Genomic DNA, 87,427 nt, shown 5'->3' on the forward strand with positions numbered 1-87,427 from the left:
CCGCTCGACATCCAGCGAGCCGAGCGGCAGGTAACGCTCGCCCAGAACCTCGCCGCCGGCGCTGAGGATCACGTCCCGCGCAAGCCGGTTCATCTCCCAACCCCAGATGTAATTCGAGCCGGTCAGGAAGCCCCGCCGCCCGAGCCGTGCAAAGGCCCAGCCAAGCAGCGGCAGCAGATGCTGGTTCGGGCAGGCATGAGTGTAGACGACATGATCGGACGCCTCGAACCCCTCATAGGGCACCGCATACCAAAGCGTCCCGCCCGCTTTCTCGAGTGTCGGGATCACCTCCTTGCGGCTCCACGAGGTGACGCAGCCGACGACATGGCGCGCATCGCTGTCGCGCAGGATTTCTTCGCAGAGCGGGCCGTAGGCGTCGATATTGCCCTGCGGGTCGCGCTCGATCGGGGCGAAGGTGATCGGGAGGTCGGGCATCGAATTGATCTCGGCAATCGCGCTGAGCGCCCCGGTCCGGCAGGCCTCGGATATCAGCGAATAGCTTCCCGAGCGGGAATACAGCAGGCCAAGTTCAATCCGTTTCTTCATTTCCACTCTTGCAGACCCTCTGAGCCAAAACGCAAAACGCCCCGCTGACTGACCGCTAACGTGCGGTGTCAAAGCGAGGCGCGAATGCCGTTCGGGTTATTCCGATGTGCATTAAGGTTTGCAGCGCGCCCGTCAGCCGACAAGCGCAAATTGCGAAACCGCGCCGGGATCAGGAGGCAGAGCGGGATTTTCGGGGTGATTTGCATAAAATTTGTGCACGAAAGCGTCATGTGAGAGCGGATTGGTCTCACGCTGCAGTGAGAATCGCGCGCCTCGGAACCTCATGGATCGTCGGTAGTGGCTGGTTCGAATTGAGGGTCACCAGCGTCCTGATGGCGACCGCAGTTTCAAATCGCTCCCCGCTCCATCGCAGAAGCTCCGCGTCGAGACAGGACGTTCGCCTGTCGGATATCACGGACGCACGCAAATTCGTGAATACTTGCGAAATGACATAACCCGTGCAAACCTCGCACACACAGGGGGAGGAAAGAGAGTTTCCGCTTTTGAGGAGAAGTCGGAAGCTTGGCGTTCACGCCGACTCACGAAACCGCGATTCGCTTGGAGGAGTGCCGTCGCGTGTTTTCGCCCTCCCGCTCACTTCGGTCCCGCATCTGTCGGGGCCGCAACCAAACGGGGAGGAACCATGAAAAATCTGACCACTCGCAGACATGCGTTACGCACTCTTGCCGCGGCGGGCGCCGCCAGCCTTGCTGCGCCGCATATCGCCTCGGCCCAAGCCAATGGCACGACCTGGAAGATCCAGACCTCGTGGCCGGGCGGCGTCGGTCTCCAGACCTTCAAGGACTGGTGCGCCACGATTCAGGAAAAGACCGGCGGCGAGCTGGCCTTCCAGCCGTTCGGCGCGAATGACGTCGTGGGGGATTTCCAGCTTTACGACGCGGTGAAGAACGGCGTGCTCGACGCGGTCAACCCGTTCACCATCTACGTGCAGGGCATCATCCCGGCGGGTGTGTTCCTGACGTCCTATCCGCTCGGTCTGCGCAACCCGCATGAGTTCGACGTGTTCTATTACGGCCTCGGCGGGCTGGAGATGGCGCGCGAGCTTTATGCGGCGCAGGGCATGTATTTCGTGGGCCCCGTCCATCACGGCCCGAACATCATCCACTCGAAAGTGCCGATCCGCTCGATCGACGACTTCCGCGGCCGCAAGATGCGCCTTCCGGGCGGCATGGTCGCCGATGTCTTCGGCGAGATCGGCGCGGAGACCACCGTGCTTCCGGGCTCGGAGATCTTCCCGGCGCTGGAGAAGGGCACGATCGACGTGGCCGACTACGTGGGCCCGGCGGTGAACTACGCGCTCGGCTTCAGCCAGGTGACCAGCTACATCTCGATGGGCCCGCCCGGCATGATGTCGCTCTACCAGCCGGTGGACATCATGGACATCACCGTCGGCATGGATGCCTGGAACAAGCTCAGCCCCGAGATGAAGCAGTTCGTCGAAATGGAGACCCACGTCTATTCCGACATGCATCACGCGGCGATCCAGAAGGCCGACCAGGAGGCTTGGGCCAAGTTCGAGGCCGACGGCACCGAGGTCACCCGCCTCAGCCAGGACGATGTCGAGCTGATGACCGAAGTCGCCGTTCCGATCTGGTTCAAATACGCCAATCGCGACAAGGACAGCGCGCGGATCTTCAAGACCCAGCTCGATTACATGATGTCCGGCTCGCTCGGCTATGTGACGCCCGATCTGGTCGACGGTCTGGAACTGAAGCTCTGATTTGATCGCAAAGACAGTCTGACGGGCCCGCCCTCTGGCGCGGGCCCGGTTCAACTGATGGCCGGGCATGACCCGGCAACAGGGGGTGGGCAATGCCCAGTATCGACTTCACTCTACCGCATTGGGCCTATTGGGCGGGGCTAATCCTCTTCCCGATCATTGCGGCGACGCTGGCCAACCGGCCACGCAAGACGGAGCGGCGTTATTCGCTCTCCTTGGGCTATTTCATTCTCGTGACCGGGGGGATGCTGGGACTGCATCGCTTCTACGTGAAAAGCCTGCTGGGCTTTCTCTTCATCCCGGTCTTCATCGCCATTCTCTACGCGAATGCGCAAGGCCACGACGCGCGCGGCACGGTTTCCGACATGTCGAACGTGGTGCGCATGGCCGAGCGCTCGCTGGAGCGCGAACAGGAACGCGTCGACACTGCAAAGGCCGATCTGCCCAAGCTGCGCGAGGAACTGGCTGCCGCAGAGGAAGGCAGCTTCGCGCAGAAGCGCGCGCAGCGAAATGTCGATCGCGCCGAGAAGCGGGTCACGGATGGCGAGGCCGTGATCGAACAGGCGCAGGCCGATCTCGTCGAGGCGCGCCCGAAGAGGGACGCCGCAGCTGCCGTGCTCGCGAAATGGCGCAGCATTTCGAAATATGCCTTCTGGGTCCTGCTCGCAGGGATCGTCATCGATGCGCTTCTGCTTCCGATGCTGGTGCGGCGCGCGAATGCCGCGCTGCCCGAGCACGAGGAGGAAAGCGAGGTCGAGCGGCGCCTAGAAGCGCTCGAAGACGAGGAGATGAAAGACGACTCCCGTCATATCTCGTCGGGCTGGACTGGCTGGATCGACCGGCTCTCCCTCAAGGCTGGCGAATTCGTCAGCTATTGGGCGATCATCGCGGTCTTCGTCTACTATTTCGAGGTCATCAGCCGCTACGTCTTCAACAGCCCCACCAACTGGGCGCATGAGGCGATGTATCTGATGTTCGGGATGCAATACCTGATCTCGGGCGCCTATGCGATGCTGACCGAGAGCCATGTGCGTGTCGACATCTTCTACGCGCCGCTGTCGAAACCGCGCAAAGCGTGGGTCGACCTGCTGACCTCGGTTTTCTTCTTCATCTTCGCGGGCACATTGCTGGTGACGTCGTGGATCTTCGCGATGGACGCGATTGCCGTGCCCACGGGCAACGGGCTCATCTCGCAATGGGCTCGCGGCGAGATTCCGACCGGCGAGATGCTGGCGAACTGGAACCTCGGGCAATGGACCGATGCGAATGTCCGCTGGGGCGAGATCAGCTTCAACGAATGGGAGGTGCCTCTGTGGCCGATGAAATGGGTCATGGTGATCGGCGCTCTGCTGCTTGTTCTGCAGGGTATTTCGAAATTCGCACAAGATCTGCGGATCGTAATGGGCAGGGGCTGATAGATGGGACTTGAAATTGGAATTGAGTGGCTGACACTCATCATGTTCGGCTCGCTGGTCGTCCTGCTGATGGCAGGGCTTCCACTGGCCTTCGTCACGGGCGGTCTGGCCTGTGTCTTCCTGTTCGTGCTGGGCGACGAACGCGCGCTCAACATCGTGCCGAGCCGCATCTTCCCGCTGATGACGAACTACCAGCTTTCGGCGATCCCCTTGTTCATCTTTATGGCGTCAATGCTGGAGAGGGCGGGGATCATCAACGAGATGTTCGACGTCATCTACAAGGTGCTGGGCGGCGTGCGCGGCGGTCTGGCTGCGGCCACGATCATCGCCTCGACCGTTCTCGCCGCGATGGTGGGCGTGATCGGGGCCGCCGTGGTGACGATGGGGATCATCGCGCTGCCGGCGATGCTCGATCGCGGTTATAACGCGAAGATCGCGATGGGGTCTATCATGGCGGGCGGCACGCTCGGCATCCTGATCCCGCCGTCGATCCTTGCGATCATCTACGCGGTCGTGGCCGAGCAATCGGTGGGCGAGCTGTTCATCGGTGCGGTCATTCCCGGCCTGCTTCTGTCGGGCATGTATGTGGCCTATGTGCTGATCCGCTGCGCGATCAACCCGGAGATGGGGCCGCCGATCCCGCCGGAAGAGCGCATCACGGGGCGGGAGAAGATCCGCCTGATGAGCAATATGTCAGCGCCGATCTCGCTGATCGTGATCGTGCTGGGCGTGATCTTCACCGGTGTCGCGACGCCGGTGGAAGCGGCTGGCATCGGCACCTTTGGCGCGATCATCGTGGCGGCGATCCACCGCAAGCTCGACTGGCAGACGATCCGCGAGGCCGCGGTCACCACGCTCAAGGCCTCGGCGATGGTCATCTGGATCATGTTCGGCGCGACGATCTTTGTCGGGCTCTACGTGCTCGAAGGCGGTCAGCAATTCGTGCAGAACGCGCTGCAGGCGACCGGGCTCGGACCGTGGGGCATCCTGATCATCATGCAGCTCGTGCTGATCATACTCGGCATGTTCCTCGACTGGGTCGGCATTCTGCTGCTCTGCGTGCCGATCTTCGTGCCGATCGTGAAGGCGCTCGGGGCGGAGGCCTTCGGGCTGAGCGATCCCGACGATCTCGTGCTGTGGTTCGGGGTGCTCTACCTCGTGAACATGCAGATGAGCTTCCTGTCGCCGCCTTTCGGCTATGCGCTGTTCTATCTGCGCGGAGTGGCGCCGCCGGAAATCCCGATGGGCGACATCTTCCGCTCGGCGCTGCCGTTCCTGGCGCTTCAGGTGGTGGGCTTGCTGCTGTGCATGTTCTTCCCGGAGATCATCATCTGGCTGCCGAAACTGGTCTACGGTTGATCGCTCGCACCCGGACCGGAAGAAATGACAAGCCCCGCGCACTGCGCGGGGCTTTTTTTGCCTGTCGGTTCAGGTTCCTGCTGTCAGCCTCGGCAGGGCGCCCCGGGGCATCCTCACGCAGGAAAATCACCGTCTGCGAAAGTCTGCCGGCGACTTTCGGACCTTGAGCGATACTTCTCTGGATCAATCTCCGTTGCGGCAACCGACCCGTCCAAGCCGTTGACTTTACCGCGGCTAATTGGCTTACCTGCAGTATTGAAAAGAACTGGAGTGCCTGCACATGCCGCAAACAGCGACGGCAAATATCCTGAACATCCTCGAATCCGATTTCTCCGGCGTCGTGGAGGAGTGGCTTGGCACTCAGGTGAAAGAGGGCGTGAAACGCTCTGACCTGTTCTCCGACTCCGAGAGCCGTGCGCAGAATCAGGAACTTCTGAAAGCCTTCACCAAAGGTGTCCGCGCGGGCGTCGTGAATGAAGAGTTCAGCCTGGACGACGACGAGTGGGAAGACCTGCGCGCCGTCCTTGCAGATGTGAGCAAGGAACGCGTCGGGCGTGGTGTGACGCCGACCGAAATGGCGACTTTCGTTCTGGCCCTCAAAGCCCCGCTGTTCACACGGCTCGAGGCGATGACGGATATCGAAAGCGGCAAGCTCATCAGCGACGTGCTGATGGTGACGCGTCTCGTCGATGCCTTCGCGATCTACACCAACGAGATCTTCATCGGCGAGCGCGACCAGATCATAGAGCGCCAGCGCCAGGAAATGCTTGAACTCTCGACGCCGGTCGTCGAGCTTTGGGACCGCGTCCTCACGCTACCGCTGATCGGCACGCTGGATTCCGCCCGCGCGCAGGAGGTCATGGAGAACCTGCTGGAGACCATCCTCGAGCGGCAGGCCGAAGTGGTGATCATGGACATCACCGGTGTCGGCACGGTCGACACGCAGGTGGCGCAGCACCTTTTGCGGGCTGCGGCCGCCGTGCGCCTGATGGGTGCGGAATGCATCATCAGCGGCATCAGCCCGATGATCGCGCAGACCATGGTGCAGCTCGGCATCGACGTGGGCACGGTGTCCACCCGGTCCAGCATCCGCACGGCTCTGGCCGATGCCCTGCAGAAGGTCGGCTACGTCATCAAAACCAGCGAGGTTTCCTGACGTGTCGGGTGTGACGTCCATAAACCTGGTCGAGAACGCGCTTCTCGTCTCCATTCAGGACGACGTCACCGATACGGAAATCGTTGAGCTGCAGGACACGTTGTCGAACCGGATCGCCAAGGAAAACGTCAAAGGCGTGATCCTCGACATCAGTTCGCTGGAGATCGTCGATACCTTCGTCGGGCGTGTCATTGCCCAGCTCGCTGGCATTTCCAAGCTGCTGGCCGCTGAAACCTACGTTGTGGGGATGCGGCCCGCGGTTGCGGTGACCTTGGTGGAGCTGGGGATGTATCTGCCCGAGACCCGTACGGCGCTCAGCCTGACCCATGCACTCACTCAGTTGCGGCGTGCCTGATCCAAACGAAACATCCAGCAGACCCGCGGTTGCGGAGATAACGCTCGCGACCAGTCGCGATGTCGTCGCCGCGCGCCAGGCGGTCGCGCGAATTCTCAAGGAACGCGGGTTGTCGGCGGTGCGGATCACCCGGTTCGCGACGGCTGTGAGCGAAATCACCCGCAACGCCATCGTCCACGGTGGCGGCGGCAAGATTTCAATTTATCTCGACGGTCGTAACGAGTATCTGCGCGTCGAATGCCGGGACGAGGGACCGGGGATCGAAAATGTGACGCTGGCCATGTCCGAGGGCTATACGACCGCGGGCGGGCTCGGCAAAGGTCTTGGCGGCGCCAAACGCCTCTCACATGGGTTCGAGGTCCACTCAGCGCCCGGGAAAGGAACAACCGTTTCCATGAGCGTGAAGCTATGAACCAGTGGGTCGAAATTGATGATCGTAGCGCCGTGGCCGTCGTGCGGCGGCTTGCGCGACGTCATGGCGTCGAGATCGGTCTTCCCGAGACTCGCGTCGGCGAACTCGCGATCGTGGCCACGGAGGCCGCGACGAACATCCTGCGCTACGCAGAGCGCGGGCGGGCCCTGATCGAACTCGTGCGGCAGCCCGGCGCCGATGTCATCAACATGATCTTCACCGATCGCGGGCCGGGCATTTCGGATATCGACCGGATGTTTCAGGACGGCGAAAGCTCCACCGATTCCGCAGGGCTCGGGCTCGGGGCGATCGTGCGCCTGTCGGATACGTTCGACATTTTCAGCTCGCCCGACACCGGAACGACGATCGTGTGTACCTTCGGTAGGAAAAGCGACGGGGCCGAATGCGGCGTCGACGCGGTGGGGCTGCGCGTGTGCCACCCGAACGAAACCACCTGCGGCGATGATTTTCAGATCCGGCAGACCCCGCGGGCGACCGATGTGTTGCTCTGCGACGGGCTCGGGCATGGCCCTGCTGCCGCCGAAGCCGCCAGCGAGGTCATCGAGGCCGCTGGCGCTGCGGGCGGGCTCTCGTCCGAGCCGGGCAAGCTGATGCGCCAGATCACCGAGCGGCTGGTCGGGCGGCGCGGCGCGGTGGCTGCACTGATGCATATCGCCCAGCCGCAGATGGAGCTGCGCTACGCCGCGCTTGGCAATATCTCGTCTCTGCTGGTCGGCGCGAATGGCATTCGCCGCATGGCGGTGCGGGACGGCCGCATCGGTGGCGCGGCGACCCATGGCTACGAGGAAGTCGTGCAACTGGAGGCGGGGGATATGGTGATCCTGCATAGCGACGGTTTGAAAACCCTGCGGGAGGCGCATTTCCCGCCCGGACTGCTGAAGAAGAGCCCGCTTTTGATTGCCGGATTTCTTCTGGATCGGGCCTTCCGCGGACGCGACGACGCCAGCATCGTCGTCTTGCGCATCAACTGGGAGCGCGAGCAGTGAAGACGACGAAGCTCACCACCGTAACCCTCGAAAAAAGCACCGACGTCGCCCGGTTGCGCGATGTAGCGATGACATTGACCAGCGTTCTCCAATTCAGCTCCTTCGAACGCACAAGGACCGTCACAGCCGTCGTCGAGCTTGGGCGCAACGCGATCGAGCATGGCCAGAAAGGCCGCGCGACCTTTTCGCTGACCGAGGCGAGCGGCAAACCGGCGCTCGGTCTTCTCGTGACCGATCAGGGGCGGGGCATCCCGAAGGAGAACCTTCAGCCCGATGGCGCGCCATCCTCCGCGACGGGGATGGGGCTGGGGCTTCGCGGCGTGCAGCGGATCGCCACGCGTTTCGATGTCCAGACCGGCCATGAGGGCACGCGCATCGATGCAGTTTTCCTGTCCTCAGCCGTTCTGCCTGCGGGCGCCCAACTCGTCGAGCAGGCGACCGAGGCGCTCGACGCCCTCAGCGCCAAGGATCCGACGGCGGCCCTCAACGAGCAGAACCGCGAACTGAGCGAGGAGATCACGGAACGCGACCTGTTGATGCAGGAGCTTCATCACCGGACAGGCAACAATCTGGCGCTCATCGCCGCGCTCATTCGCATGAGCAAGTCGCGGGCCAAACAGGATGAAACCCAACAGGTTCTGACCGAGCTCGAAGTCCGCGTCGGGGCGCTCTCCAAGGCCCACGAGCTGATGCAGCGCGGAACCGACACCGGTAAGGTCGATCTGGCCGAGATGGCGGCGGAAGTCGCAAGGACCTCGGAGCGCGCCTTCAGCGGCGGAAGCCTCGACGCCAATATCGAAGTGAGCTGCGCAGAGCTGCAACTCGACAGTAAGCTTGCCATCGACATCGGGCTCATCATCGGCGAGCTCATCACCAACGCGTTCAAATATGCCTTCGTGGGCAGGGATAGCGGGACCATCCGCGTCCAAGTCTCCGGCAATGTGCAGAGCGGTATCGCCTTGGTGGTGTCCGACAACGGCATCGGCTTGCCCTCGGATGCCGAACGGCCGGAGCGCTCGAATTCTCTCGGTTGGCGATTGATCCGGACGCTGACCTTCCAGCACGACGCGACCCTGACCGTGGATGGCACGGATGGGTTGCGCGTGTGTATCGAGTTCCCCGCGCAGGCCTGACAGTCGCAGCATAGCGCAGAGGCGCGCGCGGTGCAGAAGGGTGCGCGCCGAAGGATGCAGGAGCGTGAGCCGCGAAGGGGCGGCCCGAGCGTCGATCAAAATCGCATTTTCAGGGATTGCGCACTTTCAGGATGTTGATGTGTCGATCAACAGGGGAAAGTGGCGGAGAGACAGGCGGCCTTCAAGCGTCTACAACTGTCGCAGGCTGTTCGCTAAGCATCGGAAAACAGGACGATAAATATTCTTCCAGTAATTTCGCGTTGCGTTCTGTTGCATCCAGTTCTATTTTTTATGGCTAGTCGGATGGCTAGCGGATATGGCTGCGAAACCCTCCGCCATATATTTTCGGGAGGTGGATTTGCCCAAAAAAGCTAAAGAAATGTCGGCGCTCGATATCAAGCGGGCAACGCATTCCGGGGACGTCAGTCGCAACGTCTGGTTGGCCGTCGGCGGTGTCTCGGGCCTCCTCCTCCAGATCACCCCCACTGGTGCGAAGTCTTGGCTCCTGCGGACGATGGTCGGTGACCGCCGACGAGGGATCGGGCTCGGACCATATCCAGAAGTCACCCTCGCCGCAGCCCGTGAGAGCGCTCGGGAAGTGAAAGCGCAGATCGCGGCAGGCTTGGACCCTGTCGAAGAACGAAAAGCTGCCAGGGCAGCTTTGGTAACAGCTCAGCGCCGTGGGCTGACCTTTGCTGATGCGGTCGAGAAATACCTCGATGCCAAACTCGATGAATTCAAGAACGAAAAACACCGCACGCAGTGGCGCAGCACGCTGGAAACCTATGCCGTGCCGGAGCTGGGAAAGATGTTGGTCCACGATATCACGGTGCAGGATGTTCTGCGCGTTCTCGAACCGATCTGGCACAGCAAGACCGAAACGGCATCGCGGCTACGCGGCCGGATCGAATCCGTTCTGTCGTGGGCCACGGTTGCGGGGCATAGGACCGGCGACAACCCTGCACGATGGGCGGGCAACCTCAAGGAACTGTTGCCCGCGCCCGCCAAGCTCAAGGGCAAGGCCAATCAACCCGCTCTGCAGATCGACGAAGCGCCACAATGGCTGGCCCAATTGCGAGTGCGCGAAGGAATGAGCAACCGGGCGCTTGAGTTCGCCGCGCTGACCGCCACGCGATCGCAGGAGGTGCGTGGCGCGCTTTGGGAGGAGATCGACCTTGAGTCGGCGCTTTGGGTGATCCCGGCGGCCCGCATGAAGATGGACCGTGAACACCGCATCCCGCTTTCAGCGGATGCGCTGGCTCTCCTTAAAGCGCTACCGCGGCTTCCTGGGAACCCACTCGTGTTTCCCGCAGCTCGTGGCGGGGAAATGTCGGATATGGCACTCAGCGCGGCTATGCGGCGCCTACACGCTGCAAAGCTTGCCGAGGATGATGTCGGCTATGTGGACCGCGTGAGCAAACGCGCAGCGGTGCCGCACGGGCTGCGGTCGACCTTCCGCGATTGGGTGGCGGAGCGAACGCATTTCCCCGGCGATATGGCCGAGGTGGCTCTCGCACATAAGGTCGGCAACGCGGTCGAAGCCGCTTATCGGCGCGGCGACATGGTCGAGAAGCGCCGCGCGATGATGGACGCTTGGACTGACTTCCTGACCCGCCGCGAAGGCGGCAAGATTGTGCGTTTTCCGCACGCGGAGGGAAGCGCATGAGCCGCGCCATCGAACGAATGAATGATGCAGCGCAGCGAACGCGGGAAGAGCGTCAGAGGGAATTCCTGCCGTTCTGGGATCGGGTAGTCGATGTTGATGTTCGCCTCGCGGCCCTGCGCGACGACCCGGGCACGCGCACGGAAGTCGAAGGTCGATTGCGAGCGTGGCGGGAGGAGGAGGAGAGGCAGAGTTTCCGACCTAAGCTGAGCGAAGCAGAAGTCCGTGATATAGCTTCTCGTCTGAGGGGGGTGCAGGCTGAGCTGTCGGATCTGATGGAGGAAGTCGGCCGCTTGGGTGCATCGAGCGAAACGGGACGAGTATCCGACCTGTCGTCGGGCTCGTCGCGTTTTTCGATCCTTGAGGCGCTTGATGCGCTCGCGCCGGCGCTGGCGATGGCGGATGAGATCGAGGCGCTGCCGACAAAGGCCGGCGGTCGCGGTGCATATACTGAGAAGCTTCGCGAGAAGCCGGTCAATGTCTTTGGCGTGGCAATGGTCAGGCTATTCCGAAAGGCTGGTATTCCCTGCGGGGGAAATGGCAGCAAGGATCGGGCTTTCGAGGAATTTCTTAATTTCGCGCACCACGAGGTCGTGGGCGGAAACATCCCTGGGAAAGCTGCTCTGTTGGCGGAACTGCGGCGCAGATGAGAATTCTCTAACTTTGGTGACTTCGTGCAAGTTATCGAAAGGTTTTGCCAATAGATATTACATGATCAAATTGGAAAGCACCCAATAGAACGAGGTGCTACATGTTTTTGAATGATAAGGAAGTAGGCGCGCGTTATGGTGTGACACGCCTGACAATTTGGCGTTGGGCGCGGGTTGATCCGACCTTTCCGCAGCCGGTCAAACTCTCTCCACAATGTTCCCGCTGGAGGATCGCGGACCTTGAAGAGTGGGAGGCCGCGAAAGCGACAGCGGCCTCGAACACCGTGGACGGGGCCGCATGAGAGACACGTCCAACATCGGGGCAGACGATTTCGAGCGGCCGCCTGACGGAGCATGTGCGCAGGAGATCGCGCCAACTGGTGGGTTCGCCCTGCTTACGCGCAAAGAGGCGGCGGCGCCGCGTCAGAGCGCGCCCAACCTGGTGGACGGCTGGCTTCGAACGGGTGAGCTCTCAATGCTCGTCGCGCCTTCAGGATCGGGAAAAAGCTTCGTCGCTCTCGATCTCGCACACGCCATTGCCGCAGGGACTTGCTGGGGCTCTCAGAAGACGCGGCCCGGAACGGTTGTCTATGTCGCGGCCGAGGACCCGGATGGAATTCGCGACCGTCTTCGCGCGATCGAGGTGGCAAAGCCGGAAGCCGCCGAGACCGTCGACGTTCTGCGAAGCCTTTTCACGATCGAAGCATCCGTGCCGCTGATCGAGGAAGGGCCTGTTACCAACCTGATCGGCGCATTCGAATATGCTGATCCGGACCTCGTAATTTTCGATACGCTCGCGCGTTGTCTCGCGGGGGCAGATGAGAACTCCTCGCGCGAGATGGGTTCGGTCATCGCCTCGCTTGACCGCATCAGGCGCGAGACCGGGGCCCACGTCATGCTCGTTCACCACACGGGGAAGGACGCGACCAAAGGTGCGCGCGGTAGCTCTGCGCTGCGCGCCGCTGTTGACGCCGAGATCGCCGTGACGAAAGACGGCGACCGGATCACGGTCTCCGCGTCCAAAATCAGGAACGGGGCTGCTCCTGCGCCGCTCGACTTTATGCTGTCGCCCGTCGATGGTGCGCCGAGCTGCGTGTTGCGCCCGGTGGCGCATCGCGCTCCGCGTCCTGCACTTGAGACGACAAACGAGGCACGCACACGCAAGGCCGACGAGCGCGCTCGCGCGCTGGCGCCTTACCTTCCGCAGGGAACGTTTTCGGCGATCGACGCGAAGGCCGCGCTCGCGGCATCCGGGGCGCTGACCGGGAGCGATGACGCGATCCGTAAAGCGGCTGCGCGCAGCTTCGACCGAATGATCGAGCTCGGCCTGATCGTGGCCTCTGGGCGTGACCGCTTCGCCCAGGCGTCTGACGCGGGAGAAGCGTGATGATTGCAGCGACCCGGACACACACGGACAGACATGAAAATAACGTGTGTCCGGGGTCTGTCCGTCCTTCCGGACACACTGGACACACAGAAGGCGCGATTTCTGACCCCTGTGTGTCCAAGGTTTCGGACAAACAGGACACACATGGACAAACGTTATTTTTCTGTCTGTCCGCTCCGTTTGTCCGGTCGCTCGGACACCCGGACACACGCCTTCCCCCCTTATGGGGGGAGGCAGTGTGTGTCCGGAGGCATGTCCAGAAGATCGAGGGGTGAAGCAATGGGAAATAGTTATCGAGTTGATTTCGAGCATCCGCCCGAGCTTGGGACGAAGATCAGGGTCGGGCAGCAAATGCTGACGCTGATCGCAGTCGAGCCCTATACGAGGAAGCGCGACGGGGTGACGTCGTCGCTCCTCCGGTGGCGAGCCGAAGACGGGCGGACTGCGCGATCCGGCCTTCGATCGCAAAACGTGATGTGGGATCGCGGGGGCGACTGAGTGCATCCGGTTCGCGCGATCCTTCTCGACCACGATCTGGAACGGCTACTCCGGGCCCACAAGCTGACGGCGCGGGAGCTCGCCCAGTTGCTGACGCCCAGCGCGTCACCCGATCCGAAGTCTGATCCTGCGGCCGAGCGCCGAGCCGTGCGCGATCAGGTTCTCGTCGCCTGCGCCGACCGGTTGGACCCAAACCGGCAAAGGTCCGTCCGGTCGATCCATGCAGAGATCCGTGCGGCGTATCGAGCAGTGAACTCGCAGGCGCGCCCCTCCGGGCGTGGAGTGGAGCCGCTTGCATGGGACTTGCGTCGCCTTTGCGCTGCTGGAATGGCGAAGGCTATGCCGTCCTATGAAACCCTTCGTCGCCTTCTCGTGGCGAACGGGTGGCCGTCTCCGGGTCGCGGAGGCCGATATCCGCGCCGTCAATAACTCATTTGGGGCGATGAGCAATTTCGCCGGGTGAGGATCGCGGGCAGCGTCAAAGGGTAAACGAGGAGCCCGACGATGCCCGAACCCAAATTCAACTCACGGAAACACCTGACCCGCCTTCGCGACATTCGCGACCGGAAACGCTCCGAAGCTCTCGCGGCATCGAAGCGTCGGAACGAACTGTTGGGCGCTCTCGCCGCCGCCCGCTCCGATCTCGCCAAGATCGCCCCGGCCGACCTCGACCTCGGCAGCGTTGGTCGCCGGATCGCTGAAACGATGCGGGGCCGAGGAATGCGTGACCAAGCGAAGGCCGCCGAGGCAATTGAGGCCCGCATCGCCGAGCTGGAGCCCGAAGCCGAGGCGGCGAAGGAAGCCGCCGAGAGCGCGAGCACGATCGCCCGGCAGACCGCCCAGACCTACCAGACCGCGCACGAATACGCGGTTGAAAAGGGGCTTCCGCTCCCCATCGAAACGGACAGCCGTCCGGTGGAGGGTTGAGCAAATGTTCGGCAAAAAGATTGACCTCAAGAGTATCGAATCCGCGACGCGCGTCGAACAAGCGCGCACGACGGTTTACCGCTTCAAGGCCGAGCTTGCAGAGCTGAAGAACGCCGCGCCGCCTGAAAAAGAAATCACGAAGGCGCTCGACGCCGCCCTCGATCGTCTCGCCGAACGCGGACGCGACGCCCTGCCTGTGCGCGGTCTCGTCTCTCCGGCAGGGGCGCCGAACTGGAAACCTGAACTCACCGACGCTGACCTCCTTGGGCTGATCGTGGCCGTCGCTCGCGACCAGGTGCGGGCGCTGGTGATCGAGAAGGCCGAAGCGGCTCTTGGGTCGCGCAAGTCCCTCAGCCCCGCCGAGCGTGCGAAGAAGGTTGAAGACGTCAAGGCGAAGCTGCTGGCGGCAGAGATCGAGGAAGAAGCGTTGATCCGCTCGGCCCAGGATGGCGGCGTCGAGGTGCTTCGTCGCGCCGACGCTGACCCCCGGGCGACCTTGGGAGCCTGACCATGAAGAATTCGCGCGGGTTTTCTTATCCCTTTCCCCGCGCCGGGTCGCAGCACCCAGCGCATGAGCAAATGCGCGAACATGCGCTGACGCGAGCGAGATCGCGCAAAGGTTTCGGGCGGTGTCCTGCTGGCGCGTCGTTCCGTCGCCCGAGGGGAGGGGGCCGATGCGGCCTCCTCCCGACCCACCCCCCGGTTCAGGGACCGGCTGCAAATTCCGGCCCGGCGCGGGCCCCGCGGCTCCCGATGTGGCTCCGTTTTTCTGGTCTGACAAAGCCCATTTCGTTTCGTTTCGACGCACAGGTGCAGCTATGAAGGCGACCACTCCGAAAGATCGCATCGCGACCGCCTCAGAAATCGCGAAAGCGGCGGGGCGCACCGTCCGCTGGGTCCAGCTTCAAGCGAAGGAGGGGCGTTTCAAACGCTCCGGTCGTGATCGCTACGACCTGCTCTCGGTTGTCGCGGGAATGGCTGCGCTCGCTGATGAACGGGAGGCGCAGGCTTCGCGGAGCGATGCGCGAAACCGCATCGACGAGGTCCGCGCCGCGGAGGCTGAACTCCGACTGGCTGAGCGCCGCCGCGAGCTGATCCCTCAGAGCGAGGCGCTGGAGGATATGAGCCTTCTCGTCGGCAAAGTCGCGGAAGAATTCAACGGCATGGCACGACGCTGCACCCGCGACGTCGTCATGCAGACATTGATCGAGAAAGAAGCCGATGCCTCGCGGCGCAGGCTCTCCGATTTCTTCGCTGATCTCGCTGGCGGCGTTCAGGAGGGCGCGAAATGATCTACAAACTTTCCACCCCGATCACCGTTGAACACGAAGGCGGCACGACCCGAACGATCCGCGCGCTCGATCTGCACATGGGACACGATGAGGCGGCCACGCTCAAGTATCTGTTCAATTCGGAAATGCCCGATCTGGCCCGCGCGATGGCCTCGATCGACGTTTGCGCCGGCCTCCCCGCAACGACCGCCATGGCGCTAGACGTTGAGGATATCGACGCCGCCTTCACCCAGGTCAGCCGCCTCGTTGAAGCTTACGCTGAAAAATACGGGGAGGCCGCCCAATGAGCCGTCGCACGTCGCAGCTTGTCGTCGAAATGCTCGACCGCGTGAGCGCACCCGCGAAGCGGATTGGTCGAAGCATGGGCGGGATGAACCGTCGGATCAATGATGCCGCTAAGCGCGGCGTGACCGTGCAGGAGCGGATGCACGCCGCGATTGCGCGCAACGACGCCGCCCTTTCCAAAGCCCGAATTGGTATTCTCGATAGTGTGGGGGCCTATTACGCGCTGAAAGGCGCGATCGGCGGCCCGGTGCAGGCGGCCCGCGAGTTCGAAAGCTCGATGGCCGACGTGAAGAAGGTCGTCAATTTCAAGACGCCGGAGGAATACAAGGCGTTCGAGAAGCAGCTTATGGACCTCTCGACGCAGGTTCCGATCTCGGTGAACGGCCTCGCGGCAATTGCTGCGGCGGCTGGCCAGGCGGGCATCGCCGGGAAAGACCTGACGAAGTTCACCGAGGCCGCGGCCAAGGTTGGGACCGCGTTCGATATCTCGGCCGATGAGGCCGGGGCCGGGATGGCAAAGCTCATGACCGGTATGGGCATGTCGATCGACGAGGTCGTCTCGCTCTCGGATGCGATGAACTATCTGTCGAACAGCCAAGCATCGAGCGCGGCCGAAATCCTCGACGTGATGAAGCGCGTCGGCGCGACGGCCAAGCAATATGGCTATAGCGCGAAAGAGGTTGCGGCCCTCTCGTCCGCGATGATCGCCTCCGGCGCCCCGGCAGAGGTCGCGGCGACCTCCTTCCGTAACATGGGCCGCGCCTTGACCAAGGGCGAGAGCGCGACCAAGCGGCAGCGCATCGCCTTCCGCGATCTGGGGCTCGACGCGAACAAAGTCGCGAAGCGGATGCAGGAAGACGCGGTCGGCACGACGATCGACGTCCTCGAACGTATCTCCAAGCTGCCGAAGGAGGCACAGGCGGCGGCGTCGTCCAACCTCTTTGGCGACGAGGCGCGGGCGCTTGGCCCGCTCCTGACGAACCTCGACCTCGTGAAGTCCTCGATCGGCCTTGTGGCCGACGAGTCGCAATACGCCGGGTCAGCGTTCAAGGAATTCGAGGTGCGCAATGCCACCTTCGACGCGAAGGTGCGCCGCTTCGATAACACGATGGAGAAGCTGAAGATCACGATCGGCTCCGCGCTGATCCCGGTCCTGTCCGACATGATGGACAAGATTGCGCCCATCGCCGAGTCGATGGCCCGGATGATCGACGCTCACCCTCAGATCACCGCCGGGATCATGTCCGTGGTCGGCGGCCTCGTCGCCCTCAAGGGGACCATTGGCGTCCTGAAGTTCGTGGGCCTGCTCGGGAAGGGTGGCGCGCTCTCGCTGATGGCGCGCGGCCTCGGCCTGATCGGTGGCGCCGCGACTACGATGGGCGCGAGTGTCTCGGCCGGGGCTGTGACTGCGGACGCCGCAATGGCCGCCTTGGAAGCGAAAACCGCCGCCCGAGCCGCGCGGATGCGCGGCCTGCTGCTGGCAATTGGCAGGTGGGGAGGCATCACCACTGCCGCCGCTGTCGCCCTTACGCCCACCACGGCGAATACCGATCGCACCACGGGCGAGACCGAAAGCGACATGCTCAAGAAGAGCGAGAAGGGCTTCGGGGCGATGACGCCCGCTCAGCGCCAAGCTGCAGTTGATGCCGAGGCGGCGGCCGCAGCCGCCGCAAGGAGCGCGGCTGAAAATCAGGCGAAAATCTCGGCTCTCAAAGAAAAGGCGGCGGAGCTGCGCCAGACGATCAGGGACATTCAGATCGATATCGACAACGTCACCAAAGGTGGCGCCTCCGGCCCGATGGCTGACATGCTCAACATGGCACTTGTCGCCAGAAAGGATGACTTGTCCGACGTCGAGAAGGCGCTCGCAGATGCCGAGGGTGCCACAGGGAAGCTCAAGGTTTCCTTCGGAGAACTCGGGCAGGTCTCGGTCGAGCCAGAGATCCGGACGAGCTCCCTCGATACCGCGCTGTTCAAGGTGACCGGTCTTTCCGAAACGCTCAAGGCGCTGCCGTATGGGGGCCAGGTGAAGGCTCCGGCTGTCGGCGGCGGCAACTATCCTCTGAGCGGGAAGCGCGCCAAAGGCGGGCCGGTAACAGCAGGGCAAACCTATCTCGTCGGCGAGCGCGGCCCTGAGCCCTTCACCCCTTCTCGTAGCGGCTTCATTCACCCGAACCGGTCGGGCGGCTCTAGCCGCCCGATGATCGGCGAGCTCAATGTTCAGTTCTCGCCTGTGGTCCAAGGCGGCGACCCGTCCTCGACGATGGAGCGGATTTGGTCCGAGTTCGAGGACAGGCTGCGCGGCGCGCTCTCGGGCGTCATGGCTGACCTGCCGGGAGGTATGTGACCATGACGCAGCTGCACCATATCGCCGAGCGCGTCATCGGGCGCCCGCTGTTTCTGCATCCGACGAAGGCCGCGATCCTTCTCGACGTCCTCGAAGGCCGCCTTTCGGCAACGACTCGAGCCTCGGCGGGGTTGCCTGCGGACGCGAGCCGCTTCATGGGCTCACGCAACCGCGCAGATCGCTCCTCGCGCCTCAATCGCGCCGTCAACGGAGCTGCGATCATCACGATTGAGGGGAGTCTTGTGAACCGGGGCGCGTGGATTGGATCGAACTCTGGCCTCGTCTCCTATGAGGGGATTTCCGCCCAGGTCCGGGAGGCCCGCGCCGATCAGGAAATCCACACTGTGATCCTCGACCTCGACACCCCCGGAGGCGAAGCGACCGGCATGTTCGCGGCGGCCCAACTGATCCGCGAGCTTGCGGCCGAGAAGCGCGTGATCGCCGTCGTCAATGACGTGGCGGCTAGCGCTGGCTACGGCCTCGCGTCTGCGGCGGATGAGATCGTCGTATCTCCGACCTCGATCGTCGGCAGCATCGGCGTCGTCATGACCCATGTCGATGCCTCCAAGAAACTCGCGCAGGACGGCTACTCGGTCACCCAGATTTTCTCGGGTGACCACAAGGTCGACGGCAATCCGTTCGGCCCTTTGCCGGACGCGGTGAAAGCCGATCTGCAAACCGAGTGTCAGTATTTCTATTCGCTCTTCGTCGGCATGGTTGCCGCCGGGCGCGGCGAACGGCTGACCGAAGAGATGGCCCGCGCGACGCAAGCGCGGACCTTCATTGGCGAGGAAGCGGTAAAACGCGGGCTCGCCGACCGGGTGGCGTCTCTCGATGAGGTGCTGGCCGAACTTTCCCCAACCCGGGCCGGTGCGGCCCGCCAATCGAATAGGAGTTTCGGAATGACGAAACAGAACGGCGCCGCAGCCGACAACGCGGCAATTGACGCGGCCCGCGCCGAAGGGCGCGCCGAGGGGATCGAGGCCGAGCGCAAGAGATATGCGGCGATCATTTCCTCGCCCTGGGCGGCCGGAAAACCAACCTACGCCCAGACGCTCGCCGACTCGGGTGTCCCCGTCGAAACCGCGGTGAAGATGCTTGAAACCGCGCCCGCCGAAAAGCCGACCGGCTACCGGTCGATCGAGGACCGCGCCGCATCGGAGCAGGAAGTCGGCACGGGGGCGGATCCCCTTGAGAACTTCGGGGCGAACCACGGCAAGTCTACCAGTTCTGGCCCGTGGGGTCATATCGTCAGCAAGTTGAAAGGAGCAGAATGATGCTCGACAATGCAATGTTTTCGGGTGACGCGTTCACCCTCTCGGCTCTGACCGATCTGGTCAACGACATTCCCTACGTCCCGAGCCGGCTCGACGAGCTGAAAATCTTCGAGCCGAAGATGCTCAGCACCACGTCGATTTCGATCGAGCGGAAAAAGGGAAAAATCCAGCTCATTCCGCCGACCCAGCGCGGCGCGCCGGGTGTCACGATCCAGCACGGATCGCGCGACATTGTGACCGACGTGAAAATTCCCCACTTCGAGATCAACGACGCGCTGCTGGCCGAAGAGGTTCAGAACAAGCGCGCTCCGGGCCAGACGGGGCAGCTGACCACCGTTCAGGAAAAAACCGTCGAGAAGCTGATCGATGCCAAGCAGAACCTTGCGGCTACCGCCGAACTCGCCCGCATGGGGGCGGTGAAGGGCATCATCACCTACGCAGACGGCTCGCAGCTCAATCTCTATGATCTGCTGGGCGTGACGGCGTCGCCGATCACCTACCTCGATCTGGCCGCTACGTCGCCCGTCGACGGTGCGCTGCGCCGCGCCTGCGCCAATATCGTGCGGGACCTGATGGACCTGCTCGGCGCGTTGCCGATGAAGGGCGTTCACGCGCTCTGCGGGGACAATTTCTTCGATCTGCTGATCATGCATCCCGAAGTGCGCGAAACCTACAAGGGCTGGCCCGAGGCGCGCATTCTGCGCGAGGGCTATGCGGGCGACAAGAAGGGGGCATATGCGACCTTCGAGTTCGGTGGGATCGTATTCGAAAACTATCGCGGATCGCCGGATCTTCCGGGCTTCATCGGCCTGAACGAGTGCCGCGTCTTCCCGATGGGCGTCCCGGGTCTGTTCCAGACCGCATATGCTCCGGCCGACTACATGGAGACGGTGAACACCGAAGCGCAGGCCCTCTATGTGAAGCCCACTCCGTGGACGAATTCGAAGGGTATCTCTCTGGACACGCAGACGAACCAGCTGAACTTCTGCACCCGGCCGGAATGCCTTCTCGAGCTCTCGTCTGAGGCTGATCCCGCGCCGTGAGTAGGATGATCGAAGATAGCGGGAAAGGGGCGCCGGTGGTGCCTCTTTCCTATTTCTGCCGGGTGATAGCACGATCCGAGGATACCGCGCGCAAGCTGGCCGCCTCTGGCGTGTTCGAGATCAAGCGCGGGCAAGTCGACCTGCGCGCGGCGGTGGCCGGTATCATCGAGCACGAAGTGAAGAAGCGGGTCGAGAAATCGCGCACCATCCGGAAGAACTCGAAGGTGGTTTTCAAGCGGCGATCCGAGCTTCAACGCGATGCGGAGGAGCGCCGCGACCTGATGGTCGAGCAGTTCGAGATTGCGGATCAGATCGTCGCCGCGCTCAACGCGATCGACGCTGAGCTTCCCCCGGCGGTGCGAGAGCATGTCGGCGGCCTCTCGCGCCTCTCCCGCCGCCTGCAGGCGCTCTCGGCCCCCAGAGGCTGACAGCTGGGCGGGCGGGGCTGCATGGCCCCGCCCACGCGGCTCTCGTGCAAGCCTTGCGCGCTGGTGATTTGCGATCGATGCTGCATCGATCGGATTATTTCAGCTTGGATAGCGAAAACATGAATGAATTCATCGCGGATTGGTTCACCTTGATTGGTCAGGTGATGACGCTCATTGGTGCCGGCGTCGCCGCTAAAGGCGTAATTCTCAAGAGGGACGATGCGGGGCATCTTGCTGTCAGTCGTTTCGCGAGCGGCGACCCTTCGCGATGGGCGGAGTTGCCTCTCGCAAAGAGCCTTCTCCGATCATCGGCTCTCGCAAAATGGGGGTTGATCTTCGTCGCTGCAGGGACAGCCATGCAGGCTGTCCCCGTGGTCTTTCGGCTGTTCTGTTGATTGGAAGAACGCCGCAGCTTACCGGTAGTTCACGCGCTTGCTGAGGCCTGCTCAGTCGCCGAGGCGATGATCTGATCGACGAGCGCATCGAGAAATGGCTCGTCCTCCCCGAACACCTCCCGGATCGCTGCAGCCAGCGCCGCAATCCCCGCTGGGCCCGACGCCTTCGTTTCGACGAGGGCGCGGAACGCCTCGCCTTCCTGTTCACCCTCGGGCCGGTCATCAAGCAGGGCCTCGCGGGCCTTCGTCCAGGTGCGGAAGGCGACGAGCGCGAGATCAGAGCCGGGCAGGGCGGCGATATCGGCCATGGTCGGCGAGGCTGCGAGGGTGGCGTGGGACAGTTCAGCGGCGGTTTCGGTGTTCATCGGGTGCATAGTTTTCTCCTCTACTTGCACCCTCGATGATCCAGAAAAAACATTGCCTGTCAAATAGTTGGAAGTTTTCCAACTTGCGCGACAAGCCGTCTCGGCCCGACCCAGACAAACGCGACGTAAGCCCTCCCGGGGTTTTGGAGATTTTCCAACTTTTGAGCCTGATTGAGACGCCGAATCAGGAGGGCGAACGCGATGGCCTTACCAGGAGCCCTCGACCGATGTGGTAGCGCCGAAGTCGGCTTCAACTTTATTTCCAAGAAGTAGCACGCGGATCTCGAAACTAATTCGACTTGCGTTGTTCGTCGCGCTGCTTACTTCGCCGGAAGCTTGCGCGGCGATGGGAAGAATGGCGATGCCCGCTTTCGCGCCAGCCTTGTCGGCAACGGTTTCAGTCACGGCAACGTCAAACGATACCACCGTGACCGGAGCATTTTGGCCATCGACGCGGACAGAATCTTGCTTGTTTCTTACTGCCGTCGGAGGGTTCACGTAGATGCCTTCATCCGAAAGCTCTGACGAGGCTTCCTGAAGCGATCTCAGGGTTTCTTTTACGAATTCTTTTAGCTCCATCATGCATCCCCTTGTGATAGCGGCTGTTTCGACAGCTTGCTCGGTATCTGCGCGGGGCGCAACGGGTGCACTTCTCGACGTTACTCCAGTTGTCGCACCGAAAAGAAGAAGTTCGCAGGGCATGCAAAGGTGGCGAAAATGGATTGGCTAGCGCGATGGCTAGCGGAGCCCGTGGCGATCTAAAATCGCGTTACAAAACAATCACTTACGAGGGAAAGTGGCGGAGAGACAGGGATTCGAACCCTGGGTCGGCTCTCACCGACAACGGTTTTCGAGACCGCCGCATTCGACCACTCTGCCACCTCTCCGCATCAGGGGTCGTCTTGTAGGGCGGGATTTAGCCGCCCTCGCGCGCCCTTGCAACCCGTTTTTCGCGGATTTTTTCAGATCCTTCGCAAAGCCTTCATAAACGTGAGGTCAACGCATCCGCAGCGCCCCGTCGAGGCGGATGACTTCGCCGTTCAGATAGCCGCTCTGGACGATGAAACCGGCGAGTTTCGCGTATTCCGACGGATCGCCGAGCCGTTTCGGGAAGGTCACTTCCGCGGCGAGGCTGTCTTGCACCTCCTGCGGCAGGCCCTTCATCATCGGGGTGGCGAAAATGCCCGGCGCGATGGCACAGCAGCGCACGCCCTGGCTGGCGAGATCACGGGCCAGCGGTAGGGTCATCGCGACGATGCCGCCTTTCGAGGCTGCATAGGCCGCCTGACCCTTTTGCCCGTCGAAGGCGGCGATGGAGGCGGTGTTAACAATGACACCGCGCTCGGGGCCGGGGTTGCGCGCCATCTCGGCGGCGGCGAGACGGGCGACGTTGAAGCTGCCCACGAGGTTGATGTCGATCGTGCGCGCGAAGCTCTCGAGCCGGTGCGGACCCTCGCGGCCCACGACGCGCTCGCCGGTGGCGATGCCCGCGCAATTGACGGCGACGTCGATGCCACCCATCGCGCTCACAGCGGCGGCGATCCCGGCGGCGACGCTGTCTTCGGAGGTCACGTCGATCTCGGCGAAGGTCGCGCCGATCTCGGCGGCATAGGCCTCGCCGGTCGCGCGGTCGCGGTCGAAGAGTGTCACCTGCGCGCCCGACTCAACGAAGTGCCGGGCGGTCGCGGCCCCGAGACCCGAGGCGCCGCCGGTGATGACGGCACGAATTTCACTCAACTCCATGTGATCCTCCCTGGAAATGAACGTGTGTTCATTAACCAAAGGAACCCCCGCTTTGTCCAGTCTTGCCAATGCATTTTGCGCCTGCAGCATTCGTCACTTCGATCACGTCTTGTGACACGTTCGGCAAAGCGCCGCTCATGCTTGGAACCAACCGGATTGATTTCGCATTCAGGGGGCATAGGTCCGGGCAACGGATCTGATCCAAAACGTCTCAACGGGGGATGAACCCCCAAGACAGGAGAGAGAGAAACATGAAACGTATCATCGTTACGTCGAGCATTCTGGCACTCGCTGGCTCCGCCGCAATGGCGGGCGGTTACACCACCCCGGCACCGGCCCCCGAGGTCACCCCGGCTCCGGTCGCAGTGGCGCCCGCGCAGTTCAGCTGGGACGGCTTCTACGCCGGTGTTCAGCTCGGCTACGGCAAAGCCAACGAGTCGATCGACGGCGACGGCGTCGTCGGCGGTGCCCACGCTGGCTACCTCTATGACTTCGGCAACTATGTCCTCGGTGGCGAACTGGCCTATAACGCTGCGAACATCGACGACAGCAACTCCGGTGCGAAGGTCAAGTCGATGACCGACCTCAAGATGATCGCCGGTGCGCCCTACAACAACATGCTGTTCTACGGCACGCTCGGTGCGTCCTATGTCGACGCCGAAGACGGTGCGGGCAACGGCTATTCCGACACCGTTCCGCTGGTTGGTATCGGCATGAAATATGCCATCAACCCGAAGTGGACCGTCGGGACCGAGCTCGACTATCGTGACGGCAACAACTTCGACGGCACCACCAACGATCTGAACACCACGACGCTGAACCTCACCGCGTCCTACAAGTTCTGATCTCAGGCGGATCGTCTGATCTACGCGGGCGGGGGGAAACCTCCGCCCGTTTTTCTATGCGCGGGTGATGCCGCGGCGCGGCAAAATCGGGGCAGGGCGGCTCAGTCCGGGGCGATCAGGCCAAGGCCCCGCAGATAGACGCCGATGCCGCTTTCCAAGAGGTCCTCGGGGGCATAGGGCGAGCGATTTCCCTCGCGCGCGTAGAGCTCCACCACGCCGTGGCTCATCGCCCAGACATGCGCTGAGACCATCGCGACGGGCGGGCGTTTTGCCGGCGGCACATGTTCCATCAGGGCTCGCGTCGCGCGTTCCATCGCGGTGCTCGATTTGCTCGCCACCGCCGCAAGGTCGGGCGAGCGGTTGGGCGAGATGCCGCTTTCGAACATCGCCATGTAGTGACCCGGATATTTCCGGGCGAAGGCCAGATAGGCCCGGCCCACCGCAGAGAACGCCGCGAGCGCCGAAGGCTTCCCGCCGTTCCACGCGTGATCCAGAAGATCGCCGAAAATCAGATAGCCCTGACGCGCGCATTCCGCGATCAGGTCCTCGCGCCCCTCGAAATGACGATAGACCGCAGCCGGGGTCACGCCTGCGCGTTTGGCCGCCTCCGAGAGCGTGAACCCGGTCGGGCCCTTCTCCTCGATCAGCTCCAGCGCGGAGGCGACAAGCGCCTGACGCAGATTGCCGTGATGATAGCCTTGCTTAGACATTCAGAACGTCGATGCCGCCGCAGATTTTTTCGTCGATCTCGCCAATCGCCTCGGGGTCCTTATGCGCGTAATCGACCGCGTTGAGCACCGTCTGGATCGCGGCGATCCGGGCGCGTTTCTTGTCGTCCGAGCGGATCACGGTCCAGGGCGCATGATCGGTGTCGGAACGCTCTAGCGTCTCTTGGATCGCCTCGGAATAGGCGTCCCAGCGCTTGAGCCCCTCGACGTCGATCCAGCTCAGCTTCCACTGCTTGAGCGGATCTTTCTCGCGCTTTAGGAAGCGACGCAGCTGCTCGGCGCGGTCCACGTTCAGCCAGAGCTTCACGAGGATGACCCCGTCATCCACCAGCATTTTCTCGAAATCGGGGAGCTGGTAGAAGAAATGCTCGCGCTGCTGGGGCGTGCAGAAATCGAAGACATGCTCGACCACGCCCCGGTTATACCAGCTCCGGTCGAACATCGCGATCTGGCCGGCCGCGGGCAACCAGTCGATATAGCGCTGGAAATACCATTGCGTGGCTTCGGTCTCGGTGGGTTTCGGCAGCGCCACGACATAGGCCGAACGCGGGTTCAGGTTCTGCCGCATCCGCCCGATCGTGCCGCCTTTGCCCGCCGCGTCGCGCCCCTCGAAGATCACCGCGATCCGCTTGCCGGTTTCCTTCGCATCCCAGAACATCTTGACCAGCTCGACCTGGAGCGCCTCCATCTGGCGGTCGTATTTCTTGCGCTTCATCTCCTCGTCATAGGGGTAGGAGGGCGAGAGCATGTCATCCTTGCCCGCCTCCTCGATCGCCTCGCGCACGGCGTCGGGCGCTTCGTCTTCAAGGTAGCGGGTGATGTCGCCCACGAAGGGGATGTCGAACGGCGGGTCGCTCTTGTCCTTGGCCATGATCTGCCTTTTGTCGTTTCACGGCAGTATGCTGCGCGGGCCGAGGCGGTGCAAGCGGCGCCGCATCCGGAGAAAGCGGCGCCACATGTCTGTGATGTGCGTGCAAGGTGGGGGCGCAGGCGGCGTTCAGTCGCCCCTCATTCCGCCGCCGGGCGCATCGGGATCGAATAGCCCGCGCGCTTGGCGACACGGTCTACCGCAGCGACGGTCTGCTGCAACGCGACATGCGGAACCATATGGCCGATCCCGTCGAGCGAGACCAACTCCGCCCCCGGCACCTCCTTCGTGAACGGCACCGCATGGATCTGCTCGCCCACGATGGTGTCCGCCGTCCCATGGACCGAGACCACCGGCAGATCGAGATCAGGATAACGCGGGATCATCTGCTGAATCTGCGACTTCAGGCTCGCGCGCTGACGGGCATTCACCCGCATCGTCTGCACCCGCAGCGTCATGCCGGGGCCGAACCAGTGCAGATAGCCGATGGGCATCTCCTGCGGCGTGAAGACGCTCTCGACCTCGGAGCGGATGATCGCAGGCGGGGTCCAGGCCGAGATCAGCGGCACGACAACCGCCTGACCCAGCGGCGGCGAGGTGATCTCATAGAGCAGCGGCAGCCCGGTATCCCAGCTATGCGAAGGCGCGGAGACCGGCACCAGCCCCGAGAGCGTGCCGGGCTGATACACCGCCCAGGCAATCGCCACCGCGCCACCATAGGAATGGCCGAGCACGATAGGATCGTCCGCGCCCGCCATCTTGGTCGCTTTCTGCAACAGCTTGGCCTGGTTCTCGATCGTGTCCTGATCCGCGGGCAACGGGTCGGAATAGCCAAACCCCGGACGGTCGGGCACGAAGACGCGATAGCGCTTCGCCAGTTCCGGGGCGAGATCGAAGGTCAGATCGCGGGCCGAACCCGACGCGCCGTGGATCAACACCACCGCCGGGCCGTGATCGCCCTTGATCACCATATGAACGCGCTGGTCGCCGACATCGACGAATGTGCCGTTGGGCGGGTAGCGCTGCTCCGCCATACGGGCCCGCCAACTCTCCAGCCCCCATGTCGCGCCGCTCAGGATGAGCAGCAGCACGACAAGGCTAGTTACCAATCTCGGCCAGATCATACGGCGTTTCCTGATAAATCTCGTTTATCCAGTTGCCGTAAAGCAGGTGGGCGTGACTTTTCCACCTGTTGGTTGGCACCCGGCTCGGGTCGTTCTCAGGATAGTAATTCGCGGGGACGTTGATTGGTTTCCCCGACGCGACGTCACGATCGTATTCTTCCTTCAGCGTGCCGCTGTCATATTCGAGATGGTTGAAGATATAGAGCGCGCGGTGGGCGCGATCTTCGACCAGACAGGGCCCGGTTTCGTCGGAATGGATCAGCGTGACCAGCCCCGCCGCTTCCAGCTCGTCGCGCCGCATCTCGGTCCAGCGGCTGACAGGGATCAGCAGATCGTCCGAGAAGCCCCGCAGATAGGGCGAGGCGGGCGCGCAATTGCGGTGCCGGAAGCAGCCGAAGGCTTTGTGATCGAGCATATGCTTGTTCACGCCGTGGAAGTAATAGGCCATCGCCATGCCGCCCCAGCACACGCCGAAGGTCGAGAAGACATGGGTCTGGGTCCACTCGAAGATCCGCTTGAGCTCTTCCCAGTAAGTCACCTCCTCGAAAGGCAAATGTTCGATCGGGGCGCCGGTGATGATCAGCCCGTCGAACTTCTCGCCGGTGGCTTCGACCTCCTCGAAAGGACGGTAGAACTCCTCCATATGCGCGGCGGCGGTGTTCTTCGTCTGGTGCTCGCTCATGCGGATCAGCTGGAAGTCGATCTGCAGCGGCGTCGCTCCGATCAGCCGGGCGAACTGGTTCTCGGTCTGGATTTTCTTCGGCATGAGATTGAGAAGGCCGATCCGGATTGGGCGGATTTCCTGCCGGGATGCCCGTTCGGGCGACATCACCATCACGCCTTCCCGCGACAGGATGTCGAAGGCGGGGAGGTTTTCAGGCAACTTGATCGGCATTGTTTCTCAGTCTCTTACAGGGTGAAGTTAAAGTGATGCGTGAGGTGTCTAGGCTCACGCGGGCAAAGCATCAGCGATCAGCGATGTAAAATCTTTTGCATCGCGGACAAGGTAGAGATCTTCGGCACGGATCGTCACGCCCCAGTTTTTCGCCATCGCCGCGTAGCGCGGCTGACGGTGCGCCAGCGCCTGCGCATAGGTCCAGCGCACGAAATCGTCGGGATCGACCTCCGTCTCCGCCACGCCTTTCAGCGCGCGATATTCGGCCCATTTCGCGGCCAGAAACTCGGGCTGATAATACATCGGCTTCGGCGCACGCGAGAAGCGGTTGATCAGCTCCTCGGTATGGGCCTCGGAGCCCTCGATCCAGACCATCAGCAGGTTTTGCGACAGCGAGGTCAGGATCGGATCCTCGGGATCGGCGGGGTCCACCACCTCGCAGATCGAGCCGCCGGAATCGCACAGGAAATTCTCGATCCCGTAGATCTGCTTCGCGCGGTCGATGAAATGCGCCGTATCGAGAAGCGCCGCCATCTCCGCCGTGCGGTGCTGGCTCTGGCGTTCCAGATATTCCTCGAAGGGCAACCCGCCCTTGGCCGGATCGCCGGGCTTGCCGAGATACGTCGAGAGCGGTGCGAGATTTTCGAACGTGATGTTCGACGCGATATAGACCGAGTCCGACAGCAGAAGCTCCGCCAGAAACGGGTTCTTCATCGCCTCGCGCTTGAAGTTGTCGGCGATATATTCGCCCATGTAGCGCGTGCCGATCCGGTAATCGACGGAGTAGTGGAACCAGCCCTCGTCGCGCAGTAGGTTCGCAGCCCAGGTCTTGCCGAGGCCGGACATGCCGAACAGCGCAACCTTCCTCGATTTGGCGGCCAGCCACTCGGCGCGATTGGAATAGATCATGTCGTCCCCATTGGTCTTTCGCCCCGGTGTAGCCCGGCAAGGCGCGCGCGTCACGGGGTTTTGGGACGGCGGTTGAGGATCATCAGGCCAAGGGCGAGGATCGCAAAACCCAAGGCCTCCGCCCAGCCCAGACGTTCGCCATAGACCGCCCAGCCCGCGAGGATCGCGACCGGCGGGATCAGGAGCGTCACAAGCGCGAGGTTCGCCGCCCCCGCCAGCGCAAGGATGCGGTAATAGAGCAGGTAGGCCAGCGCCGAACAGCCGAAGCCGAGCCAGAGCATCGCGATCCAGACCGAGGGCGCGTAGTCGAAGCTCGGCACGCCTTCGGTGACAAGCAGGATCGGCAGCGTCCAGATCGCGCCGCCGGTGAGCATCCCGGCCGCTGCAACTTCGGGTCGTAACCCCCTGATTGCAAAGCGCGCATAGGCTCCGGCGAAGCCATAACTGAGCGCCGCGCCGAGCACGGCAACTTGGCCGGCAGAGGTCAGATCGAACCCTTTCAGCGCATCCGGCCCGATCGCCACCACGACGCCCGCGAAGCCGACCGCGATGCCGGTGGCCTTGCGCGCGCTCAGCCGCTCGTCGGTAAAGACAACGGCCGCGACGAGCGCCCCGAAGATCGCGGTCGAGGCGTTCAGGATCGAGGCCAGCCCGCTATCGATATGCTTCTGCCCCCAGACGATGAGCGAGAAGGGAATGGCGTTGTTCAACAGCCCCATGATCAGGAAATGACCGAGATAGATCGGGTGCCGCGGTACCGGCAGGCGGCGCGCCGCGACATAGGCCCAGATCAGCACCGCGCCCGAGGCGACCCGCAGGAAGACCACGGTAAAGACGCCCGCACCCTCTAGGGCCGCGCGGTTCGACAGGAAAGACGAGCCCCAGATCAGCGCCAGCGCCGCGAGCAGCGCCCAGGCGAGCGGGGTGAGGGATAAAGGGGCGGGTGCGTGTTTCATCGCTTCGATCTAGCGGGCGGCAGCGACGCGCACCACCCGGAACTTGCGGCATTGCCGAGGTCCCAAGAAAAAGCCCCGCACGAGGCGGGGCTTTTCCTGAATTATCAGAGGCTTGCGATCAGAAGCTGATCCCGACGCGCAGACCCGCGCCCCAACCGTCATTGCCGGAGAAGTCACCGACGGAAGTGGTCGCATCGCCGATGTCGACGTAGCGCACGCCGCCCGTGATCTTGATGTTGCTGGTCGCTTGATAGCTCGCTGCCAGCGAAACCGATTTGAAGCCGTCGGTTGGGCCCAAGTTGCCGACGATGCCGCCTTGATGCTTCTCGTAGCCGAACATGACCGCACCCGACCACTGATCGTTGAAGCGACGACCCACACCGAGATTGTAGGTGATGGTGTTGTTGTCATAGTCCACGAGAGGACCGAGCGGGCCGGCTGGTCCGACGGTGTTTGAGTAGACAGGCGGGGCGATTTCAAATTGTGTCCAATGCACCCAACGGACCGAGCCCATGAGCAGGGTATCTTTCATGATCCCGGTTTGGAATTCGAGATTCACCGATTCCGGAGTCGAAGTCGAGAAGCTCGTATCGACGCTATTTACGCCAATCGTTTCCGTGGCATCGAAGTCGTGGGTTATCTTCGAGTTATAGGTAAGTGCGACGCGCGCAGCAATCTCGGGTTTTTCCCACGCGACGCCAACCACATAACCGAAGTCGGTCTCGCTCGATGTTTTCATCGAGTATCCCGGGATGGGGAAGTTGAGGCTAACATTGCCTTTCGCTTCTTGGCTCCGAATGCCGCCGATAAAAGAAACATTGTTCGGCATCTTGTAGCGCACCAAAGCGGTGATTGCAGTGGAGTCGATCGACGCGTTTGCGCCGCCAAGGGGATAGCCCGTGGACGTAGCTGCTGGATAGTTAACTTTGGCTCCAATGGGCTGATCGACGGTGATCGCCAGATCCCATTGATCGCTGAGGGATTGCTTGTAACCGAAGGTGAAGGTGCCATACCCCGGTGCCATGTCACCGGATTTTGCGCCCGGAATGCCAAAGGGGCTGGTGTTCGTCCCCGACACGTCCGGATTGAACGCACCGAAGCCGATTTCGGCGTAATTGCCCTGTTCGAACAGGATGCCGACCGATTGCGTCGAGCGCTCCACCCCGCCCGCATGGGCCGCGCCTGCGCCAATCGCGAGTGCGGCCATCGAAGTCATCACACGTTTCATAATGTTCCTCTTCCCTAACGTGTCCCGAAGGAGATCCTAACGTCTCGAAGGAATTCCTTTCGGTGACGCTACCAGCCGGAAGATCTAAATCAATCTGCGCTTCACGATGACGTCACGTTCTGTTGCCGGCATGCACGGAAAAATGTGTCTTTGCGGCCACTCGAAGGTGACGTACGCGTCAAGTTCTGAACTGAAGCGTTTAGAAGCCGTTGGAAAACTTGAGAATCGCAAGAAGGCCGAGCCAGAGAGCCGCGCCGAAAAGCGCGACCAGAAGCGCACTCCACAGCGTGGTGCGCGGAGCTGGCAGATGTGGCGGCCCGTCGGTCTTGCGCGCCTGCAACGATGTCCCGGCAGGCGGGGGCTGTCTGCGCTTTGCGCGCGGGAGATTTTCAGGAGCGCGGGCTATTTTCGCCTCAGGGTTGTCATGTTTCGCGTCTTCATTAACCCCAGCTTAGGTAAAGCAAGCCTTAATGACGGCGATGAAACCTGTCCGTCTCACGCAATTGTCAGGCCCCGATGCGGGCTGGGATCGGGCGTTGCGCGCGCTCGCACCGGGGCAGGCGCCGGCCTTTCAGCAGGCGGCGCTCTATGGGACGCTCGCCGCCGCGAGGGGGCTGCGCGTTCTGCGGCTCGAGATCATGCATGAGGGCAGGCGGATCGCATTGGCCCAGATGATCGGGCGCGGCGGGCTGTGGCTCTTGTCGCGCGGACCGGTCTTCGCCCCTGGCCTTGATCGCGACAGTCAGATCGCGGTGCTGCGCCGGATCGCGCGTCGATGCGGGATCGTCCTCGCGACGCCGGACGCGCCGCTGGCGGGGGGCGGGCTGGTGCCACTGATCACGCCTCGCCACCACGCGCTTTGGTCCTTGCAAGCCGAGACGGAGGTTCTGCGCGCCGGGCTGGCTGGTAAATGGCGCAATCGCCTGGCGGCGGCGGAGCGCGCGGGGCTGCAGGTGAGATTTGACCCCGAGATCGACTGGCTTCTCACCGCCGATGCGGCGCAGCAACGGGCGCGTGGCTACCGCGCCTTGCCGCCCGGCTTCTCCCGCGCCTGGGCGGATCGCAGTCCGGCGGATCTCCTCGCGCTGCGCATCGAGGATACCAAGGGACAGCGCCTCGCGGGCGGCATCTTCCTGCTCCATGGCGACGGGGCGAGCTATCATATCGGCTGGACCGGGCCGGAGGGGCGCGCGTCGGGGGCGCATAATCTGATGCTCTGGCACGCGGCGCTGCGGCTGAATGCGCGCGGGATCCGGCAGCTCGATCTGGGCGCCGTGGATAGCGAGGACGGGGCAGGGCGGATGCGCTTCAAACTGGGCACCGGCGCGCAACCTCACAGCCTCGGGGCGACCCTGTGGGTGCTGCCCGGGTAATCCTTCCCCTTGAGGAAAATATCCCCGCCGGAGGCTCCTCAGTCCGCCGCAGGCGCGCCGCCGGACTGTCGCGCGTGGAAGATGAAGCCGAGGAAATTCAGCAGCACTTGCGCAGCGAGGATCGCGGTGGAGTCGGTGGGGTCGTAATCGGGGGCGACCTCGACCAGATCGATGCCCACGACCTCGTGCCGCTTCGCCACGCCCTGCAGAATCTCCAGCACCTCGTAATAGAGAAACCCGCCATGGCTCGGCGTGCCGGTGCCGGGCGCGATCGAGGGGTCGAACCCGTCGATATCGATCGTGACATAGATCCGCGCGCCTTCCGGGATGCGGGCCAGCACGCCCTCGGCCCCCAGCTTGCGCACCTGCCGCACGCTCAGGAAATCGTCGCCCATCGCGCGGGCAGCGTCATAGCCCTCCTTCGACGTCGAGGAGACGTTGCGAATGCCGAGCGCGGTGATCCCCGAGACGTAGCCCTTCTCGGCGGCGCGGCGCATCGGGTTGCCGTGGCCCTCGGTCACGCCGTGGCGCTCGTCCACGAAATCGAGATGGGCATCGATCTGCAGGATATGGATCGGGCCCTTCTCGGCGCAATCGGCCTCGAAGGCGCGGATACAGGGAATATTGATTGAGTGATCGCCACCGATCACCACCGGCAGCGCGCCCGCCTTCAGCATCGCCTGCACGCCGGTCTCGATATTGGCGTGGCTCTTCACCGTGTCGGTATGGACGATGTCGGCATCGCCGATATCGACGATGGTGACCTCCGGCCCGAGATAGGTCGCGTCGTCCTCGTGATCGTAAGCCCCGGCATGACCGAAGGAGAACAGGGTCGAGGCTTCACGCACCGCCCTCGGCCCGAACCGTGCGCCGGGGCGGAACTGGGTGCCGAAATCGAAGGGCGCGCCCATCACGGCCACATCCGCCTCGATCGCGTCCCAATCGGCCACGTAAGCGCGCTTGCCGAAAGTGGAAATTCCCACGAAGGGCAGGTTCAGCCGCCCCGATTCATACCCATGTCCCGCCATCTTGCCTCCAGACACCCTGTCGCACCTCGGACAGCTTTCCGCCGCGCGCGAAATATTGCAAGCTTCTGCGCGACCGAAATGATTTGCCGATTGCCCGAGGTAAGCACATGTCCTTCGCCCCGCCCAAGATGACGCCCAAGGGCCTGTTTCGCCGCACGCCTCCCGCGATGTTCCCGCCCGTGCTGGGGCTGATGGGCCTCGGGATCGCGTGGCGGCGCGGCGTCGGGCAATTCGCACTGCCACCCGATCTGGCGGAGCTGTTTCTGGGCGCGGTGACGCTGCTCGCGCTGTTCACGCTGATCGCCTATGGCGCGAAGGTCGTGCGGCGTCCGGGCGTGGTGTTCGAGGATCTGCGCGTGCTTCCGGGGCGTGCGGGGCTCGCCGCGGGAACGCTGACGGTCTATCTGATCGCGGCTTCGCTTGCGCCCTATGGCGGGCTCGCCACCGTCATTTTCTGGCTGGGTGTGGTCGTGCATCTGGGGCTGATCGCGGCGGTGATCTACACGCTCGTAACCGGCCCGGCCGAGCAGCGCCGCGTCAATCCCACATGGCAGCTGACCTTCTCGGGCTGGATCGTCGGCGCAGTGGCTGGGGTGATCCTCGGGCTCGATAGCGTGGCGCTGGTGATGTTCTGGGTCGCGATGCTGTCGGCGGTCGTGATCTGGATGATCTCGCTGCAGCAATTCTCCCGCGAGCGCGTGCCCGCACCGCTGCGCCCGCTGCTGGCCATTCATCTCGCGCCCGCGGCGCTGATCGGCACGGTGGCGAGCGCGTTCGGCGCGATGGGGATCGCGCAGGCGATGGCGATCCTCGCGGCGGCCTTTCTTCTGGCGCTGGTCGTGTCGATACGCTGGCTGCTTGCAGGAGGCTTCTCACCGCTCTGGGGAGCGTTCACATTCCCGGCGGCTGCGACGGCAGGGTGCTGGCTCGCGCTTGGCGGGGTCTGGGCGCTACCCGGCGCACTGATGCTGACGGCGGCGACGCTGATCGTGGTGCCGATCGCGCTGAAAGTGCTGCAGCTTTGGGCGAAGGGTCAGCTTGCGATGAAGACCAACGCCGCGATTGCGTGAGCGCGGAGCGCTGAGGGCGGCGCCCGAGCCTCGGGTGGGCGCTTTGCTCCGCACGTGCTGGGCGGTTTATCCCGCAAGCCCGTAAGTTGGTCGTTCCCGCGATGATAGCGCCAATGCGCCCTCCCGTGGGGAGGGTCGGGCGCGGCCCGGGGCTGGTCGCCCCGCGCCACCGTAGGAGGCTGACACGATGGCGCCATACCCCTCGTTCGCGCACACCCCCTGCGCACCGCGTCCGCGAGGGGTTGCCTTCGCGTCCATTGCGTGAAACAGCAAACTGCCAAACGCATCTGGACACTGGAGACCCCCCATGCAGATTCGCGAGGCGCTCACCTTCGACGACGTTCTTCTTCTTCCCGCAGCCTCTTCGGTGCTTCCTGCGACCGCAGATGTCTCGACCCAGGTGACGAAGAAAATCCGGCTCAACATCCCGCTTCTGTCCTCCGCAATGGACACTGTCACCGAGGCGCGCATGGCGATCGCGATGGCGCAGGCGGGCGGCGTGGGCGTGATCCACAAGAACCTCACCGTCGAGCAGCAGGCCGACGAGGTCCGCCGCGTGAAGCGTTTCGAGAGCGGCATCGTCTACAACCCGATCACGCTGCGCGCCGATCAGACGCTCGCCGATGCGAAGGCGCTGACCGAGCGCTACGGTTTCTCCGGCTTCCCGGTCGTCGATGAAAACCGCCGCGTCGTTGGCATCGTGACCAACCGCGACATGCGGTTCGCCCAGAAGGACGAAACCCCGGTCTCGGTGATGATGACCACCGACCGTCTCGCGATCCTGCAAGAGCCTGCCGACCGCGCCCAGGCCATCGCGATGATGCGCGAGCGCCGGATCGAGAAGCTGCTGGTGACCGATGACGAAGGCAAGCTGACGGGCCTCCTGACGCTGCGCGACACCGAGCAGGCCGTCCTCAACCCCACCGCCTGCAAGGACGATCTGGGTCGCCTGCGCGTGGCCGCTGCGACCTCGGTGGGCGATGCGGGCTTCGAGCGTTCCGAGGCGCTGATCGACGCGGGCTGCGATATCGTCGTGGTCGACACGGCGCATGGTCACAGCCAGGGCGTGATCGACGCGGTGAAGCGCATCAAGCAACTTTCGAGCGAGGTTCAGGTGATCGCGGGCAACGTGGCCACCGCCGACGCCACCAAGGCGCTGATCGACGTGGGCGCCGACGCGGTGAAATGCGGCATCGGCCCGGGTTCGATCTGCACGACGCGGATGGTCGCGGGCGTGGGCGTGCCGCAGCTGACCGCGATCATGGACTGCGTGGCGGCTGCCGGCGACGTGCCGATCATCGCCGATGGCGGCATCAAGTTCTCGGGCGATTTCGCGAAAGCCATCGCGGCGGGCGCAAGCTGCGCCATGGTCGGCTCGATGATCGCGGGCACCGACGAGAGCCCCGGCGAAGTGATCCTCTATCAGGGCCGCTCGTTCAAATCCTATCGCGGCATGGGCTCGCTCGGCGCAATGGCGCGCGGCTCGGCGGATCGCTACTTCCAGAAAGATGCGGCGAACGACAAACTCGTCCCCGAAGGCATCGAGGGGCAGGTGCCCTACAAAGGCCCCGCAGGCGCGGTGATCCACCAGCTCGTGGGCGGTCTACGCGCGGCGATGGGCTATACCGGCTCCGCGACGGTCGCCGAGATGCGCACGAACTGCAATTTCGTCCGCATCACCGGCGCGGGCCTCAAGGAAAGCCACGTCCACGACGTCGCGATCACCCGCGAGAGCCCGAACTACCGGATCGGCTAAGGCGCGCAGCGCCGCATTGCGATAGACGCGAAAGGCCCGGCCAGCGATGGTCCGGGCCTTTTCCATAGTAAATTACGCAGCGTAAACTTTTCATAGTTTCGCCGTAATCGCCCGTTAACCAGAGGGGATCACCCTCAAACCGTTCCATGGTTTCGAGATGGAGGCCCGACATGATGCACCGAATTGCCGTGCGCAACTCTCAGGCGCAAATCCCTACGATCGCGAAACTTTTCGCGGCGCTGACGCTTGGGGCGACCGGGTTCTTCGCCGCGCAGCAGATCATGCCCGCGATTCCCGCCGGGACCGACGGGGCAAAGGAATTATGGCTGATCATGGGCTCGTTCGGGCTGCTGTTCGGCTGGCGCGTGGTCGGGGTTTCCGCCGGGCGCCGCTGGGTCGACGCAATCAATGACGGGCTGCGCGGCGGGCTTTACGTTCTGCTATGGACCTTCGCCTTCCTCGGCGTGATGCAGATGCTGAAACTGGCGCTGCGCATGCGCTATGACGATGTGCTCTCCGCCGTGACCGACGTCATCGGGCAGGGCACCGCGATCGGTTTGGCCTCGCTTGGGGTGGCGCCGGTGATCACGCTGGGCTTGGGCGCGATGGGCGCCGGGCTCCTGTCGGAACTCGCGCATCGCCGATACGGTCGTTGAGCGCGTAACCACCACACCCTCCGCTTGACATCGCGCGCCTGCCTTGCAGGTTGTGGCGCATGATGTGCCAAGCTGCGGGGACGGTCATGCAACCACATTTCTTTTACGGCACGCTGTGTCATCCGCCTCTGCTGGAGGCGGTCATCGGACGTGTGCCGCAGCTCGTACCGGCGCGGCTGGAGGGCTTTGCCCCGCATGAGGCCTGTCGCGAGGGGCAGGGCCTGGGCTTTCCGATCCTGATCGCGACACCTGACGCGGTGACGCGCGGCGTCGTCGCCGACCTGACCGAGACCGAGGCGGAGCGCATCGCGTGGTACGAGGATGGCTACGATGCCGAGATCCGCGATCTCGAGACCGGATCGGGGCCGCGCGAGGCGAAGCTTTGGCTGCCGAAATCGGGGCGCTGGGATGTGGGCGACGCGTGGACACTCGGAGACTGGGCGCCGAAATGGGCCGCGCTGAAGACCGAGGCCGCGCGGCTTTTCATCGCCGAGGCACAGGCCGTGGGGCCCGACGCCGCCAATGCGCGCTATCACGCGATCCTCGTGCGCGCGGCGTCTACCTTGCGTGCGCGCGCGGCCCCGATGGCGCAGCATTTGCGGCGGGATCTGCATGAAGGCGACATCAAGATCGACGCGCAACAGACTGCTTATGCGAAGTTTTTTGCGGTCGAGGACTACAAGCTGGAACATCGGCTGTTCGCGGGCGGGATGAGTGCCAAGCTCGACCGGGCGGCCTTCGTCTCGGGCGATGCGAGCGTCGTTCTGCCGTACGATCCGGTGCGCGACCGGGTGATGCTGATCGAACAGATCCGCACCGGGCCGCTGGCGCGCGGCGAGCCGAACCCGTGGATGATCGAAGCGATCGCGGGCCGGGTCGATCCCGGCGAGACGCCCGAAGAGGCCGCGCTGCGCGAGGCGGGCGAGGAGGCCGGGATCACGATTGCGCGCCTGATCGAGGCCCCGCGCTATTACCCGTCGCCCGGTGCGAAAAGCGAATTCGTCTATTCCTATATCGGGATCACCGATCTGCCCGACGAGGCCGCACAGCTTGGCGGCAAGGCCGATGAGCACGAAGATATCCGCGCGCATCTGGTGCCGTTCGAGCGTCTGATGACGCTGGTTGCGACCGGCGAGGCGGGCAATGCGCCGCTGGTCGTGCTCGCGCTCTGGCTCGCCGGGCAGCGCGCCGAATTGCAGCGGATGGCTGGCGTGGCGTAATCGCGGGGTTGAGGTGGCGCGCGCCGCGTCCTAAGTCTGATTTCAACGGCCCCGTTGGGGGTTACTCGATACGGGAGGAATGCGCGATGCGTATCTGCAGCGATCTGGCGTCGGCGGTGGGAAATACCCCGCTCATCAAGCTCAGGAAGGCATCGGAAGAGACCGGCTGCACGATCCTCGGCAAGTCGGAGTTCCTCAATCCCGGCCAATCTGTGAAAGACCGCGCGGCGCTGTTCATTATCCGCGACGCGATCCAGCGCGGCGAGCTTGCGCCCGGCGGCACGATCGTCGAAGGCACGGCGGGCAATACCGGCATCGGTCTCGCGCTCGTGGGCGCTTCGATGGGCTTCCGCGCGGTGATCGTGATCCCCGAGACGCAGAGCCAGGAAAAGAAGGACATGTTGCGGCTGGCGGGGGCCGAACTGGTGCAGGTTCCGGCCGCGCCCTATCGCAACCCCAACAACTACGTGCGCTATTCCGAGCGGCTCGCGAAGGAGCTGGCCAAGACCGATCCGCATGGCGCGATCTGGGCCAATCAGTTCGACAATACCGCGAACCGGCAGGCCCATATCGAGACGACCGGCCCCGAAATCTGGGATCAGACCGGCGGCAAGGTCGACGGCTTCATCTGCGCGGTGGGCTCGGGCGGCACGCTCGCAGGCACCGGCATGGCGCTGCAGCCCAAGGGCGTGAAGATCGGCCTCGCCGATCCCGACGGCGCGGCGCTGCACAGCTATTACACGACGGGCGAGTTCAAATCCGAGGGCTCCTCGATTACCGAAGGCATCGGGCAGGGGCGGATCACCGCCAATCTCGAAGGCTTCACCCCGGATATGAGCTTCAACATCCCCGATAGCGAGGCGCTGCCGGTGGTCTTCGACCTGCTGCAGGAAGAAGGCCTCTGCTTGGGTGGCTCCTCGGGGATCAATATCGCGGGCGCGATGCATATGGCGCGCGAGATGGGGCCCGGCCACACGATCGTGACGGTGCTGTGCGATTACGGCAACCGCTACCAGTCGAAACTCTTCAACCCCGACTTCCTCAAGGGCAAGGGGCTGCCTGTGCCGGAATGGCTCGACCGGGCCCCGCGTGAAATGCCGGAGGTCTTTGAGGGATGATCCTGCGTCTGGCGCGTCTGCTTTTGCTGGCCGTCGCGCTGGCGCTCCCGGGGATTGGTTTCGCGCAAAGCCCCGACACGCCCGATTACAAGGCGTGGGAACAGACCGCGACCGAAGCCGAAAAGATGGTGCAGGCCGATCAGGCCCAACGCCCGGCCTTCGACAAGATCCGGCAGGAGGTCGTCAACTGGCGCGAGAAATTCAAGGCGGCCGAGGATATCAACGCCAGCCAGATCTCGACCGTGAAAGCGCAGATCGAAGCGCTCGGTCCCCCGCCGAAGGAGGGCGAGAGCGAGGATCAGGCGATTGCCGACCGGCGCAAGAAGCTCAACGATGAGCTCGCTAAGCTACAGGCGCCAGCGCTGCGCGCGACCGAGGCCGCCAGCCGCGCGGATTCCATCGTCGCCAATATCGATCAGGTTCTGCGCGCGCGGCAGACCGACAAGCTGTTGCGGCTGACACCTTCGCCGCTCAATCCGATCAACTGGCCCGAGGGGGTGAAAGTCCTCACCGGGCTGACCTCCGAGCTTGCCTCCGAGATGGGGCAGCAACTCGATCAGAACGACCCTTACGCCAATGCGCGCAACAACGCCCCCGCGATCGTGGGTCTTCTGTTGGTCGCACTCCTGCTGGTGCTGCGCGGGCGGACATGGATCGACAAGCTGGCCGATGTGCTGGAGGCGCGTCTGGCGCGCAACGCGCAACGGGTGATCGATTTCATCGTCTCGCTGGGCCAACTCTTGCTGCCGATCGCCGGAATCGCGCTCCTTGAAGCGGCGCTGGTGCAGACGGAGCTGTTCGGCGCGCGCTGGTTGGAGTTGTTGCTCGCGATCGGCGTGGTTCTGAGCGCGGCTTTCGTCGCCTTCTGGCTCTCGGGCCGTATCTTCCCACGCAATGACCGGCAGGCCGCGCCCTTCACGCTGCAAAGCGAACGACGCCGAGAAGGCCGGGTGCTGACGATCTCGCTGGCCGTGTTCGCCGCAATTCAGGGTCCGTTCGGTGACTGGCTTGTGGCCCGCGGGCAGGACGTATTCGAGGGCAGTGCGAAAACCGCCAAGGAAATCGACGCGGCGGGGCACACGCTCGATGCCGGATTCGGCGTTCTGGTCTTCCCGCTGCAGGTCCTTGCAGCGATTGCGCTGTTCCGCTTCGGCCAGCTGTTGCGCCGTCACCTGCGCAACGAGACCAACGGGAGCGAGGAAGGCGCGTTTCGCGACCGTCTTGTCGGCGCGCTCGGCAATGCGCTGATTGGCGTCGCGGTGGTCGCGCCGGTTCTGGGCGGGATCGGCTATATCAACGCCGCCAATGCGCTGATCTTCCCGACCATACTGACGCTGGGGCTGATCGCGCTGGTCCTGGTGCTCAACCAGTTCTTCACCGATGTCTACGTGCTGGTCACCCGGCGCGAGGATGACGGCCGCGACTCCCTGATCCCGGCGCTGATCGGCTTCCTGCTGGGCCTGCTCGCCATGCCGCCCGCGGCGCTGATCTGGGGCGCGCGCCCGGCCGATCTGGCCGAGATGTGGACGCGGTTCCAGAACGGCATCTCGGTCAGCGGCGTCACGATCTCGCCCGGCATCTTCCTGACCTTCGCGATCGTCTTCGTGATCGGCCTAATGGTCACGCGGCTCCTGCAAGGGGCGCTGAAGACCTCGCTGCTGCCAAAGACCAAGATCGACAAGGGCGGCCAGAATGCCATCGTCTCGGGGCTTGGCTATTTGGGGATCTTCCTCGCCGCGATCATCGCGATCTCTTCGGCTGGGATCGACCTCAGTTCGCTCGCCATCGTCGCCGGTGCGCTTTCGGTCGGTGTCGGTTTCGGTCTGCAGACCATCGTGCAGAACTTCGTCTCGGGCATCATCCTGCTGATCGAGCGTCCGATCTCCGAAGGCGACTGGATCGAGGTCAACGGCCAGATGGGGATCGTGAAGGCGATCTCCGTGCGCTCCACCCGGATCGAGACCTTCGACCGCACCGAAGTCATCGTGCCCAATGCCGACCTGATCTCCGGGCAGGTGACGAACTGGACCCGCGGCAATGTCACGGGCCGCCTTATCGTCCCGGTCGGCGTGGCCTATGGCACCGACACGCGCAAGGTCGAGAAGATCCTGCACGAGGTGGCCGCGAACCAGTCGCTGGTGATGATGAACCCCGAACCGGTCGTGATGTTCAAAGGCTTCGGCGCGGACAGCCTCGATTTCGAGGTGCGCGTGATACTCTCGGACGTGAACTTCATTCTGCGGGTCCAGAGCGAGATGAACCACGAGATCAATCAACGCTTCGCCGAGGCCGGGATCGAGATTCCCTTCGCACAGCGCGACGTCTGGCTGCGCAACCCCGAGGTTCTGCGTCCCAAGGAGGACGAGGCCGAAAAGGACGCGGATGACGCGGAGACCTCCGCGGACGAAAGCGAAGACGACAGCGACACCAAGCGCCCCGTCACCCGCGCCGATTACGGCAAGCCTCAGCCCGGCGAAGGGCCCGAGGGGATGGAGGAGCAGCGCCAAGACACTTCAGACGGAGAGGCCGATGCCGGAGACCGCTAAACAGCCGCAGCAGCAGAGCTACCGCATTCACCCCTATGCTCGCGATCTCGAGGTCCGGGTGACGGGCCTGACCGATGAGGGCGGCATCTATTGCGCGGATTCGATCTTTTACCCGACCGGCGGCGGCCAGCCCGGCGACAGTGGTAAACTGGTCTGGGATGGCGGCGAGATCGAGATCGCGACGGCGGTGAAGGCCGAACCCGGCGCGCCCGGTGCGGTGATCCTGGTCCCGGCGGAGCCCCAGCCGCTGCCGCCCGTCGGCGCACAGGTCCAGCAAACTCTCGACTGGGAGCGGCGTCACCGTCACATGCGCGTCCATACCGCGCTGCACCTGCTGTCGGTCGCGATCCCACTGCCGGTGACGGGCGGGCAGATCGGTACGGAAAAGGGTCGGCTTGATTTCGATATGCCGGAGCGGCCCGAGGATCTGGAGGCAATCGAGCGACAGTTAAACGACTGGATCGCGCAGGACCTCAAGGTGGTCGAGCATTGGATCACCGATGCCGAACTCGAGGCGCAGCCCGATCTGGTCAAGACGCTCTCGGTCGCGCCGCCGAAAGGTCAGGGCTGGGTGCGGCTGGTCGCGATCGGCGACGAGGCGGACCGGATCGACCTGCAGCCCTGCGGCGGCACGCATGTCGCCTCGACCGGCGAGATCGGGGGGCTGAAGCTCGGCAAGATCGAGAAGAAGGGCAAGATGAACCGCCGCGTGCATCTTCATCTGGCCTGAGAACTGCGGGCCGGGCAGGGGCTCTGCCCCTCTGCCTGCGGCATTCACCCCGGGATATTTGAGCAAGAGCGAAGGGGCCGTGCGGAGCCCCAAATGCAAAAGGGCGGCCACCGGGGCCGCCCTTCGTTATTCATGGGAGCTTGGATCAGGCTTTCGGGCCGATCATCTGCTCGGGGCGCACAACCTTGTCGAAGGTTTCCTCGTCGACGAAGCCAAGCTTGATCGCTTCTTCCTTCAGCGTGGTCCCGTTCTTATGCGCGGTCTTCGCAACCTTGGTCGCGTTGTCGTAACCGATGGTCGGCGCAAGCGCGGTGACCAGCATCAGCGACTCGTGCAGCAGCTTCTCGATGCGCGGCTCGTTGGCCTCGATGCCCGCGACCATGTTGTCGGTGAAGGCCGAGGCGCTGTCGCCCAGAAGCTGCATCGATTGCAGCACGTTGTAGCTCATCATCGGGTTGTAGACGTTGAGCTCGAAATGGCCTTGCGAGCCGGCGATGCCGACGGCGGCGTCGTTGCCCATGACATGCGCGCAGACCATTGTCAGCGCTTCGGCCTGCGTCGGGTTCACCTTGCCCGGCATGATCGAGGAGCCCGGCTCGTTTTCCGGCAGGATCAGCTCGCCCAGACCGCAGCGCGGGCCCGAGCCCAGCAGGCGGATGTCGTTCGCGATCTTGAAGAGCGAGGCGGCCACGGTCTTCAGCGCGCCCGAGAACATCACCATCGCATCATGCGCGGCGAGCGCTTCGAACTTGTTCGGTGCGGTGACGAAGGGCAGGTCGGTGATCTCGGCCATGTTCGCCGCGACGGTCTCGGCCCAACCCACTTGCGTGTTCAGACCGGTGCCGACGGCGGTGCCGCCTTGGGCCAGTTCGTAAATGTCGCCGAGCGAGGCTTCGACGCGCTCGATCCCCTTCTTCACCTGATGGGCGTAACCGGAGAATTCCTGACCAAGCGTCAGCGGCGTCGCGTCCTGCGTATGGGTGCGGCCGATCTTGATGATGTCCTTGAAATCCTGGGACTTGGCTTCAAGCGCCGCGTGCAGCTTGCGCAGACCGGGCAGCAGAACGTCGCGCGCCTGCATTGCGATCCCGACATGCATCGCGGTCGGGAAGGTGTCGTTCGAGGACTGTCCCATGTTGCAGTGATCGTTCGGGTGGACCGGGTCTTTCGAGCCCATCTCGCCGCCCAGAATTTCGATCGCGCGGTTCGAGATCACCTCGTTCGCGTTCATGTTCGACTGCGTGCCCGAGCCGGTCTGCCAGACCACCAGCGGGAAGTTGTCGTCGAACTTGCCTTCGATCACTTCGCCCGCGGCCTCGATGATCGCATCGGCGATCTTCGCGTCCATCTTGCCCTGCGCCTTGTTGGCCATCGCACAGGCTTTCTTGATCACGCCGAGGGCGCGGATGATCGGGACGGGCTGGCGCTCCCAGCCGATCGGGAAGTTCATGATCGAGCGCTGCGTCTGCGCGCCCCAATATTTGTCGGCGGGAACTTCAAGCGGGCCGAAGCTGTCGGTCTCGGTGCGGGTCGCGGTCATCTGGGCCTCCATGATTGCGCGCAATCTTTCGCTCGCACTGATAGGGCGCGCGGAGGGATTTTGCAACGGTATACGGAGGTATACTTGGGGCGGCTCTCAGATCTGTGCGGCGATCGCGTCGCGGTCGATCAGAGAATGCACCTCGCGGATGCGGCCTTCGGTGATGCGATAGAAGACATGTTCGTCGAAGGTCACGCGGCGGCCGTTCACCGGCAGATCGAAGAGCATTCCCACGGGCGTGCAGTCGAAACGCAGCCGGGCTGCGATCACCGGCGGATCGGCCACGAGCGTTTCTGCGCGGAAGTGCAGGTCGGGGATCGCGCGATGGTCGTCCTCGAGCATCGCTTGATACCCTGCGAGGCCGAGCGGGCGCGCGTTATGCGTGACCTCCGGATGCACGAAATCGCCGAGCTGCGCCCAGTTCTGTTCATTCAGGCAAGTGAGATAGCCGTGATAGAGCGAGAGGAGCGTGTCGCGGTCCAGAGGCTCCGAAGCCACTGGGTTACTTGCGGAACTGATCGAGGCTGACGACCTCGGCCTCGCCACGCTCGGCGGGGGCGGCCTCTTCCTCCTCGGCAACTTCACCCTCTTCGATCTCGTCGTCTTCGTCATATTCCTGCGTCTCGAAACGCAGGCCGAATTCGACGGAAGGATCGACAAAGGTGGTGATCGCGTCGAGCGGCACATAGAGCGGCTCGGGCGAATTGCCGAAATTCAGCGTGATCGAGAACCCGTCCTCTCCCACTTCGAAATTGTCATACCAGTTCTGGATGACGATGGTCATTTCCTCGGGGTAGCGTTCGCGCAGCCAATCGGCCAGCTCGGCATCGGGGTGACGGGTGTCGAAGGTGATGAAGAAGTGGTGCTCGCCGGGCAGACCATTGGCTGCGATGTCGCTCAGCACTGTCTGGATCAGCCCGCGCATCGCGTGATGCATCAGGTTGCCGTAATCAATGGATTGCGTCATGGCCGGGTCCCTTTCTTCTCGCGCTCAGCATAGGGGATTCGTGGCGGGCCGCAAGGCGGGCAGAGCCGCGCGAAGGCTGACGTCGAGGGCATGTGCCGGGTGCGGCGGTCTTCGATCTTGCGCAACCTTGGGGCGAACCTCACGGGGGCGGCGCCTATCCCAGCACTTCGCCCGACAGGCAGAGCGCGACGGTGTCGCGCGGCATCATCTCCAACGCCTCGAAAAGCGCGATCACGTCGTAATTATTATAGGCTTCCACAATCCTGTCGCCGCGAAACCGCATCGTCAGTTGCCCGGTGAATTCCACCGCGCGCGCCGTTTGTGCCGATTTCCCCGCGATTTTCAGAAGCGTCCAAAGCCAGTCCTCCGTCTCGACATGGCGGAGCACGGTGATCTCGATGCCATGCAAATGCGCCCGCAGAGCCGGAACCAGCTCACGAAACTCCTGCGGTCGCAATTCGAGCCCCGGCATTAGCCCGTCCGCCTCCGCCTCGGCATCGAACAACCCGTCGACCTCGTCCAGCCGACCTTCGCCCCATACGGCATGGAGCCACGTTTCGATCCTCGCAAGCCGGGACATCGCGCCCCTCCGTTTCCCGTCGGTCCTGGGGGCACCATGGCAGGCACGGATTTCAAACTGGTTAACGCCGGTCGCATCGCAAAAAGAGGGGGGAAAGTGCAGGATTCTGTTGCAAGGCTCCTGCGGGCCCCGCCTTACGCGGCTAAGCGCAAGGAGTTAAGTTTCGGTTACCCGAGCTGCTTACGCAGCCAGAGCGACCGGAGCACGGTTGTCGTTGGCAACTGTACAAATCGCACCGATAACGGTGGTAGCTCACCGGGACAAAGCAAACATCTTTACACGTTCGTCGATCCTATTTCGGCCCCATTCTCCCCCAACGAGGGTTGATTGGTGGAGCCGCCGGGTACCGCCCCCGGGTCCGATCCGCTTATTTCATGCGCGTTTATGCCCATAGTCCCCGTTGCCGGGAACGTCTTGGAATATAGGGGGAAGATTGGGGCGCTTCAAGGCGTCGCGCGCGCCTGATGCGCATTAACCGGACGTGAACTTGCCGTGCGCTATAGCTCGAGTCGGGTCAAGAACTGGCCACGGAGGGGCGCGATGAGCGACAAGTCTATCCTGATCGATCTCAGTACCAGCTATCAGTTCCGCCATTGGCGGCCGATGGGCATCTTGCGGGTGGAGCATGAGGTCTGGCGGGCGTTTGCGGCCCAGTTCGGGGCGCGCGCGGTGCCCGCGATCTATGACGCGGCGCGCGGCGGGTTCTATCGCATCCCGCAGGCGATCTTCGAGGAGGTGATCTTCCGCAACGGTTGTCAGCCGGAGGCGCCTTCACGCGCGCTCACCGCGCCGCGGCGCTGGCGCTCCTGGGCGCGGATCGGCCGGTTTTTCTGGCGCGCCCGGCGCCGGATGCGGGCTGTCGGGCAGGGCGGGCGATACGACGAGGCCGAGACCCGCGTGCGCCGCGAGAGCGCCGTGGCGGAGGAATTGCTGCGGCTGAGCGGCGAGGAATATGCCCTGATGCGCCGTGGGCTCGTGGCTCTGGAACGGGTCGCGCCGGGGATCGCGCCGCGCATCCGGGCGCTCGATGCGCTCAATCACCGGGCGCATTACGGGCTGGTGCATACGGTCCACGACCAAATCTGCGCGGAGCGAAATCGGATCGCGTCGGAAGAGGTGGGCGAGTATGTCTCTGCCGGTGGGTTCTGGGGCGATGCGCGCTACCGGGCCGCCTATGAGATGCGGACCGCTCATGGGTGGCGGCTGAGCTATTACATCCATGACCTGATCCCGATCCTTTGGGGGCATGTCGCCGAACCCACGACGCGCAAAACCTTTCCGCCCGCGCTGCATTGGATGCTCTGGGGTGTGGATCGGGTCTGGACGAATTCAGAGGTGACGTGGCGCGATCTGCTCGCCCACGCCGCCCGCTGCGGCTATCCCGAGCTGGAGCCGGAGAAAGTGCGCGTCGTGACGCTTGGCGCGGATGCGCTGCGCGAGACGACGCCTGCCACCGATCTCGCGGGGCTCTTCGCACAGCGCGATCTGGAGCCTGGGGGCTACGTTCTGATGGTCGGCACGCAGGAGCCGCGCAAGAACCATGATTTCGCCTATCGGATCTGGCGCGAACTGGCTGCGCGCCGCGCGGGCGATATCATGCCGCTGGTCTGGGTCGGGCAGCCCGGCTGGTCGATCGGCCCGCTGCTTGAAATGGTGCGCGCGGATCCCGGCTTGCCGCATGGCGCGATCCGCATCCTCGATGATGTCGACGACGTCGAGTTGGAGGCGCTCTATGCCCATTGTCGCTACACGATCTACCCGTCTCATTACGAGGGTTGGGGGCTACCAGTTGTCGAGTCGCTTTTGCATGGCAAGCCCTGTCTGACTTCGGATGCGCCCGCCTTGATCGAGGCGGCGGAGGGCTGCGCGGAGGCGATCGGGCTATTCGAGGGAGAGCGCTGGCTTGCCCGCCTCGAGGCGCTGATGGACGACGAGGCGGCCTATCGCGCGGCCTGTGCGCAAGCGGAGCGGTTCACGCCGCATCGCTGGGCCGATTTTCGAGCGGCGCTCACCGCCGGGTTCGACGCGGCCAGTGGTGACACCTCCACGCGCGACCCTGCTTGGACCCAGCAGAGGCGCCAGCCGATCCCCTATCGCGAGGATGCCGCATGAAGATCGCAGCTTTCGGTCATTACCCGATCCACCGCCAGCTGCATGGCGGCCAGCGTCGGGTCGCTGCCATCGCCCGGCAGGCGCGGGCGGCGGGCCACATCTTCCGCTACGTCCCGATCTACTCGACCCGCGGCTATCCCGACGGCTCGCTCGATGAGCGCCGGACGGCGGTGCCGGAGGCGCTGCTGCCGCGTCTTCACGATCCGCAGCGCCGCGAGGATCTCCATTTCTCCGACACGCTCAAAGATCATCCGCTGATCGAAGGGCTGATCAGGGAGCTGCGCGATTTTTCCCCCGATGCGGTGCAGTTCGAACATCCGTGGCTCTATCCGCTATTCGCCGAGGCGTTGGACCGCGATCCGGTCTTGCGCCGCGCCCGGCTGATCTATTCCGCGCATAATGTCGAGGCCTCGCTGATCGATCCGCATTGGCGCGCGGAGGCTGAGGCGCTCGAGGCCGCGCTCGTCGCGAGGGCCGATCTCACCGTCGCGGTCTGTGAGGCCGATGCGCGCCATTTCGCGCGCCTGCCGGGCGCGGCAGAGGTCGTTGTCGCGCCAAACGGCTGCTGGGCGCGCGATCCCGAAACGGTCCCGTCAACGCCGCTAGACGGACCCTACGCGCTTGTCGCGGGCTCTGCCCATCCGCCGAACGCGCGCGGCTATTGGGCGTCCTTCGGCGAAATTCCCGGCTTCCTGCCACCGCGCAGTCGCCTCGCCGTGGCAGGCGGAATGACCCATCTGATCACCGACGACGACCGCTTTCGGCGGTACGCGCAGATGAACGCGGAATTCGTCGTGCCCCTTGGTGTGGTGGAGGAAGAAGCCTTGAGCGGTCTTCTGCATCATGCCCGCGCCATATGCCTGCCGATCACCGAGGGCGGCGGCACCAATCTCAAGACCGCCGAGGCGCTTTTGTCGTGCAAGCCGGTCGTCGCGATGCGCCCCGCGATGCGCGGGTTCGAAGAGGCGGAACGCCTCAGCGGCGTGCATGTCGCAGACGACCCGGAGCAGTTCCGCCGTCTGCTGCGCGATGCCATGACCAAGTCGATCGGATCGGAGCGCCGCCCGGACGAGGTCGCGCAATATGGCTGGCCCGCGCAGCTCGCGCCGTTGATCTCCCGTTATGAAAGTCTCGCCGCATGAAAGATTTGCCCCCGCACCCTGTCGCCTTTGCTGATCCCGATCTCACCGCGCAGATGCAGGCCACGCCCGCAGCGATCGACATCTTGTTCCTAGCCTATCTCGGACGGCCCGCGAAAGAGGCGGCGCAGAGCGCGTTGAAGGAGCGGCGCGCGTCCGTCGCCGATGTCGAACGAGAATTGCGGGGATCGGAGGAATATCGCCGCAAGGCGCGGCTGCTGCGCGATCACGATCGCAGCCAATACGACGGCGCGATGCTGTATATCGCACCTGCGCGCGTGGTGTTCTGCCCGATTGCAAAGGTCGCCAATACCTCGGTCAAGGATTGGGCGCTCCGGCTTGTGGGCGACGGGCGGCCCGAACCCGGCATGTCGCATTACTGGCTCGACTCCGGGCAAAGCCGGATGCAGGCGCGCCATTGGGCTTTCGCCGCGCGCGACCGCGTCGATCACGCGCCGGACTGGGTCTCGGTCGCGCTGCTGCGCGATCCCGTCGACCGGTTGGTCAGCTGTTATTGCGACAAGTTCGGGCGCAACCGAACGCAGGAATCGGTGCTCCATCACACGCGCCCGGTCTATGCGTTTTTCGCGGGCGGGGACGATCCGGACCGGGAGATGATCGAACGCGGATTGAGCTTTCGGCAGCTCTGTTTCTACATCAACGCCACCGCGCGCGAGGTGCAGGACAGCCATTGGGCCGCGCAGTGGAGCTACCTGCAAAATCGCCGCTGGGACCGGCTGTTCGCGCTGGAGAAGATCGAGAGCTTCGAGAGCTTCCTGCGGGATCGCTTGCCGGAGGAGCTTCGCGACATCCGGTTGGGGCTGACCAATGCCGCGCAAAAGGCGGGCGGGCGGCCGTCCCGTAATCTCGCCGATGCGCTTCCGGGGGAGTGGATGGGCGCGCGCACGCCGCCCTATGAGGCGTTCCTGACAGACGATATTCGCGGCTTCATCGGCGACTATTACGCGCTCGATGCACGGCTGCATGCGCAGGCGCTTTCCGAGAGTTGAGCCGCAGCGGCCCCGCCGATCAGTCGCCTTCCGCCGGAATGCCAAGAAGCGTGATCGCCACGCCCAAAGCGGCGAGCGCCCAGAACGCGTAGCGTTTCGTGCCCTCGGTCTGCAGTGCGGCGAGCACCGCTTGCAGCGTGTAATAGCCCGCGAAGGCGCGCGACGCGTAGGAGATGATTTGGAACAGATCGGTCGTCCAAGTCAGCGCGATGCCTGCGCCGATCAACACCGGATAGGCCGCTTTTTGCGGGATTTTCCCGCGCGAGAACTCCGCGATCAGACCGCCCGCGCCCCCGGTATCGGCCACGGCGGCGGAGAATTGGGCTGCCAGCGCTGCGGCCACCAGCATCGCGGGCAGGATCGGAGCGACGACGCGCATCATGTCGATGATCGCGGTCTCGGTCAGGTTATGGGCGTTGGGCGTGAAGATATGGGCGAGCAGCGCGATATAGACCATGTAGATCGCCGTCGCGAGCATCTGCGCCCATTTCATCGCCGCGACCCGGGTGTCGGCATCGTAGCTCTTGCCCAGATAACGCGCGGTCTCGAACCCCTGGACGGTCACGATCAGGCCGAAGAGCAACCGCAGCGAGTCCCACGGGCCCAGAGTCGGTGCATCGACCACCAGATCTCCGGCGACGGCCACCTTGCCGAAATAGACCGCCAGCCCGAGGATCAGCCCGGCGATGATCGCGAGCTTGAGCGCGACCGAGGCATATTCCATCTGCTCGAGCCGTTTGAACCCTCCGGAGAACCCGGCGATGGCGACGATGGCGAGCATTGCCGTGGTTACCGCGCGTGCCGCGAAATCCGTGTTCCACGGCGTGAGCGAGACCGCGAAGGCCCCGAACAGATTGAGGTAATAGGCGACCGAGATGACATAGGCGAAGGCGAGCGCCAGCTGCGCCACCTCTTCGATACGTTTGATCACGGCGGTGTCGGGCACCTCCTCGGCGCGGATGTTGGCGCGCACGGCCGCACCGAAAAACCATCCCAGACCGCACAAAGCCGCCATCGCGAGCGGGGCGAAGCTGCCGTAGCGCACCTCTAGGATCGGCCCCAGCACCAGAAACCCCGAGCCGATGATCGAGGCCAACGGCGTCACCATCGCGCGCCATTTCGGGCGGTCGCGCAGTTGGGGCAGGAACATCGCGGCAAGGACGATCAGGGCGAGAAGGATAATGGCTGCGTCGAGTATCATGGTCTGTCTCAAATGGTCGGTTGGACGCAGCTAGCGCAGCAGGGGGAATTAAAAAGGGCCGCGTCAGACGCGGCCCTTCGCTGTGATCTATTCGGCGCAGTGATCAGAAGCCAGCCTTGATTTTCTCGAACTCGGCCAGCTGCTTTTCGCGCAGTTCCGGCGAGTTCGGCGTCTGCGCGAGGATCGGCGCGTTGATCTCGGTCAGGCCCGCCGTTTCCAGCTGCTCTGGCGGGATCAGCTTCATCGCTTCAGTGTTGGTGTGACCGTAGCCGATCTCGTCGACGAGAACCGGGCCCGCCTCGGGGCGCAGCCATGCGTTCATGAAATCATAAAGCTTTTCTTCCGAGCCGGGACCGTCCTTGAGGTTCACGAAACCGCAGAACCAGGTCGACGAGCCCTCTTTCGCCTCGCGCTGGAAGGCGACCGGGTAGTTGTCGTCTTGCAGATAGGCGACGCCGTCATTCCACGACCACGCGACCAGCACTTCGCCCGAGGCCATCAGCTGCGCCTGCTGCGAGGGGTCGGTCCAGTAGCTTTGGACGTTCTTGTTGGCTTCACGCAGCCAGTCGGCGGCGGCCTGGAACTGTTCGTCGGTGACATTGGTCCAGTCGGTCACGCCGGTCGCGAGATAGGCCAGCGCCCAGACATCGTCCGAGCTGTCGGGCAGCGAAGTGCGACCCGCATATTTCGGATTGATGAAGACATTGAGGCTCGCCACATCTTCGACCGGGACCTTGTCTGGGTTATAGGCGATCGCGGTCGCGCCCCAGTCGGTCGGCAGATACCAGACGTTCTTGTCGTCATCGACGAAGATCTTCGAATTCAGATACTTGGGGTCGATATTCTTGAATTCCGGGATCTTCGAGACGTCCCAGGGTTCGATCAGCCCGGCATCCTTGTATTTCGAGATCATCTGCGAACAGGGATGCGCCGCGTCTGCTTTGAAGCCCGAAGCAAGTTTCTGATAGGCCTCGTCATCATCGCCAAAGAAAGCGTAGGTCGGGCTGTCGCCGTATTTATCGATATAGGGCTGGAAGAGGCCGGGGATTTCGAAACCGGCCCAATCGAAGATGGTCAGGTCCGGATCGGCGGCACGGGCCGGGGCGCTCAGCGCGGCCACGGCAATCCCCGCCAGAAGGAGAGCAGAAGTCTTCATTGCATATTCCCTGTTTTGTGTTCGTTTTGTGAAAACGCTAGAGCGGCTTTTTCGCCCTCGCAAGAGGCATTTGCACGGCAGATAGGCAGGAGCCCTGCGGCAAAGTGTGGAAAAGCCTCGACGCGGAGGGGCGTTGCGGAAAATTTGGGCGCGACTGAACCGGATCGGGCGCGGCGCGTAGGGAAAGGGAGGCAAAGGAGACGAGCATGAGTGACACCCCCGTCCTGTTATGGCTGCGGCGCGACTTTCGATTCCACGATCACGAGGCGATGGCGGCGGCTGCGAAGACCGGTGCCCCGGTGATCCTGGTCTTCATCCATGACGATCAGGTCGAAGCCTTGGGGGCGGCGGCGAAATGGCGGCTCGGGCTTGCCGTGGAGGCCTTCGCGGAGAGTCTCGCGGAGAAAGGCTCGCAGCTGATCCTGCGGAAAGGCGCGCCGCTGAAGGTTCTGCAAGCACTGATCGAGGAGACAGGGGCAGGCGCAGTCTACTGGTCGCGCCGCTACGACAAGCCGGGCCGCGACACCGATACGGAGGTCAAATCCACGCTCTCCGAGGCGGGGATCGAGGCCAAAAGCTTCATCGGACATCTTTTGTTCGAGCCGTGGACCGTGGAGACGAAAACGGGCGGGCCTTACAAGGTCTACACGCCCTATTGGAACGCAGTGAAGGGCACGGACATCCCGCCGGAAGTTAAGACGGTCTCTGAGCTTCGTGCTCCAAATGCCTGGCCGGAAAGCGAAAAGCTGGACGACTGGAAGATGGGGGTAGGGATGCGGCGCGGCGCGGCAATCGTCGCGAAACATGTCAATGTCGGCGAGCGCGCCGCGCAGTCGCGTCTGTCGAATTTCCTGCGCGATCGCCTCTCGGACTACAAGACGCAGCGCGACGTGCCCGCCTCGGGCGGCACCTCGGGTCTGTCGGAAAACCTCACCTATGGCGAGATTTCTCCGCGCACGATCTGGCACGCCGGGTATCGCTACATGAGCGAGGGCAATCAAGGCGCCGAGACCTTCCTGAAGGAGCTCGTCTGGCGCGAATTCGCGTGGCATCTGTTCTTCCACTGGCCCGACATGGCAGAGCGCAACTGGCGCGAGGAGTGGAACGGCTTCGACTGGCGGCGCGACAATAACGACGCCGAGGCGTGGCGGCGCGGCATGACCGGGGAGCCCTTCGTCGATGCGGCGATGCGCGAAATGTATGTCACCGGCACGATGCATAACCGCGCGCGCATGATCGTGGCCTCCTATCTCAGCAAGCACCTGATGACCGATTGGCGGGTGGGGCTGCGCTGGTTCGAGGATTGCCTGATCGATTGGGATCCGGCGAGCAACGCGATGGGCTGGCAATGGGTGGCCGGGCCGGGGCCGGACGCGACGCCTTATTTCCGCGTGTTCAATCCCGAGACGCAGCTCGAAAAATTCGACAAGGACGGGCGCTACCGGAAGGATTTCATCGCCGAGGGACAGGCCAACCCGCCCGAGACGGCGACGGATTATTTTGAAGCGATTCCAGTGCGTTGGCAGCTATTGCAGGATCAGGATTATCCCGAACGGTTGATCGATCTGAAAGAGGGACGCGCGCGCGCCTTGGCCGCGTATGAGCAGCACAAAGGCTAGGTTGTCGCGCTGCTTCGAGACCCTCAGATCAAGGCGTCGGATGTCGCCTTGATCCGGGTCTCGCGGCCCATGAAATCCAGCAGCAGCCAGACCCGTTTCTCGGCATCGACCTTTTCGACCGTCGCCACGAAATCCGCGAAGGGACCGGTCGCCAGCGTGACCTCGTCTCCCGGTGCGTAGTCCGGCAGCGGCTGCAACTGATCTTGCGTATCGCAGCGCGCACGCAGCGCCTTGATCATCGCGTCGGGGACCGGTGTCGGACGCCCCGCGAGCGCCACGAGCCGCGTGATCCCCTGCGTGCCGTTCACCGCGCCCAGACGCGCCGATTTCTCTTGTTCGCGCACGAAAAGATAGCCCGGAAAGAGCGGCGCACTGCGGGTCACGAACTTGCCCGACTGGCGACGCGTCGTCTCGACCATCGGCAGGAAAATTTCGAACCGCTGCCGCTCCAGATTACGCCGGGCGATCGCGGCGCTGTTGGGCTTGAACTGGGCCACATGCCACGCGCGGGCCGGGCTTTGATCGGTCATGAAAGGGCTTTCTGTTCAATCGAATTACGCCCGTATTGGCTGAGGGATCGGGCGCGGAAAGTCAATCAGGCAAGGCGAACCTGCGCGAAAACGTGCGCGCTTAGGTTGTCCGATCCGAAGTTAACCTTGCGTTAGGGATGCCTGTGCCAGGCTCGTGGCAGGCAGAAAATCTGCCGCTGTTTTGGGAGGATACGCATGATCACTCCGGTTCTTCTCGCGGGCGGATCGGGCACTCGCCTATGGCCACTGTCCCGGCGCTGCTACCCGAAGCAATTCGCAGAACTGACTGGCCCCAAGACGCTGTTTCAGGCCACGGCCGAACGGCTGTCGGGCGAGGGTTTCGCGCCCCCCGTGGTCCTGACACAGTCCGATTTTCGGTTCATAGTGACCGAGCAGCTCGCCGATACCGGGATCGACCCGGGCGCGGTGATGCTCGAGCCCGAGGGCCGCAACACCGCGCCCGTTATACTCGCGGCCGCGCTTTGGGTCGCGCAAAAGGCCGGAGAGCAGGCGCTGATGCTGGTCGCTCCGTCGGATCATGTCATCGCGGATCCAGACGCGTTTCGGCATGCGATCGCGGCGGCGGAGCCAGCGGCGCGGGCAGGGCGGCTGGTAACTTTCGGCATCACGCCCGACCGTGCGGAAACGGGGTATGGCTATCTCGAACCCGGTCGCGAGGCAGATGCGCAGGGCGTCGTGCCTTTGCTCCGGTTCATCGAGAAACCCGACATCGCGCAGGCATGCGCGATGTATGAGAGCGGGGAGTACCTGTGGAATGCCGGGGTGTTCCTGTTTTCGGCAGGGGCAATCCTCGACGCAGCCCGAACCCATGCGCCGACGGTTCTCGCTGTGGTTGAAAAAGCCTTTGCTGCGGCGTGCGCCGATTTGGGATTTCTGCGCCTCGATCCGGAGGCATGGAGCGACTCCCCCGACATCTCTATCGATTACGCGATCATGGAGCGGGCCGAGACCGTCTCCGTCATGCCTGTGCAGGCGGGCTGGTCCGATCTTGGCGACTGGGAAGCGGTGCGTCGCGCTCATGCCTCCTCGCGTCCGGACGGGGTGACGCTCTCGGGGCCTGCGACGGCGATTGACTGTCGCGACAGCCTGCTGCGCTCCGAAGATCCGCGTATCGAGATGGTCGGGATCGGGCTTGAGGACGTGATCGCGGTGGCGATGCCTGATGCGGTGCTTGTTGCGCATCGCTCGCGCGCGCAGGATGTGAAGGCGGCGGTAAGCGCGCTCAAGGCGCGAAACGCCGCGCAAGCGACGGATTTTCCACGCGATCACAGGCCCTGGGGTTGGTTCGAACGCCTTGTACTCAGTGATCGTTTTCAGGTGAAGCGCATCACGGTCAAGCCCGGCGCGGCGCTCAGCCTGCAAAGCCATCACCACCGGGCGGAGCATTGGATCGTTGTGCAAGGCACCGCGCTGGTGACGCTGGGCCCCGAGACCCGCCTCGTGACGGAAAACGAATCCGTCTACATCCCGATCGGCGAGACGCATCGGCTCGAAAACCCCGGGAAGCTGCCGATGGTGCTGATCGAGGTGCAGACCGGCGCATATCTGGGCGAGGATGACATCATCCGCTACGAAGACGTCTACATGCGCTTGGCCGGCGAATAGCGACCAACTCGGCGGTGCACCGCCACCCGTCTGTGCAAATCTGCGACAGCTCCTTAAGAAAGCGTGAATTCGCGTTTCGGAGGAGTGCGACTCTCTGCTAGGTCTCCGATTGATTGTGACCGAGCCGGATTTTTGCAGACATGTTGGTACGCCCCTACCGCTCCCGTTTCCTCTTCCTCGCGATGGCGAGCAGCGCGCTCGCAGGGGTCGGGTTTGGTCCCGCCTGCGCGCAATCCGCCGATCGCGCGTGGGGCTATAACAGCTATGGCATCCCCGGCCTGATCGACATGCCTGTCGCGGGCAGCCGCGAAGATGCGGAGCTGGGCTTCAACGTCTTCACCTTCGCAGGACAAACCCGCGTCTCGGCCGCGTTCCAGATCACACCGCGCCTGTCGGCAGGCTTCCGGTATTCGACGATCAAGAACTACATGGGCGGCGATACGCTCTACGACCGCAGCTTCTCGATCCAGTATCGTTTCCTCGACGAGGGCCGCCTTCGGCCCGCGATGGCCATTGGCCTCAACGACATGACCGGCACCGGTGTCTATTCCGGCGAATATGTGGTGGCGACCAAGTCGGTCACGCCGAAACTGCGCGCGACGGCAGGGATCGGCTGGGGGCGGCTTGGGTCGAACAACGGCTTCGACAATCCGCTGGGCGTGCTGGGAGATCACTTCAAGACACGCGGCGAACGCACCGGGGCGCAGGGCGGGACTTTCCAGCCGCAGCAATGGTTTACCGGGGATGCGGCGCTGTTTGCGGGCGTCGAATGGCAGGCGACGGACCGGCTGCGTCTGATGGCGGAATATTCCTCCGACGCCTATACCCGCGAGGACGGCCCGACCTTCGATCGCAAATCTCCGATCAATATCGCCGCGCAATACAAGCTCAGCGACAACGCCTCGATCACGGCGGGCTATCTCTACGGCACCGATCTGAGCGTGCAGCTAAGCTACGCGCTGAACCCCAAACACAACGCCCATCCGAGCGGGCTCAATGACGCGCCGCCGCCGGTCGTGCCGCGGGCGGGCGTCGAGGCCGCGCAAAGCTGGACGAACGATCCGGCCTATCTCGCGGCGAAACTCCGCCCGGGCTTGGCGCAGCAAGGCCTCGTGCTGGAAGGCGCGAAGCTCAATGGCTCCACCCTCGCGATCCAGATCCGCAACGATCGCTACAACGCGCCGCCCGAGGCGATTGGGCGCGCGGCCCGCGTGCTGAGTGCGCAGGCCCCGGCGAGCGTCGACCGCTTCGCGATCACTCTGTCGGAAAATTCGCAGCCCGTCTCGACCACGACGATCCGCCGTAACGATCTCGAGGCCTATGAATTTCACCCGGTCGGCGGCGAGCTGATGCGGGCCCATGCGCAGATCGATGGTGCGCCCGCTCACCTTCCGGTAGCGCCCGGGACCTATCCCCGCTTTTCGTGGAATGTCGGGCCGTATCTGCGCCCGGGCCTGTTCGATCCCGACGATCCGATGCGCGCCGATCTGGGTGTCAGCGTCAATGCGCAATACGAGATCGCACCGGGCCTGCTGCTGTCCGGGCGCGTGAACCAGAAGGTAATCGGCAATCTCAATCAGGCGAACCGGCCCTCGGATTCGGTGCTGCCGCATGTGCGCTCGGATGCGTGGCTCTATTACAAGAATTCCGGCCCCACGGTTCCCGAACTGACGGGGGCCTATTTCTTCCGTCCCGGTCGCGATCTCTTCGGGCGTGTGACTGCGGGCTATCTGGAGCCGATGTTCGCGGGCGTCTCGACCGAGCTGCTCTGGGCACCCGAACACAGCCGTCTCGCGCTCGGGGCTGAGCTCAACCGGGTGCGCCAGCGCGGCTATGACCAGCGGTTCGATCTGCGCGATTACGAGGTCACGACGGGCCATCTGTCGGCCTATTACCAGTTCACCGACCAGTTCTATACGCAGCTCGATGTGGGCCGGTATCTGGCGGGCGACTGGGGGGCGACGCTGAGCTTCTCGCGCGTTTTCGACAATGGCTGGAAGGTCGGTGTCTATGCGACGAAGACCGATGTGTCCTCGGCAGATTTCGGCGAGGGCTCCTTCGACAAGGGCTTCATGATCACGATCCCGCTGCACTGGGCGACGGGTCAAACGACGAAGCAACGTTATTCGACGGTGATTCAGCCGATCGTGCGCGATGGCGGGGCGCGGCTGGGGGTGTCGAACCGGCTTTACGGGATGGTGCGCGAGGATCAGCCCGCCTCCTTCGACGGCAATTGGGAGCGGTTCTGGCGATGAGATCACTCGTTTTCGGTGCGGCGCTGCTGGCGCTGGGGGGCTGTGCGCAGCTCGAAAATCTGAGCAATACCGTGACGCTCTCGGGCAGCCGTTCCGCGGGGCAGGGCGCGACTGCGCCGACTGCTACAGCTCAAGGCGAGGGCGTCGGCGTGAAGGTTGTGACGCAGACCGCTCCTGCGCGCGGTCTCGAAGTGGTCATCCCGTCGCGCGACGCCAATGCGACCCTGTCTCTGGCCGGGCGTAACGGTACGGTCGAGACCTGGCGCACGGATGACGACATCACGGTGTCCGTGGATCGTGGCGTGGTGGTTGCAACCAGAGGTTTAGGCGATGATCTGATGGCCGCGGATTCCGGACCGACGCTCGCCGCCCTTCGCGGGACGAAGATCGGCGCCTATCGCAGGACCTACCGTTTCCTCACGGCGGACAACCATTCCGATTATGTCCTGCTTGGCTGCGAAATGACGACAGCCGGAAACGAAACCCTCGCGGGGCAGAATTTGCTGCGTCACGAAGAAAAATGCAGCAATCCGAAAATGACCGTCACCAATATTTATTGGACCAATAAAAAGGGACGGATCCAAGCCGGGCGGCAATGGGTTTCCCCTACTGTCGGGCAGATCGCGATTGGTGTGCTCAACTAAGCCGGTTGAACCGTTCGGGATTAATTAACCCTATGGTTCACCAAAAGATTAATATAAGATTATCATGTCTTACCTATCCCAACCTAATCGGAGGTTTCGATGACGAAGTTCTTTACCGGTGCCATTGCAGTGGCAGCTACTCTCGCCGGCGCCCTTCCGGGTGCGGCCCAGGATCTGCAAGCGCCGGCCAATCTCAGCCATGACGCGCTCGTCGCTTGGGCAAAAGCCAATAACGTTTGTGAAACGGCCGTTTCCGATGCCCTTTACAACGCCGACGGGAACGTCGCTGTGACTTGCACGCCCAAGGCGACGAAGAGCACTCTTAGCGGCGCCACCCCGGTCGCAGCGGTGATCATTGGTGTCGGTCTTGCAGCGGCTGCGATGGGCAGCGGCGGCGGTACCAATGGGACCAACGGGACCAACGGCACGAACTGATCCGTTCGAGCCGAGAATAAGAAGGGCCCCGCATCTGCGGGGCCTTTTTGATTCGGGCTAAACCTAAGTCAGGCCAGAGAAACTGTCCAAATGGACAGCGGCTCCAGCAACTTTATTTCATGCCGATTCGCGCATCCTGTGATATGACATATTTGTGACGGGTATGAGGTGAATGGGGATTCACGCGATGCTTACGGGACTCGCAATTTTTCCTCTCGCGGCTCTGGTGTGGATGATGCTCTGCGAGAGTGTTGCACCTATGCAGGACGAAGCGCCGTATCGCGAGGTGGCTAAGTAGGGACCGCTTGGGCCGGTTACGGCCCCGGCGAGGTGGTGACGAGCGCCGATCCGCGCAGGATAGGTAAGACTCAATGCGCCAATCAGCGCTCGGCGCCACCTGAAAAGATACACGCAGACATGCTGCGCCACCTTGAGGCCCGAGTTGATAAGGGCCTATTTGCGTTAGATTTTTACCCGTTCACGGCGGGAAGTCGCCATCGCTCGACGCAATTTGCTGCCAAGCGCGACGCGGCGGTAGATCAGCATGTAGCAGACGAAGACCACGCCCACGCCTGCACCGAGGGCTGCGGGGGAGGTCGCGCTGAGCACAGTGATGGAACATGCGATCAAGCTGAGCGACCAGAGCACAACCGAGGTGATCGGATTGCGCATCTCCGGGCGTCCGAGCGACTCGGCGATTCGTTTCGCGCGGCTGCGATAGACGAGGCTGTGGAGATGCAGGCGGTCCGCCGCCCCAGGATGCGTGCCGTCCCGCTTCATGCGACGGCGAATGGAGACCACGGTTTCGATCCACGGATAGGCGAGTGCGAGTACGGCGATCAGCGGGGAAATCTCATGATTTCGGGCGGGAAGGACAATTCCGATCACCGCGAGCACGAACCCCGTCGCATAGGCCCCGGCATCGCCGTAAAACAGCTTGCCGGAGGGGAAATTCATCACAAAGAACCCCGCAATCGAGCCGATCATCAGCAGACAAATCGCGAGGATCGGTCCGTCATTGGTCTGTCCAGCGATCACCGCGAAGGCGGAGAAAACAATGATCGCGGAGCCGGAAGCGAGCCCGTTCACGCCATCGATGATGTTGAGCGAATTGGCGATCCCGCCGATCGCGATGGCGCTGAGCGCGATGCCGAAGGCCGGGTAGTGGAGCAGCACGTAGTCGAGGCCGGGAATGTCCGAGCGATGAATATGATAGCCGGATACGAGGCAGAAGATCAGCCCGGCGCACACGGTGGCGATTAGGCGCCACTTGGCGGAGACTTTCTTGGTTATGTCCTCGATCGCGCCGGAGCCGAAGGCGGGAATGGCGCAAAGGCAGATCGTCCACCAGAGCGCCTGCGTCTGCGCATCGAGCGTCAGACCCGCAGCCAAAGCGCCTGCGAGGAGCGCAAAGCCCCCGATGCGCGGAGTTGGAGCTGCGTGGATTTTCTGGATACCATGATCGCCGTCGAGCGTGAGTTTGCCATGAAAGCTCTTGGTCGCAACGATCAGGACCGCCATTAACAGCGACGCAACAAAAGCTGTCACAAAATACTCAAGACCAATCATACACTGCCCCCCGGCAATAAAAATCATTATCGCGGCGGCAAATCTTAATATTTTGCTAACGCGATAGGGTGAAAAATAATGAAAATCGTACGAATACCGTCGATAGAGATACTTAACTTTGTTCCCGGGGGTCAACGTCCTTTCACACGCCTTAGGCGAGTATTCGCGACAACGCCTCATCACCTCTACGTGAGGTCTGGGGTGACGTGGCGTCGCCTGAACGGTGTCACGAACGCGATGAAATCAATCCGGTTTCACGCTGTGCGCTGCTCGCCACAAGGTTGAACGGTTTGGCGGGCGATTCATGCCGAAGTATGAATGGGCGGTTGAAAACAGCGACAGCTTCTCTATTCAGAGGCGCTAGATGAAGCCCGTCTCAGGTCCCTTGGCCGAGGAATGGGTGGCAGGCATAGGTTATGAGGCTCAGGAGGGCACGATGGGGGCAATGACGAGGATTTTCGCGGCGCTTTGCGCGTTGCTCTTTTTGGCCTCCTGCGACACCTCGACCACAAATTTTCCGGTCAACACCCGCAATGTCAGTTCCGTCGAGGATCCGGCGGCGGGCGATGTCGCGATCGTTCGGCTCAGCCTCGCCAATGTTGCCACCTTCGGCGCACCGTCCGATCTGAGCGGCGGACGCACGACGCTGCCCTCGAGCGACTACTGGAACTACCGGATCGGGCCGGGCGACCTGCTTGATATCGTGGTTTATGAGCATCCCGAGCTGACCTCGCCCGCGGGCTCGACCCGGACGCCCGCCGAGGGTGGTCTGCGCGTCAATTCGGACGGCACCTTCTACTATCCCTATGTCGGCAATGTGCGCGCCGCGGGCCGCACGCCGGAGCAGGTGCGCGCCGATCTCTCGCGCCAGCTGAAGGAGTTCATTCCCTCGCCGCAGGTGTCGGTGCGCGTCGTGGGCTACAACTCGCAGACCGTCTCCGTCACCGGCGAGGTGGGCAAGCCTGCCCGGATCCCGCTGACCTCCAAGTCGCTTACGCTGCTTGATGCGATCAACGAGGCGGGCGGCCTGAATGAGACGGCCGATGCGCGCCAGGTGCTCGTCCGCCGCGGCGGGCGCAGCTACGCGGTCGACCTGCAGGCCTTCCTCAACCAGGGCATCGCCTCGAACAACCCCGTGCTGCGCAATGGCGATGTCGTCTCGGTGCAGCGCGCGACGAAGCTCGAAGCCTATCTCCTGGGGCAGTTGGTGAAACCCGGCCCGATCGACTTGACCAAGGATGACGTGAGCCTCACCGAAGCCGTCACCTCCGTCGGCGGGCTGAACACCAATCAGGCCGATGCGCGCGGTGTCTTCGTGTTCCGCGACAGCCCGAGCGGGGTGATCGTGTTCCAGCTCGATACGTCGAGCGCGGCGGCCTACGTGGTCGGCACGAAATTCTTCCTGCATCCGCAGGACGTCGTCTATGTCACGACCGCACCAGTCGCGAAATGGAACCGCGTGGTCTCCAACATCCTTCCGACGCTGAGCACGGCGCGCGCGGCCTCCGCGCTCGCGAACTGATCCATGGCGAAAGTCGGATCCATCCTCGTCGTCTGCGTCGGCAATATCTGCCGCTCCCCGGTGGGCGAACGGCTTCTGGCCGCGGCCCTGCCGGACTGCAAGGTCAGCTCGGCGGGCATCGGCGCGGTTGTTGGCGCGAGTGCTGACAAGACCATGACCGAGGTCTGTGCGGAACACGGGCTGAGCCTCGACGGTCACGTCGCGCGCCAGTTCACCGCCGAAATCGGCGCCGAGCACGAATTGATCCTCGTGATGGAGGCGGGCCACAAGCGCGAGATCTCGCGTCGGGCGCCGCAACTGGGCGGGCGGGTGATGCTGTTCGATCAATGGATGGGAGGCAAAGGGATCGCCGACCCCTACCGGGAACCGATCGACGCCCATCGCAAGGCCTTCACCGAGATTTCCGCCGCGAGCGAGGCATGGGTCTCGCGGCTCGCACCGAAACGTTGATCCGCGTCACGGCGGCATAGGCGCGGTTTTGAATAAGCATTTGAGAGTTTGAACGGGACAGATGAAGCAAATTTCCGAAATGACGCAGAAACACGCCGCGCAGCCCGAAGTCGAGGATGACGAGATCGACCTGATGGCGCTGGCTGGCGCGCTTCTGGCGGGCTGGAAATGGATCGCGCTGGCCTTCGTCATCGCCGTGAGCCTCGGTGCCTTCATCGCGCTGCGCAAACCGGTGATCTATCAGGCCACCGGTCTCTTGCAGCTTGAGCAATCGCAAAACGCGTTGGCGGCACTCCCGACCTCGATGCAGGACATTCTCGGTAGCGACGGTGGCGGCAAATCGGAGGCGGAAACCCAGATCGCGATCATGTCTTCGCGGCTCGTTCTGGGGGAGGCGGCCAACAAGCTCAATCTGCAGAATTTCGTGATCCCGCGGCGCTTGCCGGTGATCGGACTCCTGCCGACCAATCTGCATCTGCCGGATCCGGGTTTGCTCGATCAGTATCAATGGGGGACTGAGAGCCTTCAGATCGGGCGGATGAAGGTGCCGGAGCAATGGCTGGGCGAGATGATCGACCTGCGCGTCACCGGTGCGGATAGCTACGAAGTCACGCTGCCGGACGGGACCGATCTCGCTGGCACGGTGGGCCATGAGATCACGGCACGTGATGGAGACTTTACCTTGGCCGTGGCGTCGATGGATGCCCCGGCCGGTCGGGAATTCTTCGTCGGGCGGCAATCGCTCAACGCCGCGATCAAGACGATGAAGGCGAATTTCTCGGTCTCCGAAAGTCCGCGCGGCTCGAACATCCTTCAGACCTCGTATCAGGACACCGATCGGCAGCGGGCCGAAGCGATCCTGAATGCGATCGCGACCTCCTTCGTGGAACAGAATATCGAGCGCAATTCGGCCTCCGCCGAGAACAGCCTCGATTTCATCGAAAAGCAGCTTCCCGACGCCCGCCAGAACGTGTCCGACGCGGAGCAGGCGCTGAATGCCTATCGTCAGAAGCAAAAGTCGGTCGACGTAAAATACGAGACGCAGGCCCTGCTGGAACGCGTCACCAAGATCGAAGGGGAACTGTCCGCGCTCGATCTGAAAGAGGCGGAGCTGAAGAACCAGTACACGGTCAATCACCCGGCCTATCAGGCGCTGCTGCAGAACCGCAAAGAGCTGCAGGCGCAGCTCGATCAGGCGAAGAAGGCGACCCAAGGTCTGCCGGAGACGCAGAAGGACATCTTCAACCTGCAGCGCAATCTCGAAGTGGCGCAGCAGGTCTACACGCAGCTGCTGAACCGCTCGCAGGAACTGAAGGTTGTGCGCGCCTCCACGGTGGGATCGGTGCGCGTGATCGACAAAGCCTATGCGAGCACGATCCCGGTCGCGCCGCGCAAATCTCGGATCGTGGCCCTCGCAGCGATCCTCGGCCTGATCATCGGGGCGGCCATCGTGCTGATCCGTCGCGCGCTGCGCCGGGGGATCAAGGGTGCTGAAGAGATCGAGGCGCTCGGCCTTCCGGTCTTCGCAACCGTGCCTTTCGCACAGGAAGCCGCCGATCTGCGCAACCGTAAGGGGGACCTCCCGATCTTCGCATTGGAGCACCCCGAGGCGGTCGCGACCGAGGCGCTGCGCTCCTTGCGCACCTCACTGCATTTCGGGCTGCTGGATGCGCAGACCAACTCGATCCAGATTACCTCCGCCGCGCCGGGCGTCGGCAAGACCTTCATGTCGATCAACCTCGCCGTGGTCGCGGCGCAGGCAGGGCAGCGGGTCTGCGTGATCGATGCGGATATGCGCAAAGGCTACCTCGCGCGCTTCCTGCATCTGCCGAAAACGGTGGAAGGCCTGTCCGACTATCTCGGCCATGAGAAATCCCTGGCCGAGGTGATGCGCGACGGGCCGGTCGAGGGGCTGAAAGTCATCACCTCGGGCCGTTACCCACCGAACCCATCGGAACTGCTGATGCGGGCCGAGTTCGGCACCATGCTGCGCCAGCTCGACAGCGAATTCGATCTGATCATCGTCGACGCTCCGCCCGCGCTGGCCGTGACCGACCCGGTCGTGATCGGACGCTCTGTGGGCGCGAGCATCGCGGTCGCGCGCCATCTCGAGACGATGCAGGGCGCGGTGCGCGCGGTGCAGGCGAGCTTCGAAGCGGCGGGCACGTCGATTACCGGTGCGGTCCTCAACGGCTTCAAGGCCGAGGCGAGTGAGCGCTATGGCGGCCATTACCAATATCATTATAACTACCGCTACAGCTACAAATCCGACGACTGAGCGGGGGCGTCCCGTTCGTGACTCGGACGGGAGGCGCGAATGCTGCGAAAACTGCTGGGCCGGGCGAAAATCTCGAAGCTCGGGATCACCACGCCCGAGCCGCGTCCGGACCGTCATGGCATCGCGATTGCTGCGATCGTGCGCAATGAGGCGCGGTTCATCCGCGAATGGGCGCGGTTCCACCATGCGGCAGGCGTGCGGCATTTCGTGATCTATGATGACGCAAGCACGGACGATACCCGCGCGGTGCTGCAAGGCGCGCTACCGCCCGAGGCGCTCACGATCATTCCCTGGGCACAACGGCTCAGCGATATCCGGCTGGGGCGCGAGATCCACAATCAGGTGCTCGCCTATGCCCATGCAGCAGGGAATTTCGGGAGCGACGTGCGCTGGATGGCCTTCATCGACGTGGACGAATTCCTGATCCCCACTGCGGGCGACGATCTGAACGCCGCACTTGCGCCTCTGGGCGATATCCCGAATGTCTCGCTGCCGTGGCACATGTTCGGCTTCTCTGGCCATGACACGACGCCTGAGGGTGGGATGCTCGCCAATTTCACCACCCGTGCGCGCGATCCGATGGGGGATGCGCCGGGGCTGCGGGCGTTCAAGATGCTCGTCGATCCGTGCCGCCTGACGGCGCTGCGCGTCCATTCGATGGAGACCGAGGGCGGGCAGGCGACGTGGAACGACGCCGGGGTGAAATCCGACATGAGTGCGCGCGACAAGCCGGAGTTCTACTCCACCGCTGCCGTGCAGCTGAACCACTATTACACGCGCTCGAAAGCCGATCTGGAGGCCAAGATCGCGCGCGGGCCGAACCTTGTGGCCAAGCGCGAGGCCTATCGGCGCAAGGTGATGCGCACGGTCAACAGCGTCGAGGCCGATACGGTCGAGGATACGCGCGCCCGCGATCTGGCCGCGCGCCTCGGGATCACCGGTTAAGGATCCTTGCGCCAGTTCTCCTCGACCCATTTCGTGGGCCAGAGGAAGTGGCGCAGGTGGCGCAGCATCGAGCCGTCCCGTTCGCCGCGCAGGCCTGCCTTCACATGCTCCATCGGTGTCATGTGGGTCGAGCGGCTGTTCCAGCGCCCCTCGATCGCGTCGATCGGGTTCAACCCGCCGGGGAAGATCACGACTTTCGCATCCTTCGGCAGTTTCGGCGGCGCGAAGAAGTTCATCGGGAATTGCCGGATGCAGTGCCACTTGAAGGTCGCAACCCAGCCCTTCGGCCAGAACTTCACGCCGCCCGGCGTGCGCCGCGTCACGAAACGCTGCTCGAAGACGTATTTCTCCGCCGTGCCCTGCGGATCGGCGAGAAATTCCGCGCGCAGTGGCGCCAGCTTGCCGATCGGGAAACGGTAGAGCGAGGTCTGGCCCAGCCGTTCGAACGGGGTGTTCGGGTTGCGGGTCAGGATCACGTCGTCGGGGTCGCCATATTCGAACATCGCATCGAGATTGCCGGTCACGACCACGTCGAGGTCGAGAAACAGCACCGGCCCGGACAGCCCGCCCAGATCGGAGCGCCAAAGCCGCGACTTGCCCCAGATGCCCTGACGCACATTGGGCATGTCGCAATCGAGTTCGGGCAGCGGCATCGCGGTGATGCCGGGATCGAGCCCTTCGAACGTGTCGGTGAAGCAGTAGAAATCGAAGGGCGGCGTCACATGGCGCGCGACCATTCCGTAGAGGCGGTTGACGTAATCGACGCCGTATTTCTCACCCCAGCGGATACAGATGATCTGTTTCTTCATGCGACACCTTTTTGAGTTACGCGCCCTCAATAGCCCCAGCGGGCGGGGCCGTGCAATCGCGGATCGGTGGGGTCAGCGGAAGAAGCGCGGCCGCAGATGGGCGTTGAGCTTTTTCGCCAAGCGCTTGAGCGGATGCATCTTCTTGCCGCGCGTGCGCCCGATATCCTGCAAATCCGCCGCATCGAGCCCATAGGAGGGCAGGCGGGCCGCGAGGTCGTCGGCGCTGTCATTGTCGAGATCGAATTCCACGTATTGATCCGGCTTGTCGGCCATATAGGCGCGCACATCGGCCAGATGCGCATCCCATTCCGCGCGCCATTGATCCTTCAGTACTTCGAGATCGGTCAGCCCTCGTGCCGCCAGTTCGCGCTTGGCAAACTCGCCATGGCCATGCTTGAGGCGCGAGGCGATCCAGCCCTCGCGGTCGCGGAAGTTCAGCAGCAGGATCGTGTCGGGATAGTCGCGCAGGATTTCGCGGAAGGCGGTGGCACCTTCCCAGGTTACCGTGCCGTCGCTGTAGATCAGGTCGCAATAGAAGGTGAAATCCTCGGCGCTGGCGAAGACCTTGCGCCCGGCGGCGAGGTTCTCGCGCATCACCCGGCCGATGCGACGCGGCACGGGGCGGCCTTCGCGGATCTTGTGGTGAACGGTGGGGTGGCCTGCTGCGCGAAACAGCTCGGCCAGCGAGCGCGTGCCGCATTTGTTGAACCCGATTGCGACGACGCGCGGCAGGGAGTGCGGTTGCGCGGAAGCGGCGCGATCAGGCATGGCGACCTCGGAGCGAGTGAGACAGGAGCGGCGAAAACGTAACCTCTCCTATCCCATCTTGGGCGGATCGTTTCAATCGCGCTTTGCGCGTCTGGCGACCCGCCGCGAGCCGGTTACATCCGTAGCCGGAAGTAGCTCATCTCGATATTGCCTTCCATTCCGGTATCGCAATGACCGAAGCGCGAGTTCGAGGTGCCGTCGATCTTGCCGCCGGAGACGATCGCGACGCCTTCGATCCCCTCGGCCTGTGCCGAGAAGCTCACATCCTTCACCGCGAGGATCTGGCCGCCGAAGAAGGAGATTTTCGCTGCGGACGAGACGCCGCCCATGGTGATCAGTTTCGCGCCGCCGTCAGGTGCGCAATTGTCATCGCGCCCGATGCGCAGCCCTTGCGGAGCGGAGAAGCTACGATCGTCGGTCGAGGTGTTCGCGAAGATCGCGTTTTCGAGTGCAACGCCATTGCCGAATTTCACCGGGCAATCCGCGATCACAGCGACTTCCGAGATCACGGCGGGATCGGTCGTCACGGTGTCGTCGACTTTATTCGGGACCGAGATCGTCACGCTCGAATTACAGTTGAGCACATAGAGATTGCCGGGTTCGAAGTCGGTGGTGTCGAGCTTGGTGCCGGTCAGCACGGTCGGGCTCTTGTTGGTGATGTAGGCGGGCAGATAGCCGGTGCCGTCCCGCATCGACTCGATGATCTTGGGAATGCGGTCGATGATGCGCAACTTGTAGAACGAGGTGCGCAGCGCCTCTTGCAGCCCGTCATTCTGCTTGAACCCCGAGGCGGGGATATCGAGCTTGCTGGTGTCGGGCATCGACACGATCGCGCCACTCTCGAAGAGGTTGTTCTGATTGAGCGAAACATATTGCGCCGCATAGAGGCAGAAGCCCGAAGCGAAGCTGTTGCCCGATTGCAGGTCGATCACGCCTTTCGCGGCCAGACCTTCGGTGAGGCAGGCGGGCTGATAGGCTTCGGCCACGGCGCCGGTGTTGATTTGCCAACCGTCCTGACCGATCACCTTGCCGAAGAAGGTGGGTGCGGCGTTCGCGCGCTCGGTCGTGCGATGGGCCATCACGCGGACCGCCGGGCTCAGATCGAGGTCTTCGGCGTAATCCGTGACGAAGCGGTGATTGGTCGCGTCGTAATAGCCGAAGGTCACGTCGTCTTTGGTGATCACCGAAGTCCCGTCATCGGAGGCGAGGTTGGAGTGGGCCAGCTGGGCCGCACGGGTCTTCGCCTCGTCTTAGGTGATCAGCGGGTCAGAGGAGAGATACATCGCGCCGAGCGCCGCCGCATCGGCCGCGTCCTGCATCACCACCCGATTGCGATAGCCGTTCGAGACGTCGAGCGCGAGGCTGCCGACAGCGAGGAACAGGATCGTCCAGAACAGCGAAAGCTGGGTGATCACGCCATCTTCTTCAGCGGTAAAATCGGTAATCGTTACGCGGTTCATGTCAGGACTCCATGTAGCGGTAGTCGTGGACCGTGAGGTCCATGTTGAGAACTCTGGTGAAAAGACCTGTAGCGACGAGCTCGGACATCGGGATCGTGACGCGGGTCTCGATGATCCCGTCGGTGACTTGCGTGTCGACCGTATAGGTGGTCTCGTCATAGGGGAGCAGGGCGCGCAGACGCGCCATCGTGTCCTCGTCATTCTCGAACCGCCCGACCGAGTAGGCGCGATCGACATCCTGCACGATACCGAGGATCCGCGACTGGGCGTTGAAGATGAGGGAAACGTCGACGGTCGCGGCGAGCATCCCGATAAACAACGGCAGCCAGAGCAATGCTTCGATCGTTGTGGCGCCGTCTTCGGCGGAGAAGAAACTCTTTAAACGCTTCAAGACAGGACGCCCCATGGTTGAAAACGGTTGATTAACTATCTCCAGTTGCAAAAAGCGAAACTACCGCGGCGTAAATATGGCGAAATTGCGAAATTGAGGCAGAAATTGATCGGAATCGACACATTTGGGCGCGCGATGCTTCGGGCTGCGGTCTTTGCAGCGCGACGTTGCGCCGGTCCCCGCCGCCGCCTACAACGCCCCAAGACCACAGCTTAATTCGGAGCTCGCCCATGACGCCCGCCGCGCGCTATGCCGCCGCCATCGATATTCTCGACCGCATCCAGACGGGCGAGGTGGCCGAGCGTGCGCTGACCAACTGGGCGCGGGGCCACCGGTTCGCGGGCTCCAAGGACCGCGCGGCGATCCGCGATCACGTCTTCGATGTGTTGCGCTGCAAGGCGAGTGCCGCGCTTGCCGGGGGCGGGGCGCAGGGACGCGCCTTGGTCGCCGGGCTGCTCCGTTTGCAGGGCACCGATCCCGCAACGGTCTTCACAGGCGAGGGCTTTGCGCCTGATCCTCTCTCCGACGAGGAGCGCGCGGCCCTGTCCAAGCCTTTGCCCGACGACATTGCGCAATTGGACTGGTCCGATTGGCTGCGCGACCAGCTTGCCGCCGATCTCGGGCCGGACTTCGACGACATTTCCGAGGCGATGCGCGCCCGCGCGCCGGTCTTCTTGCGCGTCAATCTTGCGAAAGCGGACCGTGCCGAGGCGATCGCCGCGCTCGCCAAGGACGGGATCGAGGCGTTCCCGCATCCGCTGGCAGAGACCGCGCTGGAGCTTGGCGAAGGCGCGCGGCGCATTCAGCAGGCGGCGGCCTATACGGACGGTCTGGTGGAGTTGCAGGATGCGGCGTCGCAAGCGGCCATCGCGTCTGTGCCGATCGCGGCGGGTCAACGCGTGCTTGATTATTGCGCGGGTGGCGGGGGCAAGGCGCTGGCGCTGGCGGCAGCCTGTCCCGAGGCGCAGATCGCCGCGCATGACATCGATGCGGGGCGGATGCGCGATCTGCCCGTCCGTGCGAAACGGGCCGGGACGAAAGTGGCCATGCGCGCGCCGGGCGATCCTGGGACGGGCTATGACCTCGTCTTGGTCGATGCGCCCTGTTCGGGCTCGGGGACCTGGCGCCGGGCGCCGGATGCGAAATGGCGTCTGAGTGCTGCGCGGCTGGCCGAACTCGTCGCCCTGCAGAGCGAAATTCTCGACGTCGCCCGCGACCTCGTCGCCCCCGGCGGACGTTTGGTTTACATGACGTGCTCGCTTCTCTCGGTCGAGAATGGCGCGCAGATCGCCGATTTCGTGACGCGTCACGGCTGCGAGCTCGTGTCGCAGCGGCAATTCACGCCGCTCTCCGGTGGCGACGGGTTTTTCGTAGCCCAGCTCCAGCTCTGATTTTTCTGCCACTTTTGTCGCCCGGTTCACGGCTCCGTGATTGACTCAATCGTCAGTTGAAAGTCTAGTCGCGTTAATTGGGTTTTAATTATTTTACCGCGCTATGGGGTCGATCTGTCAGGCAGGGAGGCGAGCGTGGGGCGGAACGAATTGATGCTGCAGCCACTCTCGAAGACGATGGCGGCGCTGGCGCCGGGTGCGGTCTATTTGCTGCTTGCAGCGGGAATTGCGGCGGCGATTGCCTTCGTGATGCCCGATGAGGTGGTGACCTGGGCGATGTTCTCCGTCGCGGGGACGCTCGTGATAACGGCGGTCTGGCTGCGTCTGGCCTTGGCGCAGGATCGAAGGCGGCGCGCACGACAGCAGGAAACGCTCGCGAATTTCATCGCCCATGACGCAGCCCCCAGCTTCACTACGGATCCCGAAGGCGAGATCGGCTATCAGAACCGCGCCGCCGTGGAGCGGTTCGGCTCGCGCGGCGGGCAGGGCCTGGCGCGAACCCTGGCGGAACTTTTCGCCGATCCCGGCGCGGTGTTGCGCCGCCTGCAAAGCAAGGCAGAGGCGACGGGGGCCGCGCGCGAGGATCTCGTGACCCGGCGCGGCCATCTGCGGCTCTCTGTTCATCGTATCGGCTCGGGCGATTTTCTCTGGCGGCTCGAAGATATGGCCGAACGGACGATTGGCGGGCGCGGCGCGGAAACGATCAGCTTGCCGATGCTCACCGTCTCCAATGGCGGCACGATCCTGTTCATGAACGAGGCGCTGCGGCGGCTCGTGGGGGAGCGGGTGCGCTCCCTCGATCGCATCTTCACCGATCTGCCGCTGCGCTCGGGCGAAGAGCACGAGATCAAGGGAGAGGATGGCCCCGTCACCGCGGTCGTGGCCCAGCTTGAAGGCGTGGGCGGTCGATCCGAGGTTTATCTGCTCCCGATCGGTGGGCCGCGCTCTGCCGAAGAAGGCGCGAATTTCGAGGCGCTGCCGGTCGCTATGTTGCGCCTGTCGGCCCATGGTCGGGTGCGCGCAGCCAATCGTGCCGCGCGTGGCCTCCTTGGCGGGATCGAGCCTCAGACCCGCCTTGCCGACCTCCTCGAAGGGCTCGGGCGGCCAGTCTCGGATTGGGTGAACGACGCGCTCGCAGGCCGCGCCGATGGCCGTCCCGAGGTGCTACGCGCTCGGCGCGGCGACAAGGAGGTCTTTCTTCAGGTCACACTCTCGCGGATCGTGGAAAACGGGCGTGCGGGGCTGCTCGCCGTGCTGTCCGACGCGACGCAGCTCAAGACGCTCGAAGCGCAATTTGTGCAAAGCCAGAAAATGCAGGCGATCGGTCAGCTTGCAGGCGGTGTCGCGCATGATTTCAACAACCTGCTCACCGCGATCTCGGGCCATTGCGACCTGCTGATGCTGCGCCACGACAAGGGCGATGGCGACTATGCCGATCTCGATCAGATCAGCCAGAATGCCAATCGCGCCGCCGCGCTTGTGGGGCAATTGCTTGCCTTCTCGCGCAAGCAGACGCTGAAGCCGGAGATCCTCGATCTGCGCGATACGCTTTCCGATCTGACCCATCTGCTCAACCGGCTGGTTGGCGAGAAGGTCGTCCTGAGCGTCAAGCATGAAAGCGATCCCGGACGGGTGCGCGCGGACAAGCGGCAACTCGAACAGGTCATCATGAACCTCGTGGTGAATGCGCGCGACGCGATGCTCGGCGGGGGCGAGATCCGGATCGAGACCGACGCGGTGCACCTTGCCGAAAACCGCACCCGCGACCGCGTGGCTGTGCCGAAGGGCGACTATGTTGCGATCAAGGTCACCGATACCGGTACCGGTATCGCGGCCGATAAATTAAGCAAGATTTTCGAGCCCTTCTTCACCACCAAACGCACCGGCGAGGGTACAGGGCTCGGTCTTTCGACCGCCTATGGCATCGTGAAACAGACCGGCGGGTATATCTTTTGCGATTCCGTTCTGGGGACGGGGACGAGCTTCACGATCCTTTTGCCCGCCTATGAAGCTGGTGACGAAAGCGATACGCCGCGCGCCGACGGCGCTGCCGCGGAGGCGCGAACTGCCCCGCGTGGCCCCACGACACCTTTCGTCATGCCCAAAGCGGAAGCTGCGCCGTGCGCGACAAAGGCGACCCCCGTGATTGCCGGCGAGGCGACCGTGCTTCTGGTCGAGGACGAGCCCCCGGTGCGCGCCTTCGCCGCGCGCGCGCTTAAACTGTGTGGTTACACCGTGCTGGAGGCCGAAAGCGCGGAAGAGGCGCTGGAACTGCTCGAAGATGCGGATTTGCAGGTCGATATCTTCGTCACCGACGTAATCATGCCCGGGCTCGATGGGCCAAGCTGGGTCAGCCGCGCGCTCGAGGCGCGGCCGGGCACGCGCACGGTCTTCATGTCGGGCTATGCAGAGGAAGTGTTCCAGAACGGAACGTCCCCCGTACCGGATTCGGTCTTCCTGCCGAAACCGTTCTCGCTGAGCGAGTTGACCGCGACGGTGCAGGACTTGCTCTCACGCTAAGGCGCGGGTGACCCGATCATAGAGCGCAAGATCGTCTTGCATCGCAACCCGCAGCGCGGCCTCGGTCTCGGGGGCGAGCCCGGTCTCGACTGCCGGGGGGACGTTTACGCGGGGCAGGGTGATGGCGAAGCCGAGCTGGTCCTCGAGGAAATGAACGAAATCCTCGATCCGCTCATACGGAAAAATCCGGTCCACCAGCGGCGTGCCCGCATCATCACACAGAAATGCGGCCTGACTGGGCACGTCACTGAACCCTGCGCGCGGGTCCTCGATGTAGTCGCGCGCGAATTGGTCGAAGGAATAGCCGGCTGAAATGTCGCTTTCCTCTATCAAATCGCGCAGTCGAAAACGATAGAGCGACCGCAACCAGTCGAGCGGCTCGCGCATCAGCGCGACCGTGGTGAAGCTGGCCTCGGTCTTCGACGACAGCAACGGCGCAAGATGATCCTGAAAATCGCGGGCCGAGGCGTGTTTGAGAACAGCCGGACGGGTCAGTGCGACGTCGGCCAAAGACTCCAGCGCGGTCTCGACCGCAGAGGAACCTGCCTTCGGCGTGGCGAGGAAGACGAGTTTTTGTGTCCAGAAAATCAGCATCTTGGCGGGTCAGCTCCTAACTGAGCCGGTGATAATCATTCGGCCGACGCGGGTAAACCGTTTCTTAACCGAATTGGCGGTTCAGTGAGTTGTGGAAAATTTTGTTGTAATGTTCACGTTCTGTGCGCATAGTGCGATCAGAACATGAGGTGAACATTCGCGCGAGGGCGTCGCATTGCCGACCAGCCGTCGCTGTGAAATAAGGAAGCGGACAAATGGCAGTAGCGAAGCTTTTCGATATGGATAAATCTCCCAAGGCAGACAAGCAAAAGGCGCTCGACTCGGCGCTGGCGCAGATCGAGCGGCAATTCGGCAAAGGCTCGATCATGAAGCTCGGCGGCGACACGCCCGCGCGCGAGATCGAGGCGACCTCGACCGGTTCGCTGGGCCTCGATATCGCGCTTGGCATCGGCGGGCTGCCGAAAGGCCGGATCGTCGAGATCTATGGCCCGGAAAGCTCGGGCAAGACGACGCTGACGCTGCACGCGATCGCGGAAGAGCAGAAGAAGGGTGGCGTCTGCGCCTTCGTCGACGCTGAACACGCGCTCGATCCGCAATATGCGCGCAAGCTTGGCGTCGATCTCGACGAGTTGCTGATCTCGCAGCCCGACGCGGGCGAGCAGGCGCTGGAAATCGTCGACACGCTGGTGCGCTCGGGCGCGGTCAGTCTCGTCGTGGTCGACTCGGTCGCGGCGCTGACGCCGAAGGCTGAAATCGAAGGCGATATGGGCGATCACACCGTGGGGGCGCAGGCCCGTCTGATGAGCCAGGCAATGCGCAAGCTGACCGCCTCGATCGGGCGTTCGAACTGCATGGTGATCTTCATTAACCAGATCCGGATGAAGATCGGGGTTATGTTCGGCTCGCCGGAGACGACGTCGGGCGGCAACGCGCTGAAATTCTACGCCTCCGTGCGTCTCGACATCCGCCGCATCGGCTCGATCAAGGATCGCGATGAGGTGGTGGGCAACCAGACCCGCGTGAAAGTGGTTAAGAACAAGGTGGCCCCGCCGTTCAAGCAGGTCGAGTTTGACATCATGTATGGCGAGGGCATCTCGAAGATGGGTGAGCTGGTCGATCTGGGCGTCAAGGCCGGGGTCGTCGACAAGGCTGGCGCCTGGTATTCCTACGGGGACGAGCGGATCGGCCAAGGCCGCGAAAACGCGAAGACTTTCCTGCGCGAGCATCCCGATGTCGCCTATGAGATCGAGGACAAGATTCGCGCGAGCCACGGGCTCGAATTCGACAAAATGTCTGAAGATGACGCGCTGACCGAAGACTGATCGTCACCGCAAATTCATGCAAAGGCCGGGAGCGTCGTCTCCCGGCCTTTTTGCGATTGCTGGACAGGGGGAAGGGGCGGCGTTAAACGGGACCGAACATGCCCGATCAGGCGAGACAGGACGATATGCCCAGCCTTAACGAAATCCGCTCCACTTTCCTTAATTACTTCGAGCGTAACGACCACCGGGTCGTTGACAGCTCGCCCCTCGTTCCGCGCAACGACCCGACGCTGATGTTCACCAATTCCGGCATGGTGCAGTTCAAGAACTGCTTCACCGGGGTGGAAAAGCGCGAGTACAACCGCGCAACGACCGCGCAGAAATGCGTGCGCGCCGGCGGTAAGCACAACGACCTCGACAATGTCGGCTACACCGCGCGCCACCATACGTTCTTCGAGATGCTGGGGAATTTCTCCTTCGGGGATTATTTCAAGGAAGACGCGATCCCGTTCGCTTGGGAATTGCTGACCAAGGATTTCGACATTCCGAAGGACAAGCTGCTGGTCACGGTCTACCACACCGATGACGAGGCGGCGAATATCTGGAAGAAGGTCGCAGGCCTGCCCGACGAGCGGATCATCCGCATCCCGACCTCCGACAACTTCTGGCAGATGGGCCCGACCGGTCCCTGCGGTCCCTGCACCGAGATTTTCTTCGATCACGGCGACCATATCTGGGGTGGTCCGCCCGGTTCGCCCGAGGAAGATGGCGACCGGTTCATCGAGATCTGGAACCTCGTCTTCATGCAGAACGAGCAGTTCGAGGACGGCTCGATGCGCGCGCTCGACATGCAGTCGATTGACACCGGCATGGGGCTCGAGCGGATTGGCGCGCTGCTGCAAGGCAAGCACGACAATTACGACACCGACCTGATGCGCCACCTGATCGAGGCCTCGGCCAACGCGACCGATGGTGCGCCGGACGGGCCGGGCAACGTGCATCACCGTGTGATCGCGGATCACTTGCGGTCGACCTCGTTCCTGATCGCGGATGGCGTGATGCCCTCGGCGGATGGGCGTGGCTACGTCCTGCGCCGGATCATGCGCCGCGCGATGCGTCACGCGCACTTGCTGGGCGCGAAGGATCCGGTGATGCACCGTCTCGTGCCGTCGCTGATCCGCGAGATGGGTGCGGCTTACCCCGAGCTGGGCCGGGCGCAGGCGCTGATCGAAGAGACGCTTCTGGGCGAGGAAACCCGCTTCAAGACCACGCTCGATCGCGGGCTCAAGCTGCTCGACGAGGCGCTTGTGGACCTGCCCGAAGGGGAACGACTGCCGGGCGAGACCGCGTTCAAGCTTTATGACACGTTCGGCTTCCCGCTCGATCTGACGCAGGATGCGCTGCGCGAACGTGAGCGCGAGGTCGATACCGAAGGGTTCGACGCCGCGATGGAAGAGCAGAAGGCCAAGGCGCGCGCCAGCTGGTCCGGTACCGGCGAGGCGGCCAATGCCGCGATCTGGTTCGACCTGTCCGAGAAACTTGGCGCGACCGAATTCCTGGGCTACGACACCGAGACCGCCGAAGGTCAGATCACCGCGCTCGTAACCGATGGGGCCGAGATCGGCAAAGCGACCGGCGAGGTGCAGATCGTGGTCAACCAGACCCCGTTCTACGCCGAAAGCGGCGGTCAGGTCGGCGATCGCGGTTGGATCGTGACCGAGACGGGTAAAGCCGAAGTTACCGACACCAAGAAAGTCGCAGGCGTCTTCATCCATTTCGCGCGCGTCACCGAGGGCGAGATCGCTAAGGGGCAGGGCGCGAAACTGGAAGTCGATCACGCACGCCGCAGCGCGATCCGCGCGAACCACTCGGCCACGCACCTGCTGCACGAGGCGCTGCGTCGCACGTTGGGCGATCACGTGGCCCAACGCGGCTCGCTCAATGCCGAGGATCGTCTGCGCTTCGATTTCTCGCATAACAAGGCGCTCTCGGCCGAGGAAGTCGCGAAGATCGAACGCGAAGTGAATGAATTCATTCGCCAAAACACGCAGGTCGATACCCGGATCATGACGCCGGACGATGCGCGCGATCTGGGCGCGCAGGCGCTGTTCGGCGAGAAATACGGCGATGAGGTTCGCGTCGTCTCGATGGGCGAGTTGGCGAATTCCGGCAAAGGCACGAACGGAAATGTTTATTCGCTCGAGCTTTGCGGCGGCACCCATGTGAAGCGGACCGGCGATATCGGCACCTTCGTCCTGACCGGCGAAAGCGCGTCCTCGTCGGGCGTGCGTCGGATCGAGGCGCTGACCGGTGATATCGCGATGGCCGAGCTGCGCCGCCGCGACAAGCTGCTGGGCGAGATCGAAGGGCTGGTGAAAACCTCCGAGGCCGATCTGCTCGGACGTCTGCAGGCGATCCTCGACGAGCGCAAGGCGCAGGCCAATGAGATCGCGCAGCTTCGTCGTGAGCTTGCGATGGGCGGCGGTGCCTCCGGTGGTCCGGATATCAGCGAAATCAACGGCTTGAAGTTCGTTCCTCAGGTTGTTTCCGGTGTGACCGGCAAGGACCTTCCGGGGATCGTGGACGAGCTGAAAGAGAATGTCGGCTCCGGCGTGATCCTCGTGGTGGCCGATGCGGGCGGCAAGGCGGCCGTAGCGGCTGGCGTGACCAAGGACCTGACCGAGCGCGTCAGCGCGGTCGATCTGGTGAAAGCCGCGGCGCAGGCGCTTGGCGGCAAAGGCGGCGGCGGTCGTCCCGATATGGCGCAAGCCGGTGGGGCCGATCCGTCGAAAGCCGATGAGGCCATCGCGGCCGTGAAAACTGTTTTGGAGGGATTGTAATGGCAGGCGCATTCTGGATCGCCCATGTGAAGGTGCTCGACGACGACGCCTATGGCAAATACGCCGAGGGCGCGGGCCCCGCGATCGCGAAACATGGCGGACGGTTCCTCGCCCGTGGCGCACGCTATGTGCAGCTCGAAGGCAATGACCGCGCGCGCAACGTCGTTGCATGGTTCCCGTCGCTGGAGGCCGCCGAGACCTGCTACTACTCCGACGAGTATCAGGCGGCGCTCGCCCATGCCAAAGGCGCGTCCGAGCGGGATCTGATGATCGTCGAGGCGATGGACGACGTCGAAATCAAGTGAAGATCGACCTGTAAGACACTGATCGGAAACCTTTTAGAAGGCGGCTTCGGCCGCCTTTTTCTATGACGTTGCTCCCGGTCGTTTTTGCTCTGGACCTTCGGGCGCGCTGCGTCCTATGCTGCCGCCATGACCACGAAGACCATCATCATCTGCTGCATTATCCGCTGACATACGTCACGCGGGCTGGTCTTCTCTTTCCAAATTTCTCATGACCTTGTAAGCCCGCCGGCAGGTGCCGCCGACCCTTTGCGAGGACACATGACCCAGATCCGTTTGCGCAATTCCCTGACCCGGAAAGTCGAGGATTTTCGTCCGATCGATGCCGACAACGTGCGGATGTATCTCTGCGGCCCGACCGTTTACGACCGCGCGCATCTCGGCAACGCCCGCCCGGTGGTGGTGTTCGATGTGCTCTACCGGTTGCTTCGCCATGTCTACGGACCGGAGCACGTCACCTATGTGCGCAATTTTACGGATGTGGATGACAAAATCAACGCGACGGCGCTGGCGCGAAAAGAGGCCGGAGCCGAAGGCTCGCTGGAAGAGCTGATCCGCGCGCGGACCGAGGAAACCATCGGCTGGTATCATGCCGACATGGATGCGCTCGGCGCCTTGCGCCCGGATCAGGAGCCGCGCGCGACGGATTATATCGGCGCGATGATCGCGATGATCGAAAAGCTGATCGAAGACGGTCACGCCTATGCCGCCGAGGGCCATGTGCTGTTTCGGGTGCGCAGCTACAAGGATTATGGCGCGCTGTCCGGTCGGACGGTCGATGACATGATGGCAGGCGCCCGGGTTGAGGTTGCGCCCTTCAAGGAAGACCCGATGGATTTCGTGCTCTGGAAGCCCTCCGATGAGGGGCTGCCGGGCTGGGAGAGCCCGTGGGGCCGGGGCCGTCCGGGCTGGCATATCGAGTGCTCGGCCATGTCTTACGAGTTGCTCGGTGCGTCGTTCGACATCCATGGCGGCGGCATAGACCTGCAATTCCCGCACCACGAGAACGAGATCGCGCAAAGCTGCTGTGCCCATCCCGAGGGATCGTTCGCGAACTACTGGCTGCATAACGAGATGCTGCAGGTCGAGGGCAAGAAGATGTCCAAGAGCTTGGGCAATTTCTTCACCGTGCGCGATCTGCTGGACGGCCATGACGGCGAGAAGGGTATTCCGGGCGAGGTGATCCGCTTCGTGTTCCTGCAGACGCATTATACGAAGCCGATGGATTGGACAGCGGAGAAGGCGCGGGCGGCTGAGGCGACTCTGCGGAAGTGGCGCACAGTGACCGAAAGGGTGGTCCCGGGAAATCCATCTAAAGTCGTTGTCGATGCACTCTCCAACGATCTGAATATGCCGGAGGCACTTTCGGAGCTTCATAGAATGGCGCGGATGATAGCGCGACAAGAACCTGCCAGCAATGAGCCGGTTGATCTGCTTGCTGGGCTGCTCTCGGGCTTTTTGGCATCAGCCCAGCTTCTCGGCCTCCTCCTTCCAGAAATGGGGGAATGGGCTGCGGCACCGGAGGCCGATCTCTCGGGCCTCGCCGACAAGCTCGCGACGCTGCGTGCGAATGCCTTGGAAACCAAAGACTTCGCACCGGTCGACGCAATGAAACAGGCCCTCATCGCCGCTGGTGTCGAGGTGCGCATGTCGAAGGCTGGGGTGGAATTGCTGCCCGGACCCGATTTCGACTCCGCCAAGCTGGAGGGCCTGTGATGGCTTACGCAACGCAGGTTTGCCCCCGGCCCGAGGGTGGGGGCATCTTCGCCCCCGCCCTGGGGGGCGGGTCGGGGGCGAACCGGATCGCAAGCGATCCGGTGGTTCTTGGGCCCTTAGGGCGCGGCCCGGCGTGCCGCCAGGCGGAACGTAACCTCGACGGAGGCAACCAATGACCAAACAACGCCTCTATCTCTACGACACCACGCTCCGCGATGGGCAGCAATCGGCGGGCGTCCAGTTCTCCGTCCCTGAGAAGATCGAGATCGCCAAGGCGCTCGACGCGATCGGCATCGACTATATCGAGGGCGGCTGGCCCGGCGCGAACCCGACCGACAGCGATTTCTTCGAGGCGCGGCCCGAGACGCGCGCGACCTTCACCGCGTTCGGAATGACCAAGCGGGCAGGGCGCTCGGCCGCGAATGACGACGTGCTCGCAGGCGTTATGAACGCCAATACCCCCGCGGTCTGCCTCGTCGGCAAGACGCATGACTACCACGTCACCACCGCGCTCGGGATCACGCTGGAGGAGAACCTCGAGAATATTCGCGCCTCGGTCGCGCATATGGTGGCGCAAGGTCGCGAGGCGCTGTTCGACGCCGAGCATTTCTTCGACGGCTACAAGGCGAACCCCGACTATGCGCTGGAGTGCTGCCGCGCGGCCTATGAGGCCGGCGCGCGCTGGATCGTTCTGTGCGACACCAATGGCGGCACGCTGCCGGGCGAGATCGGCAAGATCGTTGAAGCGGTGATCGCGGCGGGCATTCCCGGCGACCGTCTCGGCATCCATTGCCATGACGACACCGGCAACGCCGTGGCTGGCAGCCTCGCGGCCATCGAGGCCGGTGCGCGCCAGATCCAAGGCACGCTGAATGGGCTGGGAGAGCGCTGCGGCAACGCAAACCTGATCACGCTGATCCCGACGCTTCTGCTGAAAGAGCCCTACGCCTCGACGCTCGACACCGGGATCGCGCCCGAAAGCCTGCGCGACATCACCAAGCTTTCGCGCAAGCTCGACGATATCCTGAACCGTGTGCCGCTGCGCTCCGCGCCCTATGTCGGCGCCTCGGCCTTTACCCATAAGGCGGGGCTACACGCCTCTGCGATCCTAAAGAATCCAGACACTTACGAGCATATCGACCCCGCCGTGGTGGGGAATACGCGCCTCATCCCGATGTCCAATCAGGCGGGCCAGTCGAACCTGCGTGCGCGGCTGAAAGGCATGGGGATCGAGGTCGCGAAGGACGATCCGCGCCTCGCCCGCATCCTCGATCTGATCAAGGAGCGCGAGGATCAGGGCTATGCCTATGACGGGGCGCAGGCGAGTTTCGAGCTGCTCGCGCGGGCCGAGCTGGGGCAATTGCCGAAGTTCTTCGAGGTGAAGCGCTACAAGGTCACGGTGGAGCGCCGCAAGAACCGCTACGACAAGATGGTCTCGATTTCCGAGGCGGTCGTGGTGGTAAAAGTCGGCGGGAAGAAGATGCTCTCGGTCTCGGAAAGCATGGACGAGCAGGGTCATGACCGCGGCCCGGTGAACGCGCTCTCGAAAGCGCTGTCGAAGGATCTCGGCCCCTATCAGAGCCTGATCGACGACATGAAACTGGTCGATTTCCGCGTCCGTATCACGCAAGGCGGCACCGAGGCCGTCACCCGCGTCATCATCGACAGCGAAGACGATGCGGGCCAGCGCTGGTCGACCGTGGGCGTGTCGCCGAACATAGTGGACGCGAGTTTCGAGGCGCTGCTCGACGCGATGATCTGGAAGCTGATGCGCGACGGGGCGAAACCGGCATGAGCGATCTGGCCGCGTCTCTTCAAGCGGCGGCCGAGGCCGTGCGTCAGGGCGATCCCGACCGGTTCGCCGCCACGATGGCTGCGCCTGCGGAGCTGCGTGACCGCCTCTGGCCGCTCTACGCCGCCAATCTCGAGATCGCGCGTGCGCCCTGGGCCTCGTCGGAGCCGATGGTCGCCGAGATGCGCCTGCAATGGTGGGTCGATGCGCTGGAGGCTCTGTCCGAGGGCCGCGAACCGCCGCATGAGATCGGCCCGGCGCTTGTCTCGGTGGCACAACCCGCGCGCCATTTGATTGCCGCGGCCGAAGCCCGTCGTGCCGATTGCTGGCCCGATCCTTTCGACGATATTTCAAGCCTTTGGGCCTATCTCGATCAGACTTCCGGCGCGCTTTACTGGGCCGCCGCCGAAGCCCTTGGCGCGCCCGAAGACGCGGAAATCACCGTGCGCAGTTTCGGTGCCGGCGCCGGTCTTGCGGCGCTCCTGCAGGCATGGTCCGATCTCGCCGCGCGGGGGCGCCCGCCTCTTGCCGCGCCGGAGGTCGCAACGCTGCATCAGCTCGCGGCGGAGGGCCAAGTGCGACTCGAACCCGCCCGCAAGCTGCGTCTGGGACCGGCCAAGGCGGCACTCCTACCGGGATGGCAGGCCCGGGCTCTCCTCGCGCGCGCGCGCGTCGTAGAAGACCCGCTGGCACCGGGCGCGCTGGTACTGTCGGAATTCCGCCGCAGATCGGGACTTTTGCGGTCCGCGCTGCTTGGCGTCTGATCCCTTAGGGCCAGCCTGCGGGAATTTTTCGGAAGTTAGAGGAATCTTCAACTCTTCGCCCGATGGTGAACGCGATTGCCCCGATGGGTCGGGTCGCAGCCGCAGTTCGCTGGAGGACGTTGATGCGCTTTTTCGACAATCTCAAACTAGGCTTGAAACTACCGCTGATGCTGGTCGCGATCGCGATGGTCGCACTGACAATCATGGGGATTTCGGCCTATCGCACCGCCTACGGACTGCTGGAAAGCGAAGGGACGCAGCGCCTCACGCGAACGCTAGCCGCGCGCGTCGCCCTCGCGGAGGACTGGGCGCAGACACTGGCCTCCAATACCCGCACGATCGCCGCCAATCCCGACACGGCGCGGGCGCTTTACGATTTCACCAAGAGCCTCAACCGGCTCGATCCTCCCGCCATCGAAAGCCTGCGGACCGGGGCCGCAGAGGCCGGGGCGTCCGAGGGCGAGGTGAGCGGCCCGCTCCGGGACTACCGCCTGCTACTCGACCGCTATGGACCCGCCATTGATCAAATTTTGGCCGAGAATGGCCTGAGCGATTTCTATCTTATCGATCGTGACGGTCGCATTATATTTGCCGCGCGTGATCACAGCGCGATTGGTCACGCGCTTGCGGATGAACCGGCGGGGCTGATCGAGGCCGCGACCGCTGCGCTGGATTGGCTGAGCGCGCCGACGGGCATGGTGGCGGCCGATACCGTCGCCGTTTCGCCCCCGCATTTCGAGGATGGCAAGGGTCGGTTCTTCGCCGCACGCCCCGTGCGAAGCGGAAATGGTCTCAAGCTCGGTGCTGTGGTCTTGCGAAAGCCAATGACCGAACTTGGGGCGATCATGGCCAACCCGCGCGGCATCGGCGAGACCGGTGAAGGTTTCCTGATTGACGGGAAAGGGAGGCTGATGAGCGATCTGCGCTTTCCGGCCAAAGCTCCAAAACCGGGGGAGGTTTTGCCCGCGGCTACCGTGAGTGCTGTAGAACAGGCGCAGGAAGAGGTGATCTCTTTGCATGGGCATCCAGCGATCGAGAGAACCCAAAAGGTCACTCTATTCGATCAGCCCTATTGGGCGGTCGTCGAGCAAGACCGTGCAGAGCTGTTCGCTCCTGCCACGTCACTTGCCCGTGCGATGCTATTCAACGCGTCCTGGCTCATCCTTCTATTGGCGGCCCTTTCTGCCTGGATGGCACGATCCGTCTCAAACCCTCTCAAGGGCCTGGAAAAATCCATTCGCAAGATCAGCGGAGGCGATTACGCGAGCGAGATCGCACAGACTCGCCGTGGCGACGAAGTCGGTGCAATCGCCTCCGCGCTGAGCAACCTGCGCAACGAGCTTGATCAGTCTGAAGGGATCAAACGCGAGGCCACGCGACAGGGCGCAGCCTATGCCAACGCCTCCGCCGCCCTGATGATCGTCGATCGCGACTTCCGTATCACCCATGTCAACCGTGCGCTCGTCGATCTGGTCGAGTCGCGGCTCGACGAGTTCCGCGTCGTCAGTCCCGACCTCGATCCTGAAAATCTTGTGGGCCGCTCGATGGATGATTTCCACGCCAATCGGGGACACGCCCGTGCGCTGCTCGGTGATCCAGCCCAATTGCCGCTTCATGTCGATATCAAAGTTGGCGAGGGTCGTTTTGGTGTCGACGTCACCGAATTCGTCGATGGGGAGGGCAATCAGGCGGGGTTCGTGGTCGAGTGGCGTGACGTGACGGAGCGACGGATGAAGGATGCCCTCATCGCGGCCATCGAGCGAGGTCAGCTCTTTTGCGAGGCCAATCCTGCCGGGATGGTCGTTCGGATGAACGCAAATCTGCAATCGCTCCTCGGCGCTCAAGCACCAGACCTCGTGGGGGCCCCGTTGAAGGACTGGCTAAGCACGGTTGATGGAAGTGATCTTTGGCCCGCGATTGCCGCCGGTGAGCCCGTCACTGCCCGCTTTTCGATACGTGACCGTCAGGGCAATACCTTTCTGCTCGACGGCTCGCTCAATCCGATCTCGGATAAAGCAGGGCGCTTGATGAAGATCGTGCTCATGGCCAGTGACGTGACCGTCGCGGAAGCCGCGCTTGCCTCCGCACAACAGCGAAATCTCAAAATGCTCGAGGCTCAGAAATCTGTCGTCGAGACGCTTCAGCTCGGACTCGCGGCCCTGTCGCGCGGCGACCTGAGCCTGACGCTCGACACGGAGTTTTCCGAGGAATACGAGGCGTTGCGCAACGATTTCAACGCTGCGGCACAAAACCTAGCGGCAGCGATCGTTTCAGTCATCGACAACGCTGCAGCGATCGACACTGAGGCCAGTGAGATCGCCTCTGCCTCTGATGACCTCAGCCGCAGAACGGAACAGCAGGCCGCGACGCTCGAAGAGACCGCAGCCGCGCTCGACCAGCTCTCATCCTCTGTCACGACTTCGGCACAAGGCGTGGCCGAAGCGGATAGGGTGGTATCGGAAGCCCGCAACAGCGCGGAAACCTCTGGTGAAGTGGTCAAGCAGGCCATACAGGCGATGAGCGAAATCGAAACCAGCTCACAGCAGATTTCCAAGATCATCGGCGTGATCGACGAGATTGCGTTTCAGACCAACCTACTTGCGCTCAACGCTGGTGTCGAAGCCGCGCGCGCCGGTGAAGCGGGCCGCGGTTTCGCCGTTGTCGCTTCAGAAGTACGCGCCCTCGCGCAACGGTCTTCCGAAGCCGCACGCGAAATCGACACCCTGATCACCGCGTCGAGCGAACAGGTGACCCGAGGCGTGGGCCTCGTCGGCGAAACCGGCCGTGCGCTCACGGAAATTCTTAACGCTGTCGTCGATATTTCAGCGCGTGTCTCTGAAATAGCGGGCGGTGCCCATGAGCAGGCAGAGGGGCTGAAAGAGATAAATACCGCGGTGAATCAGCTGGATCAGGTGACGCAACAAAACGCAGCAATGTTCGAAGAAACGACCGCCGCCAGTCACGCTCTGATGACAAATGCGACATCCCTGCGCGACATCACTGCCCAGTTCAAAGTCAGTATGCGGGCGACGTCAAACGAAGGCGAGAGCACTCTGTCGGCGCAAAATCAACATGGGGTTCAGGCAAGCGAAGGAGGCCGTGAACTTCCGCAAGCGGTGGGCGAACCCGCTCCGCGCGGTACCACCTTTTCAGCTGAAGACTGGGAAGAGTTTTGAATTCGCACGAAGGACACGCGATGCCAAACGAATTGCCGCTCGCCAAGAAAGTTCTCATCGTCGATGACTCGGCTACGATGCGTCAACTTATTCGAGCGCGTCTGGCAAACGACGCGCGCCTAGTCGTCGTCGGCGAAGCGGCGGACGCGTTTGAGGCGCGTGAAAAAATTAAAGCGCTTTCGCCGGATGTGATCACGCTCGATGTCGAGATGCCGCGGATGAACGGCCTCGATTTTCTTGAACGCCTCATGCGTTTGAGACCGATGCCTGTGGTCATGGTGTCGACGGAAACCCATAGCGGATCGCGCGCCGCAATCGAAGCGCTCGCCCTCGGTGCGATCGATTGCGTGGGAAAGCCGCGGTCTGGTCACCTCGAAAAGAGTTTTGAGACGCTTCCAGATATTCTTCTTGCGGCAGCAAACGCGCGCCTGCCTCAGTGTGGGGTCGAGCGAGCTGCGGTGAGGCCCGCACAAAACTTTCACTGGGCCGGTCAAATCGTGCTGATTGGGTCCTCGACCGGCGGCGTTGACGCCCTCGAGACGATCTTGAAGCGATTTCCTGAAAATTGCCCGCCCACGCTCATAGCGCAGCACATGCCAGAGAGCTTCCTCGCGAGCTTCGCCGAACGGCTTGATCGTATCATTGCGCCAAGTGTGCGGCTTGGCCAAACGGGCCTCCCTCTCGCACAGGGGCAAGTCTATCTTGCGCCTGGTGGCCCGACGCATCTCACGGTTCAAAATGACAGAACACCTTACCTGTCATTGCTTGAAAGCGAGAAGCGAAACGGACATCGACCGTCGGTGGATATTCTGTTCGAATCCGCACTGGATATGGCTACGAATGCCGTCGTCGTTTTACTCACCGGTATGGGCCGAGATGGCGCGGAGGGGATGATGCTCTTGCGCCGAGCTGGAGCACATTGTTTTGCCCAAGACAAGGAGACGTCGACTGTTTTTGGAATGCCGAGGGCAGCGCTTGAAATTGGCGCGGCGTCCTATTCGGTGGCCCTTGAAAAAATCGCCCCAGAAATTCTCAGGAGATGTACTCAGAGCCCGGCAAAGGTCAGGAAAGTAGGTGAAACATGAATGCAGTTTCCACAGACAGACCGATCCATATTTCGCAAGGCGAGTTTCTGGTCGCCGGCACGGGCGCGCAATCGATTACAACGATCCTCGGCTCTTGTGTCGCCTGTTGTCTCTACGATGAAAATGCGCAGGTCGGTGGTATGAACCACTTTCTATTGCCGAATACGACCGGTTCAACCTTTCAAGCGGCAAGCTTCGGCGTGAATGCGATGGAGCTTTTGATCAATGAACTTATTAAACACGGGGCGCAGCGCAGTGATCTACGCGCGAAGCTATTTGGTGGTACGCGCATGGTCAACGGCCTCTCGGACATCGGCTTTAAGAATAGCGAGTTCTCAATCGCGTTCCTAGCTAAGGAGCGTATCACATGTGTCAGCCAGAGTTTGGGCGGCTCTCAAGCGCGTAGGGTAGAGTTCTGGCCTGATACTGGCCGCGCGCGCCAGAAAATGCTTGGTAATGCAGAAGTCTGAGCTACCCCCTGAAATTCGGACACTGACATAAGCTACGATTTGCAGTCTGCTGATCTTCGACGAGAAGGAGATCA

General features: G+C 63.2%; 77 protein-coding genes, 1 tRNA gene, 1 other RNA gene and 1 pseudogene (1 of these 80 only partly in view). 52 read left to right on the forward strand and 28 right to left on the reverse strand.

Translation table 11 applies throughout. The annotated features are described in order from the left end of the window. Positions 1-546, reverse strand: the beginning of a protein-coding gene (locus tag BMI89_RS17905; RefSeq protein ID WP_078572208.1) for a transporter substrate-binding protein. It extends 558 nt beyond the left edge of the window; only the first 546 of its 1,104 coding nucleotides appear in the window; the start codon lies at positions 544-546; the stop codon falls past the left edge of the window. A gap of 643 nt (positions 547-1,189) precedes the next feature. Here BMI89_RS17905 and dctP point away from each other — a divergent pair. The 20 genes from dctP to BMI89_RS18015 all read left to right on the forward strand — a co-directional run bounded on the left by dctP (position 1,190) and on the right by BMI89_RS18015 (position 21,316). After that, positions 1,190-2,287, forward strand: coding sequence for a TRAP transporter substrate-binding protein DctP (gene dctP, locus BMI89_RS17910; RefSeq protein ID WP_078541260.1), 1,098 nt, complete (start codon positions 1,190-1,192; stop codon positions 2,285-2,287). A 92-nt stretch (positions 2,288-2,379) separates the two neighbouring features. Beyond that, positions 2,380-3,702 (forward strand): TRAP transporter small permease subunit, encoded by a 1,323-nt coding sequence (locus BMI89_RS17915; protein ID WP_078523187.1) that lies wholly within the window; start codon positions 2,380-2,382, stop codon positions 3,700-3,702. A 3-nt stretch (positions 3,703-3,705) separates the two neighbouring features. After that, a complete protein-coding gene (locus tag BMI89_RS17920) occupies positions 3,706-5,061 on the forward strand; it encodes a TRAP transporter large permease subunit (RefSeq protein ID WP_078572209.1) in 1,356 nt (451 codons plus the stop codon). Between the two features lie 280 nt (positions 5,062-5,341). Continuing rightward, a complete protein-coding gene (locus BMI89_RS17925) occupies positions 5,342-6,217 on the forward strand; it encodes an STAS domain-containing protein (RefSeq protein WP_078523189.1) in 876 nt (291 codons plus the stop codon). 10 nt (positions 6,218-6,227) lie between these two features. Next, the gene (locus tag BMI89_RS17930; protein ID WP_232621759.1) at positions 6,228-6,572 is read left to right on the forward strand and encodes an STAS domain-containing protein; all 345 of its coding nucleotides are present in this window, start codon (positions 6,228-6,230) and stop codon (positions 6,570-6,572) included. Beyond that, positions 6,565-6,984, forward strand: a complete 420-nt coding sequence (locus BMI89_RS17935) for an ATP-binding protein (RefSeq protein WP_246832064.1) — start codon at positions 6,565-6,567, stop codon at positions 6,982-6,984. Before BMI89_RS17930 ends, BMI89_RS17935 begins: the two co-directional genes overlap by 8 nt. Further along, the gene (locus BMI89_RS17940) at positions 6,981-7,991 is read left to right on the forward strand and encodes an ATP-binding SpoIIE family protein phosphatase (protein WP_078572211.1); all 1,011 of its coding nucleotides are present in this window, start codon (positions 6,981-6,983) and stop codon (positions 7,989-7,991) included. The genes BMI89_RS17935 and BMI89_RS17940 overlap by 4 nt, the downstream gene beginning before the upstream one ends. Next, on the forward strand, positions 7,988-9,124 hold the full coding sequence (locus BMI89_RS17945) for an ATP-binding protein (protein ID WP_078572212.1): 1,137 nt from the start codon (positions 7,988-7,990) through the stop codon (positions 9,122-9,124). The genes BMI89_RS17940 and BMI89_RS17945 overlap by 4 nt, the downstream gene beginning before the upstream one ends. Positions 9,125-9,482: 358 nt before the next feature. Further along, complete coding sequence (locus tag BMI89_RS17950; protein ID WP_168176836.1) at positions 9,483-10,790, forward strand: integrase arm-type DNA-binding domain-containing protein; 1,308 nt, start codon at positions 9,483-9,485, stop codon at positions 10,788-10,790. Continuing rightward, complete coding sequence (locus BMI89_RS17955; RefSeq protein ID WP_078572214.1) at positions 10,787-11,437, forward strand: hypothetical protein; 651 nt, start codon at positions 10,787-10,789, stop codon at positions 11,435-11,437. The genes BMI89_RS17950 and BMI89_RS17955 overlap by 4 nt, the downstream gene beginning before the upstream one ends. A gap of 298 nt (positions 11,438-11,735) precedes the next feature. Further along, complete coding sequence (locus tag BMI89_RS17965) at positions 11,736-12,824, forward strand: helicase RepA family protein (RefSeq protein WP_078572216.1); 1,089 nt, start codon at positions 11,736-11,738, stop codon at positions 12,822-12,824. A 1,002-nt stretch (positions 12,825-13,826) separates the two neighbouring features. Beyond that, positions 13,827-14,249: a hypothetical protein gene (locus BMI89_RS17975; protein WP_078572218.1), complete on the forward strand. Its 423-nt coding sequence runs from the start codon at positions 13,827-13,829 to the stop codon at positions 14,247-14,249. Positions 14,250-14,253: 4 nt separating this feature from the next. After that, entirely contained in the window at positions 14,254-14,757 is a 504-nt protein-coding gene (locus BMI89_RS17980) for a hypothetical protein (RefSeq protein ID WP_078572219.1), read from the forward strand. 310 nt (positions 14,758-15,067) lie between these two features. Next, on the forward strand, positions 15,068-15,541 hold the full coding sequence (locus BMI89_RS17985; protein WP_078572220.1) for a hypothetical protein: 474 nt from the start codon (positions 15,068-15,070) through the stop codon (positions 15,539-15,541). Continuing rightward, positions 15,538-15,828, forward strand: coding sequence for a hypothetical protein (locus BMI89_RS17990; RefSeq protein ID WP_078572221.1), 291 nt, complete (start codon positions 15,538-15,540; stop codon positions 15,826-15,828). Before BMI89_RS17985 ends, BMI89_RS17990 begins: the two co-directional genes overlap by 4 nt. Continuing rightward, a complete protein-coding gene (locus BMI89_RS17995; protein WP_078572222.1) occupies positions 15,825-18,173 on the forward strand; it encodes a phage tail tape measure protein in 2,349 nt (782 codons plus the stop codon). The genes BMI89_RS17990 and BMI89_RS17995 overlap by 4 nt, the downstream gene beginning before the upstream one ends. 2 nt (positions 18,174-18,175) lie before the next feature. Then, positions 18,176-19,450 (forward strand): S49 family peptidase, encoded by a 1,275-nt coding sequence (locus BMI89_RS18000; RefSeq protein ID WP_078572223.1) that lies wholly within the window; start codon positions 18,176-18,178, stop codon positions 19,448-19,450. After that, positions 19,450-20,493: a major capsid protein gene (locus tag BMI89_RS18005; protein ID WP_078572224.1), complete on the forward strand. Its 1,044-nt coding sequence runs from the start codon at positions 19,450-19,452 to the stop codon at positions 20,491-20,493. Before BMI89_RS18000 ends, BMI89_RS18005 begins: the two co-directional genes overlap by 1 nt. Before the next feature lie 5 nt (positions 20,494-20,498). After that, entirely contained in the window at positions 20,499-20,921 is a 423-nt protein-coding gene (locus BMI89_RS18010) for a hypothetical protein (protein ID WP_078572225.1), read from the forward strand. A 119-nt stretch (positions 20,922-21,040) separates the two neighbouring features. Further along, positions 21,041-21,316 (forward strand): hypothetical protein, encoded by a 276-nt coding sequence (locus BMI89_RS18015; protein WP_078572226.1) that lies wholly within the window; start codon positions 21,041-21,043, stop codon positions 21,314-21,316. A 29-nt stretch (positions 21,317-21,345) separates the two neighbouring features. Here BMI89_RS18015 and BMI89_RS18020 read toward each other — a convergent pair whose 3' ends face one another. The 4 genes from BMI89_RS18020 to BMI89_RS18035 all read right to left on the reverse strand — a co-directional run bounded on the left by BMI89_RS18020 (position 21,346) and on the right by BMI89_RS18035 (position 23,424). Continuing rightward, positions 21,346-21,690 (reverse strand): hypothetical protein, encoded by a 345-nt coding sequence (locus tag BMI89_RS18020; RefSeq protein WP_078572227.1) that lies wholly within the window; start codon positions 21,688-21,690, stop codon positions 21,346-21,348. Between the two features lie 198 nt (positions 21,691-21,888). After that, positions 21,889-22,260: a hypothetical protein gene (locus tag BMI89_RS18025; RefSeq protein ID WP_143593941.1), complete on the reverse strand. Its 372-nt coding sequence runs from the start codon at positions 22,258-22,260 to the stop codon at positions 21,889-21,891. Between the two features lie 218 nt (positions 22,261-22,478). Next, positions 22,479-22,568 (reverse strand) — tRNA-Ser (locus BMI89_RS18030). A gap of 109 nt (positions 22,569-22,677) precedes the next feature. Then, positions 22,678-23,424 carry an SDR family NAD(P)-dependent oxidoreductase gene (locus tag BMI89_RS18035; protein WP_078572229.1) on the reverse strand — a complete coding sequence of 249 codons (747 nt, stop codon included), beginning with the start codon at positions 23,422-23,424 and terminating at the stop codon, positions 22,678-22,680. Between the two features lie 251 nt (positions 23,425-23,675). On the opposite strand from BMI89_RS18035, the gene BMI89_RS18040 reads away from it, so the two are divergent. Beyond that, complete coding sequence (locus BMI89_RS18040) at positions 23,676-24,269, forward strand: outer membrane beta-barrel protein (RefSeq protein WP_158522152.1); 594 nt, start codon at positions 23,676-23,678, stop codon at positions 24,267-24,269. A gap of 101 nt (positions 24,270-24,370) precedes the next feature. Here the strand turns inward: BMI89_RS18040 and BMI89_RS18045 are convergent, their stop codons facing one another. The 7 genes from BMI89_RS18045 to BMI89_RS18075 form a co-directional block, all read right to left on the reverse strand. Beyond that, complete coding sequence (locus BMI89_RS18045; protein WP_078572230.1) at positions 24,371-24,979, reverse strand: TetR/AcrR family transcriptional regulator; 609 nt, start codon at positions 24,977-24,979, stop codon at positions 24,371-24,373. Further along, entirely contained in the window at positions 24,972-25,868 is an 897-nt protein-coding gene (gene ppk2 / locus BMI89_RS18050; RefSeq protein ID WP_078541147.1) for a polyphosphate kinase 2, read from the reverse strand. The genes BMI89_RS18045 and ppk2 overlap by 8 nt, the downstream gene beginning before the upstream one ends. Before the next feature lie 137 nt (positions 25,869-26,005). After that, complete coding sequence (locus BMI89_RS18055; protein WP_078572231.1) at positions 26,006-26,989, reverse strand: alpha/beta hydrolase; 984 nt, start codon at positions 26,987-26,989, stop codon at positions 26,006-26,008. Then, on the reverse strand, positions 26,964-27,884 hold the full coding sequence (gene metA / locus BMI89_RS18060; protein ID WP_078572232.1) for a homoserine O-succinyltransferase: 921 nt from the start codon (positions 27,882-27,884) through the stop codon (positions 26,964-26,966). Before metA ends, BMI89_RS18055 begins: the two co-directional genes overlap by 26 nt. Positions 27,885-27,938: 54 nt before the next feature. After that, positions 27,939-28,793: an ATPase gene (locus tag BMI89_RS18065; protein ID WP_078572233.1), complete on the reverse strand. Its 855-nt coding sequence runs from the start codon at positions 28,791-28,793 to the stop codon at positions 27,939-27,941. 50 nt (positions 28,794-28,843) lie between these two features. Then, positions 28,844-29,749 (reverse strand): DMT family transporter, encoded by a 906-nt coding sequence (locus BMI89_RS18070; RefSeq protein ID WP_078572234.1) that lies wholly within the window; start codon positions 29,747-29,749, stop codon positions 28,844-28,846. Between the two features lie 118 nt (positions 29,750-29,867). Then, on the reverse strand, positions 29,868-30,977 hold the full coding sequence (locus BMI89_RS18075; protein WP_078572235.1) for a hypothetical protein: 1,110 nt from the start codon (positions 30,975-30,977) through the stop codon (positions 29,868-29,870). 470 nt (positions 30,978-31,447) lie between these two features. On the opposite strand from BMI89_RS18075, the gene BMI89_RS18080 reads away from it, so the two are divergent. Then, positions 31,448-32,350, forward strand: coding sequence for a GNAT family N-acetyltransferase (locus BMI89_RS18080; RefSeq protein ID WP_078572236.1), 903 nt, complete (start codon positions 31,448-31,450; stop codon positions 32,348-32,350). A 38-nt stretch (positions 32,351-32,388) separates the two neighbouring features. Here the strand turns inward: BMI89_RS18080 and speB are convergent, their stop codons facing one another. Further along, entirely contained in the window at positions 32,389-33,378 is a 990-nt protein-coding gene (speB, locus tag BMI89_RS18085) for an agmatinase (RefSeq protein WP_078572237.1), read from the reverse strand. Positions 33,379-33,485: 107 nt separating this feature from the next. Between speB and BMI89_RS18090 the strand changes: the two genes are divergently transcribed. From BMI89_RS18090 to BMI89_RS18120, 7 genes are all read left to right on the forward strand, one after another. Further along, on the forward strand, positions 33,486-34,448 hold the full coding sequence (locus tag BMI89_RS18090) for a hypothetical protein (protein WP_078572238.1): 963 nt from the start codon (positions 33,486-33,488) through the stop codon (positions 34,446-34,448). 307 nt (positions 34,449-34,755) lie between these two features. After that, complete coding sequence (gene guaB / locus BMI89_RS18095) at positions 34,756-36,204, forward strand: IMP dehydrogenase (protein ID WP_078572239.1); 1,449 nt, start codon at positions 34,756-34,758, stop codon at positions 36,202-36,204. A gap of 170 nt (positions 36,205-36,374) precedes the next feature. Then, positions 36,375-36,860 carry a TrgA family protein gene (locus BMI89_RS18100; RefSeq protein ID WP_078572240.1) on the forward strand — a complete coding sequence of 162 codons (486 nt, stop codon included), beginning with the start codon at positions 36,375-36,377 and terminating at the stop codon, positions 36,858-36,860. 86 nt (positions 36,861-36,946) lie between these two features. Then, entirely contained in the window at positions 36,947-38,080 is a 1,134-nt protein-coding gene (locus BMI89_RS18105) for an NUDIX domain-containing protein (RefSeq protein WP_168176833.1), read from the forward strand. An 86-nt stretch (positions 38,081-38,166) separates the two neighbouring features. Next, positions 38,167-39,198: a cysteine synthase A gene (locus BMI89_RS18110; protein WP_078572242.1), complete on the forward strand. Its 1,032-nt coding sequence runs from the start codon at positions 38,167-38,169 to the stop codon at positions 39,196-39,198. After that, complete coding sequence (locus BMI89_RS18115; RefSeq protein WP_246832065.1) at positions 39,195-41,744, forward strand: DUF3772 domain-containing protein; 2,550 nt, start codon at positions 39,195-39,197, stop codon at positions 41,742-41,744. Before BMI89_RS18110 ends, BMI89_RS18115 begins: the two co-directional genes overlap by 4 nt. Then, complete coding sequence (locus tag BMI89_RS18120) at positions 41,728-42,474, forward strand: alanyl-tRNA editing protein (protein ID WP_078572243.1); 747 nt, start codon at positions 41,728-41,730, stop codon at positions 42,472-42,474. The genes BMI89_RS18115 and BMI89_RS18120 overlap by 17 nt, the downstream gene beginning before the upstream one ends. A 145-nt stretch (positions 42,475-42,619) precedes the next feature. Here BMI89_RS18120 and fumC read toward each other — a convergent pair whose 3' ends face one another. The 5 genes from fumC to ssrA all read right to left on the reverse strand — a co-directional run bounded on the left by fumC (position 42,620) and on the right by ssrA (position 46,012). Continuing rightward, positions 42,620-44,014, reverse strand: a complete 1,395-nt coding sequence (gene fumC / locus BMI89_RS18125) for a class II fumarate hydratase (RefSeq protein ID WP_078572244.1) — start codon at positions 44,012-44,014, stop codon at positions 42,620-42,622. A gap of 96 nt (positions 44,015-44,110) precedes the next feature. After that, positions 44,111-44,512 (reverse strand): ester cyclase, encoded by a 402-nt coding sequence (locus BMI89_RS18130; protein ID WP_246832066.1) that lies wholly within the window; start codon positions 44,510-44,512, stop codon positions 44,111-44,113. A 4-nt stretch (positions 44,513-44,516) separates the two neighbouring features. Next, positions 44,517-44,981 (reverse strand): ClpXP protease specificity-enhancing factor SspB, encoded by a 465-nt coding sequence (locus tag BMI89_RS18135; protein WP_078572246.1) that lies wholly within the window; start codon positions 44,979-44,981, stop codon positions 44,517-44,519. 154 nt (positions 44,982-45,135) lie between these two features. After that, positions 45,136-45,561, reverse strand: coding sequence for a nuclear transport factor 2 family protein (locus tag BMI89_RS18140; RefSeq protein WP_078572247.1), 426 nt, complete (start codon positions 45,559-45,561; stop codon positions 45,136-45,138). 95 nt (positions 45,562-45,656) lie between these two features. Then, positions 45,657-46,012, reverse strand: a transfer-messenger RNA (tmRNA) gene (ssrA, locus tag BMI89_RS18145). Positions 46,013-46,101: 89 nt separating this feature from the next. Between ssrA and BMI89_RS18150 the strand changes: the two genes are divergently transcribed. The 3 genes from BMI89_RS18150 to BMI89_RS18160 are packed head-to-tail and all read left to right on the forward strand — an operon-like array spanning position 46,102 to position 49,822. After that, positions 46,102-47,673 carry a glycosyltransferase gene (locus BMI89_RS18150; RefSeq protein WP_078572248.1) on the forward strand — a complete coding sequence of 524 codons (1,572 nt, stop codon included), beginning with the start codon at positions 46,102-46,104 and terminating at the stop codon, positions 47,671-47,673. Then, positions 47,670-48,815, forward strand: coding sequence for a glycosyltransferase (locus tag BMI89_RS18155; protein WP_078572249.1), 1,146 nt, complete (start codon positions 47,670-47,672; stop codon positions 48,813-48,815). The genes BMI89_RS18150 and BMI89_RS18155 overlap by 4 nt, the downstream gene beginning before the upstream one ends. Next, a complete protein-coding gene (locus BMI89_RS18160) occupies positions 48,812-49,822 on the forward strand; it encodes a sulfotransferase family 2 domain-containing protein (protein ID WP_078572250.1) in 1,011 nt (336 codons plus the stop codon). The genes BMI89_RS18155 and BMI89_RS18160 overlap by 4 nt, the downstream gene beginning before the upstream one ends. 19 nt (positions 49,823-49,841) lie before the next feature. Here BMI89_RS18160 and BMI89_RS18165 read toward each other — a convergent pair whose 3' ends face one another. Next, on the reverse strand, positions 49,842-51,023 hold the full coding sequence (locus BMI89_RS18165; protein ID WP_246832067.1) for a hypothetical protein: 1,182 nt from the start codon (positions 51,021-51,023) through the stop codon (positions 49,842-49,844). A 103-nt stretch (positions 51,024-51,126) separates the two neighbouring features. After that, a complete protein-coding gene (locus tag BMI89_RS18170) occupies positions 51,127-52,179 on the reverse strand; it encodes an extracellular solute-binding protein (RefSeq protein WP_078572251.1) in 1,053 nt (350 codons plus the stop codon). A 206-nt stretch (positions 52,180-52,385) separates the two neighbouring features. On the opposite strand from BMI89_RS18170, the gene BMI89_RS18175 reads away from it, so the two are divergent. Further along, positions 52,386-53,798 (forward strand): deoxyribodipyrimidine photo-lyase, encoded by a 1,413-nt coding sequence (locus tag BMI89_RS18175; RefSeq protein WP_078572252.1) that lies wholly within the window; start codon positions 52,386-52,388, stop codon positions 53,796-53,798. Positions 53,799-53,821: 23 nt separating this feature from the next. On the opposite strand, the gene BMI89_RS18180 is transcribed toward BMI89_RS18175, so the two are convergent. Then, positions 53,822-54,328 (reverse strand): transcription termination/antitermination NusG family protein, encoded by a 507-nt coding sequence (locus BMI89_RS18180; protein WP_078572253.1) that lies wholly within the window; start codon positions 54,326-54,328, stop codon positions 53,822-53,824. Between the two features lie 195 nt (positions 54,329-54,523). Here BMI89_RS18180 and BMI89_RS18185 point away from each other — a divergent pair, with 195 nt between their 5' ends. The 4 genes from BMI89_RS18185 (at position 54,524) to BMI89_RS18200 (ending at position 59,288) form a co-directional block, all read left to right on the forward strand. Then, on the forward strand, positions 54,524-55,954 hold the full coding sequence (locus tag BMI89_RS18185; protein WP_078572254.1) for a mannose-1-phosphate guanylyltransferase/mannose-6-phosphate isomerase: 1,431 nt from the start codon (positions 54,524-54,526) through the stop codon (positions 55,952-55,954). Positions 55,955-56,094: 140 nt separating this feature from the next. Then, on the forward strand, positions 56,095-58,209 hold the full coding sequence (locus BMI89_RS18190) for a YjbH domain-containing protein (protein WP_078572255.1): 2,115 nt from the start codon (positions 56,095-56,097) through the stop codon (positions 58,207-58,209). Further along, a complete protein-coding gene (locus tag BMI89_RS18195) occupies positions 58,188-58,853 on the forward strand; it encodes a YjbF family lipoprotein (RefSeq protein WP_143593943.1) in 666 nt (221 codons plus the stop codon). The genes BMI89_RS18190 and BMI89_RS18195 overlap by 22 nt, the downstream gene beginning before the upstream one ends. A 99-nt stretch (positions 58,854-58,952) precedes the next feature. Beyond that, the gene (locus BMI89_RS18200) at positions 58,953-59,288 is read left to right on the forward strand and encodes a hypothetical protein (protein ID WP_078572257.1); all 336 of its coding nucleotides are present in this window, start codon (positions 58,953-58,955) and stop codon (positions 59,286-59,288) included. A 462-nt stretch (positions 59,289-59,750) separates the two neighbouring features. Here BMI89_RS18200 and BMI89_RS18205 read toward each other — a convergent pair whose 3' ends face one another. After that, positions 59,751-60,992 (reverse strand): glycosyltransferase, encoded by a 1,242-nt coding sequence (locus tag BMI89_RS18205; protein ID WP_246832068.1) that lies wholly within the window; start codon positions 60,990-60,992, stop codon positions 59,751-59,753. A 229-nt stretch (positions 60,993-61,221) separates the two neighbouring features. Between BMI89_RS18205 and BMI89_RS18210 the strand changes: the two genes are divergently transcribed. From BMI89_RS18210 to BMI89_RS18225, 4 genes are all read left to right on the forward strand, one after another. After that, a complete protein-coding gene (locus BMI89_RS18210) occupies positions 61,222-62,379 on the forward strand; it encodes a polysaccharide biosynthesis/export family protein (protein WP_246832069.1) in 1,158 nt (385 codons plus the stop codon). Positions 62,380-62,382: 3 nt separating this feature from the next. Next, on the forward strand, positions 62,383-62,829 hold the full coding sequence (locus tag BMI89_RS18215) for a low molecular weight protein-tyrosine-phosphatase (protein WP_078572259.1): 447 nt from the start codon (positions 62,383-62,385) through the stop codon (positions 62,827-62,829). A 61-nt stretch (positions 62,830-62,890) separates the two neighbouring features. Beyond that, a complete protein-coding gene (locus tag BMI89_RS18220) occupies positions 62,891-65,107 on the forward strand; it encodes a polysaccharide biosynthesis tyrosine autokinase (protein WP_246832070.1) in 2,217 nt (738 codons plus the stop codon). A gap of 39 nt (positions 65,108-65,146) precedes the next feature. Further along, the gene (locus BMI89_RS18225) at positions 65,147-66,052 is read left to right on the forward strand and encodes a glycosyltransferase family 92 protein (protein WP_078572260.1); all 906 of its coding nucleotides are present in this window, start codon (positions 65,147-65,149) and stop codon (positions 66,050-66,052) included. Here the strand turns inward: BMI89_RS18225 and BMI89_RS18230 are convergent. From BMI89_RS18230 to BMI89_RS18250, 5 genes and pseudogenes are all read right to left on the reverse strand, one after another. After that, positions 66,049-66,861: a glycosyl transferase gene (locus BMI89_RS18230; protein ID WP_078572261.1), complete on the reverse strand. Its 813-nt coding sequence runs from the start codon at positions 66,859-66,861 to the stop codon at positions 66,049-66,051. The two genes, BMI89_RS18225 and BMI89_RS18230, sit on opposite strands and share 4 nt — an antisense overlap. A 72-nt stretch (positions 66,862-66,933) precedes the next feature. Continuing rightward, positions 66,934-67,629 carry a sulfotransferase gene (locus BMI89_RS18235; protein ID WP_078572262.1) on the reverse strand — a complete coding sequence of 232 codons (696 nt, stop codon included), beginning with the start codon at positions 67,627-67,629 and terminating at the stop codon, positions 66,934-66,936. A 113-nt stretch (positions 67,630-67,742) separates the two neighbouring features. Continuing rightward, a pseudogene (locus tag BMI89_RS18240) lies at positions 67,743-68,855 on the reverse strand (TadG family pilus assembly protein); the annotation flags it as partial. Positions 68,856-68,879: 24 nt separating this feature from the next. Beyond that, on the reverse strand, positions 68,880-69,089 hold the full coding sequence (locus BMI89_RS20945) for a pilus assembly protein TadG-related protein (RefSeq protein ID WP_168176834.1): 210 nt from the start codon (positions 69,087-69,089) through the stop codon (positions 68,880-68,882). Position 69,090: 1 nt separating this feature from the next. After that, the gene (locus tag BMI89_RS18250; protein WP_165756979.1) at positions 69,091-69,480 is read right to left on the reverse strand and encodes a TadE/TadG family type IV pilus assembly protein; all 390 of its coding nucleotides are present in this window, start codon (positions 69,478-69,480) and stop codon (positions 69,091-69,093) included. Between the two features lie 230 nt (positions 69,481-69,710). Here BMI89_RS18250 and BMI89_RS18255 point away from each other — a divergent pair, with 230 nt between their 5' ends. Both BMI89_RS18255 and BMI89_RS18260 read left to right on the forward strand, forming a co-directional pair. Further along, positions 69,711-70,871, forward strand: coding sequence for an RsmB/NOP family class I SAM-dependent RNA methyltransferase (locus BMI89_RS18255; protein WP_078572265.1), 1,161 nt, complete (start codon positions 69,711-69,713; stop codon positions 70,869-70,871). 153 nt (positions 70,872-71,024) lie between these two features. Then, entirely contained in the window at positions 71,025-73,391 is a 2,367-nt protein-coding gene (locus BMI89_RS18260; protein WP_078572283.1) for an ATP-binding protein, read from the forward strand. Here the strand turns inward: BMI89_RS18260 and BMI89_RS18265 are convergent. Further along, a complete protein-coding gene (locus BMI89_RS18265) occupies positions 73,383-73,985 on the reverse strand; it encodes a hypothetical protein (RefSeq protein WP_078572266.1) in 603 nt (200 codons plus the stop codon). The two genes, BMI89_RS18260 and BMI89_RS18265, sit on opposite strands and share 9 nt — an antisense overlap. Positions 73,986-74,200: 215 nt before the next feature. Between BMI89_RS18265 and recA the strand changes: the two genes are divergently transcribed. From recA to BMI89_RS18310, 9 genes are all read left to right on the forward strand, one after another. Further along, complete coding sequence (gene recA, locus BMI89_RS18270) at positions 74,201-75,268, forward strand: recombinase RecA (protein ID WP_078550501.1); 1,068 nt, start codon at positions 74,201-74,203, stop codon at positions 75,266-75,268. 125 nt (positions 75,269-75,393) lie between these two features. Further along, on the forward strand, positions 75,394-78,048 hold the full coding sequence (gene alaS / locus BMI89_RS18275; RefSeq protein WP_078572284.1) for an alanine--tRNA ligase: 2,655 nt from the start codon (positions 75,394-75,396) through the stop codon (positions 78,046-78,048). Then, positions 78,048-78,353 (forward strand): DUF1330 domain-containing protein, encoded by a 306-nt coding sequence (locus tag BMI89_RS18280; RefSeq protein WP_078572267.1) that lies wholly within the window; start codon positions 78,048-78,050, stop codon positions 78,351-78,353. The genes alaS and BMI89_RS18280 overlap by 1 nt, the downstream gene beginning before the upstream one ends. Before the next feature lie 258 nt (positions 78,354-78,611). Continuing rightward, positions 78,612-80,066: a cysteine--tRNA ligase gene (gene cysS, locus BMI89_RS18285; protein WP_078572268.1), complete on the forward strand. Its 1,455-nt coding sequence runs from the start codon at positions 78,612-78,614 to the stop codon at positions 80,064-80,066. Between the two features lie 172 nt (positions 80,067-80,238). After that, positions 80,239-81,861, forward strand: a complete 1,623-nt coding sequence (gene cimA / locus BMI89_RS18290; RefSeq protein ID WP_078572269.1) for a citramalate synthase — start codon at positions 80,239-80,241, stop codon at positions 81,859-81,861. After that, complete coding sequence (locus tag BMI89_RS18295; RefSeq protein WP_078572270.1) at positions 81,858-82,622, forward strand: squalene/phytoene synthase family protein; 765 nt, start codon at positions 81,858-81,860, stop codon at positions 82,620-82,622. The genes cimA and BMI89_RS18295 overlap by 4 nt, the downstream gene beginning before the upstream one ends. A gap of 122 nt (positions 82,623-82,744) precedes the next feature. Then, a complete protein-coding gene (locus BMI89_RS18300; protein WP_168176835.1) occupies positions 82,745-85,798 on the forward strand; it encodes a methyl-accepting chemotaxis protein in 3,054 nt (1,017 codons plus the stop codon). Between the two features lie 20 nt (positions 85,799-85,818). Continuing rightward, positions 85,819-86,883 (forward strand): chemotaxis response regulator protein-glutamate methylesterase, encoded by a 1,065-nt coding sequence (locus BMI89_RS18305; RefSeq protein WP_078572272.1) that lies wholly within the window; start codon positions 85,819-85,821, stop codon positions 86,881-86,883. Beyond that, positions 86,880-87,353, forward strand: a complete 474-nt coding sequence (locus BMI89_RS18310; RefSeq protein WP_078572273.1) for a chemotaxis protein CheD — start codon at positions 86,880-86,882, stop codon at positions 87,351-87,353. The genes BMI89_RS18305 and BMI89_RS18310 overlap by 4 nt, the downstream gene beginning before the upstream one ends. Positions 87,354-87,427: the final 74 nt, after the last annotated feature.

The organism is Thioclava sp. F36-7 (genome assembly GCF_002020075.1).
In the GTDB taxonomy this organism is placed as follows: domain Bacteria; phylum Pseudomonadota; class Alphaproteobacteria; order Rhodobacterales; family Rhodobacteraceae; genus Thioclava; species Thioclava sediminum.

Coding starts and splice junctions, on each gene's coding strand:
- dctP (WP_078541260.1), top strand. CDS start 1,190: ATGAAAAATCTGACCACTCGCAGACATGCGTTACGCACTCTTGCCGCG.
- BMI89_RS17915 (WP_078523187.1), top strand. CDS start 2,380: ATGCCCAGTATCGACTTCACTCTACCGCATTGGGCCTATTGGGCGGGG.
- BMI89_RS17920 (WP_078572209.1), top strand. CDS start 3,706: ATGGGACTTGAAATTGGAATTGAGTGGCTGACACTCATCATGTTCGGC.
- BMI89_RS17925 (WP_078523189.1), top strand. CDS start 5,342: ATGCCGCAAACAGCGACGGCAAATATCCTGAACATCCTCGAATCCGAT.
- BMI89_RS17940 (WP_078572211.1), top strand. CDS start 6,981: ATGAACCAGTGGGTCGAAATTGATGATCGTAGCGCCGTGGCCGTCGTG.
- BMI89_RS17955 (WP_078572214.1), top strand. CDS start 10,787: ATGAGCCGCGCCATCGAACGAATGAATGATGCAGCGCAGCGAACGCGG.
- BMI89_RS17965 (WP_078572216.1), top strand. CDS start 11,736: ATGAGAGACACGTCCAACATCGGGGCAGACGATTTCGAGCGGCCGCCT.
- BMI89_RS17975 (WP_078572218.1), top strand. CDS start 13,827: ATGCCCGAACCCAAATTCAACTCACGGAAACACCTGACCCGCCTTCGC.
- BMI89_RS17980 (WP_078572219.1), top strand. CDS start 14,254: ATGTTCGGCAAAAAGATTGACCTCAAGAGTATCGAATCCGCGACGCGC.
- BMI89_RS17985 (WP_078572220.1), top strand. CDS start 15,068: ATGAAGGCGACCACTCCGAAAGATCGCATCGCGACCGCCTCAGAAATC.
- BMI89_RS17990 (WP_078572221.1), top strand. CDS start 15,538: ATGATCTACAAACTTTCCACCCCGATCACCGTTGAACACGAAGGCGGC.
- BMI89_RS17995 (WP_078572222.1), top strand. CDS start 15,825: ATGAGCCGTCGCACGTCGCAGCTTGTCGTCGAAATGCTCGACCGCGTG.
- BMI89_RS18000 (WP_078572223.1), top strand. CDS start 18,176: ATGACGCAGCTGCACCATATCGCCGAGCGCGTCATCGGGCGCCCGCTG.
- BMI89_RS18005 (WP_078572224.1), top strand. CDS start 19,450: ATGCTCGACAATGCAATGTTTTCGGGTGACGCGTTCACCCTCTCGGCT.
- BMI89_RS18010 (WP_078572225.1), top strand. CDS start 20,499: ATGATCGAAGATAGCGGGAAAGGGGCGCCGGTGGTGCCTCTTTCCTAT.
- BMI89_RS18015 (WP_078572226.1), top strand. CDS start 21,041: ATGAATGAATTCATCGCGGATTGGTTCACCTTGATTGGTCAGGTGATG.
- BMI89_RS18020 (WP_078572227.1), bottom strand. CDS start 21,690: ATGCACCCGATGAACACCGAAACCGCCGCTGAACTGTCCCACGCCACC.
- BMI89_RS18025 (WP_143593941.1), bottom strand. CDS start 22,260: ATGGAGCTAAAAGAATTCGTAAAAGAAACCCTGAGATCGCTTCAGGAA.
- BMI89_RS18035 (WP_078572229.1), bottom strand. CDS start 23,424: ATGGAGTTGAGTGAAATTCGTGCCGTCATCACCGGCGGCGCCTCGGGT.
- BMI89_RS18040 (WP_158522152.1), top strand. CDS start 23,676: ATGAAACGTATCATCGTTACGTCGAGCATTCTGGCACTCGCTGGCTCC.
- BMI89_RS18045 (WP_078572230.1), bottom strand. CDS start 24,979: ATGTCTAAGCAAGGCTATCATCACGGCAATCTGCGTCAGGCGCTTGTC.
- ppk2 (WP_078541147.1), bottom strand. CDS start 25,868: ATGGCCAAGGACAAGAGCGACCCGCCGTTCGACATCCCCTTCGTGGGC.
- BMI89_RS18055 (WP_078572231.1), bottom strand. CDS start 26,989: ATGATCTGGCCGAGATTGGTAACTAGCCTTGTCGTGCTGCTGCTCATC.
- metA (WP_078572232.1), bottom strand. CDS start 27,884: ATGCCGATCAAGTTGCCTGAAAACCTCCCCGCCTTCGACATCCTGTCG.
- BMI89_RS18065 (WP_078572233.1), bottom strand. CDS start 28,793: ATGATCTATTCCAATCGCGCCGAGTGGCTGGCCGCCAAATCGAGGAAG.
- BMI89_RS18070 (WP_078572234.1), bottom strand. CDS start 29,749: ATGAAACACGCACCCGCCCCTTTATCCCTCACCCCGCTCGCCTGGGCG.
- BMI89_RS18075 (WP_078572235.1), bottom strand. CDS start 30,977: ATGAAACGTGTGATGACTTCGATGGCCGCACTCGCGATTGGCGCAGGC.
- BMI89_RS18080 (WP_078572236.1), top strand. CDS start 31,448: ATGACGGCGATGAAACCTGTCCGTCTCACGCAATTGTCAGGCCCCGAT.
- speB (WP_078572237.1), bottom strand. CDS start 33,378: ATGGCGGGACATGGGTATGAATCGGGGCGGCTGAACCTGCCCTTCGTG.
- BMI89_RS18090 (WP_078572238.1), top strand. CDS start 33,486: ATGTCCTTCGCCCCGCCCAAGATGACGCCCAAGGGCCTGTTTCGCCGC.
- guaB (WP_078572239.1), top strand. CDS start 34,756: ATGCAGATTCGCGAGGCGCTCACCTTCGACGACGTTCTTCTTCTTCCC.
- BMI89_RS18100 (WP_078572240.1), top strand. CDS start 36,375: ATGATGCACCGAATTGCCGTGCGCAACTCTCAGGCGCAAATCCCTACG.
- BMI89_RS18105 (WP_168176833.1), top strand. CDS start 36,947: ATGCAACCACATTTCTTTTACGGCACGCTGTGTCATCCGCCTCTGCTG.
- BMI89_RS18110 (WP_078572242.1), top strand. CDS start 38,167: ATGCGTATCTGCAGCGATCTGGCGTCGGCGGTGGGAAATACCCCGCTC.
- BMI89_RS18115 (WP_246832065.1), top strand. CDS start 39,195: ATGATCCTGCGTCTGGCGCGTCTGCTTTTGCTGGCCGTCGCGCTGGCG.
- BMI89_RS18120 (WP_078572243.1), top strand. CDS start 41,728: ATGCCGGAGACCGCTAAACAGCCGCAGCAGCAGAGCTACCGCATTCAC.
- fumC (WP_078572244.1), bottom strand. CDS start 44,014: ATGACCGCGACCCGCACCGAGACCGACAGCTTCGGCCCGCTTGAAGTT.
- BMI89_RS18135 (WP_078572246.1), bottom strand. CDS start 44,981: ATGACGCAATCCATTGATTACGGCAACCTGATGCATCACGCGATGCGC.
- BMI89_RS18140 (WP_078572247.1), bottom strand. CDS start 45,561: ATGTCCCGGCTTGCGAGGATCGAAACGTGGCTCCATGCCGTATGGGGC.
- BMI89_RS18150 (WP_078572248.1), top strand. CDS start 46,102: ATGAGCGACAAGTCTATCCTGATCGATCTCAGTACCAGCTATCAGTTC.
- BMI89_RS18155 (WP_078572249.1), top strand. CDS start 47,670: ATGAAGATCGCAGCTTTCGGTCATTACCCGATCCACCGCCAGCTGCAT.
- BMI89_RS18160 (WP_078572250.1), top strand. CDS start 48,812: ATGAAAGATTTGCCCCCGCACCCTGTCGCCTTTGCTGATCCCGATCTC.
- BMI89_RS18165 (WP_246832067.1), bottom strand. CDS start 51,023: ATGATACTCGACGCAGCCATTATCCTTCTCGCCCTGATCGTCCTTGCC.
- BMI89_RS18170 (WP_078572251.1), bottom strand. CDS start 52,179: ATGAAGACTTCTGCTCTCCTTCTGGCGGGGATTGCCGTGGCCGCGCTG.
- BMI89_RS18175 (WP_078572252.1), top strand. CDS start 52,386: ATGAGTGACACCCCCGTCCTGTTATGGCTGCGGCGCGACTTTCGATTC.
- BMI89_RS18180 (WP_078572253.1), bottom strand. CDS start 54,328: ATGACCGATCAAAGCCCGGCCCGCGCGTGGCATGTGGCCCAGTTCAAG.
- BMI89_RS18185 (WP_078572254.1), top strand. CDS start 54,524: ATGATCACTCCGGTTCTTCTCGCGGGCGGATCGGGCACTCGCCTATGG.
- BMI89_RS18190 (WP_078572255.1), top strand. CDS start 56,095: ATGTTGGTACGCCCCTACCGCTCCCGTTTCCTCTTCCTCGCGATGGCG.
- BMI89_RS18200 (WP_078572257.1), top strand. CDS start 58,953: ATGACGAAGTTCTTTACCGGTGCCATTGCAGTGGCAGCTACTCTCGCC.
- BMI89_RS18210 (WP_246832069.1), top strand. CDS start 61,222: ATGAAGCCCGTCTCAGGTCCCTTGGCCGAGGAATGGGTGGCAGGCATA.
- BMI89_RS18215 (WP_078572259.1), top strand. CDS start 62,383: ATGGCGAAAGTCGGATCCATCCTCGTCGTCTGCGTCGGCAATATCTGC.
- BMI89_RS18220 (WP_246832070.1), top strand. CDS start 62,891: ATGAAGCAAATTTCCGAAATGACGCAGAAACACGCCGCGCAGCCCGAA.
- BMI89_RS18225 (WP_078572260.1), top strand. CDS start 65,147: ATGCTGCGAAAACTGCTGGGCCGGGCGAAAATCTCGAAGCTCGGGATC.
- BMI89_RS18230 (WP_078572261.1), bottom strand. CDS start 66,861: ATGAAGAAACAGATCATCTGTATCCGCTGGGGTGAGAAATACGGCGTC.
- BMI89_RS18235 (WP_078572262.1), bottom strand. CDS start 67,629: ATGCCTGATCGCGCCGCTTCCGCGCAACCGCACTCCCTGCCGCGCGTC.
- BMI89_RS20945 (WP_168176834.1), bottom strand. CDS start 69,089: ATGAACCGCGTAACGATTACCGATTTTACCGCTGAAGAAGATGGCGTG.
- BMI89_RS18255 (WP_078572265.1), top strand. CDS start 69,711: ATGACGCCCGCCGCGCGCTATGCCGCCGCCATCGATATTCTCGACCGC.
- BMI89_RS18260 (WP_078572283.1), top strand. CDS start 71,025: ATGCTGCAGCCACTCTCGAAGACGATGGCGGCGCTGGCGCCGGGTGCG.
- BMI89_RS18265 (WP_078572266.1), bottom strand. CDS start 73,985: ATGCTGATTTTCTGGACACAAAAACTCGTCTTCCTCGCCACGCCGAAG.
- recA (WP_078550501.1), top strand. CDS start 74,201: ATGGCAGTAGCGAAGCTTTTCGATATGGATAAATCTCCCAAGGCAGAC.
- alaS (WP_078572284.1), top strand. CDS start 75,394: ATGCCCAGCCTTAACGAAATCCGCTCCACTTTCCTTAATTACTTCGAG.
- BMI89_RS18280 (WP_078572267.1), top strand. CDS start 78,048: ATGGCAGGCGCATTCTGGATCGCCCATGTGAAGGTGCTCGACGACGAC.
- cysS (WP_078572268.1), top strand. CDS start 78,612: ATGACCCAGATCCGTTTGCGCAATTCCCTGACCCGGAAAGTCGAGGAT.
- cimA (WP_078572269.1), top strand. CDS start 80,239: ATGACCAAACAACGCCTCTATCTCTACGACACCACGCTCCGCGATGGG.
- BMI89_RS18295 (WP_078572270.1), top strand. CDS start 81,858: ATGAGCGATCTGGCCGCGTCTCTTCAAGCGGCGGCCGAGGCCGTGCGT.
- BMI89_RS18300 (WP_168176835.1), top strand. CDS start 82,745: ATGCGCTTTTTCGACAATCTCAAACTAGGCTTGAAACTACCGCTGATG.
- BMI89_RS18305 (WP_078572272.1), top strand. CDS start 85,819: ATGCCAAACGAATTGCCGCTCGCCAAGAAAGTTCTCATCGTCGATGAC.
- BMI89_RS18310 (WP_078572273.1), top strand. CDS start 86,880: ATGAATGCAGTTTCCACAGACAGACCGATCCATATTTCGCAAGGCGAG.